The following is a 113,244-nucleotide window of genomic DNA, read 5'->3' as shown; positions in this document are numbered from 1 at the left end:
CATGGCGCTGCACACCGGGCGCGCCGCCGCCGCCCACCGTCTGCGCTTCACCGCCGGGGCAGCCGGGGCCGAGCGTGCGGACCGGGCGGCCCGCGCGGAGGGTGTGAGGAACGCGCAACATCCCGTAAACACATCGGGTCCGCGCTCTTAACACGGGTGCCGTATACAAAAGGGAGCGCGATTCCGAGGCATTTCCTGCTGCGCGCAAAAAGGGAAAGAGAAAGGCCCGCCCGACGGTTCTGGCAGGCCTTTCGGTGGTGTGGTCCGGTGCCTGTGAATCACAGAGCGCTGCAACCATGAATTGAGTGACCCGGACGGCGCGCAACCAGATCCGCGAGAGCGGCACCGGTTTAGGCGCACAATTCAGACGGTCTCGGGAAGTTCCTCGAGGCCCTCGGAGACCAGCTTCGCCAGCCGGTCCAGGGCGGCGTCGGCACCCTCGGCGTCGGAGGCGAGGACGATCTCCTCGCCGCCCTGGGCGCCCAGGCCCAGGACGGCCAGCATGGAAGCCGCGTTGACGGGGTTGCCGCCGGCCTTGGCGATCGTCACCGGGACGCCGGTGGCCGTGGCGGATCGGACGAAGATGGAGGCGGGGCGGGCGTGGAGGCCCTCGGCCCAGCCGACGTTGACGCGGCGCTCAGCCATGTGTTGCTGCCCTTCGGAGTTCAGGTTGTCTAGACCAGTTTCCCACATCGTGAAGCACGCCGGGGAGCGGCACCGGAAGCGGCACTCGCAGCGGCACCCGCTCACGCTCCCCGGCGGTGCCGGACCGCGGCCTCGGTCGGTCCGTGCCCCCACAGACTGCCTCGCGCCGTCGCTGTCCGCGAGCCGTACTCTGGGGGCCATGCAGACCTCCTCGGACCGGCATGAGTATCCCGCCCACTGGGAGGCCGACGTGGTGCTGCGCGACGGCGGCACCGCGCGCGTACGCCCCATCACCGTCGACGACGCCGAGCGTCTGGTCAGCTTCTACGAGCAGGTGTCGGACGAGTCGAAGTACTACCGCTTCTTCGCGCCCTACCCCCGCCTGTCCGCCAAGGACGTGCACCGCTTCACGCACCACGACTTCGTGGACCGGGTGGGGCTCGCGGCCACCGTGGGCGGCGAGTTCATCGCCACCGTACGCTACGACCGGATCGGCCCCGACGGGACGCCCGCGTCGGCACCGGCCGACGAGGCCGAGGTCGCCTTCCTCGTGCAGGACGCCCACCAGGGCCGGGGCATCGCCTCCGCCCTGCTCGAGCACATCGCCGCTGTCGCCCGGGAGCGCGGCATCCGCCGGTTCGCCGCCGAGGTGCTGCCGGCCAACAGCAAGATGATCAAGGTGTTCACGGACGCCGGGTACACCCAGAAGCGCAGCTTCGAGGACGGCGTCGTCCGCCTCGAGTTCGGCCTCGAACCCACCGACCGTTCCCTGGCCGTGCAGCAGGCGCGCGAGCAGCGCGCCGAGGCCCGCTCGGTGCAGCGGCTGCTCGCCCCGGGCTCGGTCGTGGTCATAGGCGCCGGCCGCACGCCCGGCGGCGTGGGCCGCAGCCTCCTCGACAACATCCGGGACGCCGGATTCACCGGTCGCCTGTACGCCGTGAACAAGGCCCTCCCGCCGGAGCGGAAGGAACTCGACGGAGCCGCCGGGGTGCCCGCCCACCGCTCGGTGCGGGACATCGACGGCCCGGTCGACCTCGCCGTCGTCGCGGTGCCCGCCGACGACGTCCCCGAGGCCGTGGCCGAATGCGGCGAACACGGGGTGCAGGGGATCGTCGTCGTGTCCGCCGGGTACGCCGAAGCGGGCCCCGACGGCCGCGAGCGCCAGCGCGCCCTCGTCCGCCAGGCCCGCTCGTACGGCATGCGGATCATCGGGCCGAACGCGTTCGGCGTCATCAACACCTCCCCGGACGTACGCCTGAACGCCTCGCTCGCGCCGCAGATGCCGCGTCCCGGCCGCATCGGCCTGTTCGCCCAGTCCGGAGCCATCGGCATCGCCCTGCTGTCACGGCTGCACCGGCGCGGCGGGGGAGTCACCGGTGTCACGGGCGTGTCCACCTTCGTGTCCTCCGGCAACCGGGCCGACGTCTCCGGCAACGACGTCATGCAGTACTGGTACGACGACCCGGACACCGATGTCGCCCTGATGTACCTGGAGTCCATCGGCAACCCCCGCAAGTTCACCCGCCTCGCCCGCCGCACCGCGGCGGTGAAGCCCCTGGTCGTCGTCCAGGGCGCCCGTCACGGCTCCGGACCCCGCGGGCACGCCGTGCGCGCGACGCGCCTGCCCCACGCCACCGTCTCCGCGCTGCTGCGGCAGGCCGGGGTGATCCGGGTGGACACCATCACGGAACTGGTCGACGCGGGCCTGCTGCTCGCCCGCCAGCCGCTGCCGTCCGGTCCCCGGGTGGCGATCCTGGGCAACTCCGAGTCCCTGGGGCTGCTCACCTACGACGCCTGCCTCGCCGAGGGGCTGCGCCCGCACCCCCCGCTGGACCTCACCACCGGGGCGTCGGCGGCGGACTTCCACGCGGCGCTGTCCCGGGCACTGGCCGACGACACCTGCGACGCCGTGGTGGTGACCGCGATTCCGGCGCTGGGGGAACCGCCCACCGACGACGCGGCCCTCGCCGGGGCGCTGCGCTCGGCCGCCGCCGCGGCCCCGTCCAAGCCGGTCCTGGTCGTCCACGTGGAACTCGGCGGTCTGGCCGAGGCCCTGTCGGCGGCGGCCAGCACGGCCCCGCAGCCGGCCCCGGCCACCCCGGCCCGCCCGGAAGCGCAGGCCACGCACCCCGCCCCGCCCGACGGCGAGCGCCCTCCCGCCGCGACGACGCCGGTCACCGCACCGACGCACACCCCTCCGCAGGGCCCGGCCGTCCTGCCCGCCCCGCCCGCCCCCGTGAGCCTCCCCGAGGACGCCCACCTCATCCCCGCCTACCCCGCCGCCGAACGCGCGGTCCGGGCCCTCGCCCACTCCGTCGCCTACGCCCAGTGGCGACGGGACGCCGCCGACCCCGGCAAGGTGCCCGCGTACGAGGACATCGACGAGCGGAGCGCCGCCGCCCTCATCGACGCGCAGCTCACGCGCGGGGAGAGCCTCACCCTCGGCACCGAGGAGGCCCGCGCGCTGCTCGGCGCCTACGGCATCCACGTCCACCGCGCCCTCCCCGCTCCCACCGCCGACGCCGCCGTCGAGGCCGCCCGCACCCTCGGCCGGCCCGTGGCCCTCAAGGTGACCGCCCCGCACCTCAGGCACCGCGCCGACCTGGGCGGCGTACGACTGGACCTGGCGGACGAGGAGCAACTGCGCCGGGCCTACGACGAACTGACGGACCAGCTCGGCACGCCCGAGGAACTGCGCCCCGTCGTGCAGCGGATGGCACCGCGCGGTGTCGACACCATCGTCCGCGCGGTGATCGATCCCGCCGCCGGAGCCGCGCTCTCCTTCGGGCTCGCCGGTGCCCCGTCGCAGCTGCTCGGGGACATGGCGCACCGGCTGATCCCGGTCACCGACCGGGAGGCGGCCTCCCTGGTCAGGTCGATCCGGACCGCACCCCTCCTGTTCGGCTGGCGCGGCTCGGCCCCCGTCGACACCCCCGCTCTGGAAGAGCTGCTGCTGCGGGTGTCGCGGCTGGTCGACGACCATCCCGAGGTCGTCGCGGTCGGCCTGGAGCCGGTCGTCGTCGCCACCCACGGGGTGAGCGTCCTCAGTGCCTCCGTACGCCTGGCCCCGCCCCCGGCCCGTGACGACCTCGGCCCCCGGACCCTCCCGGCGTACTGAGAGCGGCGTGAGCCCCCGGGCGTTCCAACTCGGCAGGTCGCCGCGCGTTTGACGGTGTGTCGAGCGGGTTACCCGTGCTCCCGGAAGGCAGCGGCACCTGCCGCGGGCACGGGACCGGACGTCGGGCCTGCCGGCCGAGACGGCCTCCCGTCCTGGACGGCTTCCGGGCCTCAGGGCCGCTGTACGGGTACGCCTGAACCGGCCCGCCCGATGAACGGAGAGAACGGCATGCACCTCGGGGCCCTCGACGCCGGCGGGACCGGCTCCCCCCTCGCCCGGCACATCGCCCGCACCGGTCACGGGATGCCGGAGTCCCCGCCGGTCCTGCCGCCGCCCCTTCCGTCCTGTTCCCCACCGATCGGCTGAGCGCGTCTGCGGCCCGTGCGGCTCGCCGCGTCACAGGCAAAGCCGCATGCCGGACCCCGTTTCCGGCGCGGCGGTGCCCCGACGGACGGCTTCCCCTGCTACACAGGGCACTGCACATCAGAATGCCTATAAACCGGACATAATTTCCAGGCTCGAACGACGGCCCGACCGTGCGTCAGTGGTCGGTCAGCGCGAAGGAGTTGGTGCTGACGTGCTGGTCCTGCTGGCCGCCCATGCGGTGGCCGCAGTGTCGATGCCCTGGTGGGAGAAGCGGCTCGGCCGCGCGATGTGGGCCGTGGCGGCCGTGGTGCCGCTGGCGACCGTGGCCTGGGCAGGCACACGGGCGGCGCGCGTTCTGGACGGCGGCGCGTACCAGGAGTCCCTGTACTGGGCTCCGTCGCTCGGCCTGACCGTCGACCTGCGCCTGGACGCCCTGTCGCTGCTGATGGTGTGGGTGGTGGCCGGCGTCGGAGCCCTGGTGCTCCTGTACTGCCGGTACTACGTCGAGCGCGACGCCGGCCGGCTGGCCGCCCTGCTGCTGGCCTTCGCCGGGGCGATGCTCGGACTGGTGCTGGCGGACAACCTCTTCGTGCTGTACGTCTTCTGGGAGCTGACCACGGTCGCCTCCTTCCTGCTGATCGCGGGGCGCGGGGGGCGGGTGGAGGAGCGGCGCGCCGCCCGTCAGGCCCTGCTGGTGACCGCGGCCGGCGGCCTGGCGATGCTGCTCGGCTTCATCGTGCTGGGCCAGGAGGCCGGCACGTACCGCGTCTCGGCGATCCTCGCCGACCCTCCTCGGGGCGGCGCGGTCCCCGCCGCCGTGGTGCTCGTCCTGATCGGCGCGTTCACCAAGTCCGCGCAGATGCCGGTGCACGGCTGGCTGCCCGCGGCGATGGTCGCCCCCACACCGGTCAGCGCCTTCCTGCACGCGGCGGCGATGGTCAAGGCCGGGGTCTACCTGGTGGCCCGGCTGGCGCCCGCCCTGGCCGAGGTGACGCCGTGGCGGCCGATGGTGCTCGGCGTGGGACTCGCCACCATGGTGGCGGCCGCGTGGCGGGCCCTGCGCGAGACCGACCTGAAGCTGCTCCTCGCCTACGGAACCGTCAGCGAACTCGGTCTGCTGACCGCCCTGCTGGGCGCGGGCACGCGGACGGCGGCGCTGGCCGGGGTGGTGATGCTGCTGGCGCACGCGGCGTTCAAGTCGGCGCTGTTCCTGTCCGTCGGGATCGTGGACCACCAGACGGGCACGCGCGACATCCGGGAGCTGTCGGGACTGGGGCGCCGTCTGCCCGTGCTGTTCGGCGTCACGGCACTCGCCGCCGCCTCGATGGCCGGTCTGCCGCCCCTCATCGGCTTCCTGGGCAAGGAAGCGGCCCTGGAGGCGTTCCTGCACGGCACCGAACTCGCCGGCCACTACCAGCTGACGGTGGTGCTCGTGTGCGGTTCCGCGCTGACCGTGGCGTTCGCGGCACGGTTCCTGCACGGCGCCTTCGGCGGGCGGCCGCCGGGGAATGCGGCGCAAGCCGTACGGAGCCCGGAACCGGGATTCGTCGTACCGGTGGCCGTGCTGTCCGCGGCGGGTCTGGTGCTGGGCGTGGCGTACCCCGCCACGGCGGCCCTCACCGCGGTCTACGCCGACGCCTATCCGCCGGGAGCCGGCGGACCGTACGAACTGTCCCTGTGGCACGGGTTCACACCGGTCCTCGGCCTGTCGGCGCTGTCGCTCGTCGTCGGTGTGCTGATCCACGCGTTCCTGCGCCGCGGTGCCGTGCCCGCCCGCCTGCCGCGCCTGCCCGACGTGCAGCGCGCGTACGACCGCGTGGTCGAGGGCGTGGACCGGCTGGCCGTGACGCTGACCCGGCACACCCAGGTCGGCTCGCTGCCCGTCTATCTGACCGTGCTGCTCACGACGGTCGTCGCCGTGCCCGGCGTGGCTTTCGTGGCGGCGGCACCGTCGCTGGGGTCACCGCCCCTGTGGCGGTACTCGATCGAACCGGTCCTGGCCGTGGTGATGCTGGTGGCCGCCCTCGGGGTGGTGGCCGCCCGGCACCGGCTCACCGCCATCCTGCTGACCGGGGCCGTGGGGTACGGAGCGGCAGGCCTGTTCCTGGTGCGGGGGGCCCCCGACCTGGCGCTCACCCAGTTCCTGGTCGAGACGATGACGCTGGTCGTCGTGGTGCTGGTGCTGCGCCGGATGCCGGCCCGGTTCGATTCCGGCCGGAGGTCGGTGCCGGGACGTGTGCTGCGGGGCGCGGCGGCCGTCGGGGTCGGCGCCGTCGTCACCTGCTTCGCGCTGGCGGCGGCCTCCGCGCGGACGGCTCCGGTGATCTCGACCGAGTACCTGCGCCGGGCGGCGGAGACCGGCGCCTACAACGTCGTCGACGCGATCATCGTCGACTTCCGGGCCCTGGACACGCTGGGCGAGATCTCGGTCGTGCTGGTGACAGCGGTCGGAGTCGGCAGCCTGGTCCGGTTCCGCGACCGCAGTGCGGTACGGGCCGTCGACGAGGAGCCGCCCGCCCGGTTCCCCACGACGCACTGGGACGAGCCGCGGCAGACCTGGCTGCCGGGAGCCGGTGAACGGCCCGGCGGCGAGCGCTCGGTGCTGCTGGAAGTGGCCATTCGGCTGCTCTTTCCCTCGATCCTGGTGCTCTCGCTGTTCCTGCTGTTCTCCGGGCACTACCGGCCGGGCGGAGGATTCTCCGGCGGCCTGGTGGCGGGGCTGGCGTTCGTCCTGCGGTACCTCGTCGGCGGAAAGGCCGACCTCGGCGCCGCCGTACGCCTGCGCCCGGTCGCGATCGCGGGCGCGGGCCTGGTGACCGCGGCGGTCGTCGCCCTGGTGCCGCTCGCCGTCGGCGGTACGCCGCTGGACAGCGACCTGGTGTCGTGGCGCCTGCCTCTGGTGGGCGAGGTGAAGTGGGCGACCAGCCTGTTCCTCGACGTGGGCGTCTACCTGCTCGTGGTCGGTGTCGTCCTCAAGCTCCTGTCGGCGGTGGGCGTCACGCTCGGCCGGGGCGACGCGACGGCGGCCCGGAAGGAGGAGGGATCCGCTTGATGACCGGCGCGGTGGACAACACGGTGAACACCCTCGACGTGACGATGGCCGTCGTGGTCGGCGGCCTGTTCACGATCGGCTTCCACCTCATGCTGCAACGGTCCCTGATGCGGATCGTCCTCGGCTTCATCCTCCTGGGCCACGGCACCAACATGCTGCTCCTGGTCGCCGGAGGCACCCCCGGCCGGCCCCCGGTACTGGAGGGGCAGCCGGTGAACCCGGCGGAGCCCGCCGATCCGCTGCCCCAGGCCATGGCGCTGACGTCGATCATCATCACGTTCGGTCTCACGGCGTTCCTGATGGCCCTCGCCTACCGTTCCTGGCGGTTGTCCGGCAGCGACGAGGTGCGCGACGACGTGGAGGACCGCCGCATCGACATCGCCCTCCAGCGCGCCGGGGCCGACGAGGTGACCGGCCCACCCGAAAAAACCGCCGGTGCCCGCCTCCGCGACGGCGCCGGCCCCGGCGACGGCAGCGAACCCGGTGGCGAGGGCGACGACAGCGAGCCGGACCACCGGGACGACGACGGCACCGCTCCGGGGGACCACCGATGACCGCACTGCTGCTCGCCCTGCCCGTGGTCCTGCCGATCCTGTGCGCCGGAGTGACCCTGCTCGGACTGCCCGGCCGGGTGATCCGCGCACTGAGCACCCTCGTCCTGGCGGCCGTGCTGGCGGACGCGGCGGCCCTGCTCGTCCTCACCGACACCCGCGGCCCGCAGTCCGTGCACGTCGGAGGCTGGCCGGCGCCGCTGGGCATCACGCTCGTCGCCGACCGGCTGTCGGCGCTCCTGCTCACCGTGTCCGTACTGGTGACCCTGGCCGTCCTGCTCTTCGCCATCGGCCAGGGCACCGCGGAGAAACGCCGGAGCTCGGCCGAGGTCTTCCACCCCGCCTACCTGCTGCTCGTCACCGGGGTCAGTCTGGCCTTCCTCACCGGCGACCTGTTCAACCTCTTCGTCGCCTTCGAGATCCTGCTCGCCGCCTCCTACGTCCTGATCACCCTGGACGCCGACGGAAACCGCACCCGGGCCGGCATGACGTACACGATCATCAGTCTGACGTCCTCCCTGCTGTTCCTCACGTTCGTGGGCCTGGTGTACGCGGCCGCCGGCACGGTCACCCTGGCCCAGCTCGGGCCGCGGCTCGCCGAGCTCCCCGACGGCCTGCGCGGCGCGCTCGCCCTGCTGCTGCTGGCCGTCCTGGGCATCAAGGCGGCGATCGTCCCCCTGCACTTCTGGCTGCCCGACAGCTACCCCACCGCACCGGCGCCGATCACCGCGGTCTTCGCCGCACTGCTGACCAAGGTCGCCGTCTACGCCCTGCTGCGCACCCAGACCCTGCTCTTCCCGCGCTCCAGTGTGTGGACCCTGCTGGCCTGCGTGGCGATCGCCGCCATGCTGGTGGGCATTCTCGGCGCCCTGGCCCAGGACGACATCAACCGGCTGCTGTCCTTCACCCTCGTCAGCCACATCGGCTTCATGCTGTTCGGGCTCGCGCTGTTCGACACGACCGGTCTCACCGGCACGGTCCTCTACATCGTCCACCACATCGTCGTCCAGGCGGCGCTCTTCCTGGCCGCCGCCCTCGCCGTACGCCACACGGGGACAACGGGCCTGGACCGCATGGCACCGAGCCCGCCCCCACGGCCACTGGTGGCCGTGCTGTTCGCGCTCCCCGCGCTGAGCCTGGCCGGGATCCCGCCGTTCTCCGGGTTCGTGGCCAAGCTGACCCTGCTGCGGGCCGGCGCGTGGCAGGGCGGCACCGCGGCGTACGCCCTCGCCGCGGCCGCCCTGCTCACCAGCCTGCTGACGCTCTACGCCATGAGCCGGGTGTGGACCAGGGCCTTCATGCGGCAGGAGCCGCACCCGGACCACCCTGACGTGCCACCGCCGGGGAAGCCGGCCCCCGACACCGCCCGCCATCCGGAGCGGCGCGCCGACCGGTACGGAGCCCGGCTGATGACCACCGCCACCGGCGTCATGGTGATGACCAGCGTCGCGGTCGCCGTCCTCGCGGGCCCGCTCGCCCGCGTCGGTGAACGAGCCGCGCACGAACTGCTCGACCCGAGGGCGTACCGCTCCGTCGTCATGACCGGGGAGGACCGTTGACCCGCCGGGAGAGCGCCCGCCGAGTCCGGCACCACTGGCCCATGGTCGGGTGGCTGTGGCTGCTGTGGGTCCTGCTGTGGGGGTCCGTCGGCCCGGTGGTCCTCGTCGGAGGCCTGCTCGTCGCCGTGGCCGTCGTCCGGTCCTTCTCCCTGCCGCCGATCCTGCCCGGGGCCGTGCCCCGGCCACTGGCGATCGGGCGCCTGCTGATCGGCCTGCTGAAGGATCTCGTGGTGTCCGGGGTCACCGTCGCCTGGCAGGTCCTGAGGTACGGAGAGAAGACGTCCACGGCGATCGTCGAGGTCCCGCTGCGCGTCGACAGCGACCTCCTGATCACCGTCGTGGCCGAACTCACGACGATCGCCCCCGGCACGCTGGTGGTGGAGATCGACCGCCGCCGGCAGCGGCTGTACGTCCACACGCTCCCGGTCCGCGACGAAACCGACATCGACCGCCGCAGAAAGGCGGTGCAGACCTTGGAGCGCAGAGTGGCGCGGGCGGTCGGCCGCGGCCGGCGCACCGGATCGAGCGGGGACGACACCTCCGGGGCCGTCGGCGATCTCGGGCATTCCGCCGACCCCGGCTATTCCACCGGCCCCGAGTCTTCCGATCACCCGGACCAAGGAGGCAGCACCCCGTGACCGCCCTGTACACCGCCACCCTGGCCGTGCTGTCGGCGGCCGGCCTGCTCACCCTGCTGCGCCTCGTGCGCGGTCCGGACGCGCTCAACCGCATCGTGGCGCTGGACGTCCTCCTGACGATGATCATCGCCGGGACCGCCGTGGGCATGGCCCTGCGCGAGGACACCACGCCCCTGCCCGTGCTCGTCGTCCTCGCGTTGCTGGCCTTCACCGGATCGGTGACGGCCGCCCACCTGATCGAGAAGCGGGAAGGCCTGCGATGACCGCGGTGTCCGACGTGATCACCGCCGTCCTGCTCCCGACCGGCGCGGTCTTCTGCCTGCTCGGCGCCCTGGGCCTGCTCCGCTTCCCGGACATCATCAGCCGCCTGCACGCCGCCTCCAAGGCCCAGACCCTCGGCCTGATGCTCATCCTGGTGGGAACCGCCGCCCAGATGCCGCTGCGCTACGCGCCGGTGCTGTTGCTCGTCGTTCTGTTCCAGCTGCTCACCGCGCCGATCACCGGCCAGATCGTCGGCCGCACCGCCTACCGCGTCCAAGCCCTCGACCGCGGCCCGCTGTTCCGGGACGAACTCGCCGACCGTCTCGCGCGGGACGGCACTCCGGTGGACGAGCAGCCGCCGTACGAGGACGCGGACCAGTGAAGCCTCCCCGGCCGGACGGTCCGGGCCTGTCCCGGCCCGGACCGGCCCGGCGCGCGGGGAGAGTGCCGTGACCGGTGCCTCGCAGTCAGTGGTCCCCCGTAGGATGGGCGTCATGGCCAAGACCAGTACGACGACCCAGGGGCTGCGGGCGGCGATCGAGCGCAGCGGCTACTACCCGGCCCTCGTGGCCGAGGCGGTGGAGGCCGCGGTGGGCGGCGAGCCCGTCCGGTCGTACCTGGTCCACCAGGAGACGACGTTCGACCAGAACGAGGTGCGGCGCCATGTGACGGTGCTCGTCCTCACCGGCAACCGCTTCATCGTCAGCCACACCGACGAGCAGGCCGCCGACACCACCTCCCCGACCCCGTACGCCACCACGTCCACGGAGTCGGTCAAGCTCGGCCGGATCTCGTCGATCGTGGTCAGCCGCGTCGTCGCCAACCCGGAGTCCTACAAGCCGGGCACGCTGCCCCGCGAGATCGTGCTCACCATCGGCTGGGGCGCGGTCGCCCGCCTCGACCTGGAGCCCGCCGCCTGCGGCGACCCCAACTGCGAGGCCGACCACGGCTACACGGGCAGTTCGACGGCCGACGACCTCAGCCTGCGGGTCAGCGAGGCCGGGGACGGCCCGGAGACGGTGCGTCAGGCGCTCGCCTTCGCACAGGCCCTCTCCGAGGCGACCGCGGACTCCGCACGCTGATGCCGCACACCTCCCCGACCCCGCACACCCCGCCCCCCGCGCCGTCCCCGTACACCGTCGGCTGGGACGTCCACCCGGAGCCCCTGGCCCCGGAATCCGCCCCCCTGCCCGAGTACGGCACCGGCTCGCTGGCCGACCTGCTGCCCACCCTCGCCGCCGGCATGGGCATCCCCGGCACCACCGGCGCGATCCCGGAACTCGCCCCCGCCGACCGGAACTGCGTGTTCCTGATCGACGGCCTCGGCTGGGAGCAGCTGAAGGCGCACCCGGAGGAAGCCCCGTTCATGGCGTCCCTGATGGCCGCCTCGCGCGGCGGCACCGGACGGCCGATCACCACGGGCTACCCGGCCACCACCGCCACCTCCCTGGCCTCCGTCGGCACCGGCCTGCCGCCCGGCGCGCACGGCCTGCCCGGCTACACCGTGCGCAACCCGGACACCGGCGAGCTGATGAACCAGCTGCGCTGGCAGCCCTGGACCCGGCCCGACACCTGGCAGCCCCACCCCACCGTCTTCCAACTGGCCCACCGGGCGGGGGTGCACGCCGCGCAGGTGTCCTCACCCGCCTTCGCGAACACCCCGCTGACCAAGGTCGCGCTCAGCGGCGGCACCTTCCACGGGCGGCTGTCCGGCGAGGAGCGCATGGACCTCGCGGCCGCACAGCTGGCCGCCGCCGACCGCTCCCTCGTCTACACGTACTACGCCGAGGTCGACGGCGCGGGCCACCGCTACGGCGTCGACTCCGACACCTGGCGCGGCCAGCTCATGTACGTCGACCGCCTGGTCCAGCGGCTGGCCGAGCAACTCCCGCCGCGCAGCGCGCTCTACGTCACCGCCGACCACGGGATGATCGACGTGCCCTTCGATGACGAGCACCGTATCGACTTCGACCACGACTGGGAACTGAGCGCCGGAGTCGCCCTGCTCGGCGGCGAGGGCCGCGCCCGCCACGTCTACGCCGTACCCGGTGCCGGGGCGGACGTCCTGACCTGCTGGCGCGAGGTGCTCGGCGAGCAGTTCTGGGTGGCCTCGCGGGACGAGGCGATCGACGCGGGCTGGTTCGGCCCCCGGATCGAGGACCGCGTGTACCACCGGATCGGCGACGTGGTCGCCGCCGCCCGCGACGACGTGCTGCTCATCGCCTCCGAGCGGGAGCCCAAGGAATCGGCGATGGTCGGCAACCACGGTTCGCTGACCCCTGCCGAACAACTGGTCCCCCTCCTCGAAGTACGCTCCTGAGGCCCACCCCCGCGCCGTACGCTCCCGGCCGCCCGGCCCCGTACCAGTCCGTCCCCGCCGAAAGGTGCCCAACCTCCCATGCCCGAGCTGGTGTTCTTCTCCGGAACGATGGACTGCGGGAAGTCGACGCTGGCTCTCCAGATCGAGCACAACCGTTCGGCGCGCGGTCTGGCGGGCATGATCTTCACCCGCAACGACCGGGCGGGCGAGGGCAAGCTGTCCTCCCGCCTCGGCCTGGTCACGGACGCGGTGGAGGTCGGGGAGCGCGCGGACCTGTACGCGCACCTCGTCGACCATCTCTCGCAGGGCCGGCGCGCGGACTACGTGATCGCGGACGAGGCGCAGTTCCTGGCGCCGGAGCAGATCGACCAGCTCGCCCGCGTGGTGGACGACCTGGACCTCGACGTCTACGCCTTCGGAATCACGACCGACTTCCGCTCCAAGCTGTTCCCCGGTTCCCAGCGGCTGGTGGAGCTGGCCGACCGGGTCGAGGTGCTCCAGGTCGAGGCCCTGTGCTGGTGCGGTGCCCGCGCCACGCACAACGCGCGCACGGTCGGCGGGGTCATGGTCGTCGAGGGCGCCCAGGTGGTCGTCGGTGATGTCACCGACTCCGCGGACGAGGTCGGCTACGAGGTCCTGTGCCGCCGTCACCACCGCCGCCGCATGACGGCGTCGACGGCCCGTGCGGCCGCTCTGTCGCCGGACGTGCTCCCGGTGTCGTCCGCCTGACCGGTGCGGTCCGGCGCGGCGTCCGCCGGCGGACGCCGGTTCGCGTGCGGCCGGCCTTGTCGCTCGGTCGTGGAGGAAGCCGACGGGCGTCGGTCCGCCCCGGCGGGCGGAGGACGATGCCGCCCCTCGGCGCGAACCCCGCGCGGCCGGCCCGCCCCGGCCCGGTCGGCTTGAAGACCCAGCCGCGGGCCGGGGCGGGCCGGCCGGCGAACGGTCCTGAACGAGGCCGGGGGACGCACGGAACGGCCGCCCTGGACGCGTGGCCCGGCTCAGTCGGTGCCGTCCGGTGGTGCCGCCCCGGCGACGGGGGGAACGGGACGCTCCAGAGCGGATCGGAGCGCTGCCAGCCTCCTGTGCACCTCCGGGTCGTGGGCCGGCTCCGGCGTCCGCAGCGGGCGGGGGAGCGCCGACCGGAGACCGGGGGAACCGGGCAGGCCCGTACCCGCCGCACCGGCCAGGACGCGCAGGAAGGCCTCGGCCCGCGCGCCGTCGTCGGGGGCCGGCGTCGTGGGACCGCCGAGGACGTTCCAGGAGAGCAGGCGGCGGACCGCCAGTACGGCCGGCCACAGCCGGTCGGCGGTGCCGGTCGAACGGATCTCCTCGGCGGGCACCGAGGCGTGCATGGTCCACAGATCCGCCGCCCGCTGCCATGCGGTTCCTTCGGACCCGGCACCGGCGCTCCCCGTCCGCAGGCGTTCCGCCACGGCCGGCCCCGTCGCCGCCACAGCCCCCGAGACGGCGGCGCACACGTGGCGCACCGGCACACCGCGCACCAGCAGGGCCGCGCCCATGCCCAGGCACAGGCCGAGAGTGAGGTCGAGCAGCCGGTAGGCCGCGAGCGTTCCCAGGCCCGGCCCTCCGATGAACGCGGCGTTGACGAGCATGAGTGCGACAGGGGTGTTCAACAGGGTGCGTGCGAGAAGGGAGGTGGGGGGCAAGCCGCGCGAGACCGCGTGCACGACCGTGGCCAGGACCACGGTCGCCCACACGCCGGGCCGGTAGACCTGGGCGACCAGAGCCGTGATCGCCACCCCGGCCACCGTCCCGACGAACCGTGAGCCGGCGCGCTGCGAGGGCTGCTGACCGGGCCCGCCCTGAAGGGCGGCGGCCGCACCCACCGCCACCCACGCAGGGTGGAGGAGGGGAAGCGCCCAGCCCAGGATGGTGCCCACCATGACGGAGAGCCCCACCCGCAGGGCGATCGTCGGAGCGGGGGAGGCGGAGGACAGCAGGAGGCGCAGTTCGGCTCCCAGGCTCTTGCGCGGTGGCAAGGGCACGGGCCAGAGCCCCCGCGCGCTCTCCAGGGGCGCCGGTGACGCGGGTGCCCGGCCGTCGGCCACGAGCGGGGGCACCGCGGGCCAGGCTCCCACCGCGACGGGCCAGGAATCGGGCGTCCGGCCCGTGCTCACCGCCGCCGCCGCGTCCCGCAGCCAGGAACCCCAGACGGCCGGCACCTGCTCACCGCGCCGCTCCGCCGCGCTCTGCACCGCGTCGAGCATGATGTCCAGCCGGACCATGAGGGCGTAGAGCACCAGCCGCCGGGGAGCAGGCGCCGCGCGAGGGCGCCGGGTGTCGTCGAGCGCCGTCCACGCCCCGTGCACCGCCGTGTAGGCGCTCCGCTGGGCGGCGGTGAGGCCCGTCGGCGGGTGCGCCTCCGCGGCCCGGCGGGTCGCGTCCACGAACGCCCCGACGGACCGGAAGGCGGCCGAGACCGTGCGTTCCTCGGGCTCGTACGGCCGCACGAGCCGGCCCGACATGGCGGACAGCCAGGACACCGTCACCCCGATGGCGACGCAGCCGGCCCGGGCCGCCGTCTCCGCGAGGCCGACCGGGGGCAGGAAGGCCGCCAGGGCGGTGACCAGGACGACGAAGTAGCTGCCCGGCCCGCTCAGACGGAGCGTCCGGACGACGAGGGTGGCCGTGACCGCGACGACGGTGAGCACCGCCGTCATCGCCCACACGTCTCCCGCGGCCAGTGAGCCCGCCGCGAACGCCAGGACGAAGCCCACGGAGAGCAGGGCGAGCACCGGCCCCCGCCGCGGGTAGGGGTCCCGGGCGCCGTAGGCGTCGACGTAGCAGCCGATCGCGGCGAAGACCCCGTAGGGGATGCCGGCGACCGCCGTCACGACACCGAAGCAGAGCCCGAAGGCCAGCGCCGAGCGGACGGCATGCCCCCGGTCGAGCGCGGGCAGCGCGGCACGCCATCGGTGCGCCGTTCGGGTGACTGCCGTGATCACCACAAGGTCCGGGCGACGGCCGCGCCGGCGAAGGACAGACCGAGGCCGAGGGCGACCGTCGCGAGAAGGTACCCGGCGGCGCCGGCGACGCGGCGGGCACTGGCCATGCTCAGGAGTTCGTTGGAGAACGTGGACCAGGTGGACAGGGCACCGCAGAACCCCACCGAGAGCAGCGCCTGCCCGGTGCTGCCGAGTGCGCCTCCGGTGCCGGCCTCGACCAGGAAGCCCAGGAGCAGGGACGCCGCCGAGTTGGCGAGGAACGTGCCCCAGTGGAAGGCGGACGGCAGGTGCTTGCGCGCCGCCTCGCCGATCAGGTAGCGGGCCGGGGCGCCGACCGCGCCGCCGGCGAGGACCAGGAGCCATTCACCCATCAGGCGTCCCTCCCGGATCCGGCCCGAGTGCCCCGGGGCCGTGTCAGCACGGCGCGCGTCAGGGCCACGCCGAGGACCACGCCGGCCAGTGCCCCGGCCACGGTCAGGACGAGGTAGCCGACGGCGGTGCCCGCCTGGCCGTTCTCGAACAGCCTGCGGGTGTCGTCGGTGTAGGACGAGAACGTGGTGAAGCCGCCGAGGACGCCCGTGCCCAGGAAGGGGTTCAGCAGCCGGGGGGCATGGGTGAACCGTTCCTTGAGCGCGACGGTCAGCACTCCCATGAGGAAGCATCCGACGACATTGACGAGCAGGGTCGTCCAGGGGAAGGCGGCCTCCCCGGTCCGCCAGACGGCGTGCGCGTCACTGCCGTTGCGCCACACGCGGGAGGCCCCGTAGCGCAGGAGCGCGCCCGCCGCTCCGCCGATCGCCACCACCACGACCACGGGCCGGCGTGAGCCGGGCGTGTGGTCGGGATGCGAGTGCAGGTGCATATCGCTCATAAGGTGCATATCGTCACATTAGTTTTCTCGCCGGTATGTGGCGTCGAACCGGCCTTCTGTGCCCACCCGACGAAGGAGTGCGTGTGGCTTCCCAGCTGACCGCGGACACCCCCGCGGCTCCGCGGAACTCCCTCAAGGAAATGGCCCTCGGAGCCCTGCGCGGCGTGGGGCAGGTCGACTTCCAGGCGAGTGTCTGGACCTCGCTGGTCATCCTGGCCGCCCTGTGGGTGGAGAGCTGGGAGTTCGGCCTCTTCGCCACCATCGGCGCGGTGGTCTCCACCCTCACCGCACGCCTCCTGGCCGTCCCGCGCGACACCCTGACCCAGGGGCTGATGACCTACTGCGGTGTGCTCGGCGCGATCGCCATGGTGGTCTACCTCGGCAACCACCTCTCGACGTACATCCTGGCCGTCGCCGCGGCCATCGCGTGCACCCTGGTCACGGCGACCCTCAACCACCTGCTCAACCCGTTCGGCCTCAGGGCGTTCACCGGACCGTTCTGCCTCGTCGCCCTCGTGATGGTCCTGGGCGCCCCCTCGTACGAGCGCGTCTGGCACGGGACACCGGAGACGGCCGTCACCCCGGTCACCCCCAAGAGCCCCGTCGTCAGCTGGACCGACCTGTGGCAGGGTTTCTTCTCGAACGTCTCCCAGATCTTCTTCGCCGGGACCTGGTACGTCGGCCTGATCATGCTGGTCGGTCTCTTCCTGGCCGGCTGGAAGGTGGGCCTGTTCGCCGTCGTGGGAAGCGTCGTCGGCCTGCTCACCGCGTGGGCCCTCGGCGCCCCGGCCGCCCTGATCGGCGAGGGGATCTACGGCTACAACGCCGTCCTGACGAGCCTGGCGTTCGGTGTCGTCCTGCTGCGCCCCACCGCGTGGAACTACGGCTTCACGGTGATGGCGGCCGCCGCCACCACCGCCCTGACGGCCTCCTTGGCGGTGCTCTTCGAGACCTTCGGCAGCCACACCTTCACCTGGCCGTTCAACATCACCACCTGGGCGCTGCTGGCAGCCGTGCCCCTCCTGCCGCGCATCACCCTCCTTGCCGACGCCGATGCCGATGACTCGTGAGGCCCGTACGTCCCCCCTGTGCCGGGCCCGCACCCCCCCCAACCCCGAGGAAGGCGTTCCCCATGAACCTGGCTCCCCGAGAAATCGACAAACTGCTCGTGTACGTCGTGGCCGACCTGGCCCGCAAACGCCGTGATCGCGGACTGAAGCTCAACTACAGCGAATCGGTGGCGCTCATCACCGAGGCCATCCTCGAGGCGGCCAGGGACGGCAAGAGCGTCGCCGACTGCATGGAACTGGGCCGGAACGTGGTCAAAGAGGACAGCACCATGCCGGGCGTGCGGGAGATGCTGCCGCTGCTCCAGGTGGAGGCGACCTTCGACGACGGCAACAAACTCGTCTCCTGCCACGACCCGGTCGGCGGCTGACCCGTGTCCCCGGGCAAGGTGGTGGCGGTCTGCGGGCACGAGAGCGACGGCGGACGGGCCGTACGCGACCTGCTGGGGCCCGAGGTGTCCTGTGTGGCCGGCGGGCGCGAACTGTTCCGGCGCGTCAGCGCGTTGCGCGCCGAGGGCGAGCCCGTCTGCGTGGTGCCGATGACGCTGGGCAGGGACCCGGAACTGGTCGCCGACGCCGCCCGCACCCTGCTGGCCCTCTCCGTCGAGGACCGCGCGGGAACCGTGCTGGCGGAGCCCTTCGGCACCGCGGGGCACCTGGTCGGCTGGCTCCGCGCGGCTGCCAACCGGGTGGACGCCGACAAGGCGCTGCTGGTCACCGCCCCGTCGGGCGACCCGTTCGTCGACGCGGACCTCTTCCGGATCGCGCGTCTGGTACGGCAGTACGGCCGGCACCGCACGGTCGAGGTCGCCCTGATCGGAGGCGACCCGGACCCGGCCGAAGGCGTACGGCGCTGCCGCGCCCTCGGTGAGCGGTGTGTCGTCCTGCTCCCGGCCGCGTGGGTGACGCCGCGGGTCCCCGACCCCGAACACTGCGTGCCGGGCGGGCCGTTGCTCCCGGCCTCCGCCGTGGCGGGCGTCCTGGACGCACGGGTGCGCGAGGCGTGGGAGCGGTACGACCGGCTCGGCGACGACGGCCTGTCCCGAGGGCTCTCGGCGGCCCACGACCACGGTCACGCCCACGGCCACGGACCGGGCGACCACGCGCACGGGCCCACGCACACCGACGAACCGCGCGGCCCCCACGAACCGCGCGGCCCCCACGAACCGCGCGGCCCCCACGAACCGCACGGCACGCACACCCACGTCCACGGGCCGCACCACGAGCCCCACCCGCACCCCCGCTCGCCGGACGGCGCCGTGGCCCCGCCCCGAGGCCACCGTGCCCCGGACGGCCTCCCGCACACGCACCACCGTGCCGACGTCACGCACCGGGGTGCCGACCCCCACGTCCTTCCCTCCGACAGGAGTCTTCGATGACGCTCCCCCCGCGATACCAGTACGGCGACGGCCCGATCGAGATCAACGCCGGCCGGCGGACCGTCAAGGTCACCGTCCGCAACACGGGCGACCGGGCGGTCCAGGTCGGTTCGGACTACCACTTCTTCGAGGTGAACTCCGCCCTCGACTTCGACCGCGACGTCACGCTCGGCATGCACCTCAACATCGCCGCCGGCACCGCTGTCCGCTTCGAGCCCGGCGGCACCCACGAGGTGGAGCTGTGCACCTACGCGGGCACCGGACGCCTCCACGGCTTCAGCGGCCTCCTCAACGGCAGCGTCAAGTCGCATCCCGCCCGGGTCGAGGCCGTCGGCCGGGCCCTGCGGCGCGGGTTCCGCGGAGCGGGCCAGGAGGAGGACGCGGCCGGCAAGGCGGCTTCGGACAAAGCAGGTGCCAAGAAGGCCAAGAAGAAGGGATCCAACTGATATGCCCACCCTCTCCCGCAAGCAGTACGCCGACCTGTTCGGCCCCACGGTGGGCGACCGGGTCCGGCTGGCCGACACCAGCCTCGTCGTCGAGGTCGAGAAGGACTTCCGCGAGGGCTCGTACGGCGACGAGGTGGTCTACGGCGGCGGCAAGACCATGCGCGACGGCATGGCGTCCGACCCGCAGGCCACCGCCGCGCAGGGCGCCCTCGACCTCGTGATCACCAACGTCGTGGTCATGGACCCGGTGGTCGGCGTGGTCAAGTGCGACATCGGCGTCAAGGACGGCTTCATCGCGGGCATCGGCAAGGCCGGCAACCCGCAGACCCAGGACTCCGTCGACCCCCGGCTCGTCGTCGGCACCGGTACGGAGGTCATCGCCGGCGAGCACCTGATCGCCACCGCCGGGGCCATGGACGCGCACGTCCACCTCATCTCCCCCGAACAGTGCAAGCACGCCCTCAGCAACGGCATCACCACGCTGTTCGGCGGCGGTACCGGACCAACGGACGGGACCAACGGCACCACCTGCACCCCCGGCCCCTACAACCTCGCCCGCATGCTGCAGGCCGCCGAGGACCTGCCGGTCAACCTCGGCATCATGGGCAAGGGCAACGGCAGCCTGCCCGGCGCGCTGGACGAGCAGCTCGAGGCCGGCGCCGCCGCCCTCAAGGTCCACGAGGACTGGGGCTCCACCCCCGCCGTCATCGACAACGCGCTGGCCGTCGCCGACCGCCACGACGTCCAGGTCGCGATCCACACCGACACCCTCAACGAGGGCGGCTTCTTCGAGGACACCCGTTCCGCGATCGACGGCCGCACGATCCACACCTTCCACAGCGAGGGCGCGGGTGGCGGCCACGCCCCCGACATCCTCCGGGTCACCGGCGAGCCCAACGTCCTGCCGTCCTCCACCAACCCCACGCTGCCGTACACCAAGAACTCCGTGGACGAGCTGCTGGACATGGTGATGGTGTGCCACCACCTCAGCCACGACATCCCCGAGGACGTGGCCTTCGCGGACAGCCGGGTGCGCGCGGAGACCATCGCGGCCGAGACGGTCCTGCACGACCGGGGCATCATCAGCATGATCTCGTCCGACTCCCAGGCCATGGGCCGCATCGGCGAGTCCGTCACCCGCGCCTTCCAGATCGCGCACGTGTGCAAGGAGGCCTTCGGGCCGCTGCCCGAGGACTCCGCACGCAACGACAACCAGCGCGTCCTGCGTTTCCTGGCCAAGGTCACCATCAACCCGGCCATCGCCAGCGGCATCTCGGACCACATCGGGTCGATCGAAGCGGGCAAGCTGGCGGACATCGTCCTGTGGCCCATGCACTCCTTCGGGGCCAAGCCGAAGATGGTGATCAAGGGCGGCATCGTCTCCTGGGCGCAGATGGGCGACCCCAACGCCTCGCTGCCCACTCCGCAACCCGTGTACTACCGGCCGTCGTTCGGCCACTACGGGCGCGCCATGCAGGCGACGCACGTCACCTTCATGTCGCAGGCCGGCATCGCGGCCGGAGTGCCCGGGGAACTCGGCCTGGAGCGGAAGGTGCTTCCGGTGCGCAAGACCCGCACCATCGGCAAGCACAACATGATCCGCAACGACGTCGTGCCGGAGATCGAGGTCGACCCGGAGACGTACAAGGTCACGGTGGACGGCGAGGTCGCGACCATCGACCCCGCCCAGAAGCTCCCGCTCAACCAGCTGTTCTTCCTGGTCTGAGCGCATGTACCGCGACGAGACCGCCGAGACCGCCGAGCCGGGCGGGTCCGCCCGGAGCACGCGGGCACCGGACACGGACCTGGGGCACCTCCTGGTCGGCCTCCAGCTGACCGACTCGGCGTTCCCCAGTGGCTTCTACACCCTGTCCCACAGCCTGGAGGGCTTCGTACAGGAGGGAGCCGTCGATCGCGACTCCCTCCCCGCGCTGCTCCACGACCTCCTCAGGCACGGCGTCGGCCCGTCCGACGCCACCGCGCTGGCCCTGGCCCACCGGGCCGCCGCGGCAGGGGACTGGGCGGCGGTGGCCGCGACGGACCGGCGGCTGCACGCCACGAAGCTCAACCGCGAGATGCGGCAGGCCGCCACCCGGACCGGACGCCAGCTGCTGGACCTCGCCGCCGAGGTCTTCGGCGGGGCCGGCATCGTCCGGTACCACCGGACGGTGACGGCCCGCCGGGCGCCGGGCACGCAGGCCGTCGCCGCCGGGGTCGTCTACGCGGAGACGGGGGTACCCGTGCGGCAGGCCGTCGCCGCCGACCTGTTCGCGTTCTGCGCGAGCTTCGCCGGCGCGGCGCTGAGACTGCGGCTGACCGATCACCGCCTGGCCCAGGTCCTGCTGCGGCGGACGGCTCCGGTCATCGAGGAGACCACACGTCAGGCACTGACCCGGAGCCTCGACGACCTCGGGGCGACCACCTTCGCCGCGGACATCATGTCCGCCCGTCACGAGCGGGCCGAGGCCCGCCTGTTCGCCAGTTGACCGGCATCCGGCCACGGCGGCCGGCAGCGGAGAGGAAGACCATGCGAGACAACGTCCTGCGCGTCGGAATCGGCGGTCCCGTCGGATCGGGGAAGACCGCCCTCATCGAGGCGCTCGTCCCGATCCTGATCAAGCAGGGCCACCGGCCCGGAGTGATCACCAACGACATCTACACCCAGGAGGACGCCCAGCACATCCGCCGCACACTCGACGGGGTGCTGGAGGGCGAACGCGTCGTGGGCGTGGAGACGGGCGCCTGCCCGCACACCGCCGTGCGCGACGACCCGACGATGAATCTGGCCGCGGGCGCCGAGATGCTCGAACGCTGCCCCGACATCGACGTCCTCCTCTACGAGAGCGGCGGCGACAACCTGACCCTCACCTTCAGCCCGGTCCTGGCGGACGTGTTCGTCTTCGTCCTGGACACCGCCGAGGGCGAGAAGATGCCGCGCAAGCGGGGACCGGGCATCACCGACTCCGACCTGCTGGTCATCAACAAGATCGACATCGCCCGGTACGTGCGGACCGACATCGACGTGATGGAGTCCGACGCCCACCGCGTACGCGGCGACGGACCGGTGGTGCTGACCGACTGCCTGACCGGCAAGGGCGTCGACGAGGTCGCCTCCTTCCTCGAGTCCCGGCGCAAGGTGCTGATCTGACGTGCCCGCCGTCCGCGACCGGCTCGCGCCGGAGTACTACGAGCCGGTCCGGCTCCCACCGGAGCTGTCCGCGTTCTCGGCGGCCCCCGAGACCCTCGGCCCGGGCTCGCCGGCCAAGGTCGGCATCCTCGACCTCGGATTTGCCCTGCGCGGGGACCGGACGGAACTGGTCGAGCGGTACCAGAAGGCGCCCCTGGAGATCATGCGCCCGCTCTACGTCGACCCGGCGCTGCCCGGCATGGCGTTCACCTACGTGATGGCCACGGGCGGCGGCATCGCCCAGGCCGACCGCTACCGCCAGGACTTCCGGTGCGGCCCGGGGACCCAGGTCCTGGTCACCACGCAGGCGGCCACCAAGGTCTACCGGATGGAACACGACTACGCGACGCAGCGCATCCACCTGACCGCGGCCGACGGCGCCTACGTCGAGTACCTGCCCGATCCGCTGATCCCCTTCACGGGGGCGCGCTTCCACCAGGGCACGGTGCTGACCGTCGACGAGAACGCCACGGTGGTGTACGGGGAAACGGTCACGGCGGGCCGGATCGCCCGCGGCGAACGGCACGCCTACACCGTGCTCACCAACGATCTGGAGATCCGCCGGCCCGACGGGACGCTGCTGGCGGTGGACACCCTGCGGCTGCGGCCGCAGCGGCAGGGCGGGGTGACCGGGCCGGGCGTCTTCGCCGGGCACGACCACGTCGCCTCGCTGTTCGTGGTGAGCAACCGGCGCCCCGCCGCCGAGATCGCCGACACCCTGCACCGGGCCCTGACGGACCGTGAGGTGCTGCACGGGGCGAGCGTGCTGCCGGAGGACTGCGGTGCCTGGGTGCGGATCCTCGGCCAGGAACAGCCCCGTGTCGCCGACGCCGTCCGCGCCGCGTGGGACGCCGTGCGACGGCTGCTCACCGGCCACCCCGCCCCCGACCTGCGCAAGCCGTAGCGCACCCCCGACGCGACCAGGAGACCATGCCCGTGATCACCGCACCCGCCCCCATGCCGCCCGGCTACGACTCCGGCGACACCGCCTGGATGCTGGCCGCAGCCGCGATGGTGCTGCTGATGACCCCCGCCCTCGCCTTCTTCTACGGCGGCATGGTCCGCACGAAGCACATCCTGGTGATGCTCAAGATGAGCTTCGCCTCGCTGTGCTTCGTGAGCATCCTCTGGTACATGATCGGGTACTCGCTGGCCTTCGGTCCGGACGTGGGCGGCGCCGGCATCATCGGCAACCTGGACCACGCCTTCCTGCGGGGCATCGAGCCGAACACCCTGACCGGGTCCATCCCCACCTACGTCTACACCACCTTCCAGATGGGCTTCGCCATCGTCACGGTGGCGCTGATCAGCGGATCCATCGCCGGCCGCGCGACGATGCGCGGGTGGCTGGTCTTCTCGTCGCTGTGGCTGCTGATCGTGTACGTGCCGGCCGCGCACTGGGTCTTCGACACGGAGGACGGCTGGATCACCAAGCACCTGGGCGCCCTGGACTTCGCCGGCGGTCTGCCGGTGGAACTCAACTCGGGCATCGCCGGACTGGCCGTGGCCCTGGTCATCAGGGGCCCGGCGGACTTCCGCCGCAAGGAGCCGAGGCCCAACAACATCCCTCTGGTCATGATCGGTGTGGCCCTGCTGTGGTTCGGCTGGCTGGCCTTCAACGCGGGGTCGGCGGTCCGCGACACCGGCACCGCCGCCACGGCGTTCATCAACACCCAGCTCGGCGCGGCCGGCGCCATGGTCACCTGGCCGCTGGTGGAGTACTGGCGCACCCGCAAGGTCACCATGATGGGCGTGGGCTCGGGCGCGGTGGCCGGCATGGTGGCCATCACCCCCGCGTGCGGCGAGATCGACCCCACCGGCGCGCTGATCACCGGGCTCGTCGCCGGTGCCGTCTGCGCGTACGCCGTCACCCTCAAGTACCGCCTGAACGTGGACGACACACTCGACGTGGTCGGTGTGCACGGCGCGGGCGGCCTGGTCGGACTGATCATGGTCGGGTTGTTCGCCACGGCCCAGGTCAGCGGCAAGGAGGGCCTCTTCTACGGCGGCGGCTTCTCCCTGCTCTGGCGGCAGATCGTCGCCATCCTCGCCGTCGCCGCGTTCTCCTTCGTCCTGACCTGGATCATCGCCAAGGTGGTCGACGCCGTCATCGGCTTCGCGGACGAGGAGACGTACGGCGCCGTACCCGGCGAGGACGAGGAACGCGCCTACGACCTCCGCACCGCCGAACGCCTGGACGCCCTCACGACCGGGGGCCGGGGGCCCGACAAGGAGACCCTGGCCGAGATCCAGCGGCTCCTGCGGGACCACCGGGAGAGCTGAAAGGCGCCGGTGGGTGCCTCACACGTGTGACGAACGACGAGCGGACGCGTCAGCCCTCCGGAACCGCCGCGGGGCCGGAGGCCACCACGCCGGGCACCGGGTGCGGGCCGCGGCCCCGTGCTTCCGCGACGGCCCGCACCCTCGGCGACCCATCGACCCCGAGCCCACCGACCCCGAGCCCACCGGCCCCGGGCGGGCCGCCCCGGACGTGCCCCTCCCGCCGGACCGCGGAGAACCGGACGTGCCCCCCATGGCCGGCGCCCCTCCCACTGGACAGTGAAGAAGGGGAGGGGCGCCCAGGGCCTCACGGTTCACTCGACGCCGGTGGGAGTGGACTGCGGCGTACGCCCGGCCAGGACCTCCTCGAGCCGGGGCGTGCCCTGCCCCACGGCGGCCTCGGTGCTGTTGTGGTTGGCGCCGTCGAGTCCGCCGTTGGTGACCGTGATCGCGTCCGTGCCGATCCGGACGGCGGCGACGTCCAGGGTGAGGGTCACGGGATCCCCGCTGCTGGTGCCCTTCACCGTCACGGTCAGCCCCTGCCGGGCGTCGCCCTCCTCGGGCAGCGACGCCTCGACGACCTGGACGGTGCGCTCGCCGCCGTCACCACCGGTGAGGGTGAACTGGTCGCAGGTGTCGGGCAGCGACTTCAGCCACTTCATCGCATCGTCGAGATCGGCCTTCTGGTAGGCGGCGACCTGGTAGAGCAGCCGGGAGTCGCCCTCCTCGAAGCCGGTGAGCGCCGAGGCCCCGGACGGGCGGCCCAGCAGGGTCTCGTCGTAGAGCGAGTCGATCAGTCGTTGGCAGTCGGCGGCCTCGCTCTTCCCGTCGAGGAACGCGGCCACGTCGACGTCTCCGACCAGCAGGGAGTTCCGCCAGTCCTGCGGGTTGTCGACCTGGTCCCAGTAGTCCTCGATGTCCGCCTCGGTGATCAGCGCGTTGCGTGCGCCGGCTTCGGTGAGGTCAGGGGTGGGGGAGGCCGACGGTGTGGTGGTCGGCGACGTGGTGGTGGTCTGCGTGGCGGGGGTGGAAGCGGTCTCCGACTCGGCCGCCGAGCCGCCGTCCCCGTCGGAGCAGGCCGCTGTGAGGAGCAACGCCCCGGTGGTCAGGGCGGTGGCCAGGACACGGACCGGAAGGGTCGTCGCGCGCGGCGTGGCGAACGGCCGGGCGACCGGGCGCGGCGCACACGCACGGGCCACGGTCGCGCGGGACGGGCGGACGGTGGGGCGAGGGGTGGTCACGAGTGCCTCCTGAGGACGGGACGGTCGTCCGGCGCGTGTGTGCCCGGGCGGCCCCCCGCTCCTCACCGCACCACCGGTTCGCTCGCGTCACCAGCGCATCGGAGGCATACGGGTGAAGGCCGGTCACCGTCGGCGACCGCCTCCGGGCCCGCGCTCACGCGGCGGGACCACGGGGGGACTTCCAGGGCTGTCCGCACCGCGGCGGACACGGAAGGGAACGGATGAGGAGGGAGCAACGGGCCGAGCGCCCGTCGCGCCGCCCGCGCACCGGCTAGGCCGCCGCGCCGGCCTCGCTGATGTCCTTGTGCAGATGGGCCATCAGATCGCGCATCTCACTGACCCCGTCGGACGAGGGGGCGAACCGCTGGGCGGCGTCGCGCAGCCAGTCCGTCGTCGCCAGGGCGAGCCGCGTCGCGTCCTGCGTGTGCCGCTCGAAAAGGAGCTCGTCGATGCGGTAGGAGATGTCGCTGAGCGTCTCCTCGCTGGTCCCCGGCGGCAGGACGTTCTCCAGTCCGGCGGGAAACGGGTCCTCGGCACGGGACGAGCGCAGGGCCTCGACGACTTCGGCGTCGTCGCTGTACCGGTCGAGGGTGCCCATCAGCGCGACCAGCCGTGCGGTCAGGCGGGGAAGACCGGGGTGACGGTCCAGCCACTCCAGCAGCTGACGCTCGCCGCCGAGGTGTTCGGTGACCGTGTGGAGCCGCTCCTTGGCCCGGGGGGACAGGGACCAGCCCAGGGGGAGTACCTCGGCGACCTCCTCCGCGAGCCGTGGCTCCTCCGCGGGGTCCAGCCTGCCCTCGGCGAAACGGAGGACCTTTTCCTCGTCCAGGCCGAACGTGTCCGGCCCCACACGGTGCCGTGTGGGGTGCGAGGCGTCCGGCAGCCGACGCAACAGGTGACCGGCGAGCTTGCTGAGCGGCTTGTCGTGCACGGATCCTCCAAGCGGACCGCTGTGGTGACGTCTTCCCGGCCGCCGGGCTCCCTGCCGGCGCAGGCGCCGGCGGGCGGCCCCGTCCCACGCGTTCGTCGACGGCTGCACCCCCACAGTGCCGCTTCGTCCGCGCGGACGCCCGTCCGGTGACCCAGTCGGGCGACGTCCCGCGCCACGGACAACGCCCGCACGGTGGGCGGGGAGAGGGCGGTCGAGGAGGAGCAGGCCGTGGCCGGGTGCGGGAGCGCCTCGCGGCGGCGAAGGCGCGTGTCGACCGCTGCCGGGAACTGTCCGCGACCGTGAACGGAAGGGAGTCTCCCGCCCTCCTGCGGGGCGGAGTTCGGGTGGAGGGAGCGCCGCACCGGGGGCTCGCACGGGCAGATAGTCTGACCTGCGTCATCAGGACTCTCAGGGAGTCCGGCGGAGTACGAGACCAAAGGGGTGGACCGGTGGCGGAGATCGAGGAAGCGCGCAGGCAGTTCGAGCGGATTGACGCGGACGGGGACGGGTTCATCACCGCTGCCGAGTTCAAGACCGCCCTGGCCCAGGGCGGTGACTGGAACGTCACCGATTCGGTGGCGGAGGTCGTCATCAAGTCCCGCGACCTGGACGGCGACAAGGTCCTGTCCTTCGACGAGTTCTGGGCGCACCTGAACAAGTGAGCCCTCGGGCCGGGGGCCCGATTCCGCGCACCTTCGCGGCGGACCGGGTCCCCGGCCGGGGACCGGGCACCGTCGGCCCGCTCGTTCAGTGCCGCCCAGCCCCGGGCGCGGTGCCCCGGGCGCGTCGATGCCGGAGACCAACTCGTCGCAGTCGGGCGCCCGGACGGCGCCGGCCGGACCGGTCACCCGGGAAGACCGGCCGGCCCCGGTGAACGCGCCGGCCGGAAACGGATCCCGGCCGGCGCGTCGCGGACCGCAGGCGGAGTCGTCAGCCGAGGTGCCGGGCGAAGAACCTCAGCATGCTGTCCAGCTCGAACGCCGGAATGTCCCCGTGCTTGCCGGAGTTGGCGTGGAGTGTCTTCTCGGCCGAGGCGAAGGCGTCGAACAGGGCCAGGCTCTGGGCCCGCGGCACCCGCTCGTCGTCCCACTGCACCAGGAACTCCACCGGGACGGTGATCCGCGCGGCGTCCTCGGCCGATGCCGACGCCCCGCCCAGACCCAGCACTGCCGCGCGGACCCGGGGTTCGGCGGCGACGAACGGAACACCGAGGCCGCAGCCCAACGAGACCCCCCAGTAGCCGACCGGACCGGCGCCGACATGTCCGAGTCGCTGGACCGCATCCAGGACTGTCCGCCATTCCGGGACGGTTCGGCGGGCTACGAGCGCCTGGAAGCCGGCGATCAGCGGAGCCGGTTCTTCTCCGGCCGCCACGCGAGCCTGGTTCTCGGTCGCGATCCGGTCGTACTCCTCGTTCTTCGGCCGGTCGCCGTGGCCGGGCACGTCGACCGCCACCACCGCGAAATCGCACTCGGCCACGAGGCGGTGCGCGCGGGCCAGGATGCCGGGGGCCTTCTTGTGCTGACCGCCACCGTGTCCCATCAGGACGAGCGGACGGGTGCCGGCGGCACCTTCCGGCGTCCACAGCACGCCGGGAACCCCATCGAGGGTGAAGAGCTGTTCGGAGATACCGTCGAACGAGGTCTCAGAGGTGAAGCGCATAGCGTTTCGAGCCTTTCGGGATGCCTTCTGCGGGCACTCCTCAGGCCATGCGAGGGAGGGATGCCCGACCTGTCACAGTGTTGATCGGTCTCACCTCCCTGGTTCGCGGCAGCGCACGGCGGCGCCGAAGGTATCACGAAGGGCTCCACTCCCGTCCGGGCGAGAAGGGCGCCGGTGCGGACGGGGCCGGTGTTCGGCCTGATGCGGAGCCGGCGGGTCATCGTGGGCTCTGCAGCAGCGAGAACCGCGCCCCCTCCGGGTCCGTCACCGTCGCGATCCGGCCGTGGGCGCTGTCGTGGGGCCGCTCGAGGATCTGGCCGCCCAGGTGCAGGAGGTGATCCACCGTGTCGTCGACGTCGGCCACGGTGAAGTACGTCGTCCAGTGCGGTCCGCGGTCCCTCAGGAGGCCGTTGCCCACGCCGTGGATCCCCGCCACGGGCCGGCCCTCCACGCTCAGGGTCATGTAGTCGAGGCCGGCGGAGACCTCGGGTTGTGCGGTGTGGCCGAACACCGTCGCGTAGAACTTGGCCACGCGCTCCGACTCGAAGGTCGTCAGTTCGTTCCAGGCGGGCGCGCCGGGCACTCCGGTGACCGCCTGGCCCAGGTGCGCGGACGCCTGCCAGATGCCGAAGACGGCGCCCGAGGGGTCGGAACCGATCGCCAGCCGTCCGGCTTCGGAGGCGTCCAGCGGGCCGACGCCGATGGTGCCGCCGCACGAGCGCACCGCCTCGGCGGTGCGGTCCACGTCCACCGAGGCGAAGTAGGGCGTCCAGGCCACGGGAAGGTGCCGGTCCGGTGCCAGCAGTCCGATGCCGGCCACCTCGCAGCCGTCGAGCAGGGCGCGCGCGTAGGGGCCGAGTTGCTGCGGGCCGGGCCGGAACTCCCAGCCGAACAAGGCTTCGTAGAACGTCCGGGCCGTGTCCGGTCCGTGCACCATGAGACTCACCCAGCAGGGTGTACCGGGTGCGTGCCGGACGGGCGCTTCACCGTCTCGGCGGGCGGACCCCCGTGCGTCGGTCATCGTCACTCTCTTCTCGGCCGCCCTCACGGTGGCCGTGCTCTTCTCGACCCGGGCGAGGGTCGCGTCGCGTCCGCTCTGCGGATTCGTCCCCGTGCCGGCACTGGCATCGGCCACGGCGTCGCGTGCTCCGGGCCCGCCCCGTACGGCGGTTCCCGTCTGCGGAGGATGCCCGATGTGCGGGTCCCCGTCCTTTTCGGCGCGCTTGCCGGAGGATGTCGATCGGTAGTACAGCATGTGCCCGATCCCGTACGCCTCGTGATCAGGTCTGCCCGGCCGAGCAGAGTAGCCGGACCTGGACGAGACGGCCACCCCGTACGTCAGGATGGTGACCATGAACGCCATCATCTCCGCATCCGAACTCGCCGCCGGACTGGCGGGCGGCGACCCGCCGGTACTGCTCGACGTCCGCTGGCAGTTGAGCACGGCCGCGGCGGCCGGCGAGCCGCCGTTCGACGGACGGGCCGCGTACCGCGAAGGGCATCTTCCCGGTGCCGTATTCGTCGACCTGGACAGGGAGTTGGCCGCAGCGCCGACCGGGCGGGGGCGCCATCCGCTGCCCGATCCGGAGGAGTTCGGCGCGGCGATGCGCCGGGCGGGCGTGTCGGCGGGCACGCCGGTGGTCGTGTACGACGGCGGGACGGGCTGGGCGGCCGCCCGCGCGTGGTGGCTGCTGCGGTGGACGGGTCACCCGGACGTGCGGGTCCTCGACGGCGGGTTGCCGTCCTGGGGCGGTCCGCTCGAGACCGCGCAGCCGGAGCCGGCCGAGGGCGACTTCGTGCCCGCATGGGGAGCGGCCGGGCTGCTCGACGCCGACGGAGCGGCGGCGCTGGCCCGGTCCGGGCTGTTGCTGGACGCCCGCGCGGGAGAGCGCTACCGGGGCGAGGTGGAGCCGATCGACCCGGTCGGCGGGCACATCCCGGGCGCGGTCTCGGCACCCACCACCGAGAACGCCGGCCCGGACGGACGCTTCCTGCCCGCCGGGGAACTGGCCGCGCGATTCCGGGAGTTGGGCGCGTCCACGGACAAGCGGGTCGGTGTGTACTGCGGTTCCGGGGTCTCGGCGGCGCACGAGGTGCTGGCGCTCGCGGTGGCGGGCGTCCCGGCGGAGCTGTACGTCGGCTCCTGGTCGGAGTGGTCGTCGGACCCGGAGCGGCCGGTCGCGGTGGGACCGGACCCGCAGTAGACCGGAAGAGTGAAAGGGGCACTCGTGCATGACGAGCGCCCCTTTCATGGCACCTCGGGCCGGTTCGTCCGATGCGGTGGCCGCTCCCGCAGGGTCACTCCTGCTTCTTGCGCCGGGTCCCGAACACGATCTCGTCCCAGCTCGGCACCGCCGCACGGCGGCCCGGACGGACTCCGTCCGCCTCCGCCTGACGGTCCGTGGAGCCGACGAGACGGTCCCGGTGACTGGTGACGGCACGGGGCATCAGGACGTCGGCGTAGGCGGAACCGGCCGAGGCCGCGGGAGCCGGGGGCTCCTCCGCCTCGGGTTCGCCGTCCGGCTCCTCGGCGGCCGGCTCGGGGACCCGCTCGGGAACCACCAGGTCGCCCCGGAAGCTCGGCACCGCCTCCAGCAGGCTGGTGAGCGAGTCCCGCTCACCGGTGGCGGTGAGTGCCGACTCCTCGTCGGATGCGGAGTCCTGGCCCGGCGGCAGGCTCTGCCGCTCGCGGTCACCCGGACGGTCCAGCGGGCGGTCACGGGGCAACCGGGCGATGCGCGGCACGAACGGGAAGCTGGGCTCGGGCGTCGCGGCGAGGTCGTCGGACTCGCCGATCAGCGAGCGCGCCTCGTCGTCGACGGCCTGGACGAGCCGCCGGGGCGGGTCGTACGTCCAGCTGGCCGAGTGCGGTTCGCCCGCGACCCGGTAGACCAGCAGCACTTCCCAGGTGCCGTCGTCGCGGCGCCAGGAGTCCCACTGCACGGTGTCCTTCTCCGCGCCGCGCAGCGTCAGCCGTTCCTGCACGGCCTCGCCCAGCGGCGGACCGGAGTTCTCACCGGGCCGGCGGACGGGGGTCTTGCGGGCACGTTCCGCCATGAAGGCGCGCTCGGCGAGCACGGGGCCCTCGAAGCGGCGGACGCGGTCCACGGGGATGCCGGCCATCTGGGCGACCTCTTCCGCGGTCGCACCGGCCCGTATACGCGCCTGGATGTCGCGGGGGCGGAGATGGCTCTCCACCTCGATCTCGATCTGGCCGAGGCGGGGACGGTCGCCACGCACCGCGGCGCGCAGGCGTTCGTCGATCGGAAGCGTGTACTCCGTGCTGTCCGCAGCCTTCAGCACCAGCCGTGTGCCGTCATTCGAGACGGCCACGACACGCAGTTCGGGCATGGGGACCTCCCGGGTGGTGCCTGCCGACGTCACGTGCGTCGCTGCTTCCGCTAGTCGAGTGTGGCCTGCCCGGGTGCAGCCTGCCACAACCTTGCCGAGTTGCCCGGCGTGTCGGGCGTGGGCCCTGGATCGCCGTTATGACACGGTTACCTATTCGCAACGCTGAGTGACCAACTGCGTCACCCTGTGCAACTGGCCCCCTTCCGGCGGTCCTCGAAGAACCCGAGCACCCTGATGGGCGGCCGGACTCAGGGCTCGCAACAGTACTCCATTCGGGCCATGTGCGTGGATCGGCGCGCCGCCCAACTTCCCGCAAGGGGTGCTACTTGGCCGCGCCGGCCCGGATCCACCGAATCCGGGCGTGGGAAACTTCACGCAATCACCGAAAACGGAACTAATGGTTTCGGTCGGGCGTCCACTTGTCGTGCAGTTGATCGCCCGTGTGCGGGAACGTACGGGAAGGCAGGCAAGGTCCAGGAATGCGTGAAATGCCGGTTGTCGCGGATGAGCACGGTGACGCGGAGGAGGGGAAGCGCGCGCGGATCGATCTGAGCGTGCCGCAGGTCGCGGGCAGCGGGGTGGCCGCGGTGCTGGGCGCCCAGCTCGCCTCGTCCTTCGGCGTCTACGGAACGATCATCGGCGCCGGGGTCATGAGCGTCGTCGCCACCTGCGGTGGAACGATCTTCCAGCACTTCTTCAAGCGCACCGGCGAGCAGTTCCGTGTGGCCGCCGTGGCGCCGGGCCGGGCGTCCGCGGCACCGGCCGGGAGGCAGCCCTCACGGGTGCCGGGCGAGTTCACCGAGGGCACCGTGTACCGGGGCCGGGCCAGGCAGGTGCGGCGGGGCTGGAAACGGACCGTGGCCGCGGCGGCGCTGGTGTTCGGGGTCACGATGGCCGGAATCACCGTCTACGAGCTCGCTTCGGGCCAGAGCCTCAGCGGTACACCGGCCACCACCGTCGGCAACGCGGTCACCGGTGAGCACACGTCCGGTTCCGGTGACTCCTCCGGCCCCGGCGGTTCGGACGGGCAGGAGCCCGATACCTCCGGCGACTCCGGGACGTCGGACGACTCCGGCACATCGGAGGACCCCGGCGGCTCCGGCGAAAACGGACCGGCCCCCGCGCCCTCCACGACGCCCGGGGGCGAGGGAGCGGCCACCGGCTCCGGCGCCACGCCGGACGGCGGGGACGCGCCGACGGACACCCCGGACGGCACCGGGAACCAGGACTCCGAGGGCACCGCGAGCCCGGAACCGGACGCGTCCGCTACGTCCCCAGGACCCTCCGCAGATAGTCGTTCCGGAACAGGCGTTCCGGGTCAAGACGGTCCCGCAGTGCCGTGAACTCGGCGAAACGCGGATACACCCGGGAGAAGTACGAGGCGTCCCGGGTGTTGATCTTCCCCCAGTGGGGCCGCCCCTCGTGGGCGGTGAAGATGCGCTCCGCCGCCGTGAAGTACCCCTGATAGGGGGTGCCCCGGAACATGTGGACCGCGATGTACGCGGTGTCGCGGCCGGAGGCCGTGGACAGGGTGATGTCGTCGGCCGGGGCCGTGCGCACCTCGACGGGAAAACTGACCCGCAGGGGGGAGCGGTCGACCATGGCCTTCAGTTCGCGCAGCGTGTCCACCAGGGCCTCGCGCGGCACCGCGTACTCCATCTCCACGAAGCGCACCCGGCGCGGCGACGTGAACACCTTGTACGGGATGTCGGTGTAGGTCCGCGCGGACAGGGCCCTGCTGGAGACGCGCGCGATGGCGGGGACGGTCGCGGGCACCGCGCGGCCGACCCAGTTCGCCGCCTGGAAGACGCCGTTGGAGAGGAACTCGTCGTCGATCCAGCCCCGGACGGGATGCACCGGTCGTTCCGGACCGGCGCTGCGGTTGTTCCGCTTGGTGTTCGTGTTCTTGGTGTGCGGGAACCAGTAGAACTCGAAGTGCTCGTTCTCGGCGTGCAGTTCGTCGAACTCGGCCAGCACCCGGTCCAGGGGCATCGGCTCCTCGCGGGCCGTGAGCAGGAAGACCGGCTCGACCGCGAAGGTGATCGCGGAGACGACGCCGAGGGCGCCGAGGCCGATCCGGGCGGCGGCGAAGACCGCGCGCTCCTCGTCGGTCCCCTTCTCCGAGCAGGTGAGCACCGAACCGTCGGCGGTGACCAGCTCCAGGCCCCGGATCTGCGCGGCGAGGGAGGCCGAGTCGCGGCCGGTCCCGTGGGTGCCGGTGCCGGTGGCTCCGGAGACGGTCTGCTCCATGATGTCGCCCATGTTGGTGAGCGACAGCCCTTCCCGCGCGAGAGCCGTGTTGAGCCGCTTGAGCGGGGTGCCGGCCCCCACCGTGACGGTGCCCGCCTCGCGGTCGATGTCCCGGATCCCCGCCAGCAGATGAGGGCGGATCTGCACGCCGTCGGTGGCCGCGATCGAGGTGAAGGAGTGCCCGGTGCCCACCGCCTTCACCGGGAGGCCGTCCTCGGCGGCACGGCGCACGGCCGCCGCCAGTTCGTCGACGGAGGCCGGCGTGACCTCCCGCGCGGGGTGGGCGAGGACGGTGCCTGCCCAGTTACGCCATGTTCCGTTCCTCGTGCTCGCCGTGCTGCCCAACGGAGCCTCCCCGACCCGGAGCCGGCCGCTTGAGCCGGCGGTACCCGAGGAAACCGACCGCGACCGCGACGGCTCCGGACACCGCCGGAACCCCGTACCCGGCGCGCGCCCCGGCCGCGTCGATCACCCAGCCGGACGCGGCGGAGCCGAGAGCGACCCCGACCGCGAGCCCCGTGCTCACCCAGGTCATGCCTTCGGTGAGCTGTGCGCGTGGTACGTGCTCTTCGATGAGGGACATCGTCGTGATCATCGTGGGAGCGATGGACAGACCCGCAACGAACAGCGCCACGGCCAGAAACGGCAGGTTCCCGACCAGTAGGAGGGGGATCATACTCACGGCCATGGCGCATATGCCCAGCAGCCAGCGGCGCTCGGGAGCCCCGGCGAAGCGCATCAGCCCGAACGTCAGGCCCGCCACGCAGGAGCCCAGCGCGTACACGGCCAGCACCACACTGGCGGCGGCCTTGTGCCCGCGCTCCTCCGCGAAGGCCACGGTGACCACGTCCACGCCGCCGAAGATCGCCCCCGTCGCCGCGAAGGTGGCCACCAGGACCTGCAGGCCCGGCGAGCTCAGCGCCGTACCGCCGCCCGCGCCCTTGCCGCCTGCGCCCGTGCGCTCGCGCGGGTGCGGGGCCGGTTCGGTGGCGCGCTGGGCCGTCAGCCAGAAGACGCCGACCGCGAGGAAGCAGGCCGCGAGCAGCGGACCGGCCTCGGGGAACCACGCCGTGGACAGCCCGATGGAGATGATCGGCCCGAGGATGAAGCACATCTCGTCCACCACGGACTCGAAGGAGTACGCGGTGTGCAGTTGCGGGGTGCCGCGGTACAGGGCGGCCCAGCGGGCCCGGATCATCGCGCCGAGGCTCGGGACGCAGCCGATGCCGGCGCAGGCGGCGAAGAGCACCCAGTCCGGCCAGCCGTAGTGCGCGGCGAGCAGCAGCAGTGCCGCCGCGCCGAGCGCGAGCAGCGTCGCCGGACGCAGCACCCGCCGCTGCCCGTACTGGTCCACCAGGCGGGAGACCTGAGGGCCCGCGACCGCGGCGGCCAGGGCGATGGTCGCCGACAGGGCGCCGGCGAGCCCGTAGCGGCCGGTCAACTGGGACACCATCGTGACCACGCCGATGCCCATCATGGCCAGCGGCATCCGGCCGATGAACCCCGCAGCGGAGAAGGCCTTGCTGCCGGGGGCGGCGAACAGGGCGGGATAAGGGCTGGGCACGAGGTCTCCGAAGCTCTCAAGTAAGGCGCGACCGCAGGCGATACAGCTTACGGGTTAGGTAACCCTAATGTCTCCTGGGGGCAGGGCCGCGGCCCGGTCGGCCCCCGCCGTCGCCCGGCCGCCCGCGACGGGTGGCAGGATCGAGGCATGCCTGACGAGCTCGATCCCACCCCCTACGACGCCCTGCTCCTGCTCTCCTTCGGTGGCCCCGAAGGCCCGGACGACGTGGTCCCGTTCCTGGAGAACGTGACGCGCGGGCGCGGCATCCCCAAGGAACGCCTGAAAGAAGTCGGGGAGCACTACTTCCTGTTCGGCGGGGTCAGCCCCATCAACGAACAGAACCGCGCCCTGCTGGACGCCCTGCGCAAGGACTTCACCGGCCACGGCCTGAACCTCCCGGTCTACTGGGGCAACCGCAACTGGGCGCCCTACCTGACCGACACCCTGCGCGAGATGATCCGCGACGGCCGCCGCCGCATCCTCGTCCTGGCCACCAGCGTCTACGCCTCGTACTCCGGCTGCCGCCAGTACCGCGAGAACCTCGCCGACTCGCTGGCGACGCTGGAGGCCGAGGGCCTGGAGCTGCCCCGGGTCGACAAGCTGCGGCACTACTTCAACCACCCCGGCTTCGTGGAGCCCATGGTCGACGGGATCGTCCGCTCGCTCGCCGACCTGCCCGACGAGGTGCGCGAGGGCGCGCACCTCGCCTTCTGCACCCACTCGATCCCCACCGCCTCCGCCGACACCTCGGGACCCGTCGAGCAGCACGGCGACGGCGGCGCGTACGTGGCACAGCACCTGGACGTGGCCCGGCTGATCGCCGACGCCGTGCGGGAGCGCACCGGAGTGGAGCACCCCTGGCAGCTCGTCTACCAGTCCCGCTCCGGCGCCCCGCACATCCCCTGGCTGGAGCCCGACATCTGCGACCACCTCGAGGAGCGGCACGCGGCCGGCGTCCCGGCCGTGGTCATGGCCCCCATCGGCTTCGTCTCCGACCACATGGAGGTCATCTACGACCTCGACACCGAGGCCACGGCCAAGGCCGGGGAACTGGGGCTGCCGGTGCGCCGCTCGGCGACCGTGGGCGCCGACCCGAGGTTCGCCGCCGCGATCCGCGACCTGGCCGTGGAGCGCGCCGCCACCGAACGCGGCCAGGAGGTCACCCCCTGCGCCCTGGGCGAACTCGGCGCGAGCCACAACCTCTGCCCGGTGGGCTGCTGTCCGGCCCGTGCCCCGCGTCCCGCCGCCGCGGGTGCCGACAGCCCCTACGCCTGAGGAGCGCCGTGACCGACCCCCTGCACGCGGAACTGCTGCAGCTGGCCCGCGAAGCGGCACGCCGCGCGGGTGAGCTGCTGCGGGACGGCCGCCCGGCCGACCTCGAGGTCGCCGCGACCAAGTCCAGCCCGATCGACGTCGTCACCGAGATGGACATCGCGGCCGAGAAGCTGATCACCGGGCTGATCGCCGAGCACCGGCCCGACGACGGCGTCCTCGGCGAGGAGGGCGGCTCGACCGGGGGCACCAGCGGCGTCCGCTGGGTGATCGACCCGCTCGACGGCACGGTCAACTACCTGTACGGGCTGCCCACGTGGGCCGTCTCCATCGCCGCCGAGCAGGACGGCGAGACCGTCGTCGGGGTGGTCGCCGCCCCGATGCGGGGTGAGACGTATCACGCGGTCCGCGGCGGCGGGGCACGGGCCACCGGCGCGTGGGAGGGCGAGCGCACGCTGACCTGCCGCCCGTCGCCGCCCCTGGACCGGGCACTGGTCTCGACCGGCTTCAACTACGTCACCGGGGTCCGCACCCACCAGGCCGCCGTCGCGCAACGCCTGATCCCGCTCCTGCGGGACATCCGGCGCGGCGGCTCGGCCGCGGTCGACCTCTGCGACCTGGCCTGCGGCCGGCTCGACGGCTACTACGAGCGCGGGCTGCACCCCTGGGACCTGGCCGCGGGGGACCTGATCGCCCGGGAGGCGGGCGCGCTGACCGGTGGACGGCCCGGTGAGCGTCCCTCGTGGGACCTCGCGGTCGCGGCCACCCCCGGCGTCTTCGAGCCCCTCCAGCGGCTGCTGGAGGACTTCGGCGCCTGGCACGACTGACGGACGGCCGGGACGACGGTCCCGGAGACCCGGAGACCCGGAGACCCGGGAAATCCCTGAGAACGACGGAGCGGGCCCCGGCGCTGGATTCGCCGGGGCCCGCTCCTGTCGAGTCATGTCGAGCTCATGGCAACGGGCTGATCAGACGCGGGCCGCGCCGACCTCCACACCGTGCTCGGCGGCGAGCCGGCGCAGGTCGTCGAGCTCGCCCTGCTCCACCTCGACGAGGAAATCATCGCCCTCGTCGCGGGCCCGGGACAGATCGGACTCGGTCGTCCTTATGCGCTGCAGAAGTCCTGCGGTGAAAGCGTCCATGCTGCGCCCCCTCGTCCTGGGTCGTGGGTCGATGGCACGGGGGTGTGCCGGTCGGGAAAGGGACGATCACGTCTCCGGTGGATGACCGGCGCCGCTCGGCCGGGGGGCTACGGCTTCGGACATCCGGGTCCGCCCTGCGGGAAACGGACCGAAGCACACCGCATGGTGGCGCGGTGCAAGCAGAGCGTGATCGCGGGATGTAAAACCCGTCCTCCCCAAGCTCCCTTCCGCGGAAACCTAACCGGCCGAGAAAATCTCGTATTCCCCTTCCGTTCCCCGGGGCGTTCCCCGGCCCTCCGCCCCCGCGCCACCGCCCGTTCGCCGGACCCGCGCCGGTCCGCCGCCGCCCGCTTCCCGGTCCGGTGGCCTCCGTCGTGGTCCGCCGCCCGCCCCCGGCCCTCCGTCGCCCGCCCGTTCCCCGGCTTACCGCCGACTTACGGCCGAAAAGGGCAGGATGGAGGCAACACACTCACCAGGACCCTGCGCGCGTGCGCTCCGGAGCGCTGCCCGGCAGGACGTAGGAAGGACAAGCGACGTGCGCGTACTCGTCGTCGAGGACGAGCAACTGCTCGCCGATGCGGTGGCCACCGGACTGCGCCGGGAGGCCATGGCCGTCGACGTCGTGTACGACGGTGCGGCCGCCCTCGAGCGCATCGGCGTCAACGACTACGACGTGGTCGTCCTCGACCGTGATCTCCCCCTCGTGCACGGCGACGACGTGTGCCGCAGGATCGTCGAACTCGGCATGCCCACGCGCGTGCTGATGCTCACGGCCTCCGGCGACGTCAGCGACCGTGTCGAGGGCCTGGAGATCGGCGCCGACGACTATCTGCCCAAGCCCTTCGCGTTCAGCGAGCTCATCGCGCGCGTGCGCGCCCTGGGACGGCGCACCAGCGTGCCGCTGCCGCCGGTCCTGGAGCGCGCCGGGATCAAGCTCGACCCCAACCGCCGCGAGGTGTTCCGCGACGGCAAGGAGGTCCAGCTCGCGCCCAAGGAGTTCGCCGTCCTGGAGGTGCTCATGCGCAGCGAGGGCGCCGTCGTCTCGGCCGAACAGCTCCTCGAGAAGGCATGGGACGAGAACACGGACCCGTTCACCAACGTGGTGCGGGTGACCGTCATGACCCTGCGCCGCAAACTGGGCGAGCCGCCGGTCATCGTGACCGTGCCCGGCTCGGGCTACCGGATCTGATCCCGTGGCCACCACCCCCACCCCCACACCGCCGTCCCCGCCGGCACCTCCGAAGCCCACCTGGGACCCCCGCAGGCCCGTACCGCCCTTCCCCTGGCTGCGCCCGACCATCCGGATACGGCTCACCCTGCTCTACGGCGGCATGTTCCTGATCGCCGGGATCCTGCTGCTGTCGATCATCTACCTGCTCGCCGCGAACGCGCTGAACGTGGGCAGCGACCTGCCCTTCCGGATCCTGTCCGGGGAGGTGTCCAGCGACACCTGCCAGCTGCGCAGCGCGCGGCTGCCCGCCGACGAGCTGAACGCCGCGCTGAACGCCTGTGCCAACGAGCAGCGCCAGCACGCCCTGGACAACCTGCTCAGCCGCTCGCTCCTGACCCTGCTCGGCCTCGCGGTCATCGCCTTCGCCTTCGGGTACGCCATGGCCGGCCGCGTCCTGTCGCCGCTGGGCCGGATCACCCGCACCGCGCGCGCGGTGGCGGGCTCCGACCTGTCCCGCCGGATCGAGCTGGACGGCCCGGACGACGAGCTCAAGGAGCTGGCCGACACCTTCGACGACATGCTGGAGCGGCTGCAGCGGGCCTTCACCGCCCAGCAGCGCTTCGTCGGCAACGCCTCGCACGAGCTGCGCACCCCGCTGGCGATCAATCGCACGCTGCTCGAGGTGCACCTCTCCGACCCGAACGCGCCGGTCGAGCTCCAGCAGCTCGGCAAGACGCTGCTGGCCACCAACGAGCGCAGCGAGCAGCTGGTGGAGGGCCTGCTGCTGCTCGCCCGCAGCGACAACCAGATCGTCGAACGCAAGCCGGTGGACCTCGCGGAGGTGGCCTCCCAGGCCATCGACCAGGTGCACGCCGAGGCGCAGGCCAAGGGTGTGGAGATCCGCGGAGTGCAGAAGCCGGCAGTCGTCCGGGGCAACGGCGTCCTGCTGGAGCGGATCGCCCTGAACCTGGTCCAGAACGCCGTGCGCTACAACGTGGCCGAGGGGGGATGGGTGGAGGTCACCACCGACGTCGAGCACGGGCAGGCGGTCCTGGTGGTGTCCAACACGGGCCCGGTGGTGCCGGCGTACGAGATCGACAATCTGTTCGAGCCCTTCCGGCGGCTGCGCACCGAGCGGACGGGCAGTGACAAGGGGGTCGGCCTGGGGCTCTCCATCGTCCGGTCGGTGGCGCGGGCGCACGGCGGGCACATCTATGCCCAGCCGCGTGAGGGCGGCGGGCTCGTGATGCGAGTCACTCTGCCGATCTGACATCATGTCGCCGACACGACGGGGTGTTCGCTTTGGGCGGAATCTCCGGAGGACCTCTCCGGTGTTCCCCTGTGGGATCGATCACAGGGGGGATGTTCGGCCCGTCGACACTCCGTGATCATGAAGTCCCCGGAAGGCCGGGTACATCCCGGTTTTCAGGGGCTTCGATTACGGGAAGTACACGGTGAGGCGGCTTTGAAGTGCCGCGTTCGGACCGTGTACGGTCCCCATCGCCATCCAAGCCGATCACTCGCGAGGGGTTCGGTTGGGTGTCGATTGAGTAACAGACCTTGATGTGAGGCAAAATCTCCGCCTCGGGTCGGGCACAAGTCCGGCCTCTCGCGCGTTACGTGCGCTGAAGAGACCGCATACACCCAGAGGGGGAGAGCGACCATGGCAACCGATTACGACACTCCACGCAAGACCGACGACGACGTCGACTCGGACAGTCTTGAAGAGCTGAAGGCCCGCCGCAACGACAAGTCGGCCTCGGCCGTGGACGTCGATGAGTTCGAGGCCGCGGAAGGCCTCGAGCTGCCCGGCGCGGACCTGTCGAACGAAGAGCTGGCCGTCCGGGTCCTGCCCAAGCAGCAGGACGAGTTCACCTGCATGAGCTGCTTCCTGGTGCACCACCGCAGCCAGCTGGCCCGGGAGAAGAACGGCCAGCCGATCTGCCGCGACTGCGACTGAGGGCGGGTCGGCCGTGACTGGCTCGACCCCTCCTCGGAAGCGCCGCTTCCTCTCGAGGAAAGCGGACTCGGGGCCGCAGGACGGCCCCCGGCGCGACACGCGTGACCACGAGCGAGGCTCAACCGATACCGGGGCGGCCTCGCTCGGACCCGCAGCGGACCGGGGTGACCTCCCGGTACCCGTGGAGGTCACCGCGACCGCCCCGGTGGCCCGCAGACGTGCCGCGGCGTTCCGGGACAAGGCCAGGGAAGGCGCCCAGAAGGGCGGCACCCGCGCACGTGCGGGCCTGGCGTACCTCGCGGACCGGATCATCGAACTCGCCCCGCGGGTGCCCGTACGGGACCTGGAGACGCTGCGCAGGCAGTTCCCCGGGCTCGGTCCGGAGGAACTCGCGGAGAAGCTCGTGGCGGGCGCCTCCAGGGCCACGGCGACGGTCGGGGCCGGCGTGGGCGCGGCGGCGACGATGCCGGTGCCTCCCGCGATGCCGGCGGAGCTGGCCGCCGAGATCACCGGCGTCGCGGCGATCGAACTCAAACTGATCGCCGAACTCCACGAGGTCTACGGCGTACGCCCGTCCGGCAACCTCGGGCAGCGCAGCACCGTGTACCTGAACTCCTGGTCCCAGGAGCGCGGGATCGAGGCGGCCAAGCCCTCGACCGTGAGCGCGGCGCTGAACAGCCGCATGAAGCGCGAACTGCGCCAGCGGATCATGAAGCGCACCGTCCGCAACCTGCCGAACCTGATGCCGTTCCTGGTGGGAGCCGCCGTCGGCGCGGTCATGAACCGCCGGGACACCAGGAAGCTCGCCACCCACATCCGGACCGACCTCCGCAAGATCCAGGTGCCCTGGGAGGCATTGCCCGCCCTCCCCGCCCTCGAGACCCCGGCCGACGCCCTGGAGATGGACAAGCTCACCGGCGGGGCCCTCCGCAAGGCACTCGGCGGCGACGGCCACCCGGACGGGAGCGACGGTCCCGAGAGAGACTGATCCAACTGCTCCGGACACGGCTCAGCGGGAACGGCGGCGCAGCGGGAACACCGGATCAGTGGGCGAGGGAGCTCGCCGGGCTCCCTGATCTCTCCCCGGGCGACCGTTCGCCCGGGTGTTCCCCGCCGTACTACGCGGCGGTCTTCGCCGCCCGCAGGGCCTCCGCCAGCCGTTCCGGCTCGCGCGTCGACAGGAAGGCGTACGGCGTCGGGTCCTCCGGGTCGGTGATCTCCACCCGCAGCGCCCCCGGCACGTAGGCCCGCAGCAGCATGAAGCAGCGCGGGTCCGCCCGGTGGGTGCGCCAGGCGCGAGCCTCCTCCGCGTCCAGGACCTCCATCGCGCCCAGCGCCGACACCGGGATCTTCGCCTCACCGGCGATCAGCATGCCGCCCACGACGCGGATCCGCACCGAGCCGTACGCGCTGGCCACCACCGCGGCCGCCGCGGTACCGCCGGCCAGGCCGCCGAGCATCGGCAGGACCCCCAACGGCAGCACGATCAGCGCCATCGAGACACCCGCGAGCAAGGAGATCAGCCACCAGGAGCGGGGAGCGGTCAGGCGTTCTTCGTAGGGCAGGGCGGAGAGCTGCATGGATCCAAGCTTGGCACGGTGCCGGCACAGGGCCGCAGCCAGGGCGGCCGGCGTGAAGTGCGGTCAGGCAGGGCGGTGGTGGGTGACGGGCGAGTCGAGGCGGTCGGCGCCAAGCGCTGTCGAGCAGGGCGGTGGCGGGTGACGGGAGGGCGGTAAGGTCTGCGCCTGTGAGTGGTACTTCCTCAACTCTTCATCCCCCCGCCGACGCCGTGCCGCCGGTGCGCCACCCGGATGCTCCCGCACCCGGCGAGCTGCTCGGCGCGCACTACGACCAGTGCTTCGGCTGCGGCGGCGAACAGCCCCACGGGCTGCACATCGAGGCGCGGGCCGGCGAAGGCGTGTCGGTCACCGCCGTGTTCACCGTGCGCCCCGCCCACCAGGGCGCCCCGGGTCTCGCGCACGGCGGGGTGCTCGCTAGTGCCCTGGACGAGACGCTCGGCGCGCTGAGCTGGCTGCTGCGCACGATCGCCGTGACCGGCAGGCTCGAGACCGACTACGTCCAGCCCGTGCCGGTCGACGCCACCCTCCACCTGGAGGCGGAGGTGACCGCGGTGGCCGGCCGGAAGATCTACTCCACCGCGACCGGACGCATCGGCGGCCCCGACGGCCCGGTCGCGGTCCGCGCCAGCGCGCTGTTCATCGAGGTCAAGATCGACCACTTCGTCGACCACGGCCGCGAGGAGGAGATCCAGGCGGCCATGGACGACCCGGACCAGTTCCGTCGCACCCGCGCCTTCGAGGTGAACCCGTGACCGGACCCCGGGACGACGCGCGTCCTGAGGGCCGGCTCGAGGTGCTGATCCGGCGCGTCGACCCGGACGTGCCGCTTCCGGCGTACGAGCACCCCGGTGACGCGGGTGCCGACCTGCGGACCACCGAGGCGTGCGAGCTCGCACCCGGGGAACGGGCCGTTCTGCCCACCGGAGTGTCTGTGGCCCTGCCGGAGGGGTACGCGGCCTTCGTGCACCCGCGATCCGGACTGGCCGCGCGCTGCGGCGTCGCCCTGGTGAATGCCCCGGGGACGGTTGATGCCGGGTACCGTGGGGAGATCAAGGTGATCGTGGTGAATCTCGACCCGCGCGAGGCCGTGCGGTTCGAGCGCTTCGACCGGATTGCCCAACTGGTCGTCCAGCAGGTCGAGCGGGTCCGTTTCGTGCCGGTCGCGGAACTGCCCCGCTCGGTACGGGCCGAGGGGGGCTTCGGATCCACCGGCGGCCACGCCGCGGTGGAAGGTAAGAGCGGCACAAGCGTTCAGGCCGCCGTCGGCGGCACAGCGGGTGGGAATCGATACGCTTCGGTCGTATCCGACCGGGAAGGACAGTGACGTGTTCGGACGTCGCAAGAAGAGGGATGCCGCCGAGGACGCGGCCGGCGAGGCCGAGCAGGTCGTCGACGGTGTCGACACGGAGGCGGGCGGTGAGGGCGAGCGGCTGAGGCTGGAGCCGGCGCCGCGGCCCGACGGGCCCTGGGACAGCTCCGAGGTGAGGGAGCCCGGCGAGGGCAGGGTCGACCTGGGCGGTCTGTTCGTGCCCGGAGTGGACGGCATGGAGCTGCGGGTCGAGGTCGCCGGCGACGCGATCGTCGCGGCCACCGTCGTGCTGCGCGACAGCGCCATCCAGCTGCAGGGCTTCGCGGCCCCCAAGCGTGAGGGCATCTGGGGCGAGGTCCGCGAGGAGATCGCGACCGGCATCACCCAGCAGGGCGGCGTCATCGACGAGGTCGAGGGCCCGCTGGGCTGGGAGCTGCGGGCCCAGGTGCCGGTGCAGCTGCCGGACGGCACGGGCGGCTTCCAGGTCGTCCGGTTCGTCGGCGTGGACGGCCCGCGCTGGTTCCTGCGCGGGGTGATCTCGGGTCAGGGCGCGGTGCAGCCGCAGGCAGCCGGGCTGCTGGAGCAGATCTTCCGGGACACGGTCGTGGTGCGCGGGGAAGGCCCGATGGCGCCGCGTGACCCGATCGTCCTGAAGCTGCCCGACGACGCGCAGATGGTCCCCGAGGGCGTGCAGCAGGAGGAGGCCTCCGAGGGCTCCCGCTTCGCGGGCGGCATGGGACAGCTGGCGCGCGGACCGGAGATCACCGAGGTCCGCTGATCGCGTAACGCTTCGCAGCCACGACGGCGGGGCCGCACCCGGACCGGGACGCTGTCGACCGACAGCGTCCCCACCGGGCGCGGCCCCGCCGTCGTGGGCGGACTTCCCGAGGGAACTCCGACGGCCCGCCCGCAGCCGCCCCTCGGGGTCCCGTCAAGCCCGTCAGGGTTCCGTCAAGGACGCGTCCCGCACCCCGGCCGCCGCCTTCGGCCGCCCCGGACGAACGTAGGGTCGACTCCGCGCAGACAGCGGTGGACCGGTGACCGGGGACCGCGCTGTCCGGAACCGGAAGACAATGAGGGCATGGGACGCGGCAGACTTCGGATCCACCTCGGCGCGGCACCGGGCGTCGGCAAGACGTACGCGATGCTGTCCGAGGCGCAGCGCCGTGTCGAGCGGGGCACCGACTGCGTGGTCGGGTTCGTCGAGCACTACGACCGGCCGCGTACCAGGGCACTCCTGGAGGGCCTGGAACAGATACCGCGCCGGGAGCTGGAGTACCGCGGCGCCGTCCTCCCCGAGATGGACCTCGACGCCGTCCTCGCCCGCCGCCCCCAAGTGGTCCTCGTCGACGAACTCGCCCACACCAACGTGCCCGGCTCGCGCAACGCGAAGCGCTGGCAGGACGTGGAGGAGCTGCTGGCCGCCGGGATCGACGTGCTGTCGACCCTCAACATCCAGCACCTGGAGTCCCTCGGCGACGTCGTGGAGTCGATCACCGGCGTCCGGCAGCAGGAGACCGTACCGGACGAGGTGGTGCGGCGGGCCGACCAGACGGAGCTGGTCGACATGACGCCCGAGGCGCTCCGCCGCCGGATGGCGCACGGCAACGTCTACCAGCCGGACAAGGTCGACGCGGCCCTGTCGAACTACTTCCGTCCCGGCAACCTCACCGCACTCAGGGAACTCGCGCTGCTGTGGGTGGCCGACCGGGTCGACGAGTACCTCCAGCGGTACCGCAGCGAGCACGACGTCTCGGCGATCTGGGGGTCGCGCGAACGGATCGTGGTCGGCCTGACCGGCGGTCCCGAGGGCCGCACCCTGATCCGCCGTGCCGCGCGGCTGGCCGAGAAGGGCGCGGGGGGCGAGGTGCTCGCGGTCTACATCGCCCGCGGGGACGGTCTCACCGCCGCCTCGCCCGGTGAACTGGCCGAGCAGCGGACCCTGGTGGAAAGCCTGGGCGGCACCTTCCACCACGTGGTCGGGGACGACATTCCGGCCGCCCTGCTCGCCTTCGCGCGCGCGGCGAACGCCACCCAGGTCGTGCTGGGCTCCTCGCGCCGCAAGACGTGGCAGTACGTCTTCGGCCCCGGCGTCGGAGCGACCGTCGCGCGGGACTCCGGTCCCGACCTGGACGTGCACATCGTGACCCACGAGGCGATCGCCAAGGGACGCGGACTGCCGGTGGCCCGGGGCGCCCGGCTGGGGCGGTCGCGGGTGGCGTGGGGCTGGGCGGTCGGAGTGGCGGGCCCCGCGGTGCTGGCCGTGCTGCTCAGCGCCTTCGATCCGGGCCTGGCCAACGACATGCTGCTGTTCCTGGCGCTGACCGTGGCCGCGGCGCTGCTCGGCGGGCTCCGGCCGGCCCTGGCCTCGGCGGCGTTCGGCTCGCTGCTGCTGAACTACTTCTACACGCCGCCCCTGCACCGCTGGTCGGTCTCCGACCCGAAGAACATCATCGCCATCGTGATCTTCGTCGCCGTCGGCGCGGCGGTGGCGTCCGTCGTCGACCTCGCCGCCCGCCGCACGCACCAGGCGGCCCGGCTGCGCGCCGAGTCGGAGATCCTGTCGTTCCTCGCCGGCAACGTGCTGCGCGGCGAGACCGGCCTGGAGGAGCTGCTGGAACGGGTCCGCGAGACGTTCGGCATGGAGTCGGCGGCGCTGCTGGAACGCGCGGGCGACGTCGAGCCGTGGACCTGCGCCGGACGGACCGGCACCGGACCGGCCCTCGAACGGCCCGACGACGCCGACGTGGACGTTCCGGTGGGGGACCACATGGCGCTCGTACTGACCGGCCGGGTCCTGCCCGCCGAGGACCGCCGGGTGCTGGGCGCCTTCGCCGCCCAGGCCGCCGTCGCCCTGGACCGCCGCCGGCTGCGCGCCGAGGCCGACCGGGCGCGCACCCTCGCCGAGGGCAACCGCATCCGCACCGCCCTGCTGGCCGCCGTCAGCCACGACCTGCGCACCCCGCTGGCCGGGATCAAGGCGGCGGTCTCCTCACTGCGCGCCGAGGACGTCGACTGGTCGCCCGAGGACCGGGCCGAGCTGCTCGAGGGCATCGAGGGCGGCGCCGACCGCCTGGACCACCTGGTGGGCAACCTGCTCGACATGTCCCGCCTGCACACCGGCACGGTCACCCCGCTGATCCGCGAGGTCGACCTGGACGAGGTGGCGCCCATGGCGCTCGGCGGGGTGCCCGAGGGAAGCGTCACCCTGGACATCCCGGAGACCCTTCCCATGGTCGCCGTCGACCCCGGGCTGCTGGAGCGGGCGATGGCCAACCTGATCGAGAACGCCGTCAAGTACGCTCCCGCCGGTACCCCCGTCCTGGTGGCCGCCAGTGCGCTCGCCGACCGGGTCGAGGTACGGGTGGTCGACCGCGGCCCCGGCGTCCCCGACGACGCGAAGGACCGCATATTCGAGCCTTTCCAGCGCTACGGCGACGCCCCGCGCGGGGCCGGGGTGGGCCTCGGCCTGGCGGTGGCGCGCGGTTTCACCGAGGCCATGGGCGGCTCCCTGAACGCCGACGACACCCCGGGCGGCGGCCTCACCATGACACTGACCCTCCGTGCGGCGGCAACGGCGGCGACGGCGGAGACGTCGGCGACGGAAGCGACGGCCGGGGCGAGGGCCCCCACGGCGACCCGCCCGGCGCCCGCGGGTCCCGCGGGCCCGCAGCCCGTCCGCCCAGCAGAATCGGGGCCCGTTCGCCCCGCAGAACCGGAAAGGCACTCCTCATGACCCGTGTGCTGGTGGTCGACGACGAACCGGCGATCGTGCGCGCCCTCGTGATCAACCTCAAGGCCCGCTCGTACGAGGTCGACTCCGCCCACGACGGCGCCGACGCCCTCCGCCTGGCCGCCGCCCGCCACCCCGACGTGGTCGTCCTGGACCTGGGCCTGCCCGACATGGACGGCGTCGAGGTGATCCGGAGCCTGCGCGGCTGGACCCGGGTGCCGATCCTGGTGCTGTCCGCCCGGCACGCCTCCGACGAGAAGGTCCAGGCACTCGACGCGGGAGCCGACGACTACGTCACCAAGCCCTTCGGCATGGACGAACTGCTGGCCAGGCTGCGGGCCGCCGTGCGCCGCGCCGAGCCCTCCGGCGAGGACGAGGACGACCTGGTGGTGGAGACCGACGGGTTCACCGTCGACCTGGCCGCGAAGAAGGTGCACCGCGACGGCAAGGACGTACGGCTGACCCCCACCGAATGGCATCTGCTGGAGGTGCTCGTACGCAACGGCGGCCGGCTCGTGGCGCAGAAGCAGCTGCTCCGGGAGGTCTGGGGGCCGTCGTACGGGACGGAGACGAACTACCTGCGCGTGTACATGGCACAGCTGCGCCGCAAGCTGGAGGCCGACCCGGCCCATCCGAAGCACTTCATCACCGAGCCGGGCATGGGCTACCGCTTCGAGCGGTGAGCGACCGCCCGCGGCGCGCCGCGCGGGTGCCTGCCGCGCATCCGGTGCCTGCCGCGCGTGCGGTGGGGTGCCGTGCGTGCGGTGGGCGCGTGCGGCCGGGAGCGGCCGGTTCGGGCCGGGCGGGCAGCGGGTACGTAACCCTCGGGGCGCCCCGGTACGCTTCACGTATGGGTGCTGTTCCTCGCTCGGAGAAACCGGCGGGCCGGTTCCGGCGCATGCTCGACCGGCTCTCCTCGTCGCAGGAGGACCTGGAGTCCGAGGAGCTGCGTGAGGACGCCGACACCGCCGGCTGTACGCGGATAGGTGACTGCCAGGACCGGCAGATAGTGACGGTTACTGGTACCTTGCGCACGGTCACGCTGCGGCCCCGCGCGGGAGTCCCGGCCCTGGAGGCCGAACTGTTCGACGGCTCCGCCGCGCTGGACGTGGTGTGGCTCGGCCGACGCTCCATCATCGGGATAGAACCGGGGCGCAGACTGATCGCATCGGGCAGGATCTCCTTGAGCAGAGGCCGCCGGGTGCTGTTCAACCCGAAATACGAACTGAGACCCCTCGGACGGGAGTAGCCGGTGACGTCGCTCGACAAGCCGACAACCGAAGACACATCCGCGGACGACGCCAGGGCGGTGACCGAGGCCGCCCTGTTCGAGGCGTTCGGCGGGGTGCGGGGCATGGTCGAGACGGTGCTGCCCGGTCTCCTGTTCGTCAGCATCTACACGATCAACAAGAACCTGCACATGGCGGCGATCGCGGCACTCGCCGTGTCGCTGGCGATGGTCGTGGTCCGGCTGGCGCGGAAGGACACCGTCAAGCACGCCTTCAGCGGCGTCTTCGGCGTCGGCTTCGGCGTGGTCTTCGCGATGATGACCGGCAACGCCAAGGACTTCTACCTGCCGGGCATGCTCTACACCACGGGCCTGGCCCTGGCGTACATCATCACCGCGATGGCCGGTGTCCCGCTGATCGGCCTGATGCTGGGCCCGATCTTCAGGGAGAACCTCTCCTGGCGCACCCGCAACCCGGGCCGCAAGAAGGCTTACACCAAGGCCAGTTGGGCCTGGGGACTGATCCTGCTCGGCAAGAGCGCGATCCTGTTCCCGCTGTACTGGTGGGCGGACACGACCCAGCTGGGCTGGGTCCTGGTCGCGCTGAAGATCCCGCCGTTCCTGCTCGCGGTGTACCTGACGTGGGTCTTCCTGGCGAAGGCGCCGCCGCCGATCGACGTGTTCGCGGAGATGGAGGCGGAGGAGCGCGCCGAGGAGGAGCGCAAGGCCGCGCGCGAGCAGGAGAAGGCGCAGCACGCGGAGGACGGCGAGGCCACGACGACGGGCCGGCACCGCCGGCCCTGAGTCACCTCGTTCGGCACGTGAGTACGTGAGTGGGGGGGGGGGGGGGGGGGGGCGCGCCCCCCCCCCCCCCCCCCCCCCCCACTCACGTACCACCGCCACCGGGCCGGTGTCAGCGCGCGGTGTCGGTCCTGCGGACCGACAGGAGGTCTTCCAGCTGCTCCTCGCGGGCCTGGGCGGCCACGAAGAGGAGTTCGTCGCCCGCCTCCAGGGAGTCCTCCCGGGTCGGGGTGAGGACGCGCGTGCCCCGGATGATCGTGACCAGCGAGGTGTCCTGGGGCCACTGGACGTCGCCGACCTGGGTACCGGCCAGCGCCGACTCCTCGGGCAGGGTCAGCTCGACCAGGTTGGCGTCCCCGTGGCTGAAGCGCAGCAGCCGGACCAGGTCGCCGACGCTGACCGCCTCCTCGACCAGGGCCGACATCAGGCGCGGGGTGGAGACGGCCACGTCCACGCCCCAGGACTCGTTGAACAGCCACTCGTTCTTGGGGTTGTTCACCCGGGACACCACGCGCGGAACGCCGTACTCCGTCTTGGCCAGCAGGGAGACGACCAGGTTGACCTTGTCGTCGCCGGTCGCGGCGATGACGACGTTGCAGCGCTGGAGCGCCGCCTCGTCCAGGGACGTGATCTCACAGGCGTCGGCGAGCAGCCACTCGGCCTGCGGAACGCGCTCGACCGAGATCGCGGTCGGCGCCTTGTCGATGAGCAGGACCTCGTGCCCGTTCTCCAGCAGTTCGCCCGCGATCGAGCGACCCACCGCGCCGGCTCCGGCAATGGCGACCCTCATCACTGACCGCCTTCCTCTTCGGGGCCCTTGGCGAACGCCGCCTCGACCCGGTCGATCTCGTCCGTGCGCATCATCACGTGCACCAGGTCCCCCTCCTGCAGCACCGTCTGGGAGCTGGGCAGGATCGCCTCGCCGAGCCGGGTGAGGAAGGCCACGCGGACGCCGGTCTGGTCCTGCAGCCTGCTGATCCGGTGCCCCACCCAGGCCTGCGAGGTGTGCACCTCGGCGAGCTGCACACCGCCGGTCGGATCGCGCCACAGCGGCTCGGCGCCCGACGGGAGCAGCCTGCGCAGCATCTGGTCGGCCGTCCAGCGGACCGTCGCCACGGTGGGGATGCCCAGGCGCTGGTAGACCTCCGCGCGGCGGGGGTCGTAGATGCGGGCGGCGACGTTCTCGATGCCGAACATCTCGCGGGCCACCCGCGCGGCGATGATGTTGGAGTTGTCCCCGCTGGAGACGGCGGCGAAGGCACCCGCGTCCTCGATACCGGCCTCGCGCAGGGTGTCCTGGTCGAAGCCGATCCCGGTGACCCGGCGGCCGCTGAACGAGGAGCCCAGCCGGCGGAAGGAGGTGGGGTCCCGGTCGATGACGGCGACCGTGTGCCCCTGCCCCTCCAGGGTCTGGGCCAGGGCGGAACCCACCCGCCCGCACCCCATGATCACAATATGCATCGCGTCACACCGCGCTTCCTGCAGGCCCGTCGACCTTCATGACCATCGTGCTCATGTCTCTCTTTCGGCTCGCCGGGCAACCCGTGGCGGCCCGAGTACGGGCCACCGGGCAACATCATGCCGGGACGGCGGGACCCCGGTACCCTCCGGGGGCCGACCGCCGCGTCCGGACACCCGGGCCCAACGTATCCGCACCGGGAGACGGTCAGCGGCGGGTGATGCTGCGCACGCTCGCCAGGGTCAGGACCCCGAGTCCGAGCAGCGCGGCGAGGGCGCCGATCAGTTCTGCGGTCGCGTGCATGGGAACCTCCACGGGGCGGCTGGTCCGAACGGACGGGGGCGCGGCCACCCGTCCGGACCAGCCGCCCCGGACGACGGATAGGGGCGGCCCGGCCGCGACGGACAGCGGCCCAGTCATATAGGCATGGAACTGGTGCGCAGCACAGAATCCGCAGCGCCACCACCCCGGGATTTCACCCGGAGAGCAGAGGGCGTACGCCCGCACCACGGCGGTGACACGCGTGCCGTAGGGAAGCCGTATGGATCTGGGTGGCGGGTGGGTCGCCCCGTGCGCGAAGGCCTACGATCCACTGTTGTGTCCAAACTGACCGACGTGCCCAAACGCATTCTCATCGGGCGCGCGTTGCGCAGCGACCGGCTGGGCGAAACGCTTCTGCCCAAGCGTGTCGCACTCCCCGTCTTCGCATCCGACCCGCTGTCCTCCGTGGCGTACGCGCCCGGTGAGGTCCTGCTCGTCCTCTCCGTCGCGGGTCTGTCGGCCTACCACTTCAGCCCCTGGATCGCGCTCGCGGTCGTCGTACTGATGACCACCGTGGTCGCCTCCTACCGCCAGAACGTGCATGCCTACCCCAGCGGCGGCGGCGCCTACGAGGTGGCGACCACCAACCTCGGCGCCCGGGCGGGCCGGACGGTCGCCAGCGCCCTGCTCGTGGACTACGTCCTCACCGTGGCCGTGTCGATCTCCGCCGGCATCGAGAACCTGGGCTCGGCGATCCCGTTCGTCGTCGAGCACAAGGTGGCCTGCGCGATCGCCGTGATCGTGCTGCTGACGCTGATGAACCTGCGGGGCGTGCGGGAGTCGGGCACCCTCTTCGCGATCCCGACCTACGTGTTCGTCGCAGGTGTGTTCACCATGATCGCGTGGGGCACCTTCCGCTCGGTGGTGCTCGGCGACGAGATGCGGGCACCGACGGCGGACTACGAGATCAGCCCCGAACACCCGGGCCTGGCGGGCTTCGCCCTGGTCTTCCTCCTGCTGCGCGCCTTCTCCTCCGGCTGTGCCGCCCTCACCGGCGTCGAGGCGATCTCCAACGGCGTACCGGCCTTCCGCAAGCCCAAGTCCAAGAACGCGGCCACCACGCTCGCGATGATGGGCCTGCTCGCCATCACCATGTTCTGCGGCATCATCGCCCTGGCCAGAGCGACCGACGTCCGCATGGCCGAGAAACCCGCCACGGAACTGTTCCACGACGGCGTCCCGCTCGGCCCGGACTACGTGCAGCACCCGGTGATCTCGCAGGTCGCCGAGGCCGTGTTCGGCGAGGGCAGCCTGCTGTTCCTCGTCCTGGCCGCGGCCACCGCGCTGGTGCTGTTCCTCGCCGCCAACACCGCCTACAACGGCTTCCCGCTGCTCGCGTCGATACTCGCCCAGGACCGCTACCTCCCGCGCCAGCTGCACACCCGCGGGGACCGGCTCGCCTTCTCCAACGGCATCGTGCTGCTCGCCGGCGCCGCCATCCTGCTGGTATGGGCGTACGACGCCAGCACCACGCGCCTGATCCAGCTCTACATCGTCGGCGTGTTCGTGTCCTTCACCCTCAGCCAGACCGGCATGGTCCGGCACTGGAACCGCCTGCTGGCCACCGAGAAACAGCAGGCCGCGCGCCGCCGCATGATCCGCTCCCGGGCCATCAACGCCTTCGGTGCCTTCTTCACCGGCCTGGTGCTGGTCGTCGTGCTCATCTCCAAGTTCACCCACGGCGCCTGGGTCGCGCTGCTCGGCATGGGCGTCTTCTACGCGCTGATGACGGTGATCCGCAGGCACTACGACCGCGTCGCCGAGGAGGTCGCCGCCCCCGAGGGCCCCAACGGCGACATGGTGCGCCCCTCCCGCGTCCACTCGATCGTCCTGGTCTCCAGGATCCACCGCCCCACACTGCGCGCCCTCGCCTACGCCAAGCTGATGCGCTCCGACAGCCTCGAGGCGCTCAGCGTCAACGTCGACGCCGCGGAGACCCGGGAGCTGCACGCGGAATGGGAGCGGCGCGGCATCGAGGTGCCCCTGAAGGTGCTGGACTCCCCGTACCGCGAGGTCACCCGGCCGGTCATCGAGTACGTCAAGAACCTGCGCAAGGAGTCCCCGCGGGACGTGGTGTCCGTGATCATCCCCGAGTACGTGGTCGGTCACTGGTACGAACAGCTGCTGCACAATCAGAGCGCGCTGCGGCTGAAGGCCCGACTGCTGTTCACACCGGGCGTGATGGTGACCTCGGTGCCGTACCAGCTGCAGTCGTCCGAGGCGGCCAGGCGGCGTGCCCGCAAGCGGCAGAACTGGGCGGTGCCGGGCGCGGTGCGCCGCGGTCCGGCGGAGCGGTCGAAGGACTCCTCCCCGCACACGTAGACTGGACGGCTGTTGTCGCGGGCCGTCGCCCGCCCCTTCGCCCCCCAAGTTGTGGAGTCACCCCGCCATGCAGGCAGAACCGAAGAAATCGCTGGTGGGGGAGGAGTACGAGGTCGAGGTCGGCCCCGTCGCCCACGGCGGCCACTGCATCGCCCGTACGTCCGAGGGCCAGGTGCTGTTCGTCCGGCACGCGCTGCCCGGCGAGCGGGTCGTCGCGCGGGTGACCGAGGGCGAGGAGGGCGCCCGCTTCCTGCGCGCGGACGCGGTGACGGTGCTGGACGCCTCCAAGGACCGTATCGACACCCCCTGCCCGTACGCCGGGCCCGGCCGCTGCGGAGGCTGCGACTGGCAGCACGCCAAGCCGGGAGCGCAGCGCCGGCTCAAGGGCGAGGTCGTCGCCGAGCAGCTCCAGCGGCTCGCCGGGCTCACGCCCGAGGAGGCCGGCTGGGACGGCACCGTCGTGCCCGCCGAGGGCGACAAGCTCCCCGCCGGTCAGGTCCCGTCGTGGCGTACGCGCGTGCAGTACGCGGTGACCGCCGACGGCCGTGCGGGCCTGCGCCGCCACCGCTCGCACGAGGTCGAGCCGATCGACCACTGCATGATCGCCGCGGAGGGCGTCAGCGAACTCGGCATCGAGAAGCGGGACTGGACGGGCATGGACTCCGTCGAGGCGATCGCCGCGACGGGCTCCCAGGACCGCCAGGTCGTCCTGACCCCGAAGCCGGGCGCACGCCTGCCCCTGGTGGAACTCGACCGCCCGGTCTCCGTCCTGCGCATCGACGAACGCAACGGCCAGGTCCACCGCGTCCACGGCCGCCCCTTCGTCCGCGAACGGGCGGACGGCCGCACCCACCGGGTCGCCAACGGCGGCTTCTGGCAGGTCCACCCGCAGTCGGCGGACACCCTGGTCACCGCGGTCATGCAGGGCCTCCTGCCCCGCAAGGGCGACATGGCCCTCGACCTGTACTGCGGCGTCGGCCTGTTCGCGGGCGCCCTCGCCGACCGGGTCGGCGACGCGGGAGCGGTCCTCGGCATCGAGTCCGGCAAGCGCGCCGTCGAGGACGCCCGGCACAACCTCGCCGACTTCCCCCGCGTCCGCATCGAACAGGGCAAGGTCGACTCCGTCCTGCCCCGCACGGGCATCACCGAGGTCGACCTGATCGTCCTGGACCCGCCGCGCGCGGGCGCGGGACGCAAGACGGTGGAGCACCTGTCGTCACTGGGTGCGCGGAAGATCGCGTACGTGGCGTGCGACCCGGCCGCGCTGGCGCGGGACCTGGCGTACTTCCGGGACGGGGGGTACCGGGTGCGGACGCTGCGGGCGTTCGACTTGTTCCCGATGACGCACCATGTGGAGTGCGTTGCCATCCTTGAACCGGCCGCGAAGGGCTCCTGACCTGCGTTTTAGTAGTAGCGCCGGCGGGTCTCGACCTGTTTCGCGGTATCCAGCAGGTCGAGCTCTTCGGACCCCTCTCACCTGCGGGTTTGTGCTGGAGTGACGGGTAGGAGAGGCTGCGCGATGCCTGGCCGTCGGGGCTCTTGACGCTCATATGACGCTCGACTCCCGTCGGCGAGGCCGACGGGAACAGTGTGTTGCGATGCCCCGTAACTGCCTTGTCGGGGAGCCGCTGGCACAGCTCTGCGGCGATCACCGCTAGTGATCTCTGTTGCCGGCCATCAGCAAAGTCAAGATGGACGGATTCCGTCTAAATAGACTTAGACATGTTGTAGTCGATCTGGGCTGGTGGGGAGTTCCGGTGCACGAGAGCATGCTTGCCAAGCCCGAGGACGTGGTCGACCGTGAGCGTGAGTGGGGTCTGCTCACCGAGTTCGTCACGGACCCGGATCCGGCGATGCGCCTGGGGATCGTGTCGGGGCGCAGGCGGCACGGGAAATCGTATCTGCTGCAGGCGCTCTCCGAGAGGGTCGGGGGTCTGTACGTCACCGCGGTGCGGGAGGAAGGACGGCTGCCGGCGATCCGGCGGTTCAGCGACGCCATCGCGGCCCACGCCGGTCTGCAGCCCGGCACGCTGCGGTTGACCGACTGGCGTGAGGTCCTGTCCAACGCCCTTGACGTCACCGCGCGTGCACGGACTCCGCTGTTGGTGATCGACGAGTTTCCGTATCTCCTCCAGCACTCTCCCGAGATCCCCGGCCTGCTCCAGCAGCTCTACGACGAGCGCCAGCGGGACACCGGGCCCGGACCTGGAGCGCGGGTGATCCTGTGCGGGTCCGCGATGAGCGTCACGTATGAACTGCTGTCGGGGACGAAGCCGTTGCGCGGCCGCGCGGTGATCGATCTGCGCCTGGGGGCCTTCGACTACCGGGCCGGCCGCGCGTTCTGGCAGATCGACGACCCGCTGACCGCCCTGCAGGTGCACGCCGTCCTCGGGGGCGCTCCCGGTTACCGGCCGGTGGCGGCCCGCCCGCACCCCAACGACGGCTTCGCCCCTGGCTGACGCGGACGCTTCTGGACCCGGGGCGTGCGGTGTACTCGCGCACGGAGACCGAGTATCTGCTGCGCGAGGATCCGCGGATCACCCAGCACACCCTGTACTACGACATCCTCACCGCGATCGCCCAGGGTGCCACCACCCCCAGCAAGATCGGTGCGGCCCTGGAACGGCAGCGCAACGCCGTCACCCACCCGCTCGACGTCCTGGAATCCACCGGCTACATCCAGCGCGAGCAGGACATCCTGCGTCCCCGCCACCCCGTCATCACCCTGGCCGACCCCGTCATCCGCTTCAATCAGCTGATCACCTTGCCGCAGGCGTCCACCGTCGAGCAGGGCTTCGCCGAAGAGGCGTGGCAGGCCGCCGCGCCGTCCTTCAACTCCAAGATCCTCGGCCCCCACTTCGAGGACCTCGCCCGCGCCTTCACCCGCCGCTACGCCCACACCCTGCTTTCCGGCGGCCTGCCCGGCCCGGTCGGCACCACCGAGGTGGCGGACCCCGGGGCCCGTACCAAGCACGAGGTCGACGTCATCGCCCTGGCCCTGGGCGAGCGTCCGCAGGCTCCCCGTGCCCGGATCGCCCTCCTTGGCGAGGCCAAGGCCACCGCCGCCCGCCGCGGTACCGGCGACCTGCAGCGCCTGGAACGCATCCGTACCCTGCTCGCCGGCCAGGGGTACGACACCACGGGCACCACCCTGGCGTTGTTCTCCCTGCACGGGTTCTATCCGGACCTGGTCGAGGCCGCGGCCGGTCGCGAGGATCTGCTCCTGGTTGATCTGGCGACTCTCTACGGGGTCGGGTAGCTACCACTCCTGTCGCGATGACAACGGCGAACTCGGCGGCGCGGTGGGGCGTGCCCGCGCACAGCAGTGGCGCGCCGCGGGTTGTCAGGCGCGGCCGGTTCAGGACGGCAGCGGCGACGCCGATGGACAGTCAGCCGGGTCGTCAGCGCCCGTCGAGATCGTCGGCGAGTGCGCGGTCGATCTTCCACGAGCGAGACGAGAAGCTCGGCCACCTGGTCGGTCGGGCGCTTCCTCAACGCACTCCTCGGTGGGACGCAAGGGTGGGTGTCAGTTCCGCCGGGCCCGGACGCCGACCGGCGCGGCCCGGCCGCGTCGGCCGGGTCAGACCATGGCGTCCACCCCGGTCAGGGCGCGGCCGATGATGAGCTTCTGCACCTGGCTGGTGCCTTCGTACAGGGTCAGCACCCGCGCGTCGCGCAGGTACTTGCCGACCGGGTACTCGTCGATGAAGCCGTAACCGCCGAAGACCTGCAGGCAGTTGTTGCTCACCCGCACCGCCGTCTCGCTCGCGTGGTACTTCGCGGCGGAGGCGTCGGTGGCGTACTCCTTCGGGGAGGCGCCGGCATCCGCCATCCGGGCCACGTGGTGGGTGAGCAGCCGGGCGGTCTGCACGTCGACGGCCGAGTCCGCGAGGAGCTCCTGGACCAGCTGGAAGGAGGCGATCGGCTTGCCGAACTGGGTGCGCTCCGTGGAGTAGCGCACCGCTGCGTCGAGTGCGCCCTGGGCGAGGCCGACCGCGCCGGCCGACACCGATATCCGGCCGCGTGAGAGGGCACCGAGCGCGATGCCCAGGCCCCGGTCCACCTCGCCGAGGCGGGCCGAGTCGGGCACGCGCACCGACTCGTAGGTGAGTTCGGCGGTCGCCTGGCCCCGCAGCCCCAGCTTGCCGTGGATCTCCGTGGCGGTGAAGCCCGGCGTGTCCGTCGGAACCAGGAAGGCCGTGATGCCCTTCTCGCTGGTCCGGGCGAACGTCAACGCGACCGCGGCGACGGTGCCGTTGGTGATGAACATCTTGCCGCCGTCGATGATCCAGTCGTCGCCGTCGCGCTTCGCGCGGGTGGTGAGGGAACCCGCGTCGGACCCGGTGCCCGCCTCGGTGAGGGCGAAGCAGCCGATCGCCTCACCCGCGGCGAGCCGGGGCAGCCAGCTCTCCTTCTGCTCGTCCGTACCGTGCGACGCGATGGTCTTCGACACCAGCCCCAGCGAGACCGACACGATGCCGCGCACCGACGAGTCGCCCCGCCCCAGTTCCTCGGTGACCAGTACGTACGACAGCATGTCGGCCTCGACACCCCCGTACTGCTCGGGAAGCATCAGCCCGAGGATGCCGAGGTCTCCGAGGCGCTTGGCGATACCGGGGTCGACCCGCTCGGCCCGGTCCCAGTCGCGGGTGTGCGGCACGATCTCGTTGTCGACGAACTCCGCCGCCAGGGCGCGGAAGTCCCGCTGGGTCTCGGTCAGCCCGAAGTCCCTTGTCAGCACGGTGTTTCTCCTTCAGTGGGTGGTTCAGTGCACGGCGGGATCGGTACCCGGCTCGGTGAGGGGGAGACCGAGCTGCGCCCGCTCCGTCAGCCACCGGGTGGGGCGGTAACGGGGGTCCGCGGTGGTGGTGTGCAGGGCACGCTGGAGGTCGAGCATGCGCCCGGCGCCGACGCGTTCGCCCCAGGCCAGCGGCCCGGTCGGGTATCCCAGGCCGGCCGTGACGGCGGTGTCGATGTCGGTCGGGGCGGCGATCCGGCGCTCCGCGATGGACGACGCCACGGACACGATCGACGCGAGCAGCCGCTGCGCGACGGAACCCGCCGTGTCACGCACCGGGGTGACACGGTGCTCGCCGCCGGCCAGGACGGCGCGCGCGTCCCGGGCGGCCTCCGGGTCGGCCGCCGGGGTCACCGACAGAACCCGGCGTGACGTGCCGAGGGACAGGGGATCGACGCCGAAGGTACGGGCGGCGGGCAGTCCCAGCGCGGCGACCGCGGCGGCCACGGAGGTGCCCCACACCGGTACGAGGACGAGCGCGTCCTTGGTGAGCGGTCCCGGCGTCGTACCGGAGGCGGTCAGCGCGTCCCGCAGCGCCGCGGCGTCGCCGCTGTCACCGGGTACGTGCACGGGACGGGAGGCGTCCCCGGTGAGGGCGGGTTCGGGCTCCGCCGCGGGCGCGGCGGAGCCGTAGGTGTAGAAACCGCGCCCGGTCTTGCGTCCGTGCAGTCCGGCTGCGACGCGGTTGGGGGTCAGGTACGAGGCACGCAGCCGGTCGGAGTGGCGGAAGCCCTCCCAGATGGTGTCGATCACGGTCGCCGTCACATCGAGCCCGGTGAGGTCCATCAGCTCGAACGGACCCATGCGCAGCCCGAGCACGTCACGGGCGATCCGGTCGATGCCGGCCGTGTCGCAGACGCACTCCTCGAGGAGGGCGAGGGCCTCGGTGACGAGCCCGCGCCCGGCGTGGTTGACGAGGAAGCCCGGGGTGTCCGCCACGATGACGGCGGCGTGCCCGCCGGCCCGCACCGTCTCCGCGAGCTTCTCCGGGAGTCCGGGACGGGTGAGGGCGCCGGGGACGACTTCGGCGACCTTCATCAGCGGGACCGGGTTGAAGAAGTGCAGTCCGACCAGGCGGGAGGGGTCCGTCAGTCCGGCGGCGATCCGGGTGACGGGCAGCGACGACGTGTTCGTCGCGAAGACGGTGGAGGCGGGCAGGACCTCCTCCAGTTGCCGGAAGAGGGCGGTCTTGACGTCGAGGTCCTCCAGGACGGCCTCGATGACCAGCTCCACGTCGTCACCGGGAGCGGCCGGGGAGTCCACCGGGACCAGGCGCCCGACGGCGGCTTCCGAGGCCTTTGCGCTCATCCGGCCTTTCTCCGCGGCCCGTTCGAGCATCGTGCGGATGAAGAGGACGGCGTCGTCCACGGACTCTTGACGGGCGTCGCCGAGTTCGACGGTGTGTCCGGCCGTCACCGCCCACTGGGCGATTCCGCGGCCCATGACACCGGCACCGACGATTCTGATGCGCATACAGGTTGTCTCCCGCTTCGGTACGGTTCGGCTCGGGGATCCCACGGCCGGTCAGCGCAGATAGACGCGACCGGGGTCGACATCCTCGCGCAGCAGGCGGAGTTCGGAGTCCGAGGGAGGGGCGACGACGGTCACGTCCTCGGCGACCCGCAGGTCCCAACCGGTGGCTTCCCGCACCTGGTCCACGGTCACCCCGGGGTGCACGGCCACGAGCCGCAACTCGTCGCCCACGCCCCGGCGCTCGAGCACACCGAGGTCGGTGATCACCCGGGTGACGCCCGCGCCGAGCGGGCGGATGCCGTCGGCCAGAGCGCGGTCGGGTCCCGAGGAGGTGCAGAAGTCCAGCTTCTCGGTGAACGAACGCGGGGTGTGGCGGCGCATCACCACGAAGACCTCCCGCGCGTTGGCCATCACCTCCATCGCTCCGCCGGAGCCGGGAAGCCGTACGTCGGGGGAGTGCCAGTCGCCGATCACGGACGAGTTGAGGTTGCCCCACTTGTCGATCTGCGCAGCCCCGAGGAAGCCCACATCGATGTGCCCGCCCTGCAGGACGTAGCCGAACAGTGCCGGGATCGTCAGCACTGCCTCGGCGCCGGTGATCAGCACGGCGTCCGCGATGGTCTCCGGCAGACGCGAGGGATGGGCGCCGCACACCCCGGACTCGTAGACGATCTCCAGACCGGGCGCCACCGTCAGGTGGGCCAGCGACGCCGCGAGGGTGGGCAGCCCGATACCGGCGAAGACGGTGCGCCGCCCCGCCAGGGCGCGCGACGCCACGACAGCGAGCAGTTCGGACGAGGTGACCTCCGGTGCGTCCTGTGACGCGTCGGTCGTCGTCATCGTCGCGGTGGTCATCTCGGGCTCTCCTTCGGGTGCGGTCCGGTGGCGCGCCGGTCGTGCGGCGGTCACAGCCGTCGCCCGTAGTTCACGGGCAGGCTCATGGCCTCGCCCACCGCGAGGGAGGCCCAGAACTCCTCGCCGAGCTTCGCGGTGTACTCGGCGTGGTCCTTCGTGCCGTACACCCACTCGGCCATCCATTCCCGCAGCCGTACGGGGTCCTTGCTGATGGCCGACCAGGCGCGGTAGAAGGCGTTGTCGCGGTCGTAGTAGCCCTGGGCGAACGACGGGTGCGCGCCTCGCGGGCATTCGACCACCGCGTCCACGGCGTGCGCGGGGATCACGGTGCGGTTGGGGTCGGAACGCACCACCTCGTCGTCGACGACCTCCTCGACGACCACGACGGCCCTGCGGGCCGCGTACACGGCTTCCGCCTGGACGCCGGTCAGGCCCCAGACCTGGGTGTTGCCGCTGCGGTCGGCGCGCTGGGCGTGGATGATCGTCACATCGGGGTTCACCGGCGGCACGACATAGATCTGCTCGGGCTCGCCGTCGGGTCCCGGGTAGGGCGACGTCACCTTGCGCAGGCTGTCGTTGACCTTCGTCAGGTCGCTGCCCGCGTAGCTGCGCAGCGGGAAGAACGGCAGCCGCTGCGCGCCCGCCAGGTAGCGGCAGACCATCCCGTGGTGGCTGTACTCCTCGAACACGAGCGATTCCGGATCCGCCCGCTCCACGCGCCGGCGCAGCTCTCCGAGCGAACCGGCCGACGAGTTGCCGACGAAGGAGGACACCAACCGGGACACGCAGCCTCCGGCCAGCATCTGGTCCACGACGATGTCGGCGGTCATGCGGACCACGGTGAGGTCCTCGCGGCCCTGGCGGATGATCTCGTGTCCGGCCGCGGTCGGGATGAGATGGGTGAAACCCTCCAGACAGACGGTGTCGCCGTCGTGCACGAAGGCGGCGATCGCCTCTCTCATCGACATCGTCTTGTCCGCGCCGCCGCCCGGGTTCCTCGCGGAAGCCAAAGACGCGACGGCGACGTCGGCTCCCTGGGAGCCGACGGGGGCGGAGTCCACGGATCGGTCCACGGGTGGCAAGCTCCTCGGAGGGGTGCGGGTGTCGCGTCACACCGTGCCAGGAGCCATTGATTGCCGTCCAATACCGAATTAAGGTGAGATCAAGACGTCAATCAGATCAATGCTGTGTTGCGCCGAAGGCGGCAAGGGAGAAGCCTCCGTGGAACTGCGTTACCTGACCGCCTTCGTGGCCGTCGCCGAGGAACTCCACTTCGGGCGGGCCGCCCGGCGGCTCCAGATGGCGCAGCCGCCGCTCAGCCAGCAGATCCGGCAGCTGGAGAAGGAACTCGGCGTACAGCTCTTCGAACGCAATACGCGGTCCGTGCGGCTCACCAGCGCCGGGGACTCCTTCCTCGGTCCCGTCCGCACGGTGCTGCGCGACCTCGACCTCGCCACCCGCGCGGTCAAAGCGGCCGGCCGCGGGGAGTTCGGCAGGGTGACCGTCGGATTCGCCGGAGCGTCCAGCCACGAGGCGCTGCCTCTGCTCACCCGCGCCGTCCGCGCCTCTCATCCGGGCATCGAGCTCGTCCTGGCCGGGCAGACGTACGCGAACACCGCCCTCGCCCGCGTCGCCGAGGGCACCCTCGATCTCGGATTCGTCCGGCTCCCCGCTCGCCGTCCCGGCGTACGGACCCGGGTGATATACGAGGAGGAGCTGATCTGCGCCCTGCCGTCGGACCACCGCCTCGCCCGCCAGGAGCGCATCGCGCTCGCCGACCTCGCCCAAGAACCCTTCGTCACCTTTCCCGCCAACGCGGGATCCAGCCTGCGCGACGCCATGACGGAGGCATGCGAGAAGGCGGGCATCGTCCCGCGGGTCACCCAGGAGGCGCCCGACTCGCACACCATCCTGGCGCTGGTGGCGGCCGGCGTCGGCGTGACCCTCACCCTGACGTCCGTTCAGCACGTCCAGGGCACGGGCCTCGTCTACCGGCCCCTCGACGGGGATCCCGTGCGGCTGCACGCCGCTCTCGCCTGGCGGGCGGACAACCCCTCTGCCGCGCTGCGCAGCGTCCTCGCCGTCGCCGAGGAGGCCCTGCCCACGCCGTCCGGTTGCGCAGCGGAATAAGACGGAATCGGTATCAGTCAACGAGCAACTGAGTATTGGAATTAGACGACAGGAGAATGCGAAGGTCAGCCCAGACGCCGTTGTCTGCCTGACCGGAAAGGCCCCCCCTCAGCATGTCCGAACAGCCAGTGAATCCCCCTCGGCCGACGCCGGCGGCGGGAACCGATGTCGTCATCTGCGCCCCCTTGCGGACTCCCATCGGCCGCTTCGGCGGTGCGCTCGCCGGTCAGCGTCCCGCGGCTCTCGCCGCGCATGTCATCTCGGCCGTCGTCCGTGAGAGCGCCGTCGACCCGGAGCGCATCGACGAGGTCGTCCTCGGCCACGCCTACCCCACCGCCGACGCCCCCGCCATCGGCAGGGTCGCCGCACTCGACGCCGGTCTCCCCGACCGGGTGACGGGCGTGCAGATCGACCGGCGCTGCGGCTCGGGCCTGCAGGCCGTACTCGACGCCGCCATGCAGGTCCGGTGCGGCTTCAGCGAGGTGGTCGTGGCGGGCGGCGTCGACGTGATGAGCGCGGCGCCCTATTACACGCACGAGGGACGGTGGGGAATCCGCGGCGTCGGACTCCAGCTGCACGACTCCCTGGCGCGTGGCCGCGTCACGGCGGGAGGGGAGCACCACGTCATCCCCGGTGGCATGATCGAGACGGCCGAGAACCTGCGCCGCGAGTTCGCCATCAGCCGCGAGGACCAGGACGCGCTCGCCCTGCGGTCGCAGCAGCGCACCGCACGGGCCATGGCCGAGGGCCTGTTCGACGACGAGATTGTGCCCGTCACCGTACGCACCCGCAAGGGTGATGTCGTGGTCGACACGGACGAACACCCCCGCCCGGACACGACCGCCGAGAAACTTGCAGGCCTCAAGCCCATCACGCGCGCCTCCGATCCGGAGGCCACCGTCACGGCCGGCAACGCCAGCGGTCAGAACGACGCGGCCGCCGCCTGCCTCGTCACCACCAGGGAGACCGCCGAGCGGCTCGGCCTGACCCCGCTCGTACGCCTCGTGTCGTTCGCCCGCGCGGGCGTCCCCGCCGAGACGATGGGCATCGGCCCCGTGCAGGCCACCCTCGTCGCGCTGGACCGCGCCGGACTGACGCTCTCCGACCTCGACCTGATCGAGCTCAACGAGGCGTTCGCCGCGCAGGTCCTCGCCTGCACCCGCGCCCTCGGGCTGTCCGATGCCGACCACGAGCGCATCAACGTCAACGGCTCCGGGGTCTCGCTCGGCCACCCCGTCGGGGCGACCGGTGCCCGGATCCTGGCCACCCTGACCCGTGAGATGCACCGCAGGCAGGCGCGCTTCGGCCTGGAGACGATGTGCATCGGCGGCGGACAGGGGCTGGCCGCGGTGTTCGAACGCGTCGCCCCGTAGACGCCGACGCGTCCGCCCCCGCCCCGCACCGGGAGGGGATCGCGATCACTGGGACGCAAGTCGTCTCACTGAATCCGTTATTCGGTATTGGACCGCTATAGGCGGCGACTGGCAGCGTTGCGCCATCACACGGGACGGACGCCCCGCCCGATGGCCGGCGCGTTGCCGCCGCCCTCCGGAGCCCGCGACCCCGCCCCCCGCCCCCACCATTTCCCCTGATCACCGCTGCCCATGGGAGCCGTCATGAGCACCACCCCAAGCCAGGGACGGAACAAAACCGCGCGCAGAGCCGGAATCGGAGCCTTCATCGGCTCGACCATCGAATGGTTCGATTTCTACATCTACGGGACCGCGGCCGCACTGGTCTTCGACAAGGTCTTCTTCCCCGAACTCGAAGGCGCCGTCGGCACCCTCGTCGCGTTCGGCACGTTCTGGGTCGGCTTCCTCGCCCGGCCCCTCGGCGGCATCATCTTCGGCCACTTCGGTGACCGGCTCGGCCGCAAGAAGACTCTGGTCATCACTCTCCTGTTGATGGGCATATCGACCACCGCCATCGGTCTGCTCCCCGGCTACGCCAGCATCGGTGTGACCGCTCCGATCCTGCTGATCCTGATCCGTATGCTCCAGGGCATCGGCCTGGGCGGTGAATGGGGCGGCTCCGTCCTCATCGCCTCCGAGCACGCTCCCAAGGGCAAGTCGGTCCTGTACGGCGCTTTCGCCCAGCAGGGCTCCCCGGTCGGCAACACTCTCAGCACCGTCAGCTTCCTGGCGATCAGCCAGCTGCCCGACGAGGACTTCGTCTCCTGGGGCTGGCGTGTGCCGTTCATCGCCTCCGCCCTGCTCGTCTTCGTCGGACTCCTCGTCCGGATGAAGGTTGAGGAGTCCCCGGCGATGGCCAACATCATCGAGAAGAAGGAAGTCGTGAAGATCCCGGTCTTCGAGGTCTTCCGCAAGTACCCCGGGCTGATCGCTCTCGGCATCGGCGCCTGCACCATCGGTCTGTCGGCCACCTACTTCAAGGGGACCTTCGCCCTGGCCTGGGCGACCAGCAGCCTCGACTTCGATCGCAGCTCGTTCCTGACGATCCTCCTGGTCGCGAACATCACCCAGGTCCTCGTCCAGCCCTTCGGCGCCGTCATCGCCACCAAGATGAAGAGCATGTCGCGTGCGGTCACCGTCATGCTGGTGCCCGAGCTCATTCTGATGCCGCTGATGTTCGTGCTGATCGCCACCGAGAACTACGCCCTGGCCATGCTCGGTGTGGTCGTCGCCACCATCCCGCACTGCCTCTACTACGCGGCCCTCGCCGGTCTGCTCGCCAGCCGCTTCCCGGCGCATCTGCGCTACACCGGAATCTCCCTGAGCTACCAGCTGTGCGGCACCATCCTCGGCGGCACCACGCCGATCGTCGGACAGTTCCTGCTCAACCAGACCGGCTCCATCACCGCCGTGATCGCGTACGCCCTGTTCCAGGTCGCCCTCACCCTCGTCTGCATGCTGTTCCTGCTCAAGCGCCGCAACTACGACGAGACGGATGAGACGGACGAGAAGCCGGCAGGCGCGATGGCCGTCGCCTGACCGCGTACCGCCCAGGAGCACCGCACCACAGAAAGGCCCCCAGCCCATGCCCCGCATCGTCCACGGCATCGAGGAGATCACCGGTCTCGCCGGCCAGGATCTCGGTCACTCCGGCTGGAGGCCGGTGACCCAGGAGCTCATCGACGCCTTCGCCGAGGTCTCCGGTGACCACCAGTGGATCCACACCGACACCGAGCGCGCCGCCGCCGGGCCCTACGGCCGGACCATCGCCCATGGCTACATGGTCCTCAGCTGGGGCATCCCGATGTTCTCGGAACTGCTCGAGGTGCGGGATGTCGGCATGGCCCTCAACTACGGGGTCAACAAGGTGCGCTTCCCGGCCCCCGTGCCCGTCGGCAGCCGCGTCCGCCTGCACGCGGCCGTCGCCGCCGTCGAACCGGTCAAGCGGGGCGGAGTGCAGGTGACGCGTTCCTTCACCTTCGAGCTGGAGGACTCGGCCAAACCGGCCTGTGCGGCCGAGTCCCTCACGCACTACTACCCGTGACGGGCACGACGGAGTGCTGACGGGAAGGGAGGCGAAGCGCCCTCCGCGTCCGGCTCGCCCGACGACCCGGAACCGGCCGTCGGGCGAGCCTCCTGGACCGCGACGTGCCGAGCCACCGGCCTGGTCGGTGGCTCACCGGACCTGACCCGGAACCTGCTCGCAGACGCGTTGACCGTGCTTGCGGAACTCCCGGCCCAGACCGAGCCCCTGCCCGTCTTCGCTGCCCGGGTCCTGAAGGGCGACTCCCCCGCACTCGACGACGGTACCCGCCTGTCCACCCTCGTCCTTCGTGCTCTGGCGACTCTTCACGACACCGCCGTGCCGGAGTCCGCGGCGGACCGGCGCGCCTTGTGGACGCGCGCGGGCGTCGCCGACGACGACCTGTCAGCCACCGTTCTCGTCGGTGGCCTACGCCCGGCCGGTGAAGGGCCGCTCGCCCGTGTGGCCCGTGTTTGTGCCGAGGTCGGTCAGGCCACCAGTCCGACCCTCGCCCAACTGCGGGTCCCGGGCGAGTTCACCCTCGCCTCTGATCCGGCACCCGTCGTCCACGCCGTGGAGAACCCCAGCATCCTGGCACTGGCCGTACGCCACACTCGACTCCGCGAACACCGCGAGCCCGAAATCGATCACCTTCGGTCCGTTCGGGCCGAGCAGCACATTGGCCGGCTTCAGGTCACGGTGCAGCAGACCCTGCCGGTGCACGGTGACCAGGGCCTCGGCCGGCGTCGCGCCCAACGCCGCCGTCAGCAGCGCGGGGAGCGGGCCGTGGGCGGCCACACGCCGGCTCAGGTCGAGCCCTTCGACGTACTCGGTCGCCGGCCAGGGGCGCTCGGCGTCCGGGTCGGCGTCCAGGAGAGCGGCGATCCGGGCGCCCCGGATCGTCTTGAGGATCTCCACTTCCTGCGCGAACCGCGTCCGCGTCCCGGAGTCGACCACGGACGGCTTGATCACCTTCACGGCAGCCGGTTCCCCGCCGGGCGACTCGCCCAGGTACACCTGGCCCGTCCCGCCCTGCCCGACCGGCCGAGCAGTTCGTATCCGCCCAGTTCGGAAGGGCCGTCGGGGCTGAGGGGCGCGATGTGCGCGAAGGGCCTCACAATCGGGCGGAACCGGTGTCCACGGTCACGCTGGACCACCGCCCGCGCCCGCGGGAGGCCGGGCACCGCCCCTTCCCCGGCAGACCGGGGCGCACACCCCTCTTCCAGGACACGGCCCGTGATGTCGGTGCCGCCCTCTACGGTGGAGATCGCCGATGCCGCCGGGGCGGTGGGGAGGGACGACAGGCATGCGCAGGGTGCCACCGGAGATGTTCCGGTTCACGACAGGGGAGAAGGCCGATCTGTACGGGGCGGTGCTGGACGCCTTCGGCATGGCCGGCGAGCACCTCGAAACCACGCTGGGGCCCGACGCGGTACGCGAGCGACTGCGCCTGGTGGGCTGGGTGGCGGCCGTCGACGAGGGGGAACTGCACGACGCGCTCGCCCGGCTCGTGACGTGGGAGCTCCTGGACGTCGTGCACAACCACGCGGAGAACTACCGCACGGCCGAGGAGTACGAGCGGCGCAACCTCCAGTACTCGCTGACCCGCCGGGGCGAGGCGGCTCTCGCCGGAGTGCGGCACGCGCTCGAGGTGCTGGCTTCCACGGGGGCGTTGCAGACGGCCGTGCTGGAGGCCATCGCCGACCGCCTGGACGACCTGTGCCTGCTGTCCGGCGAACCCGCCTCCGCCGACCGGCGGATCTTCAGCACGCTGCGCGAGCTGGAGGCGCACCTGGAAGCCCTGGTGGAGAACACCAAGGCGTTCAACGGAGAACTGCAGCGCCTCCTGCGCGCCGAGGGCGCGGACCTGGAGGTGTTCCGCGAGGTCAAGGCCGCCACCGTCGCGTACCTCCAGGAGTTCCTGGTCAACCTCGACCGGCGCGGAGAGGCGGTCGCCGCCGCCGTGGCCCGGGTGGAGGAGCGGGGGACCGCCGTGCTGCGCGAGCGCGCCCTGCGCGGGGCCGAACTGCCTCCGGTCGCCGGTGAGGACCCCGCGGCCGGCTGGCTGGAGAGCAGGCGGGCGCGCTGGGCGGGCCTGCGGGCGTGGTTCCTGCCGGACGACGGGGCACGGCCCAGGATCGAGCAGCTGCACGACATCGCCCGGCGCGCCATCGTCTCGCTCCTGCAGGTCCTGGAGCGGATCAACGAGTCACGGCGCCGCTCCTCCAGCGCCGTACAGGACTTCCGGGAGCTGGCGCGCTGGTTCGCCGCGGCCCCGGCGGAGGAGGACCTGCACCGGCTGTGGTCGGCGGCCTTCGGACTCGGCCCGGCGCGCCACGCCCACCTCGCACACCCGGACCCGGAGCTGATCCCGTCGTCCCCTTCCTGGTCCGAGGCCCCGCCCGTGGAGGTGTCGGCGCTGCTGCGGACCAGCGGACGGACGGAGCGCTTCACCCGCACGGCCAGGGTGCGGGACGTCACGGCGGTCAGGGCCGAGCGCGCGGAGCGGGCCCGCGCGGAACGGGCCGAACTCGCTTGGGCCTGGAAGGCGTTGGAAACGGACGGCCCCGTGCGCCTGTCCTCCTTCGGCACACTGGATCCCGCCGTTTTCGAGCGGCTGCTCGACCTGGTGGGCCGGGCCCTGGCCGCCCGGCCGGACGCGTCCGGCTCGCGGCGCGCCACGACGGGGGACGGCCGGGTGGAGATCGCGCTGTCCCCGCCTCCCGACGAGCGCACCGCCGTACTGCGCACGACGAAGGGCACACTCGCCGGACCGGACTACGTCGTGGTCATCACAGCGGCCGACGCGGTGAGCCCCCTCCCACGGCCGGGCGCCGCGCGGCGGGAGGCAGCCGGATGAGCACCCTCGCCAACCAACTCGCCGCCGCGGAACGGGAACAGGTCGCCCGCGCCATCCGTCTCCTGCTGGCCCGGCCCCTGCTGACCGAGGCCACCGACCCGGCCGGCTTCGAACTGGTACGCCGCCGCCGCGAGCCGCTGGCCCAGTGGTTCGACTACACCTGCGGCTGGAGCCTGGTGGTGGAACCGCGCCGCGGCTACGCCCGCCTCACCAAGATCCGTGCCGACCCGGACGGCTCCCGTCCGGCCCGCAGGGCCCGTTCCGGCCGGGCCCCGTTCGACCGCCGGCGTTACGTGCTGCTGTGCGTGACCGCCGCCGAGCTGCTGTCCATGCCGATGACGACCATCGGTATGCTCGCCGACCGTGTCGTGCAGGCCACGTCGGCCGACCGGGCGCTGGCCGCGTTCGACCCGGTGCACAAGCCGGAGCGGATGGCGTTCGTCGACGTCCTGAAACTGCTGGAGTCGTACGACGTGCTGCGCGCGGTCGACGGGACCACCGAGGCGTACGTCGAGTCAGCCGAGGCGAAGGTCCTCTACCGGGTGGACACCACGCTGCTGATGCGGCTGCCCGCCGCGCCCGTCGGCGCCTCCCGGCTCGCCGTAGCCCCGGACGAGGTGCCCGCGCGGTTCGGGGAACTCCTCACCGGTCTGGTGCGGGAGCGCCGCTACGGCGGCGCCCCCGCCGACGGCACGGCGGACGAGGCGCACGGCGAAAGGGCCGCCACGGACGCGCAACGCAACCTGAGACTGCGCCACTCGGTACTGCGCCGCCTCTTCGACGACCCCGTGCTGTACCGCACGGACCTCACCGACGATGAGCTGGCGTACGTCACCTCCCTGACCGGACGCCAGATCCTGCGCCGCTCGGTCGAGCAGGCCGGTTTCCTGCTGGAGGAACGAGCCGAGGGCTTCCTGCTCGTGGATCCGGACGGGCTGGCCACCGATGTCCGCTTCCCCGACGACACGTCCACCGCCCGGGTCGCCGCGCTGCTCCTCCTGGAGCCGTTGTGTGCCGCGCCCGCCGGGCTGCTGCCCGAGCAGCTCGCCGAGGCCGGAGCGGATCTGCTGCGGCGCTTCCCGCGGTGGGCCAAGGCGTATCAGTCCGAGGACGGCGCGGCCCGGCTGTCCGACGACGCCGTACACGTACTGCGTGACGTCGGCCTGGCCCGCCGGGCCGGGGGGCGTGTCGTCGCGTGCCCGGCCGCATACCGCTACCGCCTGACGGAGACGACGAGTTCGGACCGGGACGCCACCTCCCCCCAGGCGGCAGGCGGTACGGCTGCCGAAGGCGTCGCCGCAGAAGGAGACAAGCAGTGAGCGTGACAGAGCTTCCCTTCCCGCGTCGGCCGGAGCCCACCGAACCGGCCGTGGCAGGAGCCGCCCGAGCGGCGGACGCCGCCGGTGGCCGCTGGCAGCCCCACCGCGCCGGCATCCTCAACGTCTGGCGCTACTACGACGAGACGTTCGCCTTCCACCAGGGCCGCCTGCTGCTGCGCGGCCAGAACGGTTCGGGCAAGTCCAAGGCCCTGGAACTGCTGCTGCCGTTCCTCTTCGACGCCAGCCTCCGCCCCAACCGCTTGTCCACGTTCGGCGGTTCGGAACGCACCATGCACTGGAACCTGCTGGGCGAGGGCGCCTCCGGCAAGACCCGCGTCGGATACGTGTGGATGGAGTTCCGCCGCGTCGGTGACGACGGCACCGAGCGGTGGTTCGGCTGCGGGGCGCGTCTGCAGGCGAGCGTACACACCAGCGCGGTACACGCCGACTACTTCACCACCGGCTCCAGAATCGCCCATCCCGGCGGTGTGCTCCTCGTCAACGAGGCGGGACAGCCACTGACCCGGGCCGCCCTCGCCGAAGCCCTCCGCGACCGCGGCGACGTACATGTCTCCGCCACCGACTACCGCACGGCCGTACGGCGTGAACTCTTCGCGGGGATGGGGGAGCAACGTTACGAGTCGCTGCTGTCCGCGCTGCTCCAGCTGCGTCAGCCCAAACTGTCGGAGCGGCTCGACCCGTCCCTGCTCTCCACCCTGCTGTCCCGTGCCCTGCCCCCGCTGGGCGAGGGGGAGATCGCCGAACTCGCCGAGGGCTTCGAGAGGCTCGACCGGCAGCGCGAACACCTCAAGCGGCTCGACGACGAGGTGACGGCCGCCGAGACCGTCGCGTCCCGGCAACAGGCCTACGCGCGGCGGGTCCTGCGTGCGAGTTCCGCCGCGCTCGTCTCGGCCACGACCGAGATGGACAACCGCACCCGCGTCGCCCGCCAGAGCGCCGAGAAGCTCGAACAGGCGCTGGCGGAACGCCGGTCGGCCCAGGCTCGGCGCGAGGAACAGGAGCTGCGCGCGCACGCGCTGGACGAGACCGTCGAGGGCCTGCGCGAGAGCGACGCGTACCAGCAGGGCGAGGAACTTGACCGGCTCCGCCGCCGCACCGAAGACGTGGCAGCCGCCGCCACGAGGCAGCGAGCCGCCGCCCAGGCCGCTCAGGCCCGGTCGGAGGAGGACCAGCGGCACGCCGACGAGTCTGCGGACCAGGCCCGCACACTCGGCGAGCACGCGCGCGAAGCCGCCGGGGAAGCACAAAGGGCGGCCCGAGCAGCAGGGCTGGAGTCCATCCACCACGAGGTGAGGACGGTCCTCGACGCGGCGGATCCCGCGGTGGCCCTCGCGCACACCGCGGGACACGACCAGGGCGGTGTCCCGCGCACGACGGGCGAGAACGGCGCGAGACAAGCGCGTCGACTGCTGCGCGGCGCGGACACCGCCCGACGGCAGCAGGTCACCCTCGTCACCGAGGCCATCGACGAGCATGATCGCGCCGTACGCGACCGAGGCGCGGCCGAGGAACTGCTGGACCAGGCCCGCACCCGTCTCGCGGAGGCGATCGCCCAGCGGGACGAGGCGTCCGCCGCCTGGGACGACGCCCTTGCCGCACAGGTGGAACGCCTGCTCGCCTGGGCCGAGAACTGCACGGAACTGCGCATCACCGACTCCGATGAACTCGCTGCCGGAGCAGCGGCTGAGGCCGAGGTGACGGCCCTGACCGAAGTCGCCGCGCGCCCACTGGAACAGGAGATCGCCGCGGCGGAGGCCACCGTCCGAGCCGCACGCCAGGGCCTGCGGGACGAGCGGAGCCGACTGGAGGAGAAGCTACGACGGCTGAGCGGTGAGACCGACCTGCCGCCTGTGCCCCCGCCCACCCGCACCACCGTCCGTACGGCGACGGCGGGAGCACCCCTGTGGCGAGTGGTCGCCTTCCGCGAAGGTGTCCCGCTCCCCGTCCAGTCCGCGGTGGAGGCCGCACTGGAGGCGTCGGGTCTCCTGGACGCCTGGATCAGTCCCTACGACGGACTCGCGCTGCCGGGCCACGACACCCGCGCCGAGGCCGCCCTGGCCTCGACCGCCCCGGGGCCCAGCCTGCTGGAGGTGCTCAGGCCCGAGGAGGACATCCCCGTCCCGGCCGACACCGTGACCCGCATCCTCGCCGGCATCGCCTACGGCCCCGCTCTGCCGGGCGGGCACCCCGCGGCCGTCTCCGCCGAGGGCGCCTGGCGTCTCGCGCTCGCCACCGGGACATGGAGCAAACCGGAACCGGCCCACATCGGCGCCCACGCACGTCAGCGTGCCCGGCAGCGCATGATCGGCGAACTGACCGACCGCATCGGCGAGACGAACGCCTGCCTCGCCGCACTCGACGACCGACTGCGCGGCCTCGCCGCTCGCCGCGCCCGGCTGGATGCCGACCGCGCCGCCCGCCCCGACCACCGGGAACTCGACGTCCGGTCGCGTGCCCGGGACCGCGCGGAGGACACCGTGGCGGCCCGTGACGACGCCGTGCGTGACGTCGCCGGACGTCTGGCGCGGTGCGAGAGGGAGGTGGCGGTCGCCCTGCGCACGCTCGACCGCCGGGCCGCCGAACACGGGCTGCCCACCGACCGCGCCCGGCTACGTACGCTCTCCGACGCCATCGACAGGTTCCGGGACACCGCCGACAGCTGGGTGGACGCCCGGCTCGCCGCGACCGCCGCCGCCGACCGGGCCCGCCAGCGGGCCGCGCAGGCAGGCCGATCGCGCCGGACCGCCGAGGAACGCGCCGAGGACGCGGCCGCCGCCGAAGCGGAGGCGGCGGGGCTGAAAGCGCGCCTGGAGGCAGTGGAAGCCACCGTCGGCGCGGACTACCGGCAGATCGTCGCACAGGTCGCCGAGGCGCGCACCGAGCTGCGTCGCTGCCGTGAGGAGGCCGGCCGGGCCGCCGAACTCCTGCTGCGCCTGGAAGGACAGGTCGGAGAACTGCGGGCCACCAGCGGCCAGGACACCGAACGACGGGAACAGGCCGTCGCGACCCGGGACGCGGCGGCGCACCGGTTCCGGCACCTGTGCCTGGCCGGGCTGGCCGAGGACGCCGGCATCACACCGGCACTCGACGCCGGGGACGGCACCAAGGCCACCCTGGAGGCCGCCCGTGCCACAGCGGCGAAGTGGCCCGGCATCCCGCACGCCCCACGCAACCTGGGCGACGCCGCGACCCGCCTGTCCGAAGCGGTCCACGAGGCCCGCCAGCGCCTCGGCGCCCGCGCCGACCTGGACCTGGAACCGGACGACGACATCCAGCTCTTCACCGCCACTCTGGACGGCATGCGGGTGGGGGCGACGGGTCTGCTCAGCACGCTCACCCAGGAGCGCGACCGCAGCCGGGACGACATCACGGCTGCCGAGCGGCACCTGTTCGACCAGATCCTCACCGGAGACATCCGCCGCCACCTCGCGGCCCGCATCCGCCAGGCCGGTGAACTCGTCGACCGCATGAACGGGCACCTGGAGCGGGTCCGTACCGCCTCCAACGTCGCCGTCCAACTCGTCTGGGACGTCCGCCCGGACCTTCCGGACAGCACCCGCACAGCCCGTCAGCTGCTACTCAAGGACCCCGGCCGGGTCACCGAGAGCGACCGGGAGGCCCTGCACGTCTTTTTCCGCGCCCGCATCGAGGAGGCCAAGGGCAGCGAGACGGCCGCGAGCTGGGAGGAACAGCTCGGTGAGGTGCTCGACTACACCGGCTGGCACCGCTTCACCGTCCGCCTCGACCGGGCGAACGGGACCGGCTGGCAACCGCTGACCAAGAAACTGCACGGCGCGCTCTCCGGCGGGGAGAAGGCCATCGCACTGCACCTGCCCCTCTTCGCAGCCGTCGCCGCCCACTACGAGGCCGTGCCCCTGGCACCCCGGCCGATCCTGCTGGACGAGGTCTTCGTCGGTGTCGACACGGTCAATCGCGGACAGGTCTTCGCGCTGCTCACCGCACTCGATCTGGACCTCATGGTCACCTCCGACCACGAATGGTGCACCTACGGCGAATTGCCCGGCATCGCCGTCCACCAACTCCTCACCGGAGGGGACGACGACGCGGTCACCAGCGCCCGCTTCGTCTGGAACGGCAGCGACCTGGAGGTGGGATGACCAGTACCGAAGCGATGATCCCCACGCAACCGGCTCCGGGCGACGCCACCCTGCGCCGCCCCGAACTGCGCCCCCTCTGGGACACGCTCCACAGCCGCCTCTCCTCCGGCCGCCCCGTCACACGGGTGCGCCTCGGACCGTTCGACGACACCCAGCGCGAGGCGCTCGCCGACCTCCTCGGCCTCGATTGCCTGCCGGACGCACGCCCCTCGGTCCGCCTGACCCGCCTGGAGGAGGCCGTCACCGAACTCTCCGGCCGCACCGTACGAGAAGTCGTCACCGAGCTCGTCGGCCCGCTCGGCGACAGAGCCGGCGAGCGGCGCCGCCAGAAGGACGAGCGGGCCGAGCTGTGGACCTGGCTGGCCGAGCACGACACGGTGCGAGCCCAGCCGGCGCTCTCCGACTGGGCCGCCACCTGCCGAGCGGCCGGCGTGGTCGCCGGCTCGGCGGAGCACACCCGTACGCTGCTCACGGACGCGCTCAAGGTGCTCGCCGAACTGCCCGGCCAGGCAGAACCCCTGCCCGTCTTCGCCGCCCGGGTCCTGAGCGGCCGAGCGCACGCACTCGACGACGGCACACCCCTGTCCCCACTCGTCCTGCGTGCCCTGGCGACTCTGTACGACACCGTCCCTCCGCAGTCCGCCGCGGAACGTCGTGCCCTGTGGACTCGCGCGGGTGTCGCCGACGACGAACTGTCAGCCACCGTCCTCGTCGGCGGACTGCGCCCGGTCGGCGACGGCCTGCTCGCCCGGGTGGCCACAGCGTGCGCAGAGGCCGGTCAGGCCACCAGTCTGACCCTCGCCCACGTCCGGCACCCGGGCGAGTTCATCCTTTCCGATGCCCCCGTACCCGTCGTCCACGTCGTGGAGAACCCCAGCATCCTGGCACTGGCCCTACGCCGCTTCGGTCCCTGCTGCCCGCCGCTCGTCTGTACGTCCGGCTGGCCCAACAGCGCCGCGATCCAGTTCCTGCGCATGCTCGCGGACCACGGCGCGGCTCTGCGCTACCACGGCGACTTCGACGGCGAAGGCATCCGCATCGCCGCGTACGTCCTGGACAAGACGTCGGCGTGCCCCTGGCGCATGACGGCAGCGGACTATCGTGCCGCGGTCGCCCGCAACCCACGCGGTCCTCAGCCGGGACGCATCACCGAAGCACCCTGGGACCTTGAGCTGGCCGGGGCCATGGCAGAGCACGGTACCGCCGTGGTCGAGGAACTGGTAGCTGAACTGTTGTTGGAAGACCTCGCTGGTATGGCTCAGCAGAGGCATCCCCCTGGCCGGCCGTGACGCTGTTCTGACGCCCCGGGCGGCCGAGTGGCCGTTCGGAGCGGCCGCGAACATACGCTGACCTGCGGATACTCTTCTCCCTCTTCATGCGACGTCATTTCGATGACGTCGCACGTGGAGTGCGTGGCGATTCTCGAGCCCGCCGCAAAGGGCTCCTGAACTGCAGCTTCTCCTGCTCCTGTCGATCTCGGTCCGGTCGGGCCGACCTGTTTCCGTGGGTGCACGACGTGGAGTGCGCGGCATGCCGGACAAATTGCTCCGACCTGCGGTTTCAGCCAGGAGTGCAGGGGTGGCGAGCATGCTGCGGCGGTCTTCGCCGGGAAGGGTGCGCGGCAGGCGCGACGCTCGCTCTGATGGCGCGTCAGGTGAGTGTCGAGCCCACTGAGCAGTACGGATCGTGAAGTTGCCTGGGGCTGGTGTCCGCGGAACCCGGGATGCTCGTCATGGCGGAGCCTTGGCGACGATCGTTGGGCGGCAGGAGATGTTCCCGGGCCGCCTCAGGCCATGAAGGTGGCTCGCACGAGCGTTTCTCCCGGCGGTGACGATCAAGGGGGTGGTCGGGGATCAGCGGGGTTCGAGGCGCAGGGTGGAGGCGCGGGCCTGCTCGGTCAGCACGTGCTCGACGATGCTCGTGTACCGCCCGTACTTCTCCCGGTAGGCCGCGTCCACGTCGGCGAACTCGCCGGGCCCCGCCTCGCGGAAGGCGACGTCGGCCTGGACGCCTCCGGCCGTGATGCGGCCTTGGTGGCGGGACTGTGTGCCCCGATACCAGGGGCCGTTCACCCCCTTGACCGAGCGGACGTAGACGTGGTCGCCCGTTCGTACGACCCACATGGTCACCGGGCCGCGGAGAGTGCCGTCGGCGCGTTCGGACTCCAGGTCCAGTTCCTCCGCCGTCCCGATCTTCTGCAGGTCCGAGTCGTTCCAGGTGGTCATGGTCCTCACCTTCTGTGTCCTCTGCGGGGATAGGAGGTGGTGTCAGGCTTCGGGGATGGCGCGGCCGAAGTCGGCGAGGGTGACGTTCTCCGGCTCGGGACCTCCGCGGCGGCCGGTCTCCAGGCCGTCGAGGGCCTTCAACTCGTCCGCGGTGAGTTCGAAGTCGAAGACGTCGATGTTCTCGGCGATCCGGTGGCGTTTGGTCGACTTGGGGATCACCGAGCGGCCGTGCTGGAGGCCCCAACGCAGCAGCACCTGGGCCGGGCTCTTGCCGTGTGCCTCGGCGATGCCGATGACCACCGGATCCTGCAGGACGCTCTTGCGGTTCTCGCCGTAGCCCGGGTAGAAGGTGATCCCGCCGATGGGGGACCACGCCTGGTTGAGGATGTGGTGCCGGTCGTCGAAGTCGAGGACGGCGCGTTGCTGGAAGTAGGGGTGGATCTCCAGCTGGTTGACGGCCGGCACGACGGAGGTGGCGTCGAGCAGCGCGGTCAGGTGATCGACCATGAAGTTGCTGACGCCGATGGCGCGGACCTTGCCGTCGGCCAGGAGCTTCTCCAGGGCGCGGTAGGCCGCGAGGGTCTTGTCGAAGTCCGACGGCAGCGCCTGGTGCAGGATCAGCAGGTCGATCCGGTCGACGCCGAGCTTGGCGGCGCTCTTGTCGAAGCTGTGCAGGGTCTCGTCGTAGCCGTAGTCGCTGATCCAGACCTTGGTCTCGACGAAGATTTCCTCGCGGGGCACCCCGGAGTCGCGGATGGCCTGGCCGACCTCGCGCTCGTTGCCGTACGCGGCGGCGGTGTCGATGTGCCGGTAGCCGAGGTCGAGCGCCGCCGTGACGGCGGTCCGGGTCTCGTTCGGCGGGGTCTGGAAGACGCCGAGCCCTAGGGCGGGCATCTCGACGCCGTTGTTGAGGGTGAGGGTCTGCATCACAGGAACCTTTCGTTCCGGGTGGCCCGTGCGGGCACGATCAGGGTGAGTACGGTCATGATCGCCAGGGTGAGCAGGGCGGCCGAGCCGGTCAGGGCCGCGCCCGAGCGGGACGCGATGTCGGCGGCCGCACGGCCGGTGGAGACGGCGGCGGCCACAGCGGTCAGGATGCTCAGGCTCAGCGCGCTGCCGGCCTGGTGAACGGTGTTGACCGGACCCGAGCCGGCCCCCGCGTCCTCGGGGGCCACGCCGTCGACGCCGCTGGAAACCAGCGGGGCCGGCGCCAGCCCCTGGCCGGCGCCTATGAGCACCATCGGCAACGCACTCCCGTCAGGTAGGGCGTGTGCAGGTCGAGGCGGCTCAGCCAGGCCATGCCCATGGTCCAGGATGACCATGAAATAGCCGACGCAGATGATCGCGAGGGTCAGCGTCGAGCGGGCCGGGGCCCCGCGCTGCTCGCGCCGGTCCGGGCGCGTCGGCGGGGACGGCGTGGTGCCCCCCGAGTCACTCGGCACCTGAGTGGTGCCCGGACGGCTCGGGTCGGCGACGCGCCCGGCACGGACGTCGCCGGCCCCGTACCCGTAGGTGGGTGCTGCGCGCACGGTGTTCCTTCGAGTCGGCTGTGAGTTCAGGCCCGGTCCTGAACCGCCAGTTTCTGGCCTTTCCCAGGTAACTGCACGTCGGCCCACGAGTGGGAGTCACTGCTCTTCCAGGTACTGGCAGTACCTCGCAGGCCCGAGCGGACAGACCTAACGTGAAGATGTCGGCACGACACACAGGATGATCAGAAGGAGGTCGCAGTGCCCCCGGCTCCGGTATGCGCACCAGCCTGGCGGCTGAGCCGCACCGTCTGTCCCGCGCCGCCCTGCCCCATCGGCGACGTCCTGCCCGGCGGCGCACGGGCCTGGCTCGGGGCGAGCACGCTCCACACCGACCCTCGCCCGGCGCTGTCCGCCGTAGGCGTGGCCGACGACAACACCCGGAACGACTGACCACCATCGATCGAGGAGAGCCACTTCATGCAGTACCGACCGCTCGGCCGCACCGGTGTCCGGGTCAGCCCGCTCTGCCTGGGCGCGATGATGTTCGGCCCCTGGGGCAACGAGGACGAGGCCGACTCGATCCGGATCGTCCACCGTGCCCTCGACGCGGGTATCAACTTCGTCGACACCGCGGACGTGTACTCCGCCGGCGTCTCGGAGGAGATCGTCGGCAAGGCGCTCAAGGACCGCCGCGAGGACGTCTTCCTGGCGACCAAGTTCTTCATGCCGATGGACCAGGACGACCCCAATCAGCGAGGCGGCTCACGGCGCTGGATCATCCGCGAGGTCGAGAACTCCCTGCGGCGGCTCGGCACCGACCACATCGACCTCTACCAGGTCCACCGCCCCAGCCCGGACACGGACGTGGCCGAGACCCTCGGCGCCCTCTCCGACCTCGTGCATCAGGGCAAGATCCGCTACATCGGCTCCTCGTCCTACTCCGGCTCCCAGATCGTCGAGGCCCAGTGGACCTCGCGGGAGCGGCACCTGGAGCGGTTCGTGACCGAGCAGCCGCCGTACTCGATCCTGGTCCGGGCCATCGAGGAGGACGTGCTCCCCACCGTGCGCCGTCACGGTATGGGCACGCTCACCTACAGCCCGCTCTCCGGCGGGTGGCTCTCCGGCCGCTACCGCAAGAACGCCTCCGAGGGCCCTGCCTCCGCGGCGCGCCCCCAGGCCCGGTTCGACATGAGCACCCCTGCCAACCAGCGCAAGCTCGACGCCGTCGAACAGCTCGCCGTCCTGGCGGAGAAGGCCGGCCTCACCCTGATCGAGCTGGCCGTCGCCTTCGTCGTCAACCACCCCGGCGTCACCTCGGCGATCATCGGACCGCGCACCATGGAGCAGCTGGAGGCGTTCCTGCCCGCCGCCGACGTCGCCCTCCCGACCGACGTGCTCGACGCTGTCGATGACATCGTCGCGCCCGGGGTCACAGTCAACCCGGTCGACAACAGCTACGGCGACTTCGAGCTGCGGGCCGACCAGCGGCGACGCTGACGCGCGGTCGGCCCGCCGGGCCACGGCCGCTCGATTCCGCGCGCCAGGGCCACCGCGACAGTTCGCCGGCGCGGTGACCGACCGGGGGCATCATGCCGTGCTGGTGGCGTGTCGGCTGCCAGGGGAACCACGTGTGACGCTCGTTCGACGCTCCGAGGGCCGGACAGCTCTGGAGAGCCGTGGCAAATGCCCTTTGACCTGCTGTTTCCTAAGTTGTCGGTCTGCTCGGCCTGGTTCCGCACAGGCGACGGGTCGAGCAGGACAGCCTGGTTGTTGAGATGTCCTGACCTGCACGTTCGGGTTGAGCCATCGCCGCAGCCGGCCGGCGACGGGCTGTCTCCGTGGATTCTTCGACATTGAATGCCCAGCGGTGGCCGGCACCTGCCGACGGTAGCCGTGGCGCAGTCGGCGACGCCCAGGGAAGCCCGACGGGCTGCGCGGCTGTGGGTCACTCCGAGCCGCCGGACCTGGGCTTCGGGGCTGCTCCGACCATCAAGAGACCGGTCGAGGCGGGTTACCTCATGTTCGAGCGCGCAGAAAACTATGCCCGCCGGAGTAGACATTGGGTTGTGGTGTGGTTATGGTTTCTCTCGTAGCCGAGATCGAGCAAGGCCCGGCAGAGACGAACTGCCGGGCAGCAGTACACGCAGTTGCAGTGCGCAGGACGGTGCGGTGGTGGAGTTTCGAAGCCAGGGTTGTCGCAGGACGGCGACGGGACTGACGACCGGACCGGGTGGCCCGCAGTGATCAGGGGCCGCCGCGAGCAGTACCGCAGTGGCAGTACCCGTAAGTGCAGTTCGCAGTACCCCGCAGTGAAGTCGGTGAGCAGTACCTCGGTGAAGGCGTCGGCTGCGGGCGCGCGCACCGGGAGGTTCGGCAGTGGGGTTCCAAGCCGGAGCAGTTGCAGGACGGGCGACGGGGCCGGCTGCCGAAGAGTGGCGCTTCGCGAGGCCACCAGCAGTTCGCAGTATCAGCAGTGCAAGCAGTACGCAGTACCCGTTTGGTAAGTGATGGGTTCAGAGGGAAGAACGGAGGACTTCAGCGCCATCAGGATCGCCCGGGCGGCTTGTTGAGCCCGGGTACCGCAGGACATCGATAGTGAGGTGGTCTCCGGTCGAGCAACCGCGATCCCCGCACCCCCGGCAGCATCCCGGTCGGGTCAGCGGACACAGAAGGCCGGCGCAGCACTAGGGCCGGCAGATGGTGTAGCAGTTCCTTCGGGGCCCTGGTGCCAATGGCGCCAGGGCCCCTCCACGCGTTCCACAGAGAGGTGCAATGACAGCAGACGACTCGTTCGGCCGTCTCGATGACGACGACTACCCCGCCTACACCATGGGCCGGGCCGCCGAGATGCTCGGCACCACCCCGGGCTTCCTGCGCGCCATCGGGGACGCCCGCCTGATCACCCCGCTCCGCTCCAAGGGCGGCCACCGCCGCTACTCCCGCTACCAGCTGCGCATCGCGGCCCGCGCCCGGGAACTCGTCGACCACGGGACCCCCGTCGAGGCCGCCTGCCGCATCGTCATCCTCGAAGACCAGCTCGAGGAAGCCCAGCGCATCAACGCCGAACACCGCCGAGCCGCCGAATCGGCGACCCCCACGGCCGCGGCATGAGAGGAGCGTGTCCGCCGGGATCGGCGGACACCGCCCGCACGGTCCCGGTCCGCGGCGTGATCGTTCCAGTGGTGACGCGGTGTGCGGCCGTGTAGCGTCTGCGTCAGCTGTCGTGGTTCGGAGTTCCCCTTTGCCCACGCCTTGGCGTGGGCGTTTTGCTGTGCTGTGCCGCAGGAACCAGGGCGATCACCTCTGCCTTCCACATGGAGTGGGAGGCGTTCATCGACTGGAAGGCATGACTATGGCCACGGGTACCGTGAAGTGGTTCAACGCGGAGAAGGGCTTCGGCTTCATCGCCCAGGACGGGGGCGGCCCGGATGTCTTCGCGCACTACTCGGCGATCAACTCCTCGGGCTTTCGTGAGCTCCAGGAGGGCCAGGCCGTGACGTTCGACGTCACACAGGGCCAAAAGGGCCCGCAGGCCGAGAACATCAACCCGGCCTGACCTGGCAGCCTTGCCCGAGGGACAGGGCACTCCGCGTCCGGTGACTGCCGCGGCGCCGGCTTGGCCATGACGGGCAGCACCTTGTGCTTCCAGTGCGGGTTGTCCCGCGGGTCCGCGAGCGAGGGAGTGGCCAGGCCGCTGAACCGGCTCACCTTCGCCTCGGCCATGACCTCGACGATGGTGCGGGTGCCGTCGGCGAGCTGGGTACCGGCGGTGGACCGCTTCAGCGACGGGCCCAGCGCGCTGATGACCGCGTCCGTGCCGGCCACGGCCTGCTGGACAGCCGTGCGGTCGGACAGCCGGCCGGTGATCAGGTCGAGGTGGGGGCGGGTGAGGTTCAGCTTGTCCGGGCTGCGGGTCAGCGCGGTGACGTAGTGGCCCTGGTCCAGCAGCTGCTGGACCACGAGGCGGCCGATGCCACCGGCGGCACCGAAGACGGTGACACGCATGACGGAGGGCTCCCTGCCGGTGTGGGGGTCAGAGGCTGTGGGGGCCGAAGCGGCCCCAGGCCACCAGGGCGGCCAGGATCAGCAGGACGGCGTTGAAGCCGATCGCGGACGATTCCTTGCGACGGGCGTGGACAACCATGGCCAGGGCCATGACCACGGCCAGGCCGGTCGCGGCGAGCGGGGTCAGCACCGGGGCGATGCCGGTCGCCGCGGGCAGGATCAGCCCGAGTGCGGCGGCGAACTCGACAACGCCGATGAAGCGGACGGTGCCGGTCGAGTAGTCACTGACCCAGGGGAGCTTCTCGGCGAGCTTCTCCTTGGGCTGGGTGGTCTTCATGACACCGGCCATCGCGAACATGAGCGCGAGCACGACCTGCACGATCCACAGGAAGACGTTCACAGCATGGGGTCCTTAAGAGATCCGAAGAGGAAGGAGGAGGACCGGGGAGGGGCTGCCCTGAGGCGGCCCCTCCCCGGGGGTTCGGCTGTGGTCAGCCGGTGAAGACGGCCTCGGCACGGTCACGGGCCTCGTGCAGCTCCCAGTACAGGGGGGCGATCTGCTCCGGTGTGGCGTTCGGGATGCCCGCGGGGCCGCCCTCGCCGATCCACACGCCGATCGCGACGTGGCCCGCGTACACGCCGCTGCCGGTCAGCTCCTTGTTGAGGTTGATGACCCAGTTGCGCAGGGCGGCTGCGGCGGCGTTGACGTTGCCGAGCATCGGGATGGGGTCGACGGAACCGCCGCCCGTGGTGAACAGCAGCGTGCCCGCGCCGGCCTCGCGCATCGCAGGCAGCACGGCGCGGGCGGCTTCGAGGGCACCGTAGAAGGTGTACTCGACCTGCGGCTGGAGGTTCTCCACCGTTGTCTCGGACGGGGCGGCTGTGATGACGCCGGGTACCGGGGCGTGCGGAGCCGGGGAGTACTCCAGGACGTCAATGGCACCGAACCGGGCCTTGACGGCCTTGAGGGCGGCGGCCAGCGAGGGGCGGTCCATGACATCGGCGGCGAATCCCTCGGCGGTGATGCCCTCCTCGCCGAGCTGCTCGGCCAGGGCGTCGAGCTTGTCCTGGGTGCGGGAGATCAACGCGACGTCGAAGCCGCGGCTGCCGAAGGTGCGGGCGATGGCCAGGCCCATGCCGGGGCCGGCGCCGATGATGGCGATGGTGGACACGATCAGTCTCTTCTTTCCGTAGCGCGGGTGGTGCGGGCGGAGCGGAGGTGGGTCAGGAGCAGACGACGGCGATCTTGCCGAGCGCGCCTGCACCGAACGCCGCGAACGCGTCCGCGGCCTGCTCCAGCGGGTAGGTGGCGGTGACCGGGACGCGCAGCGCGCCGGAGGCGGCCTTCCCGGCCAGCGTGCTCAGGGTCTGGGCGTTCGCGTCGGCCATGACGCCGTGGACGGTCACGTCGGCGGTGACGGCCTCCTGGGTCAGGCCGACCGTGGAGGCGATCCGGCCGCCCGGCTTGAGCAGCCCGGCGAGCTGCACACCGTCGCCGGCCAGGTGCACAGCCGTGTCGACGCCCTCGGGGGCGAGCGCGCGGACCTGCGCGGCGAGGTCGCCGGTGAAGTCCACGACCTGGATGTCGGCGTCGGTCAGGGAGGTGACGAAGTCGGTCTCGGCGCCGGGGCGGGCGGTGGCGATCACGCGGGCACCCGCGACGGCGGCAAGCTGCACGGCGAGCGCGCCGACCCCGCCGGTGGCGCCGGAGACCAGGACCGTCTCGTCCTTGGCGACGTTCAGGGCGCTCAGGCTGTCGAAGGCGGCGGTGCCGGCCAGGCCCAGCGCGCCGGCGTCCTTGACGTCCAGCCCCGCGGGGACGTGGGCGACGCCGTATGCGGCGGGCACCGTGACGTACTCGGCGAGCGATCCGGTGCCCAGGGACGGCTTCATCACCACGCCGAAGACCTGGTCACCGACGGCGAAGCCCTCTGCGCCCTCGCCGAGGGCTTCGACGGTGCCCGCGAAGTCCTTGCCGATCACCAGCGGGAACCGGTGCTCCATCATCCCCTGCAAGTAGCCGGCCGCGGTCGCGGCGTCGAAGCCGTTCACCGACGACACCGCCACCTTCACCAGCAGCTCTCCCGCCTCCGGACGCGGGCTGTCGACCTCGGCCACGGCCGGAACGGACGGAACCTCGTTCACCGTGAGTGCACGCATGACAACAACCTCCAGATAAGTGGAACGACCTTCCCGTTTCCGTTGTCCAGCGTAACAACCAAAGTGGGCACCCTGTTCCACTTAGCTAGGATGGGTTCATGACCAGTACCGCAGCCCACGACGAAACCGCAGGCCAGGCGCCCGAAACGGGACTGCGGGCCGACGCCGAGCGCAACCGCGACCGCATCCTGGCTGCCGCACGCCGCCTCTACGCCACTGAAGGACTCGGCGTCTCCATGGCCTCCGTCGCCCGCGAAGCCGGCGTCGGCAAGGCGACTCTGTCCCGCCGCTTCGCCACCCGTGAAGACCTGATCACCGCCGTCTTCGCCGACCGCATGGACGCCTACGCCGAAGCCGTCACCACGGCACTCGCCGACCCCGATCCCTGGCACGGCTTCACCGGCTACATCCACGCCGTCTGCGCCATGCAGGCCGCCGACCGCGGCTTCGCCGACGTCCTGACCATGACCTTCCCCGCGGCCAAAGCACTCGAAGCCCGCCGCGCCGAGTCCTACAACGGCTTCCTCGAACTCATCGCCCGCGCTAAGGCCACCGGGCACCTGCGTCACGACTTCACGTCACAGGACCTCGTCATCCTGCTGATGGCCAACGCCGGCGTCATCAACGCCACCGGCGACGCCGCCCCCGACACCTGGCACCGCCTGGTCGGCCACATGCTCCGCTCCTACGCCACCCCGGGCACCACCCTCCCGCCCCTGCCCGAGGCCCCGGCCCCCACCGCCCTCTACCGCGCCATGATCCGGCTCGCCCGGCCCGCGCCCAGCACCACCTGACCACCCCGCGAAGCAAGATCAGGGCGTACCGCCGGGCCATGATCGTTTTGAGTGTCAACGGCCGTACCGACGTTCCTCAAGGCCGGGTCACTCCTCTTCGTCACTGTCCTCGGGCGCGTCCGGGTCACGGAAGGGCCGCAGGCCCTGGCCGGGGCCGCCGGCGGTGATGTTGAACAGGTAGCGGCCCAGGAAGTTGATGTGCCGGTCCTTGAGCGGGGAGAGGCGGGCCACGTCCTCGTCCTTGATGTCGTGGCCCTCGGTGCGGAGCTGGGCGACGGCGGCGTCCAGGTAGCGGGTGTTCCACAGGACCACGGCGTTGAGGAGCAGGCCGGGGGCGGCGAGCTGGTCCTCCTGGCCTTCGCGGTACGCCTGGCGGATCTGGCCGCGGCCGCCGTGGCAGATCGCGCGGGCGAGCCGGTGGCGGGACTCCTGCACGGTGAACTGCCGGTTCATCAGGCGGCGGTAGGTGTCGTCGACCGGGTCGACCAGGGCGAGCAGGCGCATGGTCTTGTCGATGCGTCCGTACTCGGCGAACACGGCCCGTGCCAGCACCGACACCCCCGGCAGCAGCACCCGGTTCCTCCGCAGCCACGTCACCGCGTGGTTGAACAACGCCACCGGCCCCTCGGCGTGCGTCCACACCCGCCCCTACAGGAAACCGCGGACCTCCCGCCCCCACCGCCGGTCGGTGAAGTCCCGGTACTTGAACCGCTCCTGGACCTCCGCCGCGTGCTCGTACGGCGTCCTGCGCCGCTCCGGGTACCGCTTCACGCACGAGGCGTCCTCGATGCCGAGCTGCCCGGCCAGGTACTCCACGACCTCCCACGGCACCGCCAGCGGAGCATCGCCCATGAACCGGCCGATGCAGCGGACCGTGCAGATCTGCACCGCCATGCCCAGCCGGTGCGCGTCCGTACGACGCAGCGCGATCAGGTCGCGGTCGTCGTCATCGAGGAAGAAGAACCGCTCCAGCTCCGGACGCGTGGGCACCTGGGTGAACGTCCCGTACGCCTCGGCCTGCTCATCAGTCAGAAACTCCACCGGCACGAGGCGGACCGTAGCCAGCACCGACAGCCGCTCGGCCACCTTTCCGCGAACCCCAACGGAAGCCGCATCCCGTGTGCCAGCCAACCATGATCAATCTCAGCGGCACTTTCTGTACCGCAACTACTCACACCCGGTGGCGGGCGGTCTCCTCCACAGCGCGGCGCGGTCGTCCACGCCCTCCAGCGGCCCGACCCCTCGCCCCGCTGGTTCGGCTTCCACGAGGTGTTCCACGCCCTGACCGTGGCAGCCTTCACCGCGCACTATGGCGCCATCTCCCTCGCCACCCACTGACCCCGCGACAGTGTTCCGGCCCGTGCCGCTCATCACCCACGTCGCCGCGCGCCGGACCGCGCCGGACCGCGCCGGGCCGGGCGGTCGCTGAGGCATCGCCCCGCGCGTGAAAGTCGTCCGCCATCCGGCCTGCAAGTCGGCTGCTCTCCAGGGTATGACGCTCCGTGGGCAGGTAAGGAGGGAGGAGCGGTCTTCAGCTGACCTGCGACGGAGGAGGCCCCGTGTTCGAGGCGGAAGACATCAGGGAATGGCGAGGCCACGACGTGGTCGACCATGAGCGGCACAAGATCGGCGTCCTGGAAGCGGTCTACGTCGACACGGCCACGGACCAGCCCGCGTTCGCGACGGTCACGGTCGGCCTGCCGACCCGGCACCGGCTGGTGTTCGTCCCCCTGGCCGACGCGACGGTCGGTCCGGGTTATCTGAAGGTCGCCTACGACAAGAAGCGGGTCAAGGAAGCGCCCTCGATCGGCACGGACGGCGAACTGCTCGCGGAGGACGAGAAGACGGTCTTCGCGCACTACGAGCTCGCCCACCGGACGGGTGCGGGCGGCGAACGTCGCCTCGCCCGCCGCTGATGCCCACCCACTTCCCCCCATGAGGTGACACGCGTGGCTCTCTTCCTCCTGCTGGTCATTGTGGCCGTCGTGCTCGGCATCATCGGAGTGGTGGCGAAGGGCCTGTTCTACCTGCTGGTCATCGGTGTGGTGGTCCTGGTCGCCGACTTCGTCCTCCTCGGCCTGCGCCTGGGCCGCCGCCGCAGGCACCTGCCCCGATGACGCGGTCACCCGGGCAGAGCACCCCGTTCGGCCCGCCCAAGGGCCGGCCGAAGCGGGTTACCGGAGCAGTCCTCGAGTCATCGCCGAGTGGTCCGCCCGGTCCGTGACGGTGCGGAGGCGTCGGTGAGGCCGGCGCCGGTGCCGGCGTCCCGCCGGGATCGGCCTGGGCTGCCGAACGGCCGAAGTCGTCGCCGCGAGGACGAGCACCGTGTGTGGCCACGGTCCTGCACCAGGGCCGGGGCCTCACATGCCTTCGGTGGTCACGCAGCAGTCCGTGTCGCGCTGCGTCCGCGGGTGAGCAGGACGCCCAGAGCGATCATGCCCAGGCCGAGCAGGAGGTGGAGCCAGTTGTCGGCGGTGTTGAGGGGGACGAAGTTCGCGGCGCTGTCGTGGTCGATGAGCAGTCCGTACAACCACAGGACCAGGTAGACGGCGCCGCCGACGAGGAGGTAGAGCCTGGCTTGCGGTGCGGTGCGGGACAGCGCCAGCCCGGCGACACCGAAGGCCAGATGCACGAGGTTGTGCAGGATCGACACCTGGAAGATGCCCAGTAGCTTGGCTTCGGAGTGGTGGGAGGCGAACTCCATGGTGTCGTAGTCCGTGGTGACACCTGGGATGAAGCCGAGAACACCGACCAGCAGAAAGACCACTCCCACCAGCAGGGCCGCCTGCTGGACCGGTGTTCGGGCGGTACGTGGCTCACGCGCGGGAGTGGACATGGACGCTCTCCTCGTTCAGGTTCGGAACCCGGCCCGGCTGTCCGGTCTTGTCGTTGCCGCCGACGGGCGCAAGCAGCCGTCGGGGGCATGTCGCACAGCACCTCGTGCGCGAGCAACGCCACGAGCCCCGAGTGCACGATCTCCGACAGGATGGTCACGGCCGGCTCGTCTTGTGGCACTCGCCCCGGGGAAGCCGCTGGGCCGGCCTGACAGGCGGGCGACGCACCCCGTCCCCGAGGGCGCAGCCCTAGGACATGAGGTGGGTTGCGGAGCGAGCCCGCTCCCACATGCCGGGAATCTGCTCGATGGGACGCTGCTGCTCGCCGTGCAGGGCGTTGAGCACCACCAGGCATCCGGTCAGCGCCGGCACCGCCCACTGCGCGAGGGCCAACTGCCGCCGTGCCTTGTCGAGGTCGATGGGATGCTTCTGTGCCTTCTCGGCGTCCTGCGGGTCCGGAGAGGAGGCCAGCTCGACCTTCTTGCCCAGGACACGGGTGTAGGCGGTGGCGGCCAGGGCCACGGCGGTGACGACGGTCTTGGCCGCGGTGGAGGCGGCCACTCCCTGCTGGGCGGCGACGCGGTGGGCGTTCGCAGCGAGCAGCCCGCCGCCGCCGAACAGATGCGCGCCGATGGCAGCGGCGTTGACCGGCGTCCACTTCGCCCATCCCGATGAAGAGATCCGATCCCCGGTCGGATCATTTCCGCCTTCGTCCTTGGCCGCGCCGTTCAGACCGACCGCGCCCATCAGTGAGCCGCCGAACCAGGCAGCCAGACCCACATCGTGCAGGCTGCGGATGAGGGTGTTGCGTTCGGACATGACGGTGCTCCTTCACAAAACGAACCGGGGACGGGCCGACGGGAACGTCGAGCACCACCCCACCCTCGCCCGGCACCGGCCCCACCGCCATCGCGGCTGACCCGGACGGGTGCAGCACCGTGGGAAAGGCGGCAGGACCAACGCGTCCGGAGTTCACGCGGTGGCGGAACAGCCCTTGCCCTCGGACCGCGTACGACCCCCGTCCGGACGGACTCGTCGGATGTACCGCAACCGGTCGACGGGGAGTGTCCTCTTCTTTGTGCAAGCCCTGGTGGTGACGCTTCTTCCGCGGCGTGGGGGTCCTACGGGTGGTCGGTGGCGCGGTCGCAGTGAAAGGCATCCTCCAGGGCCGGCTTCACCAGCCGCCCCTCCGGCGGGACCGGATTCACTCCTCGTAGTCCTCAGGGGTGATCCCGGCCTCCTCCATGGCCTCCTTCATGTTCCGGCTCTCGTCGTCGCGCTTGTTCTTCGACTCGTCAGGCGTGGCGACCACTTGGTCGGTCGTCTCCGTCTTCGGCCGGTTCTCCTCGGGAACGGTCATGACGCTGTCCTCTCTCATGTCGTCGTTCGTCCGGCAGGCACGGGCTCCGTTTTCCGCGGAGCCCGTGCTCATGTCCGTACGGCGCCACGCGTACCCGGCGGACCGCGACTGAAGCAGCGTCCGGGCTGTCCGAGCCGGAGGTCACTTCTCAGGCGGAGCTGTCCGTGCCGGGGCTCCGCGATTCTCGTGGTCACGCCGGCACGAGACGCACAGTTCGGTGTGGGGCACGGCGAGTATCCGGTCCCGGTCGATGGAGGCGCCGCAGGAGACGCAGAAGCCGAAAGTGCCGTCGTCCAGTCGGCGCCGGGCGGCCAGGGTCCGCTCCAACTGTCGGCGCGTCTCCTCGGCGCGGACGCGCGCTTCCGCGACGGCCGCGCGGGTCGAGCCGGCGTCCACCGCATCGAGATCGCAGTCCGCCCACAGCGCCGCGATCTCCCCCTCGGCCGAGTCCTTCCGCCGCCGGAGCGTCTCGATCCTCGCAGTGAGATCGTCGTGCAGTCTCTGCCGGTCGCGCAACGCCTGGCCGGAGGGCACTGCCTGCCTTTCACCTGGTGGCTGGTCCCTCAGGGGGGCGGGTGCGGCGGGTTCGGCCGGGGACCGAGGTTCCTCTGGCATGACGTACTTCCTGAAGTCGGGGACCGGGCACGGCCGCGAGGGGCAAGGGACGGGCCGGGAGAGAGCCTCGGCAGCCGGTACCCGCTACGGCTGCTCGTCCCCGCCATCCGCCGAAGCCTGGTCCTCCTCCTCGTCCCGTTCCCCCTCCGCCTGCGAGGGAGTGGTCCGGTCCGGCTCCGTGAACCGTTCCTCCTCGTCCCGCTCTCCCTCCGCCTGTGAGGGGGTGGTCTCACTCATCACGTCACCTTCTTTTCCTTTGCTTCAAGCCGTTGCCACGGGCTTTCGAGTTCCCAGGATTCCCGGGTCCCCGGAAGGAGTGTGCGTCAACCCTCCGCGGATGCCCCGCGGTGGCCGGTGGCGTGCGGCACCGGCCGACGGAGGCGCCGACGAACCCGCTCCGGGGACGACACCGTCCGGGTTGAGAGCGTTCGAGGGGGGCACTCGGTCGCGTGGATGCAGGGCCCCTGGCCCGTTGCGGAGAGGAGGGCAGCCATGAGCGTCATCGAAGGCGCTGTCGACATCGACGTCCCGGTCCATATGGCCTACAACCAGTGGACCCAGTTCGAGTGCTTTCCCCGGTTCATGCACGGCGTGCGCCGGGTGGACCGGTCACGCTCCTCCATGACGCACTGGGTGACCAGGTTCGGCGGCGTGACCCGCGAGTTCGACGCGGAGATCACCGAACAACACCCCGACGACCGGGTGGTGTGGCGCACCGTGGGGACGCCCCGCCTGACCGGTGCGGTGAGCTTCCAGGCGCTGGGGGAGAACCGTTGCCGAGTCGCCTTCCGTATCGATTTCACTCCGCGCGGCGCCGCCGAGCGGGCCGGGGACGCCCTGGGTCTGATCCGCAGGCAGGTGCAGGAGGACTTCCTGCGCTTCAAGGAGTACATCGAGGGCCAGGGCCGCGAGAGCGGGCAGTGGCGGGGAACGATCAGCGGCGGCCACGTGGAACCGGACTCCGACCTTATGCCGCCGCGGGTGGCGAACTGGCCGGTCGGCTGAGGAACAGCCGTAACGTCATACCTCGCAAAGTGATATTTCCTGTATAGCCACTATTTGCCACCTCCCGCGCTCGGCGGGGAGCGGAGGAGGTGAGTGGAACAGAGCGGAAGGTCGATGCGGTGCGAGAGTCATCGAACGGTGATCCGGGCGGCGAGCAGGCGAAGGTCACTCCGCCGAAGACATGGGCGGCCGGTGTCCCGGCGGTGGCCCACGCGGTGCAGTACTCCCTCGCCGAGACTTCGGCCCGCCGTACGGCACTGAACCTGCTCGACATCAACCAGACCAAGGGCTTCGACTGCCCGGGCTGCGCCTGGCCGGACCCCGCGCCGGGCCAACGCCACACGAACGAGTACTGCGAGAACGGCGCCAAACACGCCAACGACGACGCCACCACGCGACGCGTCACCCCCGAGTTCTTCCGGCGGTATTCGGTCTCCGAACTGGCACGCAGCTCGGACCGGTGGCTGAATCAGCAGGGGCGGCTCACCCACCCCATGGTGAAGCGGCCGGGCGCGGACCACTACGAGCCGATCAGCTGGCACGACGCCCTGGGGCTGCTCGCCGACGAACTGCGGGCCATGGACTCGCCCGACGAGGCGATCTTCTACACCTCCGGCCGGGCCGGCAACGAGCCGGCCTTCGTCCTCCAGCTCTTCGCCCGGGCCCTGGGGACCAACAACCTGCCCGACTGCTCCAACATGTGTCACGAGTCGAGCGGCGCGGCGCTGTACGAGACGCTGGGCATCGGCAAGGGCGATGTGAGCCTGCTGGACATCCATCACGCCGATCTCGTGCTCACCGTGGGCCAGAACCCGGGCAGCAACCACCCTCGCATGCTCTCCGCGCTGGAGGAGACCAAACGCGGGGGCGGGCAGATCGTCGCCGTCAACCCGCTCCCCGAAGCGGGCCTCATGCGCTTCAAGAACCCGCAGAAACCACGCGGGGTAGTCGGCCGGGGCACCAACATCGCCGACCAGTTCCTCCAGATCCGGATCGGCGGCGATCTCGCCCTCTTCCAGGCTCTGAACCTGCTCCTGCTGGAGGCCGAGGACGCCGCGCCGGGGACGGTGCTGGACCGGGAGTTCATCGACCACCACACCAGTGGGTTCGAGGAATTCGCCGACCACATCCGCGCCACCGTCTCCTGGCCGGACGTCCTGGCGGCCACCGGCCTGACCCGTCGCCAGATCGAGGAACTGCGGGACCGGGTCCTGGCCAGCGAGCGGATCATCGTCTGCTGGGCGATGGGACTCACCCAGCACAAGCACGGGGTGCCCACCATCCGTGAACTGGTGAACTTCCAGCTTCTGCGGGGGAACATCGGCAGGCCCGGAGCCGGCGTCTGCCCCGTACGCGGACACAGCAACGTCCAGGGGGACCGGACCATGGGCATCTGGGAACGGATGCCCCAGGGCTTCCTGGACGCCCTCGAACGCGAGTTCTCCTTCACTCCGCCCGCCCGGCACGGCCTGGACACGGTGAACTCCGTCCGGGCCATGCTCGAAGGCCGCGCCAAGGTCTTCCTCGGCCTCGCGGGCAACTTCGTACGGGCCGCCCCCGACAGCGATCTGACCGAGAAGGCGATGCGTCGCTGCCGTCTCACCGCGCACATCTCCACCAAGCTGAACCGCTCCCACGCCGTCTGCGGCGACACCGCGCTGATCCTCCCGACCCTCGGCCGCAGCGAAAAGGACTGCCAGAACGGCGAGGAGCAGTTCATCACCGTCGAGGACTCCATGAGCCAGGTGCACGCCTCGTCCGGGCGCCTGGAGCCGGCGTCCAGCCACCTGCTCAGCGAGGTCGCGATCCTCAGCAGGCTGGCCCGCCGGACGCTGGGCGACAAGGTGCCCGTGCCCTGGGAGGACTTCGAGGCGGACTACGGCACCATCCGGGACCGCATCGCGCGGGTCGTCCCCGGCTTCGAGAACTTCAACAGCAAGGTGCGCAAGCCGGGCGGCTTCGGCCTGCCGAACCCGGTGAACGAGGGTGTCTTCCCCACCCCCAGCGGCAAGGCGCTGTTCACCCTCAACGACTTCGAGTCGCTGCGCGCCCCCCGCGGGCATCTCCTCCTGCAGACGCTGCGTTCTCACGATCAGTGGAACACGGTGCCCTACACCACCAACGACCGGTACCGAGGCATCCACGGCTCACGTCGCATCGTGCTCGTCCACCCCGCCGACCTGCGTGCCCTCGGATTCGAGGACGGCTCCCAGGTGGACGTGGTCAGTGTCTGGCAGGACGGTACCGAACGCCGTGCCGAGGACTTCCGGCTGGTCTCCTACCCCACGACCGCCGGTTGCGCCGCCGCCTACTACCCGGAGGCCAACGTCCTGGTGCCGCTGGACAGTGTGGCCGAGACCAGCAACACGCCGACGTACAAAGGCATCGTCGTACGCCTGGAGCCACGCTCGGACGACCGCGCCTCCGGTGCCGGGGCCGGGGCCGTGGAGCGCCCCTGACGACACCGATGAGCGGCGTCGACGAGTGGGGTAAGCGGTACGACGCCGAGTCCTTCCCTACCGCCTCGCGGTGGGCTTTCCGCCCGCCCGTCCAGACAGACGGACGGGCGGGCAGACGGACGGGCGGTGGTGACAACCGGGTGCAGGTTCGCTGATTCCGGCCTTGGGCCCCATCGGGGCAGCAGCCAGGTCTTGGGAAGGCCGCCCGTCTCGGGCCGGCAGCGGATCCGCCGTGTGCTCCATCAGTGGTCGAGGCTGACTATCTCTCCGACTGATGAAAGGAAACCTGTTTCGGCGGGACTAGACATTGGGTGGCGATGTGGTTATGGTTTCTCTCGTAGCCGAGATCGAAGAAGGCCCGGCAGAGACGAACTGCCGGGCAGCAGTACACGCAGTTGCAGTGCGCAGGACGGTGCGGTGGTGGAGTTCCGAAGCCGGAGCGGTTGCAGGACGGGCGACGGGACTGACGACCGGACCGGGTGGCCCGCAGTGATCAGGGGCCGCCGAGCAGTACCCCGCAGTGAAGTCAGTGAGCAGTACCTCGGTGAAGGCGTCGGCTGCGGGCGCGCGCACCGGGAGGTTGGGCAGTGGGATTCCAAGCCGGAGCAGTTGCAGGACGGGCGACGGGGCCGGCTGCCGAAGAGTGGCGCTGTCACAGGTCACAGAGCAGTACGCATCACCAGTAGGACGCAGGAGAGCAGTACCGGCAGCAGGTAAGTGATCGATCCCAGAGGGAAGAAACGGAGGAGCCGGGCGCCATCAGGATCGCCCGGGTCGAAGTCTGAGCCCGGGTACCGCAGGACATCGATAGTGAGGTGGTCTCCGGTCGAGCAACCGCGATCCCCGCACCCCCGGCAGCATCCCGGTCGGGTCTGCGGAAACAGAAGGCCGGCGCAGTACCAAGGCCGGCAGATGGTGTAGCAGTTCCTTCGGGGCCCTGGTGCCAATGGCACCAGGGCCCCTCCACGCGTTCCACGGAGAGGTGCAGTGACAGCAGACGGCTCGTTCGGTCCGCCCGTGGCCCGAGACAGTGCGCCCGGGCTCCGGCGGGTCAGGACGGCGACGGCACTGACGTGTTCGTGAACGGTGGCCGCTCTTTCCGCATCTCCGCGCTCCGGGTGGAGCAATAGCTACGACCGCGAGGTGAGGGTTCAGCGCGCCGCGTCGGGAGTGTTTTTACCCCGACGAGCAGAATGGAATTGCATACCACACGTCGGCCACTATGGCATGTTACTGTCGATAACAGTTGCAGTCTTGGTTCCCATACTTCAAGCGCCTCCAGCGGCACTTTCAGCCGTGGGGAGCATTTTTTGTATTTCCGGTCGTTCCGGGAGAGGCGTCATTGCGGCGACCCGGTATCCGTGCATTACGGATTCCGGCGTGTTCACTGCCCGAAGGAGATATGACATGGCGTCCGGCACCGTGAAGTGGTTCAACGCGGCAAAGGGTTTCGGCTTCATCGAGCAGGAGGGTGACGGCGCCGACGTGTTCGCCCACTTCTCGAACATCGCCGCCCAGGGCTTCCTCGAATTGCTCGAAGGTCAGAAGGTCACCTTCGACATCGCACCGAGCCGGAAGGGCCCGACGGCCGAGAACATCGTTCCGGCCTGACGCCGATGCGCACTCTGCAGTGGAGGGCCGCGCCTCTCGGGGGCGGGCACCCGCTGCGGGCATTTCCCGTAGTGGGCTCACGCGTGGGGCCACCGTCGTCCGTATCCGTACCGGATGCACTGCGGGTCAGATTTCCTTTCGCATTCTGTTCGGCTCTTTCCGGCGATCCTCGCACTGCTCTTGCGTGGCGGGAATTCCTTGATACGGGCCGCATCAAGGAAGGTTCCGAATGAACCTCGCACCTCCGCACGACCACTCCTCCCGCAGCCGTTTCGGCTCGCCCGGTCCGGATGAAGGGAAACCGGTGGGCACGGACATCCGTCGCAGGAACAACGTCACCGTCATCGGTCGTGCGGACGGGCCGGTGCTCCTGCTGGCGCACGGATTCGGCTGTGACCAGAACTTGTGGCGCCTGGTGGTCCCCCTGCTGGCAGAGGATTTCCGATTGGTGCTCTTCGACTACGTGGGGTCCGGCGGCTCGGACCCTTCGGCCTGGAGCGAGCAGCGTTACAACTCGTTGGAGGGCTACGCCTCGGACGTGCTGGATGTCTGCGAGGAACTGGACCTGCGGGACGTGATCTTCGTGGGGCATTCGGTCAGTGCCATGGTCGGGGTTCTCGCGGCGGCCAAGGCACCCCAGCGGTTCTCCCGCCTGGTGATGGTGACTCCGTCGCCCTGTTACATCGACGAGGACGGATACCGGGGCGGGTTCAGCGCGGACGATATCGGTGAGCTGCTGGAGTCGCTGGAGTCGAACTATCTGGGCTGGTCGGCGGCGATGGCCCCGATGATCATGGGCAACGCGGACCGGCCCGAACTCGGCCAGGAGCTGACCACCTCGTTCTGCGCGACCGACCCGGAGATGGCTCGGGTCTTCGCCCGCACGACGTTCCTGTCCGACAGCCGCGAAGACCTCAAGACGGTCGCGGTGCCGACCCTGGTGCTGGAGTGCAAGCAGGACGTGATCGCCCCCCGCGAGGTCGGTGCCTACGTCAACGACGCGATCCCGGGCAGCCGCCTGGTCACGTTGGAGGCGACGGGGCACTGCCCGCAACTGAGCGCACCGCAGGCCACCGCGGTGGCGATCACCGACTTCATAAAAGAGGTCCGCTGATGAGCCGGAGCAGTCAGTGTCCGGACGGAGAGCAGGACATGGAAGCCACCAACGCGGCCTTCACCGGCCTGCTGGAGGACAGCACAGAGGAACTGTACGACCAGGCGCCCTGCGGTTACCTGTCGACGCTGATGGACGGCACCATCGCGAAGATCAACACCACCCTTCTGGAGTGGCTCGGCCTTTCACGGCAGCAGGTGGTGGGCCGGATGCGGTTCACCGATCTGCTCACCGTGGGCGGCAAGCTCTACCACGAGACGCACTTCGCTCCGCTGTTGCAGATGAGCGGCGAGGTCAGCGGCATAGCCCTGGAGATCAAAACCGCCGACGGGCAGCGGATGCCGGTGCTCGTCACCTCGAAGGTGAAGACCAGCGACGACTGCGGACCGATGCTCGTCCGCACCACGATCTTCGACGCCCGTGAACGCCGCGCCTACGAGACCGAGCTGCTGCGCGGACGCCAGGCAGCCGAAGAAGCGCGCCGACAGGCCGAGGTCGACCGGAAACGACTCCAGGAAGCACTCGCCGTCCTCCAGCAGAGCCTGCTGCCCGCCGAGCTCCCCACGGTTCCGGGCCTGGAGGCCGACTCCTACTACCACACCGCCTCTCCGGAGCTTCTCGGCGGAGACTTCTACGACCTGTTCCCCCTCGGCGCGAACCGGTGGGCGTTCTTCCTGGGCGACGTGTGCGGCAAAGGCCCCCAGGCCGCCGCGGTCACCTCACTGGTCCGCTACACGCTGCGGGCGGCAGCCCTGCACGACGAGGACCCCGTCACCGTACTGACCACCCTGAACACCGTGCTGCATGAGCGGTACACCAGCGGCGACCCTCGGTACTGCACCGCCATCTTCGGCGTCCTGCACCCGGGCAGCGACCACGTCGGCGTGCACCTGGCCTCCGGCGGCCACCCCTCCGCACTGATCCAGCGTGCCGACGGCACCGTGCATGACCTGCCCACCCCCGACGGCATGCTCATCGGCGCCCTGCCCCAGGCACAGTTCACCCCCGCCCGCACCCGGCTGTTCCCCGGCGACACCCTGCTGCTCTACACCGACGGTCTGACCGAAGCCCGCACCGGCCCCGAGCGTGAGCTCTACGGCGAGGACGCCCTGCGTGCCTTCACCTCCGAACAGCCCGCCACGGGGCCCCGGGCCCTCATCGCCGCTCTGGCCGGGCTCCTCGCCGGCTTCGGCGACGGACTCGACGACGACACCGCGCTGCTCGCCCTCGGCGTGCCCGCCCCGCTTCTCACCCCCGCGAGTGAAGACCTGACATGAGCCCGCTGACAATCACCGCCCGAGACGCAGTCACCGGTCCCGTACTGGAGATCACCGGTGACCTCGACCATACGACGGCACCCGAACTCCGTCAGGCCGTGAACCGTCTCACCCTGACCGGCGGGCAACTGCTGGTCCTGGATCTGGCCGGCCTGGAATTCTGCGACTCCAGCGGCATCACCGCTTTACTGGCGGCACGCAACCTGGCCGTGGAACAGAGCGGCGCCATGGCCTTGGCCGCGGTCCCCTCCAACACCGCCCGGATCCTGCGCATCGCCGGCCTGGACCGAGTCTTCACCTTCCACCCCGACACATCGACAGCCACCAAGTCCAGCTCCACAGGCCGCTGATCATCAGGACCGCGCCACCGGACACGGGACCGAGCCGCGGGAACGGAGCGATCCCCTTCTCGACGTGACGTGCCGATGACCTCGTACACGAAATGCGCGGCGATTCCCGAGCCCACCGCAGAGGGACTCTGCCCCGTGATCGTGCAGCCAGGGTGTGCCCCGCGGCCCGTTTCCCTCAACGGGGTCGACGAGCAGCGTCCGTCCCCTTGTTGCTCCGGAGCCGTCGCGACCCTTGCTGCACGACTTCCGAGAAGCCGAAGGTGTTGCCGTCCGGGCGGTCGGCCGCGGGCTGTGCGTCCGCCGTGAGGGGGCCGCTCTGTTCGGGCACGGCCCCCGGGCGGGCGGCGGCAGGGGGCGCGGCTTCCTGTCCGGCCGGTGCCCCGGTCACCGCTCGTGGCCCGGTGGCCGAGGCCGCCCGGCGTCGGTGGTGCCTCTGGGCGCGGCCGGTCGCCCGGTACCAGGAGGCGGCCAGTACGACTCCGAGCGCGGCTTCCACCAGATCGCCGCCGTAGTACATGACCTGGGCTCCGGTGTGCAGGTCGGCGGTGGTGAGGACGGCGCCGGGCGGCGGCGACGCGTACAGGGTCTTGGCGAGCACGGCATGCGCGGCGCCGGCGGCCAGCAGGGTCGTCCCGCGCAGGGGCAGGCGCCAGCGGCGGCGTACCGGGTCGAGGCGGCAGACGGCGAAGGTGAAGAGCAGCCCGGCGGCCAGGACGTGCGCGTGCACCACGGCGTGCAGCAGGGGACGGTGCTGCATGGTCGCGAACAGTTCCGTGCGGTACAGCAGCCACAGCCCTCCGACATCGAGCAGTGCCGCCAGTGGCGGGAAGACCAGCCAGCCGACGGGGCGGGAATGCGCGAGAGCCGGCAGACGCCGCCGTGCCGCGCCGGGAGGCAGAACGCGCAGGGCCAGAGTGAGGGGGCGGGCCAGCACGAGCAGCAGGGGGGCCGCCATGCCCAGGAGCAGGTGCTGGACCATGTGGGCGGTGAACGGCCCGCCCGGCAGCGGGCCCGCGGCCGCCCACGCCACACCGGCACTCCCGGCGGTGAAGGACACCACCCGCCACCGGGGCCAGGTGTCCCCGCGGCGCCGCAGACGGCCCGCTGCCGTCCCGTGGGCGACGGCCGCCAGGAGCGCGGCCACCACGGTGGCCTGCTCCCACAGGCCCGACAGGCCAGGGCCTGCGGCCGGGTGGACGTGCGCGAGGATCACGACGCCGGCCCGTCCCGCCCGAGGCGGGCGGCGCGGACACCGAGCACCAGGCCGGTCAGGAGCAGAACCAGGCCGCCGAGGTTCCACGCCCAGTCGTACGGGACGAGGTCCACGCCGTAGCGGATCTGGTGCAGGCGCAGCAGCTTGTGGTCGACGATCCCGTCGAACAGCTGAAAGATCCCCAGCCCCAGGAAGAAGCCGGCCCACGCGTGGGCCGGGGCCAGAGCGCGGCGGCGGCGAAGGTCCGCGTAGAGGAAGAACCCGGCGACCAGCGCCAGCAGCTCACCGGTGTGCAGCAACCCGTCCGACAGGAGACCCACGCTGGTGGTGGAGCGGTCGTAGAAGTGGTGCCACCCCAGGATCTGGTGGAAAACGATCTCGTCGACCGCGGCCATCACCGCCGCCCCGATCACACCGCACACCACCATCGACCTGCGCGGCTCAGGCTGTGCCCGGCGGACAGGGTGCGGGTGGACCGATGCGTTCATGAGGGCTGCCTTCCCGATGCGGACTCCGCCTGCCGACCCGTACGCCTACCCCCTCACCGGGCGGCGAGTCGGCCGACCGCGGCATCCGGGTGAGCCGCCCGGCAACCGGGCGGCGCCCCGTCCGGCCGGAGGCTTCAGGGGGACGGAACGGGGTACTCAACGGGGCGTGATCAAGCACGCACCGCGGCAGGGACCGGCCGCGAACGACCGCCCGGCGCCGCGGGCGCTGCCGCGCCGCGTCGGGGGAGGAGAACGGTGTCACCCGTGAGGCTGCTGCTGGTCTCCGACACGCATGTGCCGCTGCGCGCCAAGCGGCTGCCCTCCGAACTGCTGGACGAGATTGAGCGGGCCGACGTCGTGGTGCACGCGGGGGACTGGGTCGACGCCCCCACGCTCGACCTGCTGGAGGCGCGCGCACGGCGGCTGATCGGCGTGTTCGGCAACAACGACGGTCCTGAGCTGCGCGAGCGGCTGCCCGAGGTGGCCCGGGCGGAGCTGGGAGGCCTGCGGTTCGGCGTCGTCCACGAGACGGGCCCGGCGCGGGGCCGGGAGGCCCGCTGCGCCCAGCGCTTTCCCGACCTGGACGTCCTGGTCTTCGGTCACAGCCACATCCCCTGGGACACCAGTGCGCCGGGCGGACTGCGCCTGCTGAACCCGGGGTCGCCGACGGACCGCAGGCGGCAGCCCCACTGCACGTACATGACTCTCGTCGTGGCGGACGGCGTGCCGGGCGAGGTCACCTTGCACCGGCTGCCGAGGCGCTGACCGGCGGTCCGCCCGCCGCGCGGCAGAATCCGCCGCGTGGCAGAAGCCGGTGCAAGCCGGTCAGGCGACGTTCACCGTCGGGCCGTCCGGCGTGATGGTCGCCACCCGGCCCCGGTCGCAGTGGACGACCCGCTCACCGAGGCCGCGACGGTCCATCTCCTCAAGAAACGCGCTCAGCGGCGACTTCATCACCGTGTAGTCGTCGTAGTGCACGGGAAGTGCGAACCGCGGACCGAGACGCCGGCTGAGTTCCGCTCCTTGCCTGCCGTCCATGGTGACCACGAAACCCCCCGGCAGCCGGGTGCCGCCCAGGTGCAGGACCGCGAGGTCCGTGTCCGGGTAGCGCCTGCCGATCTCCTCCATTCCGTCGAAGAGGAGCGTGTCCCCCGACACGTACACGCGCAGGCGCACCGGCCCGCCCACCGGGCCGAATTCCAGCATGCTCCCCATGACCGGCGGCAGGAGACCGCGCAGAGGCCCGACGGCGTGGCGTCCGGGCATCGCGGTCAGGCGAACCTGGTGGCCTTCCTTGGAGAAGGTGTGGTGCTGCCAGTCGCGCAGACCTCTGGCGTGGCGGAAACCCTGAAGGGCCCGGAGAAACCGCGCCGCGTGCGGGGTGGTGAGGACGGGCAGGGCCCGGTCGAGGTTTCTGCGGGCCACCCGGTCCCAGTGGTCCCCGTGCAGGTGGGAGAGAACGACGGCGTCGAGGTCGGCGGGGAGCTGATCCACGGTGAGGGCGGGTTCCTTCAGCCGCTTCGTCAGCAGTCCGTACCCCAGATGCGCGTGCTGCCCGCGGTGCAGGAAGTTCGGGTCGGTGAGCAGGGTCAGGGCTCCGTACCGTACGAGCAGGGTCGCGTTGCCGATGAACTGGATGTGCACCGCTGAGTCGGCCGACGACGGCATCGTGACTCCTTCCCTGTCCGGCGCGCCCCCGCGGCACACGCCTGCCACGGGCGGCCTCTCCCTGAGGCGCCACCTCCGCCGGGCGGGCGCTGCGGGCGCCTGCCCGGCGGACGCTCGCGGGGACGGCCGGCGGATCGGTTACGGGAGAGGGGTGCCGCCGGTGGCGTTGACGATCTCGGCGGTGATGTAACTCGCCTGGGGCGAGGCGAGGAAGACGTAACAGGGGGCCATCTCCGCGGGCTGGGCGGGCCGGCCCAGAGGGGACTGCTTACCGAACTCGGCCGTGTCGGGCAGAGTCGCGGGAATCAACGGTGTCCAGACCGGACCGGGCGCCACCGCGTTGACCCGGATACCGTCCTGCGCCACCATCTGCGCGAGGCCCTGGGTGAAGGTGACGATCGCGCCCTTGGTCATGGCGTAGTCCAGCAGATGCGGGCTCGGCTTGTACGCCTGGACCGAAGCGGAGTTGATGATGCATCCGCCCTTGGGCATGAAGGGCAGCGCCATTTTGGACAGCCAGAACATGCCGTAGAGGTTCGTGCGGACCACACGGTCGAACTGTTCCGTGGAGATGGCACTGATTCCCTCGGGCTGGGACATCTGGTAGGCGGCGTTGTTGACGAGGATGTCGATGCGCTCGAACTCGGAGACCGCTCGTTCGACGAGTTCCCGGCATTGCGTTTCTTCGCGGATGTCGCATACGACCGCTACGGCCTTTCGCCCCGCTTCCTCGATCAGCCGCACTGTCTCGCGGGCATCCTCCTCCTCCGACTCCAGATGGCTGAACAGCACGTCGGCGCCCTCGCGTGCGTAGGCGAGCGCGACGGCCCGCCCGATACCGGAGTCCCCGCCGGTCACCACGGCCTTGCGGTCGGTGAGGAGGCCGTGCCCCCGGTAGGACTTCTCACCGTGGTCCGGCGGCGGGTCCATGGGGCCCGTCCAGCCCGGAACCGGCTGCTCCTGCTGGGGAAATTCCGGCTGGGGGTGCTTGGTCACGGGGTCGTGGGAGCCCTGTTCGCCGTTCGTCATCTTCTGCCTCCGGTTTCGTAAAAAAGGGGGATTTACCTGTTCCCGGAACGGAGCGGCCGAATCCATGGGGTCTTTCCCGCGTGGGCCGTCCGGGGAAGGCGGCACAGCCACCCGTACGGCGGGTTCGTTCAGCGGTTGTGCCGCGACCGTGCTGCGGCGACGACGCCGAGTGCCGCGCCGGCCGCCAGGACGAGGAGCCCTCTCCACCAGACCTCGCGTTCGATCTGTGTCGCGAGCACGACGCAGGACACGGCCCCGAGGACCGGTACGACGGTCGGCGCCCGGAAGTGCTCCCGAGGGGCAGCATCGCGGCGCAGCACGAGCAGCGAGGTGTTGACGAGGAAGAAGACCACGAGGAGGAGCAGGACCAGGGTGGAGGCGAGCGTGGACACGTCGCCGGTCAACGCGAGGAGCAGGGAGAGGCCGGTGGTCGTGGCGATGGAGGCCCAGGGCGTGCGCCGGCCGGGCAGCACCTTCGTCAGGAAGCGGGGCAGGAGACCGTCCCGTGCCATGCCGTAGGCCAGGCGTGAGGACATGATGCCCGTCAGCAGGGCTCCGTTCGCGACGGCCACCAGGGCGATGGCGCTGAAGAGTTCCGTGGGGACTCCGCCGGCGGCCCGGACGACTTCGAGGAGCGGTCCGCTCGATTCGGCGAGCCTGCCGGTCGGCACGGCCGCGGCTGCGGCCACTCCGACCAGGGCGTACACCGCACCCGCGGTGATCAGGGCGCCGAAGAGCGCCCTCGGGTAGGAGCGGCGGGGAGTAAGGGTCTCTTCGGCCACGTTGACGGATGTCTCGAACCCGACGAAGGAGTAGTAGGCGAGCACCGCTCCGCTCAGCAGGGCTGCCACGGGTCCCTCGTGCGGGGTGCCCAGGTCGGTCAGTCTTCCCGTGTCTCCGTCGCCGCGCAGCACGATCCAGGCACCGAGCCCGATCACGAGCAGCAGTCCGCCGACCTCGACGACCGTGGCGGCCGCGTTGGCCCGGGTCGACTCGCTGATGCCCCGCGCGTTCAGCAGAGCCAGCGCGGCCAGGAAGACGATCGTCACAAGCACCACGGGGAGGGAGACGAACTCGGACAGGTAGTCGCCGCCGAACCCGCGGGCGAGGGCGGCCACCGACACGACGCCGGCGGCGAGCATGCAGAAACCGGTGAGGAAGCCGACGAAAGGCCCGTAGGCCAGGACGGCGTAGTGGGACGCGCCGCCCGCACGCGGGTATTTGGTGACCAGCTCCGCGTAGGAGGCGGCTGTCAGCAGGGCCAGGCACAACGCCGCCAGCAGGGGAGCCCATACGGCACCGCCGGATGTGGCGGCGACCTCGCCCACCAGGACGTACACGCCCGCGCCGAGGACGTCGCCGAGAATGAAGAAATAGAGCAGTGAAGTGGTCAGACCCTTCTTGAGCGGTGCGGAGGAGTCCGAGGTCGGGGGCGCGTCGGCGGGAGTTCTCACGTGGTGCCGTATACCCGGCGGGACGTCCGACAGGCGGCGGATCCGTCGGATGCTTGCGAGAGTGAATGCGTAAGTCCGAAAGGGCCGGGCACGGGAGAGGCCGGTGCATCCGACGAGATCTGGAGGACCGATGGCCGCACGACACCGATTGATCGAACGTTCCGTGGACGAGGTGTGGGCGGTTCTCGCGGACGCTACGCGGTACGGCGACTGGGTGGTGGGAACGTCGGAGTCGCGGCCCGAAGAGGGCGTGTGGCCGCAGGTCGGCTCCAGCATCACGTACACGATCCGGCTGGGACGGTGGTCGGTGGCGGGAAGCACCGTCGTCCGGCGGTGCGAGCCCCCCGGTGTGCTGGAACTGGAGGCCGACAGCGGCCGGCTCGGCACCGCCCGGATCGCCCTGGAGGTTCGACCGTGGGGCGAGAACACCTTGGTGACCATCGACGAACACCCCCTGCGCGGCCCGGGCGGGACGCTCCACAACACCGTCGTGGACGCGCTGATCCAACTGCGCCACCGCAACATGCTCGCCCGATTGGCGGACACCGTCGAGAGGACCCCCAAGGGCACGCACCAGGCGATCTGAGGCGGCCCCCGCGGCTGCCCGGAGCGCACGGCAGAGCGGCAGGGCGGACTCGGACCGGCGAGAACACCAGGAGGCAACGATGCCGGACGCGGTGGTCATCGGTGCGGGACCCAACGGTCTCGTCGCCGCGAACAAGCTCGTCGACGCGGGATGGAGCGTGGAGGTTCTGGAGGCCCAGCCGGAACCCGGCGGTGCGGTCCGCAGCGATCACGGCGCCCACACCGACTACGTGAGCGACGTCTTCAGCGCCTTCTACCCCCTCGCCGCCGCCTCCCCGGTCCTCGCGGGTCTGGACCTCGGGAAGGAGGGGCTCACCTGGAGCCACGCCCCGCGCGTCCTGGCGCACCCGTTGCCGGACGGCCGGTGCGCCGTCCTCGCGCGCTCAGCCGCCGACACGGCCGCGGGCCTGGACACGTTCACGGCGGGCGACGGGGACGCCTGGCTCGACCTGTACACCGCGTGGGAGCGCCTGAGCCCGGACATCCTGCGGGTGCTCTTCACCCCCTTCCCTCCGGTGCGGGCCTCCCTCCGGCTCGCCGCCAGGCTCCGGGCGGCCGGGGGCCTCCGCCTGGCACGGACCCTGCTGCTGCCCGTCCGCCGCCTGGGGGAGGAGTCGTTCCGCGGCGAGGCGGGACGGCTGCTGCTCGCCGGCAGCGCGCTGCACGCGGATCTCGGCCCCGAAGCGGCGGGCAGCGGAGGCTTCGGATGGCTGATGTGCATGCTCGGGCAGGCCTACGGCTTTCCCGTGCCGGTGGGAGGAGCCGGGGCGCTCACGGCGGCCCTGGTGCGCCGGCTGGAGCGGCGCGGCGGTGCGGTCCGCTGCGGGGAGCGCGTGACCGAGATCGTCGTACGCGGCGGGCGGGCCGTCGGCGTACGCACCGCGGGAGGCGAGTCCGTACCGGCGCGTCGTGCCGTACTCGCCGACGTGTCCGCACCGGCGCTGTACGGCGAACTGGTCGACGAGCAGCACCTCCCCGGCCGGCTGCTGGAGGACCTGTCCCGGTTCCAGTGGGACTCCGCGACCTTCAAGGTCGACTGGGCGCTGAACGGCCCCGTGCCCTGGACGGCCGGACAGGCGGCCTCGGCGGGAACGGTCCACCTGGCCGACGGGGTCGACGGTCTCACCCGCTTCGCCGCCCAGCTCGCGACGGGCCGGGTGCCCGACCGGCCCTTCCTCCTCTTCGGGCAGATGACCACCACGGACCCCACCCGGTCACCGGCCGGTACCGAATCGGCCTGGGCCTACACCCACGTCCCGCACCGGATCAAGGGCGACGCGGGCGAGGACGGGCTGACCGGGCTCTGGGACCGGCGGGAAGAGGAAGCCATGGCCGACCGCATGGAGAACGAACTCGAACGCTGGGCGCCGGGATTCCGCTCCCGCATCACAGCCCGGCGCGTTCTCTCGCCCCGCACACTCGAGTCGATGGACGCCAACCTCCACGAGGGCGCGATCAACGGCGGAACGGCGTCCTTGCACCAGCAGCTGATGTTCCGGCCGACACCCGGCACCGGGCGCCCCGAGACGCCGGTGAAGGGCCTGTACCTCGCCTCGGCCTCCGCACACCCCGGCGGCGGTGTGCACGGCGCCCCCGGCGCCAACGCGGCCGGTGCCGCACTGAGCGGCCTCGGCCGCCTGCACTCGGCCCGCGTGCCGTGGAGCACCCGCGCCGGGAGGAACACCGGGGAGCAGCCGCCACAGCGGCGCAGCAGCGGTACGGGTGCTCTCGGCCGGGTGGAGTAAGCCGCCCGGCCCTCCGCCTGGCCGCGTCGACATGCGAGACCCCCGTTCGACACGTTCAGGTCACCGGACGGCCGAACAGCCGCTGAGCGCCGGGGCGGCGGCCGGGGCGACGTTCGCGGGACGCGGAAAAGCGGCTGGTGTCGCGGACATCCGGCCATGCCAGTGGGGTTGCTGGAGCAAATTGACTGAATCGGGTCACCCCCGTCGCCGCATGTCCTCGGCCCCGGCCCTGATCGCTTCGCGGATGCGGAAGTAGGTGCCGCAGCGGCAGATGTTGCGGATGCCGTCGAGATCGGACTCGGTGATGTCCCGGCCCTCCTCGGTGACCCGGCGGACCAGGGCGACCGCGGCCATGATCTGGCCGGGCTGGCAGTAGCCGCACTGGGCCACGTCCTGGTCGATCCACGCCTGCTGCATCGGATGCAGGTCCGTGCCGGTGCCGGCCGACAGTCCCTCGATCGTGGTCACCTCGTCCGTGGGCCCGAGGTCCTTGACGGGGACCGCGCAGGGGTTGACGGCCTTGCCGTTGAGGTGGCTGGTGCACGCCTTGCAGACGTTGATGCCGCACCCGTACTTGGGGCCGGTGACGCCCAGGACGTCGCGCAGCACCCACAGCAGGCGCTCGTCGTCGGCGACATCGACGGTGACTTGTTCGCCGTTGAGGCGGAAGGTGTGCTGGGGCACGGGTTCTCCAGGCGGTCAGCGGACGTGGTCGAGGCCGTCGGTGGGCGACGCGGGGACGGGCGGGACAGTGGGCTTCGGTTCGAAGGAGAGCGTGCCGTGGTTGATGGGGAAGACCGTGGGCATGGTCCCGGTGGCACGGCCGTACGCGCAGGCGACCGCGGCCATCGACGCGGCCACGCCCAGTTCCCCGGCGCCGCCGGGTCTCCCCGTGGTGGCCGGCATGACGATGACGTCCAGTTCGGGCGGTGTGTTCCACTGCCGGGTGTAGAAGTAGTTGTCCCAGCTCGCCTCGAGGAAGTGCCCGTCGCGCAGGTGCAGGCTGGAGGTCAGGGTCAGGGCGATGCCGTCCATGAGGCAGCCCATCATCTGCGCCTCCAGACCGCGCGGGTTGACGGCGAGACCGACGTCCACGGCCATGACGGCCTTGGTGACGCGGGGGCCGGTCACACCGTCGCGGATGGGGCGGTCGACGGTCCCGGGGCGGCAGTCGATCTCCACCAGCACCGCGCTGACGGAGTGGTACTCGGAGTGGAACGCGATGCCCTGGGCCGTGCCCGCCGGCATGCTCCGCCCCCAGTTGCCGGCCTCGGCGACCTTGGCCAGCACGGCCCGGTACCGCTCGTCGCGCAGGAAGTCGTGCCGCAACCGGTAGGGGTCCTTGTCCATCCTGGCGGCGAGCCGGTCGACGAGGAGTTCCCGGGCGCAGGTGACGTCGGGGGAGTAGACGTTGCGCATGCTGCCGGTGTTGAAGCTCTTGTCGGTTTCGCTCAGGAGCCGGCTGTTGGCGCCGAAGTCGTAGGGCATCGACTGGGAGAGCTGGAAGAACGTCTCCGAGAATCCGATGTCACCCACCGGCAGTTTCGCGGCCAGGGCGGTGAAGATCTCTCCGAGGCCGTGGCCGAGGTCGGTGGAGACGCTGGTGTGCCGCTGCCTGTAGCCGAGGACGGTGTCGCCGAGGTGGGCGATGCGCACGCGGGAGGTGGCCATGGGGTGGACACGGCCCTGGCGGGAGTCGTCGGCGCGGTGCCACATGAGCTTGACCGGTTTGCCGATCTTCCGGGAGATCTCCACGGCTTCCAGCGCGGCGTCGAAGAAGAGTTTGCGGCCGAAGGAACCGCCGCCCTCGGTGACATGGACGGTCACCGCGCCGAGCGGCAGGCCGAGCTTGGCGGCTATCGCCTCCTTCGCGACGATCGGCGCCTTCAGACTCGACCAGACCTCGGCGCGGTCGGGGCGTACGTCGGCTATCGCGCAGTTGGGCTCCAGCGCGCTGTTGCTGCGGAAGTGGAAGGTGAACCTGCCCTCCACGCTCGGCGTCAGCGGTGGCAGCCCGAGCGGCAGTTCGGCGGCCTGCAGTTGCCTGAGCACGGACTCGTCGGACTTGCCCGCCGCGCTCCCGGCCCTCCACGACACTTTCAGGGCGCGCACGGCGTCGATGCACCGGCCGAAGGTGGCCGCGCGCACCGCCACCCCGGTCGACATCACGACGACGTCGGTGACCCCGGGCATGGCGCGGACCTCGGCCTGATTGGACACCGACCCGACCTTGCCGTTGATCGTCGGCGGGCGGCACACCATGGTCGGCAGGGCGTCGGGGACGTCCAGGTCCATCGTGAACTTCTTGCGTCCGGTGACCGCGGCGAGGGCGTCGATACGACCGTGCGGCCTGCCGACGACGGTGAATTCGTCGTGGGGTTTGAGGTCCACGGCCACCTGCTCGGTCCGCACGCTCGCGGCCCTCCCGGACAGCGCCCCGATGCCGACGCTCCGGCCGCCCGGACCGGTGACGACTCCCGCCCTCAACGTCAGTTCGGTGACGGAGATGCCCCATTCGGCCGCCGCTGCCCCGAGCAGCCGGCCCCGGGCGACGGCCGCGGCGACCCGGATCGGGGTGTAGGTGGAGAACGTCGTGTTCGATCCGCCGGTGAGCTGATTGAACAGCAGCTCCGGTCGCGCGTCGGCCAGGGTGACGTGCACCCGTTCCAGGGGCACGCCCAGTTCCTCGGCGATCAGCATGGCGGTCGACGTGGTGATGCCCTGTCCCACTTCGGTCCGCGGCAGGGCGAAGGACACCGTGCCGTCCTGGTCGACCTCGACCGTGATCAGGCCGGAGGTCGGCAGGGCCGCCGCGGTCATCACGTCGTTGAGGTCGACCAGTTCCGTGATCTCCGGTGAGGGGATGTCCGCCCGCGCCTCGGACGCGGGGACGAGTTCCGCCGCGGCCATCAGCGTCGGAGCCGCCAGCACGTATCCGAGGAACCGGCGTCTGCCGACACCGTGCGCGCCGGATTCCGGCGGGACGGGGTGTTCAGTGCCGGGCATCGGCGCCCTCCCCGGGTCGCGTGGGCGGCTCCGTCCGTCCGGCGACCCGTGCGCGGAGCGCTGTCGCCGTTCCGTCACTGCGCAGTCTCGTCATGTTCCCGTCTCTGCAAGTCGGTTCCGGGCGCACACGTTGCCGTGGGTCCGCCCGGGTGGCAAGGGGGTGTACGCCACGGACGGCGACGACACGTGATGTGCGTGTGCGTGTGCGTGTGCGTGTGCGTGTGCCGCGGGGCGCCGGGGTCCGGGGCTCCGCCGGCGAGGACGGGACCCCGCGCCCCGGCGGCACCGGGTGCGGTGCGGAACGCGGAGTGGTTCAGGAGGGGCGGTTGGCGTCGGGGATCTCGAGGTGGATGTCCCTGCCCTCGGACATGAAGAGCAGGACGAACCGGCGCAGGGCCTCCTCCAGGGTCCAGGCGATGGACGGGATCAGCGGCAGCGGGATCAGGCCCTCGCGGAAGGCCACCACCAGGGGCCAGGCGTTGTTGATGACCGGCTGCAGGAGCGGTTCCCGGTCCAGCCCGATCTTGTCGCCGACGCTGTCGCCGACGATGTACCGGGAGAACGCGTTGATCAGGGGTTCGGTGAGGCCGGCGTCGACCTCGGCGACGATCTCGAGGATCGCGTCGGTCAGCGCCTCGCCCTCGGAGGTGTTGGCGATGATCGGGTCGAGGACCTGCTTGGACTGGGAGTCGGCCTCGGCCCAGGTGGCGGGGATGTACTCGTCCCGGATGCCGAGCATGTGCGCGGTCACCTGCCACACGTGCAGGAAGCCCTCCCGCTCGGTGGCGGTCATCGGGACCTTCCACTTTTTCAGCGTGCCCATGACATACGTGGGCAGGCTGTGCCAGGTGACCATCATGTCGGCCTGGCTGATCGGGATGGTCTGGCCGCCGCTGGTCCTGGACCAGCCCGGGGACTGCGGCAGCAGGTGCCGCACGGCCGCGTGCACCAGCCGCGTCCGCACCGAGGTCGCGATCATCGAACCCTGCGGCTTGTAGGCGTACAGGTCCCCGACGTCGTACCCGAGCTTGGCGGTCTTGGCGACCCGGTCCTTCATGTCGGCGCCGCCCTTGGAGTAGTACACGGCGCGCGCCTCCCGGGGGATGGCGGTGCTCAGCAGCCCGCTGCCCAGGCCGTACAGGATGCCGGTGTAGAGCCCCTTCTTCCTGGTGAAGCCGACCGCGTCCTGGAGCTTCCCCGTGTCGGCCCAGGAGGGCAGCCTGCGGGCCTCCTCCATCCAGTCCCGCAGATCCCCGGGGAGTCCGGCGGGCAGCGGCTGGTCGTTGCGGAGCCAGTTCCGCAGCAGGTCGTTGACCCGGGGCACCTGGCCCCGTTCGATCACTTCGGCGATGATCGCGTCGATCTCGTCGTCCCACACCCACTCGGGGTCCAGGCCCGCGCCCTTGCCCGCGACCGAGCCGGCCGGCGACCACGTCCACAGGGACCGCGCGTGGACCGGCGATGCCAGACCCAGTGCCCCGAACGTGCCCAGCGCGCCGCCCGCGATCAGTAGTCTGCGCCTGCTGATTTCTTCCATGGTGTGTGAACTCCTTCTCGGGTCTCACTGGTTGGGGTGCACCGGTGCGCCCGGTGCGGTGGCCTGCCCGGTGCGGTGGTCCGCCGGTCCGGGTGGTCGTGCCCGTACGGCCGCGGTCCCTCAGCCGGGACGGTTGGTGTCGGGGATCTCGATGTGCGTCCCCTGTCCCTTGGTGAGGTAGAAGAGGATGTACTGGCGGATTGCCTCGTCGATCGTCCAGGCCAGCGGCGGCACCAGCGGCAGGGGAATCAACTTCTCCCGGAAGGCGACCAGTTTCGGCCAGGCGGTCGCGATCGCCCTCTCCCAGAACGGCTCGCGCGGGATGCCGTCCCAGTCGGCCACCTGGCCGCCGACCAGGTAGCGGGCGAGCGCGTTGACGAGGGGGCGGTCGATGCCGCCGGGACTGGTCTGCTCGGCGAGCTGGCGCAGCAGGATGTCGGTCAGTTCGACCCCCTCGCGGGTGGGGGCGAGGATCGGGTCGAGGACCTGCCTGGACTGGGCGTTGGCGTCGTCCCAGGTGGCGGGGATGTACTCGTCGCGGATGCCGAGCAGGTGCGCGGTCACCTGCCACAGGTGGAGATAGGCCGCCGACTCGGCGGACGTGAGGGGCACCTTCCACTCGAGAAGCTTCCGCATGGTGTAGGTGGGCAGGCTGTGCCAGGTGACCATCATGTCGGCCTGGCTGATCGGGATGGTCTGGCCGCCGCTGGTGCGGGACCAGCCCGGGGACTGCGGCAGCAGGTGGCGCACGGCCGCGTGCACGAGCCGGGTTTTGACGGCCTGCACGATGACGTCGCCGTCGGGCCGGTAGGCGTTCAGGTCCCCGACGGCGAAGCCCAGCAGGCTCGTCTTGGCGACACGGTCCTCCATGTCGGCGCCGCCCTTGGAGTAGTAGACGGCGCGCGCCTCCCGGGGGATGGCGGTGCTCAGCATGCCGCCGCCCACTCCGTTGAGCAGGTTGAGGTAGAGGCCCCGGGTCTCGTTGAAATCGGCCGCGGTCTCGAGTTTCCCCCGGTCGGCCCAGGACGGAAGCCGTCGCGCCTGCTCCATGAAGTCCCGCAGGTCCGCGGGCAGGCCACTGGGAAGCGGCTGGTCGTTGCGGGTCCACTTGCGGAGCTCCGTGTTGGCCCTCGGCACGTCGCCGCGGTCGATCACGGCGGCGACCAGCCGGTCGACCTCCTCGTCCCAGACCCACTCCGGGTCGACTCCCGCACCCTCGCCCGCCACCGAACCGCTCGGCGCCCATGTCCACAGCGACCGGGCACGGGCCGGCGACGCCACGCTCAGTGTCCCGAACGCTCCCAGCGCCCCGCTCGCGAGTAACACCCTGCGCCTGCTGAGTCCGTCCATCGTTTCGAACTCCTCCTTGAGTCCTGTGGCCCGCTGCTCTGGTTGGTACGATGAAACAGGAAGCGCTTCTCTGTTTCATCAGGGGAGCACAGGCGCGACATGAACGCCAGAGGCTTCACAGAATCAGGGAGGCAATCGTGGAACCCGCTCTGTCGGCCCTCATGGGGCCGTCCGGCTCCCCCTCCGTGCTGGAGATCGCGTTCACCGAAGCCGCCGAAGGCGCCGCCCGGGACGACGAGGTGACCAGGCGTCTGCTCGACGCGGCCTACGAGCAGTTCTGCCGCATGGGCATCAAACGGTCCACCATGACGGACGTGGCGCGGGCGGCCGGTGTCTCCCGGATCACCGTCTACCGCCGCTTCGCCACCAAGGACCAGCTGGTCGAACAGGTCGTACGGCGCGAGTTCCGGCGGTACTTCGACCAGTTCATCGTGGACATCCAGGACGCCGGGACCGTCGCCGACCGGGTGGTCCTGGGATTCGTGAGCTCGCTCAGGGCCATCCGCGACAACCGCCTCATCGGCGGTCTCATGGCCGCCGAACCGGACGCCGTCGTGCCGTCCATGACCGCCGACGAGGGACGCACCCTGGCCGTGGTGCAGCAGTTCGTCGCATCGCGGCTGCGTCAGGAACAGCGTGCGGGCAACGTCGCCGGCGAGGTGGACGTGAGCCTGGTGGCCGAGATGATGGTGCGGGTCTCCGCTTCGTTCCTCGTCATCCCCAGCCATGTGATCGACCTGGACGACGAGGAGCGGGTGCGCGCGGTGGCCCGGCAGTTCCTCGTTCCGATGCTCGGACCACCGCACTCGCCCCACTCGTAGCGTTCGGCCTGCCCGGCCCCTGTCCCCGCCCCGACCCGGTTCCGGCCGCGCGGCGCCT

103 protein-coding genes and 6 pseudogenes (1 of these 109 running past the window's edge) are annotated in these 113,244 nt (G+C 71.5%); 66 read left to right on the top strand and 43 right to left on the bottom strand.

Translation table 11 applies throughout. The features are described from left to right. Positions 1–151: the end of a GntR family transcriptional regulator gene (locus tag ACIF80_RS24000; RefSeq protein WP_399808053.1), read on the top strand. Its footprint begins 572 nt before the window's first position; only the last 151 of its 723 coding nucleotides appear in the window; its start codon lies beyond the left edge, outside the window; the stop codon is at positions 149–151. A gap of 212 nt (positions 152–363) precedes the next feature. Here the strand turns inward: ACIF80_RS24000 and ACIF80_RS23995 are convergent, their stop codons facing one another. Continuing rightward, a complete protein-coding gene (locus tag ACIF80_RS23995) occupies positions 364–645 on the bottom strand; it encodes an HPr family phosphocarrier protein (RefSeq protein WP_042172977.1) in 282 nt (93 codons plus the stop codon). A 199-nt stretch (positions 646–844) separates the two neighbouring features. On the opposite strand from ACIF80_RS23995, the gene ACIF80_RS23990 reads away from it, so the two are divergent. The 10 genes from ACIF80_RS23990 to ACIF80_RS23945 all read left to right on the top strand — a co-directional run bounded on the left by ACIF80_RS23990 (position 845) and on the right by ACIF80_RS23945 (position 13,239). Then, positions 845–3,763: a GNAT family N-acetyltransferase gene (locus ACIF80_RS23990; RefSeq protein ID WP_399808049.1), complete on the top strand. Its 2,919-nt coding sequence runs from the start codon at positions 845–847 to the stop codon at positions 3,761–3,763. A gap of 577 nt (positions 3,764–4,340) precedes the next feature. Continuing rightward, entirely contained in the window at positions 4,341–7,181 is a 2,841-nt protein-coding gene (locus tag ACIF80_RS23985; RefSeq protein ID WP_399808046.1) for a Na+/H+ antiporter subunit A, read from the top strand. After that, on the top strand, positions 7,181–7,735 hold the full coding sequence (locus tag ACIF80_RS23980) for a Na(+)/H(+) antiporter subunit C (protein ID WP_399808043.1): 555 nt from the start codon (positions 7,181–7,183) through the stop codon (positions 7,733–7,735). The genes ACIF80_RS23985 and ACIF80_RS23980 overlap by 1 nt, the downstream gene beginning before the upstream one ends. After that, positions 7,732–9,291 (top strand): Na+/H+ antiporter subunit D, encoded by a 1,560-nt coding sequence (locus ACIF80_RS23975; RefSeq protein ID WP_399808042.1) that lies wholly within the window; start codon positions 7,732–7,734, stop codon positions 9,289–9,291. The genes ACIF80_RS23980 and ACIF80_RS23975 overlap by 4 nt, the downstream gene beginning before the upstream one ends. Further along, complete coding sequence (locus ACIF80_RS23970; RefSeq protein ID WP_399808040.1) at positions 9,288–9,929, top strand: Na+/H+ antiporter subunit E; 642 nt, start codon at positions 9,288–9,290, stop codon at positions 9,927–9,929. The genes ACIF80_RS23975 and ACIF80_RS23970 overlap by 4 nt, the downstream gene beginning before the upstream one ends. Beyond that, positions 9,926–10,192: a monovalent cation/H+ antiporter complex subunit F gene (locus tag ACIF80_RS23965; protein WP_399808037.1), complete on the top strand. Its 267-nt coding sequence runs from the start codon at positions 9,926–9,928 to the stop codon at positions 10,190–10,192. The genes ACIF80_RS23970 and ACIF80_RS23965 overlap by 4 nt, the downstream gene beginning before the upstream one ends. Further along, positions 10,189–10,572 carry a monovalent cation/H(+) antiporter subunit G gene (mnhG, locus tag ACIF80_RS23960; RefSeq protein ID WP_399808035.1) on the top strand — a complete coding sequence of 128 codons (384 nt, stop codon included), beginning with the start codon at positions 10,189–10,191 and terminating at the stop codon, positions 10,570–10,572. Before ACIF80_RS23965 ends, mnhG begins: the two co-directional genes overlap by 4 nt. Positions 10,573–10,684: 112 nt before the next feature. After that, complete coding sequence (locus ACIF80_RS23955; RefSeq protein ID WP_042173127.1) at positions 10,685–11,272, top strand: DUF5998 family protein; 588 nt, start codon at positions 10,685–10,687, stop codon at positions 11,270–11,272. Then, positions 11,272–12,510 carry an alkaline phosphatase family protein gene (locus ACIF80_RS23950; protein WP_399808031.1) on the top strand — a complete coding sequence of 413 codons (1,239 nt, stop codon included), beginning with the start codon at positions 11,272–11,274 and terminating at the stop codon, positions 12,508–12,510. Before ACIF80_RS23955 ends, ACIF80_RS23950 begins: the two co-directional genes overlap by 1 nt. 78 nt (positions 12,511–12,588) lie before the next feature. Further along, positions 12,589–13,239 carry a thymidine kinase gene (locus tag ACIF80_RS23945; RefSeq protein WP_399808029.1) on the top strand — a complete coding sequence of 217 codons (651 nt, stop codon included), beginning with the start codon at positions 12,589–12,591 and terminating at the stop codon, positions 13,237–13,239. A 269-nt stretch (positions 13,240–13,508) separates the two neighbouring features. Here ACIF80_RS23945 and ACIF80_RS23940 read toward each other — a convergent pair whose 3' ends face one another. Genes ACIF80_RS23940 through crcB form a run of 3 tightly spaced genes read right to left on the bottom strand, consistent with a single transcriptional unit; the run spans position 13,509 to position 16,338 of the window. Continuing rightward, on the bottom strand, positions 13,509–15,476 hold the full coding sequence (locus ACIF80_RS23940; protein ID WP_399808027.1) for an FUSC family protein: 1,968 nt from the start codon (positions 15,474–15,476) through the stop codon (positions 13,509–13,511). Further along, positions 15,473–15,847 (bottom strand): fluoride efflux transporter FluC, encoded by a 375-nt coding sequence (locus tag ACIF80_RS23935; RefSeq protein ID WP_399808025.1) that lies wholly within the window; start codon positions 15,845–15,847, stop codon positions 15,473–15,475. Before ACIF80_RS23935 ends, ACIF80_RS23940 begins: the two co-directional genes overlap by 4 nt. Next, complete coding sequence (gene crcB / locus ACIF80_RS23930; RefSeq protein WP_399808251.1) at positions 15,847–16,338, bottom strand: fluoride efflux transporter CrcB; 492 nt, start codon at positions 16,336–16,338, stop codon at positions 15,847–15,849. The genes ACIF80_RS23935 and crcB overlap by 1 nt, the downstream gene beginning before the upstream one ends. A gap of 92 nt (positions 16,339–16,430) precedes the next feature. On the opposite strand from crcB, the gene ACIF80_RS23925 reads away from it, so the two are divergent. The 9 genes from ACIF80_RS23925 to ACIF80_RS23885 all read left to right on the top strand — a co-directional run bounded on the left by ACIF80_RS23925 (position 16,431) and on the right by ACIF80_RS23885 (position 24,709). Next, a complete protein-coding gene (locus ACIF80_RS23925; RefSeq protein ID WP_399808023.1) occupies positions 16,431–17,417 on the top strand; it encodes an urea transporter in 987 nt (328 codons plus the stop codon). A gap of 62 nt (positions 17,418–17,479) precedes the next feature. Continuing rightward, positions 17,480–17,785: an urease subunit gamma gene (locus tag ACIF80_RS23920; protein ID WP_399808020.1), complete on the top strand. Its 306-nt coding sequence runs from the start codon at positions 17,480–17,482 to the stop codon at positions 17,783–17,785. Between the two features lie 3 nt (positions 17,786–17,788). Next, the gene (locus ACIF80_RS23915) at positions 17,789–18,793 is read left to right on the top strand and encodes a sirohydrochlorin chelatase (RefSeq protein WP_399808019.1); all 1,005 of its coding nucleotides are present in this window, start codon (positions 17,789–17,791) and stop codon (positions 18,791–18,793) included. Continuing rightward, positions 18,790–19,239 (top strand): urease subunit beta, encoded by a 450-nt coding sequence (locus ACIF80_RS23910; RefSeq protein ID WP_399808016.1) that lies wholly within the window; start codon positions 18,790–18,792, stop codon positions 19,237–19,239. The genes ACIF80_RS23915 and ACIF80_RS23910 overlap by 4 nt, the downstream gene beginning before the upstream one ends. Before the next feature lies 1 nt (position 19,240). Continuing rightward, positions 19,241–20,965 (top strand): urease subunit alpha, encoded by a 1,725-nt coding sequence (gene ureC, locus ACIF80_RS23905; protein WP_399808014.1) that lies wholly within the window; start codon positions 19,241–19,243, stop codon positions 20,963–20,965. A gap of 4 nt (positions 20,966–20,969) precedes the next feature. Then, a complete protein-coding gene (locus ACIF80_RS23900; RefSeq protein ID WP_399808012.1) occupies positions 20,970–21,725 on the top strand; it encodes an urease accessory protein UreF in 756 nt (251 codons plus the stop codon). Positions 21,726–21,766: 41 nt separating this feature from the next. Further along, a complete protein-coding gene (gene ureG, locus ACIF80_RS23895; RefSeq protein ID WP_399808009.1) occupies positions 21,767–22,387 on the top strand; it encodes an urease accessory protein UreG in 621 nt (206 codons plus the stop codon). 1 nt (position 22,388) lies between these two features. Next, entirely contained in the window at positions 22,389–23,330 is a 942-nt protein-coding gene (locus ACIF80_RS23890; protein ID WP_399808006.1) for an urease accessory protein UreD, read from the top strand. Between the two features lie 32 nt (positions 23,331–23,362). After that, positions 23,363–24,709 carry an ammonium transporter gene (locus ACIF80_RS23885; protein ID WP_399808249.1) on the top strand — a complete coding sequence of 449 codons (1,347 nt, stop codon included), beginning with the start codon at positions 23,363–23,365 and terminating at the stop codon, positions 24,707–24,709. Between the two features lie 311 nt (positions 24,710–25,020). Here the strand turns inward: ACIF80_RS23885 and ACIF80_RS23880 are convergent, their stop codons facing one another. Both ACIF80_RS23880 and ACIF80_RS23875 read right to left on the bottom strand, forming a co-directional pair. Further along, the gene (locus ACIF80_RS23880) at positions 25,021–25,947 is read right to left on the bottom strand and encodes a hypothetical protein (protein WP_399808003.1); all 927 of its coding nucleotides are present in this window, start codon (positions 25,945–25,947) and stop codon (positions 25,021–25,023) included. Between the two features lie 271 nt (positions 25,948–26,218). Then, entirely contained in the window at positions 26,219–26,878 is a 660-nt protein-coding gene (locus ACIF80_RS23875; protein WP_399808001.1) for a hypothetical protein, read from the bottom strand. Between the two features lie 449 nt (positions 26,879–27,327). Here ACIF80_RS23875 and ACIF80_RS23870 point away from each other — a divergent pair, with 449 nt between their 5' ends. Then, positions 27,328–27,540 carry an EF-hand domain-containing protein gene (locus tag ACIF80_RS23870; protein ID WP_399807998.1) on the top strand — a complete coding sequence of 71 codons (213 nt, stop codon included), beginning with the start codon at positions 27,328–27,330 and terminating at the stop codon, positions 27,538–27,540. Positions 27,541–27,808: 268 nt separating this feature from the next. Here the strand turns inward: ACIF80_RS23870 and ACIF80_RS23865 are convergent, their stop codons facing one another. Further along, the gene (locus ACIF80_RS23865; RefSeq protein ID WP_399807995.1) at positions 27,809–28,540 is read right to left on the bottom strand and encodes a dienelactone hydrolase family protein; all 732 of its coding nucleotides are present in this window, start codon (positions 28,538–28,540) and stop codon (positions 27,809–27,811) included. 217 nt (positions 28,541–28,757) lie between these two features. Then, positions 28,758–29,561 (bottom strand): VOC family protein, encoded by an 804-nt coding sequence (locus ACIF80_RS23860; RefSeq protein WP_399808246.1) that lies wholly within the window; start codon positions 29,559–29,561, stop codon positions 28,758–28,760. 331 nt (positions 29,562–29,892) lie between these two features. On the opposite strand from ACIF80_RS23860, the gene ACIF80_RS23855 reads away from it, so the two are divergent. Further along, positions 29,893–30,744, top strand: coding sequence for a sulfurtransferase (locus ACIF80_RS23855; RefSeq protein ID WP_399807992.1), 852 nt, complete (start codon positions 29,893–29,895; stop codon positions 30,742–30,744). 94 nt (positions 30,745–30,838) lie between these two features. On the opposite strand, the gene sepH is transcribed toward ACIF80_RS23855, so the two are convergent. Then, on the bottom strand, positions 30,839–31,891 hold the full coding sequence (gene sepH, locus ACIF80_RS23850; protein ID WP_399807989.1) for a septation protein SepH: 1,053 nt from the start codon (positions 31,889–31,891) through the stop codon (positions 30,839–30,841). Between the two features lie 479 nt (positions 31,892–32,370). On the opposite strand from sepH, the gene ACIF80_RS23845 reads away from it, so the two are divergent. Then, the gene (locus ACIF80_RS23845; RefSeq protein ID WP_399807986.1) at positions 32,371–33,234 is read left to right on the top strand and encodes a hypothetical protein; all 864 of its coding nucleotides are present in this window, start codon (positions 32,371–32,373) and stop codon (positions 33,232–33,234) included. Here ACIF80_RS23845 and ACIF80_RS23840 read toward each other — a convergent pair. Both ACIF80_RS23840 and ACIF80_RS23835 read right to left on the bottom strand, forming a co-directional pair. Beyond that, entirely contained in the window at positions 33,158–34,486 is a 1,329-nt protein-coding gene (locus ACIF80_RS23840) for a D-arabinono-1,4-lactone oxidase (protein ID WP_399807984.1), read from the bottom strand. The two genes, ACIF80_RS23845 and ACIF80_RS23840, sit on opposite strands and share 77 nt — an antisense overlap. After that, a complete protein-coding gene (locus ACIF80_RS23835; protein ID WP_399807982.1) occupies positions 34,446–35,705 on the bottom strand; it encodes an MFS transporter in 1,260 nt (419 codons plus the stop codon). The genes ACIF80_RS23840 and ACIF80_RS23835 overlap by 41 nt, the downstream gene beginning before the upstream one ends. Positions 35,706–35,852: 147 nt before the next feature. Between ACIF80_RS23835 and ACIF80_RS23830 the strand changes: the two genes are divergently transcribed. Continuing rightward, complete coding sequence (locus ACIF80_RS23830; protein WP_399807979.1) at positions 35,853–36,980, top strand: ferrochelatase; 1,128 nt, start codon at positions 35,853–35,855, stop codon at positions 36,978–36,980. 8 nt (positions 36,981–36,988) lie between these two features. Then, the gene (locus ACIF80_RS23825) at positions 36,989–37,804 is read left to right on the top strand and encodes an inositol monophosphatase family protein (protein WP_399807976.1); all 816 of its coding nucleotides are present in this window, start codon (positions 36,989–36,991) and stop codon (positions 37,802–37,804) included. Between the two features lie 141 nt (positions 37,805–37,945). Here the strand turns inward: ACIF80_RS23825 and ACIF80_RS23820 are convergent, their stop codons facing one another. Beyond that, the gene (locus ACIF80_RS23820; protein WP_399807973.1) at positions 37,946–38,119 is read right to left on the bottom strand and encodes a hypothetical protein; all 174 of its coding nucleotides are present in this window, start codon (positions 38,117–38,119) and stop codon (positions 37,946–37,948) included. Positions 38,120–38,654: 535 nt separating this feature from the next. Here ACIF80_RS23820 and ACIF80_RS23815 point away from each other — a divergent pair. From ACIF80_RS23815 to ACIF80_RS23800, 4 genes are all read left to right on the top strand, one after another. Further along, positions 38,655–39,308, top strand: coding sequence for a response regulator transcription factor (locus ACIF80_RS23815; protein ID WP_007387794.1), 654 nt, complete (start codon positions 38,655–38,657; stop codon positions 39,306–39,308). A gap of 4 nt (positions 39,309–39,312) precedes the next feature. After that, complete coding sequence (locus ACIF80_RS23810) at positions 39,313–40,560, top strand: sensor histidine kinase (RefSeq protein ID WP_399807971.1); 1,248 nt, start codon at positions 39,313–39,315, stop codon at positions 40,558–40,560. Between the two features lie 393 nt (positions 40,561–40,953). Beyond that, on the top strand, positions 40,954–41,250 hold the full coding sequence (locus tag ACIF80_RS23805) for a DUF4193 domain-containing protein (protein ID WP_003993510.1): 297 nt from the start codon (positions 40,954–40,956) through the stop codon (positions 41,248–41,250). 13 nt (positions 41,251–41,263) lie between these two features. Next, on the top strand, positions 41,264–42,238 hold the full coding sequence (locus ACIF80_RS23800; protein ID WP_399807968.1) for a hypothetical protein: 975 nt from the start codon (positions 41,264–41,266) through the stop codon (positions 42,236–42,238). A 130-nt stretch (positions 42,239–42,368) separates the two neighbouring features. Here the strand turns inward: ACIF80_RS23800 and ACIF80_RS23795 are convergent, their stop codons facing one another. After that, positions 42,369–42,830, bottom strand: coding sequence for a DUF3093 domain-containing protein (locus tag ACIF80_RS23795; protein WP_399807965.1), 462 nt, complete (start codon positions 42,828–42,830; stop codon positions 42,369–42,371). Between the two features lie 167 nt (positions 42,831–42,997). On the opposite strand from ACIF80_RS23795, the gene ACIF80_RS23790 reads away from it, so the two are divergent. The 7 genes from ACIF80_RS23790 (at position 42,998) to ACIF80_RS23760 (ending at position 49,904) form a co-directional block, all read left to right on the top strand. Then, on the top strand, positions 42,998–43,582 hold the full coding sequence (locus tag ACIF80_RS23790) for a PaaI family thioesterase (protein ID WP_399807962.1): 585 nt from the start codon (positions 42,998–43,000) through the stop codon (positions 43,580–43,582). Further along, complete coding sequence (dut, locus tag ACIF80_RS23785; RefSeq protein ID WP_399807959.1) at positions 43,579–44,154, top strand: dUTP diphosphatase; 576 nt, start codon at positions 43,579–43,581, stop codon at positions 44,152–44,154. Before ACIF80_RS23790 ends, dut begins: the two co-directional genes overlap by 4 nt. A gap of 1 nt (position 44,155) precedes the next feature. After that, positions 44,156–44,917, top strand: coding sequence for a DUF3710 domain-containing protein (locus tag ACIF80_RS23780; RefSeq protein WP_399807957.1), 762 nt, complete (start codon positions 44,156–44,158; stop codon positions 44,915–44,917). Between the two features lie 303 nt (positions 44,918–45,220). Continuing rightward, the gene (locus tag ACIF80_RS23775; protein WP_399807954.1) at positions 45,221–47,875 is read left to right on the top strand and encodes an ATP-binding protein; all 2,655 of its coding nucleotides are present in this window, start codon (positions 45,221–45,223) and stop codon (positions 47,873–47,875) included. Beyond that, complete coding sequence (locus ACIF80_RS23770; RefSeq protein WP_399807952.1) at positions 47,872–48,555, top strand: response regulator; 684 nt, start codon at positions 47,872–47,874, stop codon at positions 48,553–48,555. Before ACIF80_RS23775 ends, ACIF80_RS23770 begins: the two co-directional genes overlap by 4 nt. Positions 48,556–48,722: 167 nt before the next feature. Continuing rightward, positions 48,723–49,121, top strand: coding sequence for an OB-fold nucleic acid binding domain-containing protein (locus ACIF80_RS23765; RefSeq protein ID WP_399807948.1), 399 nt, complete (start codon positions 48,723–48,725; stop codon positions 49,119–49,121). Positions 49,122–49,124: 3 nt separating this feature from the next. Continuing rightward, entirely contained in the window at positions 49,125–49,904 is a 780-nt protein-coding gene (locus ACIF80_RS23760; protein WP_399807945.1) for a DUF3159 domain-containing protein, read from the top strand. Between the two features lie 109 nt (positions 49,905–50,013). Here the strand turns inward: ACIF80_RS23760 and ACIF80_RS23755 are convergent, their stop codons facing one another. Together ACIF80_RS23755 and ACIF80_RS23750 are read right to left on the bottom strand one after the other, a co-directional pair. Next, positions 50,014–50,691, bottom strand: a complete 678-nt coding sequence (locus ACIF80_RS23755) for a TrkA family potassium uptake protein (protein ID WP_055608238.1) — start codon at positions 50,689–50,691, stop codon at positions 50,014–50,016. Further along, the gene (locus ACIF80_RS23750) at positions 50,691–51,362 is read right to left on the bottom strand and encodes a potassium channel family protein (protein WP_399807942.1); all 672 of its coding nucleotides are present in this window, start codon (positions 51,360–51,362) and stop codon (positions 50,691–50,693) included. The genes ACIF80_RS23755 and ACIF80_RS23750 overlap by 1 nt, the downstream gene beginning before the upstream one ends. Before the next feature lie 595 nt (positions 51,363–51,957). On the opposite strand from ACIF80_RS23750, the gene ACIF80_RS23745 reads away from it, so the two are divergent. The 3 genes and pseudogenes from ACIF80_RS23745 (at position 51,958) to ACIF80_RS23735 (ending at position 57,262) form a co-directional block, all read left to right on the top strand. Next, positions 51,958–54,003: an APC family permease gene (locus ACIF80_RS23745; RefSeq protein ID WP_399807939.1), complete on the top strand. Its 2,046-nt coding sequence runs from the start codon at positions 51,958–51,960 to the stop codon at positions 54,001–54,003. Positions 54,004–54,070: 67 nt separating this feature from the next. Beyond that, entirely contained in the window at positions 54,071–55,399 is a 1,329-nt protein-coding gene (locus ACIF80_RS23740; RefSeq protein ID WP_399807936.1) for a class I SAM-dependent RNA methyltransferase, read from the top strand. Between the two features lie 373 nt (positions 55,400–55,772). Then, positions 55,773–57,262: pseudogene (locus ACIF80_RS23735) on the top strand (ATP-binding protein). Positions 57,263–57,583: 321 nt separating this feature from the next. On the opposite strand, the gene ACIF80_RS23730 reads toward ACIF80_RS23735, so the two are convergent. The 4 genes from ACIF80_RS23730 to ACIF80_RS23715 are packed head-to-tail and all read right to left on the bottom strand — an operon-like array spanning position 57,584 to position 62,097. Continuing rightward, positions 57,584–58,744 carry an acyl-CoA dehydrogenase family protein gene (locus ACIF80_RS23730; RefSeq protein WP_399807933.1) on the bottom strand — a complete coding sequence of 387 codons (1,161 nt, stop codon included), beginning with the start codon at positions 58,742–58,744 and terminating at the stop codon, positions 57,584–57,586. A 24-nt stretch (positions 58,745–58,768) separates the two neighbouring features. Then, positions 58,769–60,274, bottom strand: coding sequence for a 3-hydroxyacyl-CoA dehydrogenase (locus tag ACIF80_RS23725; RefSeq protein WP_399807930.1), 1,506 nt, complete (start codon positions 60,272–60,274; stop codon positions 58,769–58,771). A gap of 51 nt (positions 60,275–60,325) precedes the next feature. Next, positions 60,326–61,129, bottom strand: a complete 804-nt coding sequence (locus ACIF80_RS23720; RefSeq protein WP_399807927.1) for a CoA-transferase subunit beta — start codon at positions 61,127–61,129, stop codon at positions 60,326–60,328. A gap of 50 nt (positions 61,130–61,179) precedes the next feature. Beyond that, on the bottom strand, positions 61,180–62,097 hold the full coding sequence (locus ACIF80_RS23715; protein WP_399808244.1) for a CoA transferase subunit A: 918 nt from the start codon (positions 62,095–62,097) through the stop codon (positions 61,180–61,182). 253 nt (positions 62,098–62,350) lie between these two features. Here ACIF80_RS23715 and ACIF80_RS23710 point away from each other — a divergent pair, with 253 nt between their 5' ends. The 5 genes and pseudogenes from ACIF80_RS23710 to ACIF80_RS23690 all read left to right on the top strand — a co-directional run. Beyond that, on the top strand, positions 62,351–63,259 hold the full coding sequence (locus ACIF80_RS23710) for a LysR family transcriptional regulator (protein ID WP_399807924.1): 909 nt from the start codon (positions 62,351–62,353) through the stop codon (positions 63,257–63,259). 113 nt (positions 63,260–63,372) lie between these two features. Next, positions 63,373–64,632 (top strand): acetyl-CoA C-acetyltransferase, encoded by a 1,260-nt coding sequence (locus ACIF80_RS23705; protein ID WP_399807921.1) that lies wholly within the window; start codon positions 63,373–63,375, stop codon positions 64,630–64,632. 243 nt (positions 64,633–64,875) lie between these two features. Further along, complete coding sequence (locus ACIF80_RS23700) at positions 64,876–66,210, top strand: MFS transporter (protein WP_399807918.1); 1,335 nt, start codon at positions 64,876–64,878, stop codon at positions 66,208–66,210. 46 nt (positions 66,211–66,256) lie between these two features. Continuing rightward, on the top strand, positions 66,257–66,715 hold the full coding sequence (locus ACIF80_RS23695; protein WP_399807915.1) for a MaoC family dehydratase: 459 nt from the start codon (positions 66,257–66,259) through the stop codon (positions 66,713–66,715). A 120-nt stretch (positions 66,716–66,835) separates the two neighbouring features. Then, a pseudogene (locus ACIF80_RS23690) lies at positions 66,836–67,072 on the top strand (TIGR02679 domain-containing protein); the annotation flags it as partial. A 51-nt stretch (positions 67,073–67,123) separates the two neighbouring features. On the opposite strand, the gene ACIF80_RS23685 reads toward ACIF80_RS23690, so the two are convergent. Beyond that, on the bottom strand, positions 67,124–67,711 hold the full coding sequence (locus ACIF80_RS23685) for a protein kinase (RefSeq protein ID WP_399807912.1): 588 nt from the start codon (positions 67,709–67,711) through the stop codon (positions 67,124–67,126). Positions 67,712–68,000: 289 nt separating this feature from the next. On the opposite strand from ACIF80_RS23685, the gene ACIF80_RS23680 reads away from it, so the two are divergent. Genes ACIF80_RS23680 through ACIF80_RS23665 form a run of 4 tightly spaced genes read left to right on the top strand, consistent with a single transcriptional unit; the run spans position 68,001 to position 76,301 of the window. Next, on the top strand, positions 68,001–69,554 hold the full coding sequence (locus tag ACIF80_RS23680) for a TIGR02677 family protein (protein WP_399807909.1): 1,554 nt from the start codon (positions 68,001–68,003) through the stop codon (positions 69,552–69,554). Beyond that, entirely contained in the window at positions 69,551–70,873 is a 1,323-nt protein-coding gene (locus tag ACIF80_RS23675; RefSeq protein ID WP_399807906.1) for a TIGR02678 family protein, read from the top strand. Before ACIF80_RS23680 ends, ACIF80_RS23675 begins: the two co-directional genes overlap by 4 nt. Continuing rightward, positions 70,870–75,012: a TIGR02680 family protein gene (locus ACIF80_RS23670; protein WP_399807903.1), complete on the top strand. Its 4,143-nt coding sequence runs from the start codon at positions 70,870–70,872 to the stop codon at positions 75,010–75,012. Before ACIF80_RS23675 ends, ACIF80_RS23670 begins: the two co-directional genes overlap by 4 nt. Further along, positions 75,009–76,301 (top strand): TIGR02679 family protein, encoded by a 1,293-nt coding sequence (locus ACIF80_RS23665; RefSeq protein WP_399807900.1) that lies wholly within the window; start codon positions 75,009–75,011, stop codon positions 76,299–76,301. The genes ACIF80_RS23670 and ACIF80_RS23665 overlap by 4 nt, the downstream gene beginning before the upstream one ends. A 564-nt stretch (positions 76,302–76,865) precedes the next feature. On the opposite strand, the gene ACIF80_RS23660 is transcribed toward ACIF80_RS23665, so the two are convergent. From ACIF80_RS23660 to ACIF80_RS23650, 3 genes are read right to left on the bottom strand one after another with little or no spacing between them, the layout of a single operon-like run. Further along, positions 76,866–77,237, bottom strand: coding sequence for a DUF2255 family protein (locus ACIF80_RS23660; protein WP_399807897.1), 372 nt, complete (start codon positions 77,235–77,237; stop codon positions 76,866–76,868). A gap of 42 nt (positions 77,238–77,279) precedes the next feature. Next, complete coding sequence (locus ACIF80_RS23655) at positions 77,280–78,164, bottom strand: aldo/keto reductase (protein ID WP_399807894.1); 885 nt, start codon at positions 78,162–78,164, stop codon at positions 77,280–77,282. After that, positions 78,164–78,766, bottom strand: a complete 603-nt coding sequence (locus tag ACIF80_RS23650; RefSeq protein WP_399807891.1) for a hypothetical protein — start codon at positions 78,764–78,766, stop codon at positions 78,164–78,166. The genes ACIF80_RS23655 and ACIF80_RS23650 overlap by 1 nt, the downstream gene beginning before the upstream one ends. A gap of 198 nt (positions 78,767–78,964) precedes the next feature. On the opposite strand from ACIF80_RS23650, the gene ACIF80_RS23645 reads away from it, so the two are divergent. The 4 genes from ACIF80_RS23645 (at position 78,965) to ACIF80_RS23630 (ending at position 82,262) form a co-directional block, all read left to right on the top strand. Next, entirely contained in the window at positions 78,965–79,156 is a 192-nt protein-coding gene (locus ACIF80_RS23645) for a hypothetical protein (RefSeq protein ID WP_399807889.1), read from the top strand. Between the two features lie 27 nt (positions 79,157–79,183). Then, positions 79,184–80,203: an aldo/keto reductase gene (locus ACIF80_RS23640; protein ID WP_399807886.1), complete on the top strand. Its 1,020-nt coding sequence runs from the start codon at positions 79,184–79,186 to the stop codon at positions 80,201–80,203. Positions 80,204–81,478: 1,275 nt separating this feature from the next. Further along, complete coding sequence (locus ACIF80_RS23635) at positions 81,479–81,817, top strand: MerR family transcriptional regulator (RefSeq protein ID WP_399807883.1); 339 nt, start codon at positions 81,479–81,481, stop codon at positions 81,815–81,817. A gap of 241 nt (positions 81,818–82,058) precedes the next feature. Next, on the top strand, positions 82,059–82,262 hold the full coding sequence (locus ACIF80_RS23630; protein WP_019072426.1) for a cold-shock protein: 204 nt from the start codon (positions 82,059–82,061) through the stop codon (positions 82,260–82,262). Between the two features lie 86 nt (positions 82,263–82,348). Here the strand turns inward: ACIF80_RS23630 and ACIF80_RS23625 are convergent. The 4 genes and pseudogenes from ACIF80_RS23625 to ACIF80_RS23610 form a co-directional block, all read right to left on the bottom strand. Then, positions 82,349–82,711 (bottom strand): annotated as a pseudogene (locus ACIF80_RS23625) (NAD(P)-dependent oxidoreductase); the annotation flags it as partial. Positions 82,712–82,739: 28 nt separating this feature from the next. Next, entirely contained in the window at positions 82,740–83,111 is a 372-nt protein-coding gene (locus ACIF80_RS23620; RefSeq protein ID WP_399807880.1) for a DoxX family protein, read from the bottom strand. A 91-nt stretch (positions 83,112–83,202) separates the two neighbouring features. Beyond that, on the bottom strand, positions 83,203–83,883 hold the full coding sequence (locus ACIF80_RS23615; RefSeq protein ID WP_399807877.1) for an SDR family NAD(P)-dependent oxidoreductase: 681 nt from the start codon (positions 83,881–83,883) through the stop codon (positions 83,203–83,205). Positions 83,884–83,935: 52 nt separating this feature from the next. After that, positions 83,936–84,871, bottom strand: a complete 936-nt coding sequence (locus ACIF80_RS23610) for an NADP-dependent oxidoreductase (protein WP_399807874.1) — start codon at positions 84,869–84,871, stop codon at positions 83,936–83,938. A gap of 98 nt (positions 84,872–84,969) precedes the next feature. Between ACIF80_RS23610 and ACIF80_RS23605 the strand changes: the two genes are divergently transcribed. Continuing rightward, entirely contained in the window at positions 84,970–85,665 is a 696-nt protein-coding gene (locus ACIF80_RS23605) for a TetR/AcrR family transcriptional regulator (RefSeq protein ID WP_399807871.1), read from the top strand. 87 nt (positions 85,666–85,752) lie between these two features. Here the strand turns inward: ACIF80_RS23605 and ACIF80_RS23600 are convergent. Together ACIF80_RS23600 and ACIF80_RS23595 are read right to left on the bottom strand one after the other, a co-directional pair. Continuing rightward, positions 85,753–86,205 (bottom strand): annotated as a pseudogene (locus tag ACIF80_RS23600) (Tn3 family transposase); the annotation flags it as partial. A 54-nt stretch (positions 86,206–86,259) separates the two neighbouring features. Beyond that, positions 86,260–86,655: pseudogene (locus tag ACIF80_RS23595) on the bottom strand (DUF4158 domain-containing protein); the annotation flags it as partial. Positions 86,656–86,845: 190 nt separating this feature from the next. Between ACIF80_RS23595 and ACIF80_RS23590 the strand changes: the two are divergent. From ACIF80_RS23590 to ACIF80_RS23580, 3 genes and pseudogenes are all read left to right on the top strand, one after another. Continuing rightward, a pseudogene (locus ACIF80_RS23590) lies at positions 86,846–87,003 on the top strand (hemolysin III family protein); the annotation flags it as partial. Positions 87,004–87,224: 221 nt separating this feature from the next. Beyond that, positions 87,225–87,581 (top strand): PRC-barrel domain-containing protein, encoded by a 357-nt coding sequence (locus ACIF80_RS23585; RefSeq protein ID WP_399807868.1) that lies wholly within the window; start codon positions 87,225–87,227, stop codon positions 87,579–87,581. A gap of 33 nt (positions 87,582–87,614) precedes the next feature. Beyond that, on the top strand, positions 87,615–87,782 hold the full coding sequence (locus tag ACIF80_RS23580; protein WP_399807867.1) for a hypothetical protein: 168 nt from the start codon (positions 87,615–87,617) through the stop codon (positions 87,780–87,782). Positions 87,783–88,042: 260 nt separating this feature from the next. Here the strand turns inward: ACIF80_RS23580 and ACIF80_RS23575 are convergent, their stop codons facing one another. The 5 genes from ACIF80_RS23575 to ACIF80_RS23555 form a co-directional block, all read right to left on the bottom strand. After that, complete coding sequence (locus tag ACIF80_RS23575) at positions 88,043–88,501, bottom strand: DUF4383 domain-containing protein (RefSeq protein ID WP_399807864.1); 459 nt, start codon at positions 88,499–88,501, stop codon at positions 88,043–88,045. Positions 88,502–88,748: 247 nt separating this feature from the next. Then, the gene (locus ACIF80_RS23570; RefSeq protein ID WP_399807862.1) at positions 88,749–89,318 is read right to left on the bottom strand and encodes a hypothetical protein; all 570 of its coding nucleotides are present in this window, start codon (positions 89,316–89,318) and stop codon (positions 88,749–88,751) included. A gap of 385 nt (positions 89,319–89,703) precedes the next feature. Next, positions 89,704–89,877, bottom strand: coding sequence for a hypothetical protein (locus ACIF80_RS23565; protein ID WP_399807859.1), 174 nt, complete (start codon positions 89,875–89,877; stop codon positions 89,704–89,706). Positions 89,878–90,000: 123 nt separating this feature from the next. Continuing rightward, a complete protein-coding gene (locus tag ACIF80_RS23560; protein ID WP_399807856.1) occupies positions 90,001–90,474 on the bottom strand; it encodes a TraR/DksA family transcriptional regulator in 474 nt (157 codons plus the stop codon). 84 nt (positions 90,475–90,558) lie between these two features. Then, positions 90,559–90,711, bottom strand: coding sequence for a hypothetical protein (locus ACIF80_RS23555; RefSeq protein ID WP_399807853.1), 153 nt, complete (start codon positions 90,709–90,711; stop codon positions 90,559–90,561). Between the two features lie 255 nt (positions 90,712–90,966). Here ACIF80_RS23555 and ACIF80_RS23550 point away from each other — a divergent pair, with 255 nt between their 5' ends. From ACIF80_RS23550 to ACIF80_RS23525, 6 genes are all read left to right on the top strand, one after another. Continuing rightward, positions 90,967–91,479 (top strand): SRPBCC family protein, encoded by a 513-nt coding sequence (locus ACIF80_RS23550; protein ID WP_399807850.1) that lies wholly within the window; start codon positions 90,967–90,969, stop codon positions 91,477–91,479. 119 nt (positions 91,480–91,598) lie between these two features. Further along, a complete protein-coding gene (locus ACIF80_RS23545; RefSeq protein WP_399807847.1) occupies positions 91,599–93,938 on the top strand; it encodes an FdhF/YdeP family oxidoreductase in 2,340 nt (779 codons plus the stop codon). 1,407 nt (positions 93,939–95,345) lie between these two features. Further along, the gene (locus ACIF80_RS23540; protein ID WP_399807844.1) at positions 95,346–95,549 is read left to right on the top strand and encodes a cold-shock protein; all 204 of its coding nucleotides are present in this window, start codon (positions 95,346–95,348) and stop codon (positions 95,547–95,549) included. 229 nt (positions 95,550–95,778) lie between these two features. Next, positions 95,779–96,663 carry an alpha/beta fold hydrolase gene (locus ACIF80_RS23535; protein WP_399807841.1) on the top strand — a complete coding sequence of 295 codons (885 nt, stop codon included), beginning with the start codon at positions 95,779–95,781 and terminating at the stop codon, positions 96,661–96,663. Next, positions 96,663–97,940, top strand: coding sequence for a SpoIIE family protein phosphatase (locus ACIF80_RS23530; RefSeq protein WP_399807838.1), 1,278 nt, complete (start codon positions 96,663–96,665; stop codon positions 97,938–97,940). Before ACIF80_RS23535 ends, ACIF80_RS23530 begins: the two co-directional genes overlap by 1 nt. Beyond that, positions 97,937–98,290 (top strand): STAS domain-containing protein, encoded by a 354-nt coding sequence (locus ACIF80_RS23525; RefSeq protein WP_399807836.1) that lies wholly within the window; start codon positions 97,937–97,939, stop codon positions 98,288–98,290. Before ACIF80_RS23530 ends, ACIF80_RS23525 begins: the two co-directional genes overlap by 4 nt. Positions 98,291–98,465: 175 nt before the next feature. Here ACIF80_RS23525 and ACIF80_RS23520 read toward each other — a convergent pair whose 3' ends face one another. Both ACIF80_RS23520 and ACIF80_RS23515 read right to left on the bottom strand, forming a co-directional pair. Then, positions 98,466–99,503: a cytochrome c oxidase assembly protein gene (locus ACIF80_RS23520; RefSeq protein ID WP_399807833.1), complete on the bottom strand. Its 1,038-nt coding sequence runs from the start codon at positions 99,501–99,503 to the stop codon at positions 98,466–98,468. Further along, positions 99,500–99,991, bottom strand: a complete 492-nt coding sequence (locus tag ACIF80_RS23515; protein ID WP_399807831.1) for a DUF2243 domain-containing protein — start codon at positions 99,989–99,991, stop codon at positions 99,500–99,502. The genes ACIF80_RS23520 and ACIF80_RS23515 overlap by 4 nt, the downstream gene beginning before the upstream one ends. Before the next feature lie 264 nt (positions 99,992–100,255). On the opposite strand from ACIF80_RS23515, the gene ACIF80_RS23510 reads away from it, so the two are divergent. Then, positions 100,256–100,756, top strand: coding sequence for a metallophosphoesterase family protein (locus ACIF80_RS23510; protein WP_399808240.1), 501 nt, complete (start codon positions 100,256–100,258; stop codon positions 100,754–100,756). A 60-nt stretch (positions 100,757–100,816) separates the two neighbouring features. Here ACIF80_RS23510 and ACIF80_RS23505 read toward each other — a convergent pair whose 3' ends face one another. The 3 genes from ACIF80_RS23505 to ACIF80_RS23495 all read right to left on the bottom strand — a co-directional run bounded on the left by ACIF80_RS23505 (position 100,817) and on the right by ACIF80_RS23495 (position 104,142). Beyond that, entirely contained in the window at positions 100,817–101,659 is an 843-nt protein-coding gene (locus ACIF80_RS23505; protein WP_399807829.1) for an MBL fold metallo-hydrolase, read from the bottom strand. Between the two features lie 138 nt (positions 101,660–101,797). Further along, positions 101,798–102,688 carry an SDR family oxidoreductase gene (locus tag ACIF80_RS23500; RefSeq protein WP_399807826.1) on the bottom strand — a complete coding sequence of 297 codons (891 nt, stop codon included), beginning with the start codon at positions 102,686–102,688 and terminating at the stop codon, positions 101,798–101,800. Between the two features lie 128 nt (positions 102,689–102,816). Continuing rightward, positions 102,817–104,142, bottom strand: a complete 1,326-nt coding sequence (locus tag ACIF80_RS23495) for an APC family permease (protein WP_399807823.1) — start codon at positions 104,140–104,142, stop codon at positions 102,817–102,819. Positions 104,143–104,272: 130 nt separating this feature from the next. Here ACIF80_RS23495 and ACIF80_RS23490 point away from each other — a divergent pair, with 130 nt between their 5' ends. Together ACIF80_RS23490 and ACIF80_RS23485 are read left to right on the top strand one after the other, a co-directional pair. Continuing rightward, positions 104,273–104,728: an SRPBCC family protein gene (locus ACIF80_RS23490; RefSeq protein WP_399807820.1), complete on the top strand. Its 456-nt coding sequence runs from the start codon at positions 104,273–104,275 to the stop codon at positions 104,726–104,728. A gap of 79 nt (positions 104,729–104,807) precedes the next feature. Then, positions 104,808–106,472, top strand: a complete 1,665-nt coding sequence (locus ACIF80_RS23485; protein WP_399807818.1) for a phytoene desaturase family protein — start codon at positions 104,808–104,810, stop codon at positions 106,470–106,472. Positions 106,473–106,667: 195 nt separating this feature from the next. On the opposite strand, the gene ACIF80_RS23480 is transcribed toward ACIF80_RS23485, so the two are convergent. The 4 genes from ACIF80_RS23480 to ACIF80_RS23465 form a co-directional block, all read right to left on the bottom strand. Next, on the bottom strand, positions 106,668–107,156 hold the full coding sequence (locus ACIF80_RS23480) for a (2Fe-2S)-binding protein (protein ID WP_399807816.1): 489 nt from the start codon (positions 107,154–107,156) through the stop codon (positions 106,668–106,670). 15 nt (positions 107,157–107,171) lie between these two features. Continuing rightward, positions 107,172–109,478: a molybdopterin cofactor-binding domain-containing protein gene (locus ACIF80_RS23475; RefSeq protein WP_399807813.1), complete on the bottom strand. Its 2,307-nt coding sequence runs from the start codon at positions 109,476–109,478 to the stop codon at positions 107,172–107,174. 313 nt (positions 109,479–109,791) lie between these two features. Next, complete coding sequence (locus ACIF80_RS23470) at positions 109,792–111,015, bottom strand: oxygenase MpaB family protein (protein WP_399807810.1); 1,224 nt, start codon at positions 111,013–111,015, stop codon at positions 109,792–109,794. Positions 111,016–111,135: 120 nt separating this feature from the next. Further along, positions 111,136–112,365 (bottom strand): oxygenase MpaB family protein, encoded by a 1,230-nt coding sequence (locus tag ACIF80_RS23465; RefSeq protein WP_399807807.1) that lies wholly within the window; start codon positions 112,363–112,365, stop codon positions 111,136–111,138. Between the two features lie 137 nt (positions 112,366–112,502). Between ACIF80_RS23465 and ACIF80_RS23460 the strand changes: the two genes are divergently transcribed. Further along, positions 112,503–113,186 (top strand): TetR/AcrR family transcriptional regulator, encoded by a 684-nt coding sequence (locus tag ACIF80_RS23460; RefSeq protein WP_399807805.1) that lies wholly within the window; start codon positions 112,503–112,505, stop codon positions 113,184–113,186. Positions 113,187–113,244 lie beyond the last annotated feature (58 nt).

It is taken from the genome of Streptomyces sp. NPDC085927 (genome assembly GCF_044540975.1).
GTDB classification, from domain to species: Bacteria; Actinomycetota; Actinomycetes; order Streptomycetales; family Streptomycetaceae; genus Streptomyces; species Streptomyces hirsutus.
Note: the sequence above shows the minus strand (reverse complement) of the source record. Positions and strands in the feature narration are given on the sequence as shown.

What these genes read in the sequence shown, in the direction of transcription:
- ACIF80_RS23635 (WP_399807883.1), top strand. Translation starts at nt 81,479, where the DNA reads ATGACAGCAGACGACTCGTTCGGCCGTCTCGATGACGACGACTACCCC.
- ACIF80_RS23950 (WP_399808031.1), top strand. Translation starts at nt 11,272, where the DNA reads ATGCCGCACACCTCCCCGACCCCGCACACCCCGCCCCCCGCGCCGTCC.
- ACIF80_RS23705 (WP_399807921.1), top strand. Translation starts at nt 63,373, where the DNA reads ATGTCCGAACAGCCAGTGAATCCCCCTCGGCCGACGCCGGCGGCGGGA.
- ACIF80_RS23515 (WP_399807831.1), bottom strand. Translation starts at nt 99,991, where the DNA reads ATGAACGCATCGGTCCACCCGCACCCTGTCCGCCGGGCACAGCCTGAG.
- ACIF80_RS23565 (WP_399807859.1), bottom strand. Translation starts at nt 89,877, where the DNA reads ATGAGAGAGGACAGCGTCATGACCGTTCCCGAGGAGAACCGGCCGAAG.
- ACIF80_RS23715 (WP_399808244.1), bottom strand. Translation starts at nt 62,097, where the DNA reads ATGTCGATGAGAGAGGCGATCGCCGCCTTCGTGCACGACGGCGACACC.
- ACIF80_RS23570 (WP_399807862.1), bottom strand. Translation starts at nt 89,318, where the DNA reads ATGTCCGAACGCAACACCCTCATCCGCAGCCTGCACGATGTGGGTCTG.
- ACIF80_RS23755 (WP_055608238.1), bottom strand. Translation starts at nt 50,691, where the DNA reads ATGAGGGTCGCCATTGCCGGAGCCGGCGCGGTGGGTCGCTCGATCGCG.
- ACIF80_RS23505 (WP_399807829.1), bottom strand. Translation starts at nt 101,659, where the DNA reads ATGCCGTCGTCGGCCGACTCAGCGGTGCACATCCAGTTCATCGGCAAC.
- ACIF80_RS23530 (WP_399807838.1), top strand. Translation starts at nt 96,663, where the DNA reads ATGAGCCGGAGCAGTCAGTGTCCGGACGGAGAGCAGGACATGGAAGCC.
- ACIF80_RS23500 (WP_399807826.1), bottom strand. Translation starts at nt 102,688, where the DNA reads ATGACGAACGGCGAACAGGGCTCCCACGACCCCGTGACCAAGCACCCC.
- ACIF80_RS23540 (WP_399807844.1), top strand. Translation starts at nt 95,346, where the DNA reads ATGGCGTCCGGCACCGTGAAGTGGTTCAACGCGGCAAAGGGTTTCGGC.
- ACIF80_RS23855 (WP_399807992.1), top strand. Translation starts at nt 29,893, where the DNA reads ATGAACGCCATCATCTCCGCATCCGAACTCGCCGCCGGACTGGCGGGC.
- ACIF80_RS23610 (WP_399807874.1), bottom strand. Translation starts at nt 84,871, where the DNA reads ATGCGTGCACTCACGGTGAACGAGGTTCCGTCCGTTCCGGCCGTGGCC.
- ACIF80_RS23830 (WP_399807979.1), top strand. Translation starts at nt 35,853, where the DNA reads ATGCCTGACGAGCTCGATCCCACCCCCTACGACGCCCTGCTCCTGCTC.
- crcB (WP_399808251.1), bottom strand. Translation starts at nt 16,338, where the DNA reads ATGCACCTGCACTCGCATCCCGACCACACGCCCGGCTCACGCCGGCCC.
- ACIF80_RS23990 (WP_399808049.1), top strand. Translation starts at nt 845, where the DNA reads ATGCAGACCTCCTCGGACCGGCATGAGTATCCCGCCCACTGGGAGGCC.
- ACIF80_RS23675 (WP_399807906.1), top strand. Translation starts at nt 69,551, where the DNA reads ATGAGCACCCTCGCCAACCAACTCGCCGCCGCGGAACGGGAACAGGTC.
- mnhG (WP_399808035.1), top strand. Translation starts at nt 10,189, where the DNA reads ATGACCGCGGTGTCCGACGTGATCACCGCCGTCCTGCTCCCGACCGGC.
- ACIF80_RS23795 (WP_399807965.1), bottom strand. Translation starts at nt 42,830, where the DNA reads ATGCAGCTCTCCGCCCTGCCCTACGAAGAACGCCTGACCGCTCCCCGC.
- ACIF80_RS23775 (WP_399807954.1), top strand. Translation starts at nt 45,221, where the DNA reads ATGGGACGCGGCAGACTTCGGATCCACCTCGGCGCGGCACCGGGCGTC.
- ACIF80_RS23475 (WP_399807813.1), bottom strand. Translation starts at nt 109,478, where the DNA reads ATGCCCGGCACTGAACACCCCGTCCCGCCGGAATCCGGCGCGCACGGT.
- ACIF80_RS23700 (WP_399807918.1), top strand. Translation starts at nt 64,876, where the DNA reads ATGAGCACCACCCCAAGCCAGGGACGGAACAAAACCGCGCGCAGAGCC.
- ACIF80_RS23945 (WP_399808029.1), top strand. Translation starts at nt 12,589, where the DNA reads ATGCCCGAGCTGGTGTTCTTCTCCGGAACGATGGACTGCGGGAAGTCG.
- ACIF80_RS23535 (WP_399807841.1), top strand. Translation starts at nt 95,779, where the DNA reads ATGAACCTCGCACCTCCGCACGACCACTCCTCCCGCAGCCGTTTCGGC.
- ACIF80_RS23660 (WP_399807897.1), bottom strand. Translation starts at nt 77,237, where the DNA reads ATGACCACCTGGAACGACTCGGACCTGCAGAAGATCGGGACGGCGGAG.
- ACIF80_RS23655 (WP_399807894.1), bottom strand. Translation starts at nt 78,164, where the DNA reads ATGCAGACCCTCACCCTCAACAACGGCGTCGAGATGCCCGCCCTAGGG.
- ureC (WP_399808014.1), top strand. Translation starts at nt 19,241, where the DNA reads ATGCCCACCCTCTCCCGCAAGCAGTACGCCGACCTGTTCGGCCCCACG.
- ACIF80_RS23975 (WP_399808042.1), top strand. Translation starts at nt 7,732, where the DNA reads ATGACCGCACTGCTGCTCGCCCTGCCCGTGGTCCTGCCGATCCTGTGC.
- ACIF80_RS23640 (WP_399807886.1), top strand. Translation starts at nt 79,184, where the DNA reads ATGCAGTACCGACCGCTCGGCCGCACCGGTGTCCGGGTCAGCCCGCTC.
- ACIF80_RS23695 (WP_399807915.1), top strand. Translation starts at nt 66,257, where the DNA reads ATGCCCCGCATCGTCCACGGCATCGAGGAGATCACCGGTCTCGCCGGC.
- ACIF80_RS23665 (WP_399807900.1), top strand. Translation starts at nt 75,009, where the DNA reads ATGACCAGTACCGAAGCGATGATCCCCACGCAACCGGCTCCGGGCGAC.
- ACIF80_RS23740 (WP_399807936.1), top strand. Translation starts at nt 54,071, where the DNA reads ATGCAGGCAGAACCGAAGAAATCGCTGGTGGGGGAGGAGTACGAGGTC.
- ACIF80_RS23845 (WP_399807986.1), top strand. Translation starts at nt 32,371, where the DNA reads ATGCGTGAAATGCCGGTTGTCGCGGATGAGCACGGTGACGCGGAGGAG.
- ACIF80_RS23725 (WP_399807930.1), bottom strand. Translation starts at nt 60,274, where the DNA reads ATGCGCATCAGAATCGTCGGTGCCGGTGTCATGGGCCGCGGAATCGCC.
- ACIF80_RS23720 (WP_399807927.1), bottom strand. Translation starts at nt 61,129, where the DNA reads ATGACCACCGCGACGATGACGACGACCGACGCGTCACAGGACGCACCG.
- ACIF80_RS23750 (WP_399807942.1), bottom strand. Translation starts at nt 51,362, where the DNA reads ATGCATATTGTGATCATGGGGTGCGGGCGGGTGGGTTCCGCCCTGGCC.
- ACIF80_RS23765 (WP_399807948.1), top strand. Translation starts at nt 48,723, where the DNA reads ATGGGTGCTGTTCCTCGCTCGGAGAAACCGGCGGGCCGGTTCCGGCGC.
- ACIF80_RS23980 (WP_399808043.1), top strand. Translation starts at nt 7,181, where the DNA reads ATGACCGGCGCGGTGGACAACACGGTGAACACCCTCGACGTGACGATG.
- ACIF80_RS23770 (WP_399807952.1), top strand. Translation starts at nt 47,872, where the DNA reads ATGACCCGTGTGCTGGTGGTCGACGACGAACCGGCGATCGTGCGCGCC.
- ACIF80_RS23820 (WP_399807973.1), bottom strand. Translation starts at nt 38,119, where the DNA reads ATGGACGCTTTCACCGCAGGACTTCTGCAGCGCATAAGGACGACCGAG.
- ACIF80_RS23680 (WP_399807909.1), top strand. Translation starts at nt 68,001, where the DNA reads ATGCGCAGGGTGCCACCGGAGATGTTCCGGTTCACGACAGGGGAGAAG.
- ACIF80_RS23995 (WP_042172977.1), bottom strand. Translation starts at nt 645, where the DNA reads ATGGCTGAGCGCCGCGTCAACGTCGGCTGGGCCGAGGGCCTCCACGCC.
- ACIF80_RS23955 (WP_042173127.1), top strand. Translation starts at nt 10,685, where the DNA reads ATGGCCAAGACCAGTACGACGACCCAGGGGCTGCGGGCGGCGATCGAG.
- ACIF80_RS23525 (WP_399807836.1), top strand. Translation starts at nt 97,937, where the DNA reads ATGAGCCCGCTGACAATCACCGCCCGAGACGCAGTCACCGGTCCCGTA.
- ACIF80_RS23900 (WP_399808012.1), top strand. Translation starts at nt 20,970, where the DNA reads ATGTACCGCGACGAGACCGCCGAGACCGCCGAGCCGGGCGGGTCCGCC.
- ACIF80_RS23555 (WP_399807853.1), bottom strand. Translation starts at nt 90,711, where the DNA reads ATGAGTGAGACCACCCCCTCACAGGCGGAGGGAGAGCGGGACGAGGAG.
- sepH (WP_399807989.1), bottom strand. Translation starts at nt 31,891, where the DNA reads ATGCCCGAACTGCGTGTCGTGGCCGTCTCGAATGACGGCACACGGCTG.
- ACIF80_RS23920 (WP_399808020.1), top strand. Translation starts at nt 17,480, where the DNA reads ATGAACCTGGCTCCCCGAGAAATCGACAAACTGCTCGTGTACGTCGTG.
- ACIF80_RS23630 (WP_019072426.1), top strand. Translation starts at nt 82,059, where the DNA reads ATGGCCACGGGTACCGTGAAGTGGTTCAACGCGGAGAAGGGCTTCGGC.
- ACIF80_RS23550 (WP_399807850.1), top strand. Translation starts at nt 90,967, where the DNA reads ATGAGCGTCATCGAAGGCGCTGTCGACATCGACGTCCCGGTCCATATG.
- ACIF80_RS23605 (WP_399807871.1), top strand. Translation starts at nt 84,970, where the DNA reads ATGACCAGTACCGCAGCCCACGACGAAACCGCAGGCCAGGCGCCCGAA.
- ACIF80_RS23490 (WP_399807820.1), top strand. Translation starts at nt 104,273, where the DNA reads ATGGCCGCACGACACCGATTGATCGAACGTTCCGTGGACGAGGTGTGG.
- ACIF80_RS23935 (WP_399808025.1), bottom strand. Translation starts at nt 15,847, where the DNA reads ATGGGTGAATGGCTCCTGGTCCTCGCCGGCGGCGCGGTCGGCGCCCCG.
- ACIF80_RS23470 (WP_399807810.1), bottom strand. Translation starts at nt 111,015, where the DNA reads ATGGAAGAAATCAGCAGGCGCAGACTACTGATCGCGGGCGGCGCGCTG.
- ACIF80_RS23465 (WP_399807807.1), bottom strand. Translation starts at nt 112,365, where the DNA reads ATGGACGGACTCAGCAGGCGCAGGGTGTTACTCGCGAGCGGGGCGCTG.
- ACIF80_RS23805 (WP_003993510.1), top strand. Translation starts at nt 40,954, where the DNA reads ATGGCAACCGATTACGACACTCCACGCAAGACCGACGACGACGTCGAC.
- ureG (WP_399808009.1), top strand. Translation starts at nt 21,767, where the DNA reads ATGCGAGACAACGTCCTGCGCGTCGGAATCGGCGGTCCCGTCGGATCG.
- ACIF80_RS23865 (WP_399807995.1), bottom strand. Translation starts at nt 28,540, where the DNA reads ATGCGCTTCACCTCTGAGACCTCGTTCGACGGTATCTCCGAACAGCTC.
- ACIF80_RS23575 (WP_399807864.1), bottom strand. Translation starts at nt 88,501, where the DNA reads ATGTCCACTCCCGCGCGTGAGCCACGTACCGCCCGAACACCGGTCCAG.
- ACIF80_RS23910 (WP_399808016.1), top strand. Translation starts at nt 18,790, where the DNA reads ATGACGCTCCCCCCGCGATACCAGTACGGCGACGGCCCGATCGAGATC.
- ACIF80_RS23560 (WP_399807856.1), bottom strand. Translation starts at nt 90,474, where the DNA reads ATGCCAGAGGAACCTCGGTCCCCGGCCGAACCCGCCGCACCCGCCCCC.
- ACIF80_RS23860 (WP_399808246.1), bottom strand. Translation starts at nt 29,561, where the DNA reads ATGACCGACGCACGGGGGTCCGCCCGCCGAGACGGTGAAGCGCCCGTC.
- ACIF80_RS23485 (WP_399807818.1), top strand. Translation starts at nt 104,808, where the DNA reads ATGCCGGACGCGGTGGTCATCGGTGCGGGACCCAACGGTCTCGTCGCC.